The sequence below is a fragment of the Streptococcus atopicus genome (assembly GCF_049166725.1).
Taxonomy (GTDB): domain Bacteria; phylum Bacillota; class Bacilli; order Lactobacillales; family Streptococcaceae; genus Streptococcus; species Streptococcus hominis.
On record NZ_JBMHFC010000004.1, the window covers coordinates 1 to 115,343 of the forward strand.

Annotated in this window: 105 protein-coding genes, 1 other RNA gene, 5 pseudogenes and 1 riboswitch (1 of these 112 running past the window's edge); of the genes and pseudogenes, 95 read left to right on the plus strand and 16 right to left on the minus strand. The window is 39.5% G+C overall.

Annotation, left to right across the window (positions count from 1 at the left end; translation table 11 throughout):
• The first annotated feature begins 213 nt into the window (after positions 1-213).
• From mecA to sufU, 6 genes are all read left to right on the plus strand, one after another.
• A complete protein-coding gene (gene mecA, locus ACOMA9_RS03745; RefSeq protein ID WP_151380058.1) occupies positions 214-969 on the plus strand; it encodes an adaptor protein MecA in 756 nt (251 codons plus the stop codon).
• A complete protein-coding gene (locus ACOMA9_RS03750) occupies positions 960-2,126 on the plus strand; it encodes a glycosyltransferase family 4 protein (protein WP_003028442.1) in 1,167 nt (388 codons plus the stop codon). The genes mecA and ACOMA9_RS03750 overlap by 10 nt, the downstream gene beginning before the upstream one ends.
• A gap of 91 nt (positions 2,127-2,217) precedes the next feature.
• Positions 2,218-2,988, plus strand: coding sequence for a Fe-S cluster assembly ATPase SufC (gene sufC / locus ACOMA9_RS03755; RefSeq protein ID WP_330944862.1), 771 nt, complete (start codon positions 2,218-2,220; stop codon positions 2,986-2,988).
• A gap of 39 nt (positions 2,989-3,027) precedes the next feature.
• A complete protein-coding gene (gene sufD / locus ACOMA9_RS03760; protein WP_330944805.1) occupies positions 3,028-4,290 on the plus strand; it encodes a Fe-S cluster assembly protein SufD in 1,263 nt (420 codons plus the stop codon).
• A 15-nt stretch (positions 4,291-4,305) separates the two neighbouring features.
• Positions 4,306-5,538: a cysteine desulfurase gene (locus tag ACOMA9_RS03765; protein ID WP_270206937.1), complete on the plus strand. Its 1,233-nt coding sequence runs from the start codon at positions 4,306-4,308 to the stop codon at positions 5,536-5,538.
• Positions 5,525-5,980 (plus strand): Fe-S cluster assembly sulfur transfer protein SufU, encoded by a 456-nt coding sequence (gene sufU, locus ACOMA9_RS03770; protein ID WP_330944806.1) that lies wholly within the window; start codon positions 5,525-5,527, stop codon positions 5,978-5,980. The genes ACOMA9_RS03765 and sufU overlap by 14 nt, the downstream gene beginning before the upstream one ends.
• 456 nt (positions 5,981-6,436) lie before the next feature.
• Here sufU and pbp3 read toward each other — a convergent pair whose 3' ends face one another.
• Positions 6,437-7,678, minus strand: a complete 1,242-nt coding sequence (gene pbp3 / locus ACOMA9_RS03775) for a D-alanyl-D-alanine carboxypeptidase PBP3 (RefSeq protein ID WP_270206934.1) — start codon at positions 7,676-7,678, stop codon at positions 6,437-6,439.
• A 157-nt stretch (positions 7,679-7,835) separates the two neighbouring features.
• Here pbp3 and ACOMA9_RS03780 point away from each other — a divergent pair, with 157 nt between their 5' ends.
• The 9 genes from ACOMA9_RS03780 (at position 7,836) to pepC (ending at position 17,935) form a co-directional block, all read left to right on the plus strand.
• The gene (locus ACOMA9_RS03780; RefSeq protein WP_330944807.1) at positions 7,836-9,179 is read left to right on the plus strand and encodes a DEAD/DEAH box helicase; all 1,344 of its coding nucleotides are present in this window, start codon (positions 7,836-7,838) and stop codon (positions 9,177-9,179) included.
• A 159-nt stretch (positions 9,180-9,338) separates the two neighbouring features.
• Complete coding sequence (locus ACOMA9_RS03785; protein WP_003028435.1) at positions 9,339-10,148, plus strand: amino acid ABC transporter permease; 810 nt, start codon at positions 9,339-9,341, stop codon at positions 10,146-10,148.
• Positions 10,148-10,891 (plus strand): amino acid ABC transporter ATP-binding protein, encoded by a 744-nt coding sequence (locus ACOMA9_RS03790; protein WP_421424694.1) that lies wholly within the window; start codon positions 10,148-10,150, stop codon positions 10,889-10,891. The genes ACOMA9_RS03785 and ACOMA9_RS03790 overlap by 1 nt, the downstream gene beginning before the upstream one ends.
• A 110-nt stretch (positions 10,892-11,001) precedes the next feature.
• Entirely contained in the window at positions 11,002-11,226 is a 225-nt protein-coding gene (locus ACOMA9_RS03795) for a DUF4059 family protein (protein WP_421424696.1), read from the plus strand.
• 63 nt (positions 11,227-11,289) lie between these two features.
• Entirely contained in the window at positions 11,290-12,201 is a 912-nt protein-coding gene (gene trxB / locus ACOMA9_RS03800; RefSeq protein WP_151380051.1) for a thioredoxin-disulfide reductase, read from the plus strand.
• Between the two features lie 375 nt (positions 12,202-12,576).
• Positions 12,577-13,953, plus strand: a complete 1,377-nt coding sequence (locus ACOMA9_RS03805) for an amino acid permease (RefSeq protein ID WP_003031075.1) — start codon at positions 12,577-12,579, stop codon at positions 13,951-13,953.
• 215 nt (positions 13,954-14,168) lie between these two features.
• Entirely contained in the window at positions 14,169-15,629 is a 1,461-nt protein-coding gene (locus ACOMA9_RS03810) for a nicotinate phosphoribosyltransferase (protein ID WP_003043504.1), read from the plus strand.
• Positions 15,626-16,450 carry an ammonia-dependent NAD(+) synthetase gene (gene nadE / locus ACOMA9_RS03815; protein WP_151380050.1) on the plus strand — a complete coding sequence of 275 codons (825 nt, stop codon included), beginning with the start codon at positions 15,626-15,628 and terminating at the stop codon, positions 16,448-16,450. The genes ACOMA9_RS03810 and nadE overlap by 4 nt, the downstream gene beginning before the upstream one ends.
• A 147-nt stretch (positions 16,451-16,597) precedes the next feature.
• Complete coding sequence (gene pepC, locus ACOMA9_RS03820; protein ID WP_151380049.1) at positions 16,598-17,935, plus strand: aminopeptidase C; 1,338 nt, start codon at positions 16,598-16,600, stop codon at positions 17,933-17,935.
• 196 nt (positions 17,936-18,131) lie between these two features.
• Here the strand turns inward: pepC and pbp1a are convergent, their stop codons facing one another.
• Complete coding sequence (pbp1a, locus tag ACOMA9_RS03825; RefSeq protein WP_330944808.1) at positions 18,132-20,312, minus strand: penicillin-binding protein PBP1A; 2,181 nt, start codon at positions 20,310-20,312, stop codon at positions 18,132-18,134.
• Positions 20,305-20,907 carry a Holliday junction resolvase RecU gene (gene recU, locus ACOMA9_RS03830; protein ID WP_049533529.1) on the minus strand — a complete coding sequence of 201 codons (603 nt, stop codon included), beginning with the start codon at positions 20,905-20,907 and terminating at the stop codon, positions 20,305-20,307. Before recU ends, pbp1a begins: the two co-directional genes overlap by 8 nt.
• Before the next feature lie 69 nt (positions 20,908-20,976).
• On the opposite strand from recU, the gene ACOMA9_RS03835 reads away from it, so the two are divergent.
• The 7 genes from ACOMA9_RS03835 (at position 20,977) to ahpF (ending at position 27,227) form a co-directional block, all read left to right on the plus strand.
• Positions 20,977-21,504 (plus strand): SLOG family protein, encoded by a 528-nt coding sequence (locus ACOMA9_RS03835; RefSeq protein ID WP_330944809.1) that lies wholly within the window; start codon positions 20,977-20,979, stop codon positions 21,502-21,504.
• Positions 21,505-21,573: 69 nt separating this feature from the next.
• A complete protein-coding gene (gene gpsB / locus ACOMA9_RS03840) occupies positions 21,574-21,918 on the plus strand; it encodes a cell division regulator GpsB (RefSeq protein WP_022525308.1) in 345 nt (114 codons plus the stop codon).
• A 13-nt stretch (positions 21,919-21,931) separates the two neighbouring features.
• Positions 21,932-22,296, plus strand: an RNA gene (gene rnpB, locus ACOMA9_RS03845) — RNase P RNA component class B.
• Positions 22,297-22,351: 55 nt separating this feature from the next.
• Positions 22,352-23,506, plus strand: coding sequence for a THUMP domain-containing class I SAM-dependent RNA methyltransferase (locus tag ACOMA9_RS03850; protein ID WP_421424701.1), 1,155 nt, complete (start codon positions 22,352-22,354; stop codon positions 23,504-23,506).
• Positions 23,507-23,518: 12 nt separating this feature from the next.
• Positions 23,519-25,015 (plus strand): cell division site-positioning protein MapZ family protein, encoded by a 1,497-nt coding sequence (locus tag ACOMA9_RS03855; protein ID WP_330944811.1) that lies wholly within the window; start codon positions 23,519-23,521, stop codon positions 25,013-25,015.
• Positions 25,016-25,117: 102 nt separating this feature from the next.
• A complete protein-coding gene (gene ahpC / locus ACOMA9_RS03860; protein ID WP_151380047.1) occupies positions 25,118-25,684 on the plus strand; it encodes an alkyl hydroperoxide reductase subunit C in 567 nt (188 codons plus the stop codon).
• 10 nt (positions 25,685-25,694) lie between these two features.
• A complete protein-coding gene (ahpF, locus tag ACOMA9_RS03865; protein WP_421424703.1) occupies positions 25,695-27,227 on the plus strand; it encodes an alkyl hydroperoxide reductase subunit F in 1,533 nt (510 codons plus the stop codon).
• A gap of 195 nt (positions 27,228-27,422) precedes the next feature.
• On the opposite strand, the gene ACOMA9_RS03870 is transcribed toward ahpF, so the two are convergent.
• Entirely contained in the window at positions 27,423-27,905 is a 483-nt protein-coding gene (locus ACOMA9_RS03870; RefSeq protein WP_003043493.1) for an S-ribosylhomocysteine lyase, read from the minus strand.
• A gap of 216 nt (positions 27,906-28,121) precedes the next feature.
• Between ACOMA9_RS03870 and ACOMA9_RS03875 the strand changes: the two genes are divergently transcribed.
• The 13 genes from ACOMA9_RS03875 to ACOMA9_RS03935 all read left to right on the plus strand — a co-directional run bounded on the left by ACOMA9_RS03875 (position 28,122) and on the right by ACOMA9_RS03935 (position 42,641).
• A complete protein-coding gene (locus tag ACOMA9_RS03875; protein ID WP_247905493.1) occupies positions 28,122-29,729 on the plus strand; it encodes a ribonuclease Y in 1,608 nt (535 codons plus the stop codon).
• A gap of 164 nt (positions 29,730-29,893) precedes the next feature.
• Entirely contained in the window at positions 29,894-30,520 is a 627-nt protein-coding gene (gmk, locus tag ACOMA9_RS03880) for a guanylate kinase (protein ID WP_247905563.1), read from the plus strand.
• 25 nt (positions 30,521-30,545) lie between these two features.
• Entirely contained in the window at positions 30,546-30,860 is a 315-nt protein-coding gene (gene rpoZ, locus ACOMA9_RS03885; RefSeq protein ID WP_003031464.1) for a DNA-directed RNA polymerase subunit omega, read from the plus strand.
• A gap of 58 nt (positions 30,861-30,918) precedes the next feature.
• Positions 30,919-33,300: a primosomal protein N' gene (locus tag ACOMA9_RS03890; RefSeq protein WP_330944812.1), complete on the plus strand. Its 2,382-nt coding sequence runs from the start codon at positions 30,919-30,921 to the stop codon at positions 33,298-33,300.
• 74 nt (positions 33,301-33,374) lie between these two features.
• A complete protein-coding gene (gene fmt, locus ACOMA9_RS03895) occupies positions 33,375-34,310 on the plus strand; it encodes a methionyl-tRNA formyltransferase (protein ID WP_151380044.1) in 936 nt (311 codons plus the stop codon).
• Entirely contained in the window at positions 34,300-35,613 is a 1,314-nt protein-coding gene (gene rsmB, locus ACOMA9_RS03900; RefSeq protein ID WP_106082890.1) for a 16S rRNA (cytosine(967)-C(5))-methyltransferase RsmB, read from the plus strand. The genes fmt and rsmB overlap by 11 nt, the downstream gene beginning before the upstream one ends.
• A gap of 18 nt (positions 35,614-35,631) precedes the next feature.
• A complete protein-coding gene (locus tag ACOMA9_RS03905) occupies positions 35,632-36,372 on the plus strand; it encodes a Stp1/IreP family PP2C-type Ser/Thr phosphatase (protein WP_106082891.1) in 741 nt (246 codons plus the stop codon).
• Positions 36,369-38,243, plus strand: a complete 1,875-nt coding sequence (gene pknB / locus ACOMA9_RS03910; RefSeq protein ID WP_106082892.1) for a Stk1 family PASTA domain-containing Ser/Thr kinase — start codon at positions 36,369-36,371, stop codon at positions 38,241-38,243. Before ACOMA9_RS03905 ends, pknB begins: the two co-directional genes overlap by 4 nt.
• A gap of 260 nt (positions 38,244-38,503) precedes the next feature.
• Positions 38,504-39,202 (plus strand): cell wall-active antibiotics response protein LiaF, encoded by a 699-nt coding sequence (liaF, locus tag ACOMA9_RS03915; protein ID WP_003028409.1) that lies wholly within the window; start codon positions 38,504-38,506, stop codon positions 39,200-39,202.
• The gene (locus ACOMA9_RS03920; protein ID WP_151380043.1) at positions 39,199-40,194 is read left to right on the plus strand and encodes an envelope stress sensor histidine kinase LiaS; all 996 of its coding nucleotides are present in this window, start codon (positions 39,199-39,201) and stop codon (positions 40,192-40,194) included. Before liaF ends, ACOMA9_RS03920 begins: the two co-directional genes overlap by 4 nt.
• A 1-nt stretch (position 40,195) precedes the next feature.
• A complete protein-coding gene (locus ACOMA9_RS03925) occupies positions 40,196-40,828 on the plus strand; it encodes a response regulator transcription factor (RefSeq protein WP_003028406.1) in 633 nt (210 codons plus the stop codon).
• A 39-nt stretch (positions 40,829-40,867) separates the two neighbouring features.
• Entirely contained in the window at positions 40,868-42,268 is a 1,401-nt protein-coding gene (locus tag ACOMA9_RS03930) for a bifunctional Cof-type HAD-IIB family hydrolase/peptidylprolyl isomerase (protein WP_151380042.1), read from the plus strand.
• 1 nt (position 42,269) lies between these two features.
• Positions 42,270-42,641, plus strand: a complete 372-nt coding sequence (locus ACOMA9_RS03935) for a S1 RNA-binding domain-containing protein (protein WP_003043143.1) — start codon at positions 42,270-42,272, stop codon at positions 42,639-42,641.
• 128 nt (positions 42,642-42,769) lie between these two features.
• On the opposite strand, the gene ACOMA9_RS03940 is transcribed toward ACOMA9_RS03935, so the two are convergent.
• From ACOMA9_RS03940 to recX, 3 genes are all read right to left on the minus strand, one after another.
• Positions 42,770-43,087 carry a DUF960 domain-containing protein gene (locus ACOMA9_RS03940; RefSeq protein ID WP_003043378.1) on the minus strand — a complete coding sequence of 106 codons (318 nt, stop codon included), beginning with the start codon at positions 43,085-43,087 and terminating at the stop codon, positions 42,770-42,772.
• Between the two features lie 119 nt (positions 43,088-43,206).
• The gene (gene ntdP, locus ACOMA9_RS03945; protein ID WP_003031472.1) at positions 43,207-43,740 is read right to left on the minus strand and encodes a nucleoside tri-diphosphate phosphatase; all 534 of its coding nucleotides are present in this window, start codon (positions 43,738-43,740) and stop codon (positions 43,207-43,209) included.
• 86 nt (positions 43,741-43,826) lie between these two features.
• On the minus strand, positions 43,827-44,603 hold the full coding sequence (recX, locus tag ACOMA9_RS03950) for a recombination regulator RecX (protein WP_106082895.1): 777 nt from the start codon (positions 44,601-44,603) through the stop codon (positions 43,827-43,829).
• 37 nt (positions 44,604-44,640) lie between these two features.
• On the opposite strand from recX, the gene rlmD reads away from it, so the two are divergent.
• Together rlmD and ACOMA9_RS03960 are read left to right on the plus strand one after the other, a co-directional pair.
• Complete coding sequence (rlmD, locus tag ACOMA9_RS03955) at positions 44,641-45,999, plus strand: 23S rRNA (uracil(1939)-C(5))-methyltransferase RlmD (RefSeq protein WP_195322657.1); 1,359 nt, start codon at positions 44,641-44,643, stop codon at positions 45,997-45,999.
• Between the two features lies 1 nt (position 46,000).
• Positions 46,001-46,484 (plus strand): annotated as a pseudogene (locus ACOMA9_RS03960) (cytidine deaminase family protein).
• A 289-nt stretch (positions 46,485-46,773) separates the two neighbouring features.
• On the opposite strand, the gene ACOMA9_RS03965 reads toward ACOMA9_RS03960, so the two are convergent.
• Complete coding sequence (locus ACOMA9_RS03965; protein WP_421424708.1) at positions 46,774-47,706, minus strand: nitronate monooxygenase; 933 nt, start codon at positions 47,704-47,706, stop codon at positions 46,774-46,776.
• A 309-nt stretch (positions 47,707-48,015) separates the two neighbouring features.
• Between ACOMA9_RS03965 and ACOMA9_RS03970 the strand changes: the two genes are divergently transcribed.
• From ACOMA9_RS03970 to ACOMA9_RS04005, 8 genes and pseudogenes are all read left to right on the plus strand, one after another.
• Positions 48,016-48,249 carry a DUF1858 domain-containing protein gene (locus ACOMA9_RS03970; RefSeq protein ID WP_003025778.1) on the plus strand — a complete coding sequence of 78 codons (234 nt, stop codon included), beginning with the start codon at positions 48,016-48,018 and terminating at the stop codon, positions 48,247-48,249.
• Positions 48,249-49,613, plus strand: a complete 1,365-nt coding sequence (locus tag ACOMA9_RS03975) for a DUF438 domain-containing protein (protein ID WP_421424711.1) — start codon at positions 48,249-48,251, stop codon at positions 49,611-49,613. The genes ACOMA9_RS03970 and ACOMA9_RS03975 overlap by 1 nt, the downstream gene beginning before the upstream one ends.
• Positions 49,614-49,623: 10 nt before the next feature.
• A complete protein-coding gene (locus ACOMA9_RS03980) occupies positions 49,624-49,878 on the plus strand; it encodes a DUF1912 family protein (protein WP_024052094.1) in 255 nt (84 codons plus the stop codon).
• A 340-nt stretch (positions 49,879-50,218) separates the two neighbouring features.
• The gene (locus tag ACOMA9_RS03985) at positions 50,219-50,800 is read left to right on the plus strand and encodes a GNAT family N-acetyltransferase (RefSeq protein WP_330944817.1); all 582 of its coding nucleotides are present in this window, start codon (positions 50,219-50,221) and stop codon (positions 50,798-50,800) included.
• Positions 50,797-51,007: pseudogene (locus ACOMA9_RS03990) on the plus strand (virulence RhuM family protein); the annotation flags it as partial. The gene ACOMA9_RS03985 and the pseudogene ACOMA9_RS03990, both read left to right, overlap by 4 nt.
• Before the next feature lie 101 nt (positions 51,008-51,108).
• Positions 51,109-51,567 carry a hypothetical protein gene (locus ACOMA9_RS03995; RefSeq protein WP_053090514.1) on the plus strand — a complete coding sequence of 153 codons (459 nt, stop codon included), beginning with the start codon at positions 51,109-51,111 and terminating at the stop codon, positions 51,565-51,567.
• Positions 51,568-51,587: 20 nt separating this feature from the next.
• A complete protein-coding gene (locus tag ACOMA9_RS04000; RefSeq protein WP_330944818.1) occupies positions 51,588-54,233 on the plus strand; it encodes a valine--tRNA ligase in 2,646 nt (881 codons plus the stop codon).
• Positions 54,234-54,447: 214 nt separating this feature from the next.
• A complete protein-coding gene (locus tag ACOMA9_RS04005; RefSeq protein ID WP_330944819.1) occupies positions 54,448-54,969 on the plus strand; it encodes a hypothetical protein in 522 nt (173 codons plus the stop codon).
• Positions 54,970-55,250: 281 nt separating this feature from the next.
• Here the strand turns inward: ACOMA9_RS04005 and cysK are convergent, their stop codons facing one another.
• The gene (cysK, locus tag ACOMA9_RS04010) at positions 55,251-56,180 is read right to left on the minus strand and encodes a cysteine synthase A (RefSeq protein ID WP_421424714.1); all 930 of its coding nucleotides are present in this window, start codon (positions 56,178-56,180) and stop codon (positions 55,251-55,253) included.
• Between the two features lie 99 nt (positions 56,181-56,279).
• Positions 56,280-56,915 (minus strand): YigZ family protein, encoded by a 636-nt coding sequence (locus ACOMA9_RS04015; RefSeq protein WP_330944820.1) that lies wholly within the window; start codon positions 56,913-56,915, stop codon positions 56,280-56,282.
• A gap of 56 nt (positions 56,916-56,971) precedes the next feature.
• On the opposite strand from ACOMA9_RS04015, the gene ACOMA9_RS04020 reads away from it, so the two are divergent.
• The 10 genes and pseudogenes from ACOMA9_RS04020 (at position 56,972) to trpB (ending at position 65,727) form a co-directional block, all read left to right on the plus strand.
• Positions 56,972-58,273 (plus strand): ATP-dependent helicase ComFA, encoded by a 1,302-nt coding sequence (locus tag ACOMA9_RS04020; RefSeq protein WP_330944821.1) that lies wholly within the window; start codon positions 56,972-56,974, stop codon positions 58,271-58,273.
• The gene (locus tag ACOMA9_RS04025; RefSeq protein ID WP_421424717.1) at positions 58,270-58,935 is read left to right on the plus strand and encodes a ComF family protein; all 666 of its coding nucleotides are present in this window, start codon (positions 58,270-58,272) and stop codon (positions 58,933-58,935) included. The genes ACOMA9_RS04020 and ACOMA9_RS04025 overlap by 4 nt, the downstream gene beginning before the upstream one ends.
• Positions 58,936-59,013: 78 nt before the next feature.
• Complete coding sequence (hpf, locus tag ACOMA9_RS04030) at positions 59,014-59,556, plus strand: ribosome hibernation-promoting factor, HPF/YfiA family (protein WP_003025754.1); 543 nt, start codon at positions 59,014-59,016, stop codon at positions 59,554-59,556.
• 187 nt (positions 59,557-59,743) lie between these two features.
• The gene (gene rsmD, locus ACOMA9_RS04035) at positions 59,744-60,292 is read left to right on the plus strand and encodes a 16S rRNA (guanine(966)-N(2))-methyltransferase RsmD (RefSeq protein WP_025271932.1); all 549 of its coding nucleotides are present in this window, start codon (positions 59,744-59,746) and stop codon (positions 60,290-60,292) included.
• Positions 60,282-60,779: a pantetheine-phosphate adenylyltransferase gene (gene coaD / locus ACOMA9_RS04040; RefSeq protein ID WP_021001374.1), complete on the plus strand. Its 498-nt coding sequence runs from the start codon at positions 60,282-60,284 to the stop codon at positions 60,777-60,779. The genes rsmD and coaD overlap by 11 nt, the downstream gene beginning before the upstream one ends.
• Entirely contained in the window at positions 60,760-61,815 is a 1,056-nt protein-coding gene (locus ACOMA9_RS04045; protein WP_347103956.1) for a SepM family pheromone-processing serine protease, read from the plus strand. Before coaD ends, ACOMA9_RS04045 begins: the two co-directional genes overlap by 20 nt.
• Positions 61,816-61,952: 137 nt before the next feature.
• Positions 61,953-62,516, plus strand: coding sequence for a YutD family protein (locus tag ACOMA9_RS04050; protein ID WP_347103957.1), 564 nt, complete (start codon positions 61,953-61,955; stop codon positions 62,514-62,516).
• A 40-nt stretch (positions 62,517-62,556) separates the two neighbouring features.
• The gene (gene rlmN / locus ACOMA9_RS04055; protein WP_049533493.1) at positions 62,557-63,639 is read left to right on the plus strand and encodes a dual-specificity RNA methyltransferase RlmN; all 1,083 of its coding nucleotides are present in this window, start codon (positions 62,557-62,559) and stop codon (positions 63,637-63,639) included.
• Complete coding sequence (locus ACOMA9_RS04060) at positions 63,632-64,162, plus strand: VanZ family protein (protein ID WP_421424720.1); 531 nt, start codon at positions 63,632-63,634, stop codon at positions 64,160-64,162. The genes rlmN and ACOMA9_RS04060 overlap by 8 nt, the downstream gene beginning before the upstream one ends.
• A 375-nt stretch (positions 64,163-64,537) precedes the next feature.
• Positions 64,538-65,727: pseudogene (gene trpB, locus ACOMA9_RS04065) on the plus strand (tryptophan synthase subunit beta).
• Between the two features lie 161 nt (positions 65,728-65,888).
• On the opposite strand, the gene ACOMA9_RS04070 reads toward trpB, so the two are convergent.
• On the minus strand, positions 65,889-66,548 hold the full coding sequence (locus ACOMA9_RS04070; protein WP_421424722.1) for a prepilin peptidase: 660 nt from the start codon (positions 66,546-66,548) through the stop codon (positions 65,889-65,891).
• A 153-nt stretch (positions 66,549-66,701) separates the two neighbouring features.
• Between ACOMA9_RS04070 and ACOMA9_RS04075 the strand changes: the two genes are divergently transcribed.
• The 3 genes from ACOMA9_RS04075 to ACOMA9_RS04085 all read left to right on the plus strand — a co-directional run bounded on the left by ACOMA9_RS04075 (position 66,702) and on the right by ACOMA9_RS04085 (position 68,102).
• A complete protein-coding gene (locus ACOMA9_RS04075) occupies positions 66,702-67,229 on the plus strand; it encodes a Dps family protein (protein WP_003032411.1) in 528 nt (175 codons plus the stop codon).
• A 274-nt stretch (positions 67,230-67,503) separates the two neighbouring features.
• Entirely contained in the window at positions 67,504-67,728 is a 225-nt protein-coding gene (locus tag ACOMA9_RS04080) for a YqgQ family protein (RefSeq protein WP_003025724.1), read from the plus strand.
• Positions 67,722-68,102: a rhodanese-like domain-containing protein gene (locus ACOMA9_RS04085; protein WP_174720992.1), complete on the plus strand. Its 381-nt coding sequence runs from the start codon at positions 67,722-67,724 to the stop codon at positions 68,100-68,102. Before ACOMA9_RS04080 ends, ACOMA9_RS04085 begins: the two co-directional genes overlap by 7 nt.
• A 20-nt stretch (positions 68,103-68,122) precedes the next feature.
• On the opposite strand, the gene ACOMA9_RS04090 is transcribed toward ACOMA9_RS04085, so the two are convergent.
• Complete coding sequence (locus ACOMA9_RS04090; protein ID WP_421424725.1) at positions 68,123-68,848, minus strand: pseudouridine synthase; 726 nt, start codon at positions 68,846-68,848, stop codon at positions 68,123-68,125.
• A 176-nt stretch (positions 68,849-69,024) separates the two neighbouring features.
• On the opposite strand from ACOMA9_RS04090, the gene typA reads away from it, so the two are divergent.
• The 14 genes and pseudogenes from typA to ileS all read left to right on the plus strand — a co-directional run bounded on the left by typA (position 69,025) and on the right by ileS (position 83,714).
• Positions 69,025-70,866, plus strand: a complete 1,842-nt coding sequence (typA, locus tag ACOMA9_RS04095; protein ID WP_049533489.1) for a translational GTPase TypA — start codon at positions 69,025-69,027, stop codon at positions 70,864-70,866.
• A 64-nt stretch (positions 70,867-70,930) separates the two neighbouring features.
• Complete coding sequence (locus ACOMA9_RS04100) at positions 70,931-71,215, plus strand: DUF3165 family protein (RefSeq protein WP_003043425.1); 285 nt, start codon at positions 70,931-70,933, stop codon at positions 71,213-71,215.
• Between the two features lie 73 nt (positions 71,216-71,288).
• Positions 71,289-72,641 (plus strand): UDP-N-acetylmuramoyl-L-alanine--D-glutamate ligase, encoded by a 1,353-nt coding sequence (gene murD / locus ACOMA9_RS04105; protein ID WP_003043168.1) that lies wholly within the window; start codon positions 71,289-71,291, stop codon positions 72,639-72,641.
• A 1-nt stretch (position 72,642) separates the two neighbouring features.
• Positions 72,643-73,713 carry a UDP-N-acetylglucosamine--N-acetylmuramyl-(pentapeptide) pyrophosphoryl-undecaprenol N-acetylglucosamine transferase gene (locus tag ACOMA9_RS04110; RefSeq protein WP_421424728.1) on the plus strand — a complete coding sequence of 357 codons (1,071 nt, stop codon included), beginning with the start codon at positions 72,643-72,645 and terminating at the stop codon, positions 73,711-73,713.
• Positions 73,710-74,771 (plus strand): cell division protein FtsQ/DivIB, encoded by a 1,062-nt coding sequence (locus ACOMA9_RS04115; protein ID WP_247906327.1) that lies wholly within the window; start codon positions 73,710-73,712, stop codon positions 74,769-74,771. The genes ACOMA9_RS04110 and ACOMA9_RS04115 overlap by 4 nt, the downstream gene beginning before the upstream one ends.
• Before the next feature lie 122 nt (positions 74,772-74,893).
• Complete coding sequence (ftsA, locus tag ACOMA9_RS04120; protein ID WP_268734006.1) at positions 74,894-76,279, plus strand: cell division protein FtsA; 1,386 nt, start codon at positions 74,894-74,896, stop codon at positions 76,277-76,279.
• A gap of 18 nt (positions 76,280-76,297) precedes the next feature.
• The gene (gene ftsZ / locus ACOMA9_RS04125; protein ID WP_003025701.1) at positions 76,298-77,572 is read left to right on the plus strand and encodes a cell division protein FtsZ; all 1,275 of its coding nucleotides are present in this window, start codon (positions 76,298-76,300) and stop codon (positions 77,570-77,572) included.
• A gap of 1 nt (position 77,573) precedes the next feature.
• Positions 77,574-78,245: a YggS family pyridoxal phosphate-dependent enzyme gene (locus tag ACOMA9_RS04130; protein WP_003028361.1), complete on the plus strand. Its 672-nt coding sequence runs from the start codon at positions 77,574-77,576 to the stop codon at positions 78,243-78,245.
• A 9-nt stretch (positions 78,246-78,254) separates the two neighbouring features.
• Positions 78,255-78,338: pseudogene (locus ACOMA9_RS04135) on the plus strand (cell division protein SepF); the annotation flags it as partial.
• A 96-nt stretch (positions 78,339-78,434) separates the two neighbouring features.
• Positions 78,435-78,800, plus strand: a pseudogene (locus ACOMA9_RS04140) (cell division protein SepF); the annotation flags it as partial.
• A gap of 4 nt (positions 78,801-78,804) precedes the next feature.
• Entirely contained in the window at positions 78,805-79,068 is a 264-nt protein-coding gene (locus ACOMA9_RS04145; RefSeq protein WP_003033872.1) for a YggT family protein, read from the plus strand.
• A 4-nt stretch (positions 79,069-79,072) separates the two neighbouring features.
• Entirely contained in the window at positions 79,073-79,864 is a 792-nt protein-coding gene (locus ACOMA9_RS04150) for a YlmH family RNA-binding protein (RefSeq protein WP_247905511.1), read from the plus strand.
• A 9-nt stretch (positions 79,865-79,873) separates the two neighbouring features.
• Positions 79,874-80,659: a DivIVA domain-containing protein gene (locus ACOMA9_RS04155; RefSeq protein WP_003025689.1), complete on the plus strand. Its 786-nt coding sequence runs from the start codon at positions 79,874-79,876 to the stop codon at positions 80,657-80,659.
• 262 nt (positions 80,660-80,921) lie between these two features.
• Entirely contained in the window at positions 80,922-83,714 is a 2,793-nt protein-coding gene (ileS, locus tag ACOMA9_RS04160) for an isoleucine--tRNA ligase (protein ID WP_330944829.1), read from the plus strand.
• Between the two features lie 235 nt (positions 83,715-83,949).
• Here ileS and ACOMA9_RS04165 read toward each other — a convergent pair whose 3' ends face one another.
• The gene (locus ACOMA9_RS04165; RefSeq protein ID WP_003028354.1) at positions 83,950-84,363 is read right to left on the minus strand and encodes a MarR family winged helix-turn-helix transcriptional regulator; all 414 of its coding nucleotides are present in this window, start codon (positions 84,361-84,363) and stop codon (positions 83,950-83,952) included.
• A 63-nt stretch (positions 84,364-84,426) separates the two neighbouring features.
• Between ACOMA9_RS04165 and ACOMA9_RS04170 the strand changes: the two genes are divergently transcribed.
• A complete protein-coding gene (locus tag ACOMA9_RS04170; protein WP_330944830.1) occupies positions 84,427-84,864 on the plus strand; it encodes a GNAT family N-acetyltransferase in 438 nt (145 codons plus the stop codon).
• A 123-nt stretch (positions 84,865-84,987) separates the two neighbouring features.
• A complete protein-coding gene (locus ACOMA9_RS04175) occupies positions 84,988-86,112 on the plus strand; it encodes an AI-2E family transporter (protein WP_003028351.1) in 1,125 nt (374 codons plus the stop codon).
• Here the strand turns inward: ACOMA9_RS04175 and ACOMA9_RS04180 are convergent.
• The gene (locus tag ACOMA9_RS04180; protein WP_247906328.1) at positions 86,102-86,284 is read right to left on the minus strand and encodes a hypothetical protein; all 183 of its coding nucleotides are present in this window, start codon (positions 86,282-86,284) and stop codon (positions 86,102-86,104) included. The two genes, ACOMA9_RS04175 and ACOMA9_RS04180, sit on opposite strands and share 11 nt — an antisense overlap.
• 51 nt (positions 86,285-86,335) lie before the next feature.
• Here ACOMA9_RS04180 and ACOMA9_RS04185 point away from each other — a divergent pair, with 51 nt between their 5' ends.
• The gene (locus ACOMA9_RS04185) at positions 86,336-87,985 is read left to right on the plus strand and encodes a phosphoenolpyruvate carboxykinase (ATP) (protein ID WP_330944831.1); all 1,650 of its coding nucleotides are present in this window, start codon (positions 86,336-86,338) and stop codon (positions 87,983-87,985) included.
• An 88-nt stretch (positions 87,986-88,073) separates the two neighbouring features.
• Entirely contained in the window at positions 88,074-89,414 is a 1,341-nt protein-coding gene (locus ACOMA9_RS04190; RefSeq protein ID WP_330944832.1) for a hemolysin family protein, read from the plus strand.
• Positions 89,415-89,566: 152 nt separating this feature from the next.
• Here the strand turns inward: ACOMA9_RS04190 and treR are convergent, their stop codons facing one another.
• The gene (gene treR, locus ACOMA9_RS04195) at positions 89,567-90,277 is read right to left on the minus strand and encodes a trehalose operon repressor (RefSeq protein WP_049533480.1); all 711 of its coding nucleotides are present in this window, start codon (positions 90,275-90,277) and stop codon (positions 89,567-89,569) included.
• 179 nt (positions 90,278-90,456) lie between these two features.
• Between treR and treP the strand changes: the two genes are divergently transcribed.
• The 8 genes from treP (at position 90,457) to ACOMA9_RS04235 (ending at position 100,809) form a co-directional block, all read left to right on the plus strand.
• A complete protein-coding gene (gene treP, locus ACOMA9_RS04200; protein WP_421424734.1) occupies positions 90,457-92,469 on the plus strand; it encodes a PTS system trehalose-specific EIIBC component in 2,013 nt (670 codons plus the stop codon).
• 209 nt (positions 92,470-92,678) lie between these two features.
• The gene (gene treC / locus ACOMA9_RS04205; RefSeq protein ID WP_151379959.1) at positions 92,679-94,310 is read left to right on the plus strand and encodes an alpha,alpha-phosphotrehalase; all 1,632 of its coding nucleotides are present in this window, start codon (positions 92,679-92,681) and stop codon (positions 94,308-94,310) included.
• A 160-nt stretch (positions 94,311-94,470) separates the two neighbouring features.
• Positions 94,471-96,681, plus strand: a complete 2,211-nt coding sequence (locus tag ACOMA9_RS04210; protein WP_330944833.1) for an endonuclease/exonuclease/phosphatase family protein — start codon at positions 94,471-94,473, stop codon at positions 96,679-96,681.
• Positions 96,682-96,849: 168 nt separating this feature from the next.
• Positions 96,850-97,647 carry a pyruvate formate-lyase-activating protein gene (gene pflA, locus ACOMA9_RS04215; RefSeq protein WP_059221050.1) on the plus strand — a complete coding sequence of 266 codons (798 nt, stop codon included), beginning with the start codon at positions 96,850-96,852 and terminating at the stop codon, positions 97,645-97,647.
• 140 nt (positions 97,648-97,787) lie between these two features.
• Positions 97,788-98,723, plus strand: a complete 936-nt coding sequence (locus ACOMA9_RS04220) for a manganese-dependent inorganic pyrophosphatase (RefSeq protein ID WP_151379957.1) — start codon at positions 97,788-97,790, stop codon at positions 98,721-98,723.
• Positions 98,724-98,772: 49 nt separating this feature from the next.
• Positions 98,773-99,285 (plus strand): YiiX/YebB-like N1pC/P60 family cysteine hydrolase, encoded by a 513-nt coding sequence (locus ACOMA9_RS04225; protein ID WP_151379956.1) that lies wholly within the window; start codon positions 98,773-98,775, stop codon positions 99,283-99,285.
• Positions 99,278-99,949, plus strand: coding sequence for a DUF1803 domain-containing protein (locus tag ACOMA9_RS04230; protein ID WP_151379955.1), 672 nt, complete (start codon positions 99,278-99,280; stop codon positions 99,947-99,949). The genes ACOMA9_RS04225 and ACOMA9_RS04230 overlap by 8 nt, the downstream gene beginning before the upstream one ends.
• 101 nt (positions 99,950-100,050) lie before the next feature.
• Positions 100,051-100,809: a CPBP family intramembrane glutamic endopeptidase gene (locus tag ACOMA9_RS04235; RefSeq protein WP_151379954.1), complete on the plus strand. Its 759-nt coding sequence runs from the start codon at positions 100,051-100,053 to the stop codon at positions 100,807-100,809.
• A 113-nt stretch (positions 100,810-100,922) separates the two neighbouring features.
• Here the strand turns inward: ACOMA9_RS04235 and ACOMA9_RS04240 are convergent, their stop codons facing one another.
• The gene (locus tag ACOMA9_RS04240; protein ID WP_247906331.1) at positions 100,923-102,368 is read right to left on the minus strand and encodes a UDP-N-acetylmuramoyl-L-alanyl-D-glutamate--L-lysine ligase; all 1,446 of its coding nucleotides are present in this window, start codon (positions 102,366-102,368) and stop codon (positions 100,923-100,925) included.
• A gap of 85 nt (positions 102,369-102,453) precedes the next feature.
• Here ACOMA9_RS04240 and ACOMA9_RS04245 point away from each other — a divergent pair, with 85 nt between their 5' ends.
• The 11 genes from ACOMA9_RS04245 to ACOMA9_RS04295 all read left to right on the plus strand — a co-directional run.
• The gene (locus tag ACOMA9_RS04245) at positions 102,454-104,082 is read left to right on the plus strand and encodes a putative polysaccharide biosynthesis protein (protein ID WP_270736376.1); all 1,629 of its coding nucleotides are present in this window, start codon (positions 102,454-102,456) and stop codon (positions 104,080-104,082) included.
• 239 nt (positions 104,083-104,321) lie between these two features.
• On the plus strand, positions 104,322-105,416 hold the full coding sequence (locus ACOMA9_RS04250) for a cystathionine gamma-synthase (protein WP_270206881.1): 1,095 nt from the start codon (positions 104,322-104,324) through the stop codon (positions 105,414-105,416).
• Between the two features lies 1 nt (position 105,417).
• Positions 105,418-106,584, plus strand: coding sequence for a MalY/PatB family protein (locus tag ACOMA9_RS04255; protein WP_270206880.1), 1,167 nt, complete (start codon positions 105,418-105,420; stop codon positions 106,582-106,584).
• 69 nt (positions 106,585-106,653) lie between these two features.
• Positions 106,654-106,806, plus strand: a riboswitch (M-box (ykoK) riboswitch).
• A 261-nt stretch (positions 106,807-107,067) separates the two neighbouring features.
• Entirely contained in the window at positions 107,068-109,722 is a 2,655-nt protein-coding gene (gene mgtA / locus ACOMA9_RS04260; RefSeq protein WP_330944834.1) for a magnesium-translocating P-type ATPase, read from the plus strand.
• Between the two features lie 97 nt (positions 109,723-109,819).
• Entirely contained in the window at positions 109,820-110,449 is a 630-nt protein-coding gene (upp, locus tag ACOMA9_RS04265; RefSeq protein ID WP_070671011.1) for a uracil phosphoribosyltransferase, read from the plus strand.
• An 88-nt stretch (positions 110,450-110,537) separates the two neighbouring features.
• The gene (locus tag ACOMA9_RS04270; RefSeq protein WP_223349572.1) at positions 110,538-111,152 is read left to right on the plus strand and encodes an ATP-dependent Clp protease proteolytic subunit; all 615 of its coding nucleotides are present in this window, start codon (positions 110,538-110,540) and stop codon (positions 111,150-111,152) included.
• Between the two features lie 90 nt (positions 111,153-111,242).
• Positions 111,243-111,512: a YlbG family protein gene (locus tag ACOMA9_RS04275; protein WP_330944835.1), complete on the plus strand. Its 270-nt coding sequence runs from the start codon at positions 111,243-111,245 to the stop codon at positions 111,510-111,512.
• Positions 111,513-111,594: 82 nt separating this feature from the next.
• Positions 111,595-112,758 (plus strand): ABC transporter substrate-binding protein, encoded by a 1,164-nt coding sequence (locus tag ACOMA9_RS04280; protein ID WP_151379823.1) that lies wholly within the window; start codon positions 111,595-111,597, stop codon positions 112,756-112,758.
• Between the two features lie 390 nt (positions 112,759-113,148).
• Entirely contained in the window at positions 113,149-114,018 is an 870-nt protein-coding gene (locus tag ACOMA9_RS04285; protein WP_003028330.1) for a branched-chain amino acid ABC transporter permease, read from the plus strand.
• Between the two features lie 3 nt (positions 114,019-114,021).
• Positions 114,022-114,972: a branched-chain amino acid ABC transporter permease gene (locus tag ACOMA9_RS04290; RefSeq protein WP_049512492.1), complete on the plus strand. Its 951-nt coding sequence runs from the start codon at positions 114,022-114,024 to the stop codon at positions 114,970-114,972.
• Positions 114,972-115,343: the start of an ABC transporter ATP-binding protein gene (locus ACOMA9_RS04295; RefSeq protein ID WP_003034299.1), read on the plus strand. Its footprint extends 393 nt past the window's final position; the window shows 372 of its 765 coding nt (coding positions 1-372); its start codon is at positions 114,972-114,974; its stop codon lies beyond the right edge, outside the window. Before ACOMA9_RS04290 ends, ACOMA9_RS04295 begins: the two co-directional genes overlap by 1 nt.

Genomic DNA, 115,343 nt, shown 5'->3' on the forward strand with positions numbered 1-115,343 from the left:
GTCAGTTATGGTAAGATGGTAGTAGCTCATAGTTTTTCCTCGGGTTCTGTTTGTGTGGTTACTTACAGTTTACACCAATGAAACGCTATGAGTTTTTTTGTTGCACTATATTTTACAATTTATCATTGACAAAAGAAGACAAAGGCTATCTATTTTTTGTAAAAAAACCGAAATTTTAGTATAATGGAAAGACTAGAAGTATGAGGTAATGCGATGGAAATGAAGCAAATTAGTGATACAACGATTAAAATCACAATAAAATTAGAGGATTTAGAAGAACGTGGGATGGAAATGGCAGATTTTCTCGTTCCACAAGAAAAAACAGAAGAGTTTTTCTATGCAATTTTAGATGAGTTGGAAATGCCAGAGAGCTTTTTGGATAGCGGCATGCTCAGTTTTCGTGTGACACCAAAGCCCGACCGATTGGATGTCTTTGTCACCAAGTCTAAGATTGATAAGAATCTGAACTTCGAGGATTTGGCGGATTTGCCAGATGTAGAAGAGCTGTCTCAAATGTCTCCAGATGAATTTTTAAAGACATTAGAAAAAAATATTTTTGAGAAAAACAAAGACGATATGGAGGCTGTTCGGTCTTTGGAAATGGCAGAAGCAGAAAATAATACGAGCACTTCTGACATAGAAGATCAAGAAGAAAATAGTGACGACCTTACTCAAAAATATATCTATTATATCTTGAAATTTTCCAGCTTGAAAGAAGCGATTGTCTTTTCTAAAACAGTAGACTATGCTGTTAACACTTCGGAGTTGTACAAAATGGATGGTTACTATTATTTAACAATCTTGGTTGATATTGAAGGACATCCTAAGCGTTATCCAGCTTGGCTTCTGGCTTCTATGCGTGAACATGCAGAAGACACAGATGTGACAAGAGCTGTTTTACAAGAGCATGGTTATTTATTGCTTGTCAACGAGGCAGTTGCCAGTCTTAAAAAGGTTAAATGCTTATGATTCCCTTCCCTTTAAAATTCATTTTGGTGTTGCTTGGAACCTTTTTCATTGGTGTGATTCTCACACCTTTGGTGCGTCTATTAGCATTTAAGATAGGCGCAGTTGATTATCCAAATGCTCGGAGAATCAATAAAAAACCGATGCCAAGCAGCGGCGGTTTAGCTATTGTCATTGCTTTTTCGGTTGCTACACTTGTTTTTATGCCGATGATTGTGCAGGCGACCTTTCATGGAAAAAGTTATTTTGATTATATTTGGCCTGTTGTCTTAGGAGGCGGAATCATTGCTCTGACAGGATTGATTGATGATGTAAAAGAGTTGAAGCCTTTAGCAAAGATGTCAGGAATTGTGTTGGCTGCCAGTTTGATTTGGTTATTGACGGATTTCCGTTTGAATCATTTTAAAATCCCTTTTGGTGGGCCGCTGCTGCACTTTGCTCCTTGGTTGTCTTTCATTTTAACCGTTATCTGGATTATTTCGATTACTAATGCCGTTAATTTGATTGACGGGTTGGACGGATTAGTGAGTGGTGTATCCATTATTTCGCTGGTGACAATGGGGATTGTTTCCTACTTTTTCTTGCCAGATCACAATGTCTTTCTAACCTTAACTATTTTTGTCTTGGTCATGTCTATCGCAGGATTTTTTCCTTATAATTATCATCCAGCTATCATTTATCTAGGAGATACAGGTGCGCTGTTTATCGGTTTTATGATTGCGGTTTTATCACTTCAAGGTTTGAAGAATGCGACAGCTGTTGCTGTGATTACTCCGATGATTATTCTGGGGGTGCCGATTACAGATACCTTTTTAGCAATTGTCCGTCGAACTTTATCTGGGCAAAAGTTTTACACACCAGACAAGCGGCATCTTCATCATCGGCTGTTATCCTTGGGCTTAACACATCGTGGGACAGTCTTGGTTATTTATGGCATTTCTATGATTTTTGCCATGATTTCTCTTTTGCTAAATGTTTCGAGCCGTATCGGTGGGACACTGTTAATTATTGGACTACTTTTTGGAGTGGAACTTTTGGTAGAACTAATTGGTGTTCTGGGGCCAAATCGAACACCGCTACTCAATATCCTTCGTTTTATCGGAAATTCTGCTTATCGGGAAGAAATCCGAACAAAGTTCAGAAATAGAAAAAAGAAGTAGACTTGCACTTAAACAAAATAAAAGCCTTTTTGGCTTTTTTTTGCTATACTTATAAGGTAAATGAATGGTTACAAAGAAAGGAAAGTTTGCCATGTCTGTGTTAGAAATCAAAGACCTCCATGTAGAAATTGAAGGAAAGAAAATCTTAAAGGGAGTCAATCTGACTCTTAAAACAGGAGAAATTGCCGCCATTATGGGTCCAAATGGGACAGGGAAATCCACCTTATCAGCAGCGATTATGGGAAATCCAAATTACGAGGTAACCAAAGGAGAAGTTCTCTTTGACGGTGTCAATATTTTAGAACTGGATGTGGATGAACGAGCTCGTATGGGGCTTTTTCTTGCTATGCAGTATCCAAGTGAAATTCCAGGTATTACCAATGCAGAATTTTTGCGTGCAGCTATGAATGCAGGTAAAGAAGACGACGAAAAAATCTCTGTTCGTGATTTTATCATGAAATTGGACGAAAAGATGGAATTGCTGAATATGAAAGAGGAAATGGCCGAGCGTTATCTGAATGAAGGCTTTTCTGGCGGTGAAAAGAAACGCAATGAAATCTTGCAATTGTTGATGCTAGAGCCAACTTTTGCGCTACTGGATGAAATTGACTCTGGACTAGATATTGATGCGTTGAAAGTGGTATCTAAGGGTGTCAATGCCATGCGTGGTGAAAATTTTGGAGCTATGATTATTACGCACTATCAACGCTTGTTGAATTACATTATGCCTGATGTGGTGCATGTTATGATGGATGGGCGAATAGTGGCTTCAGGTGGTTCGGAATTAGCTGTTCGTTTGGAGCAGGAAGGTTATGCCAAATTGGCTGAAGAACTTGGTTTTGATTACCAAGAAGAAGTTTAGTTACCCCTTCTTTTTGCTTGAAAAAGATAGGAGAATGAAATGACAAAAGAAACTATTAAACATTTTTCACAAATGCATGCGGAGCCTGAGTGGTTGGCGAATCTTCGTCAAGCTGCTTTTGATAAAATAGAAGAGTTGAAGTTACCGATTATTGAGCGTGTGAAATTTCATCGTTGGAACTTGGGAGACGGCACGCTGTCAGAAAGTGAGGCTCTTGCAAATGTGCCTGATTTTACAGCACTGAATAATCATTTGAAATTAGTTCAGATTGGAACGCAGACTGTTTTAGAGCAATTGCCGGCTGACTTGGCGGAGCAGGGTGTCATCTTCACAGACTTTTATTCTGCTCTTGAGGAAATTCCAGAAATTATTGAGAAACATTTTATGTCTTCTGTTAAATATGACGAAGATAAGCTAGCAGCTTACCATACAGCTTATTTCAATAGTGGAGCGGTGCTATATATTCCGGATAATGTTGAAATTAATCAGCCCATTGAAGGCATTTTTTATCAAGACAGTGAAAGTGACGTGCCATTTAACAAGCATATCCTGATTATCGCAGGGAAGCATTCCAAGTTTACCTATTTGGAGCGTCTGGAGACCTATGGCTCTGGGACTGTTCCCGTGACTGCTAATATCACGGTGGAAGTGATTGCACAGGCTGGTGCTCAGATTAAGTTCTCAGCTATTGACCGTCTGGGGGAAAATGTGACAGCTTATATCAGTCGTCGGGGTAAGTTGGACGATGATTCAATGACTGACTGGGCAATCGGGGTCATGAATGAAGGCAATGTGATTGCTGATTTTGACAGTGATTTGTTTGGTCGTGGCAGTCATGCGGATATGAAAGTGGTGGCTCTCTCTCGTGGTAGACAGATACAAGGGATTGACAGTCGCGTCACCAACTACGGTTGCAATTCAATCGGCAATATCCTCCAACATGGAGTTATTTTGGAAAAGGGAACGTTGACTTTTAACGGAATCGGTCACATTATCAAGGGAGCTAAGGGAGCAGATGCTCAACAGGAAAGTCGAGTACTGATGCTATCTGACCAAGCACGTTCAGATGCCAATCCTATTCTTTTGATTGATGAAAATGATGTCACAGCAGGGCATGCGGCTTCTATCGGTCAGGTAGATCCAGAAGATATGTACTATCTTATGAGTCGGGGACTGGATAAGGCAACTGCAGAACGATTGGTCGTGCGTGGATTCTTAGGCTCTGTTATCGTTGAAATTCCAGTTAAAGAAGTCCGTGCCGAGATGATTGAAACTATTGATGAAATTTTGGCTAAGAAATAAAAGATAGGAAAAGAAATGTCTAAACTTGATGTAGAAATCCTTCAGAGGGATTTTCCAATTTTGGATCAAATCGTCAATGATGAGCCTTTGGTTTATTTGGACAATGCGGCTACAACCCAAAAGCCTACTCAGATATTAGAGGTGATTGCAGCTTATTACGAAAAAGACAATGCCAATGTTCATCGTGGTGTTCACACACTAGCAGAACGGGCAACGGCAGCTTATGAAGCTGCGCGGGAACGAGTGCGCTCCTTTATCCATGCCGCTTCGACGAAAGAAGTTCTCTTTACGAGAGGAACGACGACTAGTCTCAATTGGGTGGCGCGCTATGCTGAAAATGTCTTGCAGCCAGGTGACGAAGTGCTGATTTCCGTTATGGAACATCATTCCAATATCATTCCTTGGCAGGAAGCCTGTAAGAAGACAGGTGCTAGATTGATTTATGCTTATCTGAAAGACGGCATGTTAGATCTCGCTGATTTTCGGTCGAAATTGACTGAAAAGACGCGATTTGTTGCTTTGGCGCATGTTTCTAATGTACTAGGTGTGGTGAATCCCATAAAAGAAATAGCAGAGTTAGTGCATCAGGCAAATGCTCTTTTAGTGGTGGACGGAGCTCAATCAGTCCCTCACATGAAGATTGATGTACAAGATTTGGACGTTGATTTCTTTGCATTTTCAGGTCACAAGATGCTAGGTCCGACTGGTATCGGTGTTCTCTATGGCAAAGAAGAGCTACTTGAGCGAATGTCGCCTGTCGAATTTGGTGGGGAAATGATTGATTTTGTCTATGAACAAGAAGCGACATGGAAAGAGTTGCCTTGGAAGTTTGAAGCAGGCACACCCAATATAGCTGGTGCTATAGGTCTAGCTGCCGCCATTGACTATCTGGACAAGATTGGAATGGAAACAGTTCATCAGTATGAGCAGGAATTGATAGCTTACGCATTTCCAAAATTACAAGCTGTTGAGGGGCTTACCATTTATGGTTCGGAGGACTTGGCTCAGCGGTCGGGTGTTATTTCTTTTAATCTAGCTGGGCTTCACCCTCATGATGTAGCAACAGCTCTGGACTATGAAGGCGTGGCTGTACGGGCTGGACATCACTGTGCTCAACCTTTGTTGAGTTACCTAGGAGTAGCAGCAACTGTTCGGGCTAGCTTTTATCTGTATAATACCAAAGTCGATTGTGATAAGCTTGTTGAAGCTTTGCAGAAAACAAAGGAGTTTTTCAATGGCACTTTCTAAACTAAATAGCCTTTATAAAGCAGTTGTGACAGACCATTCAGCTCACCCTCATCATCAAGGTCGATTGGAGGGCGTAGAACAAGTTAGTCTCAACAATCCTACGTGCGGTGATGTCATCAGCTTGTCGGTTCAATTTGATGAGCAGGGCGTGATTGAAGATATTGCCTTTGTGAATTCTGGCTGCAGTATTTCTACAGCTTCAGCCAGTATGATGACGGATGTAGTCCTAGGGAGGACGAAGGAAGAAGCGCTAGCTTTGGCAGAAATTTTTTCTCAAATGGTGCAAGGTAAGGATGATGAGCAGCAAAAGGAACTAGGAGACGCAGCTTTTTTAGCTGGTGTTGCTAAGTTCCCTCAACGCATCAAATGCTCAACCTTAGGTTGGAACGCTCTTAAAAAGGCGATTGAGGAAGCTGGAAATTCTGAAAAGTTGAGTAAATGAAGCTAAAATAAATAAGCTGAGACAAAAGTGCTCAGCTTTCTTTGTTTATATCGTTAGCATTACAGACGCAGTAGCTAATTGCTCAAAGCACTGCGTTGAGGTTACGGATAGAGCTTGAAAAGCAAGTCTCAAGGCGATTCGCTTTTCAAGCTTGGAAGAGTACTTTTGACGAAAACTTTGTTTTCTTTATCTGCCACCTCGACAGTCTCTCAGGCTGTTGAGCAACCTTGTGGGAATGAGACTACAAACTAAAAATTTTTGATTTTGAGTTTTGTCACATTCCCAATTACTATTGAATGAGCTATAATATGTTCTATATCAACTTTTACAGCCTATTTGTCATCAAGTTACATTTGCTTATTTCCAACCTCAAAAGCTTCCTCAAGTCTTTCGAGCTATGCGGAGATGAACGATGAAATCAAGCTTCTACGAAATACTGATTTCTATTTCGCTCGTTTATAATTTTTCATTGACATATTGGACAAATTCATTCCACCATGATTTGAGGAAGAAAGGACGACCAATTTTCTCTGCTGAAAGCATGGAAATAGTTGGTGGTTGCTTGTCAAGATAGCCTTTTCCAATCAAATCATTATCAGTATAGGTCAATTTCCCAACAACGACACCCTTTTTTAAAGGAGTGGGATAACCGTTTTTATCAGTTGAAAAATGGACAGTCGGTTTTTTATGATTGTATCTCCGCACAATAGTGAGTTTCTTACTTGCAACAGCAGTGACTTCATCTTTTTTCCCGTTAATGACGCGGGCAGAGCTTTTATTGTAGGCTTCGCCTTTTTTCACAAGAGTTTGGACTGTGAATTGTTGATAAATATAGGTCATAAATCTAGAGGTAGCCGTAAAGCGGGCATTCTCATCCTCATCTGCATGATTAACATTGAGGAGAACCGTAATCAAACGCATCCCTCTTTGCTGGATTGTTCCGACAAAGGAAGAGCCTCCTTTATCAGAAGTTCCAGTCTTGAGGCCATCTACTCCAGCTCGAAAGGCGGGCATGTTTTTGAGCATGTGGTTGGACGATGTAAGCGTCATGCCTGCAAAGTTAGACGTAGCTTTTTGGGTGATTTCTAGAACTTCTGGGTAATCAAGGATTAAACGCCGAGCAATAATTGCAACATCGTGAGCGCTCATTTTATTTTCGTCTTCTTTTCCCGAACCAGGATAAATATGTTCTTCTCCTAAAACAGAATTATTCAGTCCAGAAGCATTAACGATAGTAGCATCTTTGATTCCCCATTGCTGCAATTTAGCTTTCATCAAGTCAACAAATTTTTTCTCACTGCCAGCGACTTTTTCAGCTAAGGCAATCGCGGGGCTATTGGCACTTGCTATTAAAGAAGTTTCTAACAGTTCTTCGACAGTATATTTTCTAGCTTCCAAAGGAACGTTACTGGCGTCTGGATTAACGGTTAGTTGATAAGGGTAGTCAGAAATATCTACTGAAGTTTGTAAAGTGAATTTTCCTTGATGAATTGCTTCATAGACTAAATAGGCTGTTAGTAGTTTAGTAATAGAAGCAATTTCAACTGGCTGATTAGCATCTTTTTCATACAAAATTTTTCCGGTTGCAACGTCAACTGCGATAGCATACTTAGCACCTACTTCAAAGTTGTCCGCTAAAACTGTAGGAGCTAGGAAGATCAAGAGAGTCGTTACAAGAGTAATAATAAATTTTTTCATGGTCATCCCTTTTTTGTAAACTTATTATTATTGTATCATAAAATAAGGAGAGCTTCATAGAAAAGGGAGGAAATAAGAAGAGAAAAACATGATTCATTTTTATTTTTAAAGCAAGTTCTGGTATAATAGATAAGATAAGAGACGAATAGAGGAAAACATGAAATTTACAGAATTTAAGTTTAAAGATTATATCCAAGAGGCACTCAAGGATTTGAACTTTGTTGAGGCAACAGAAGTCCAGGAAAAACTCATTCCGGTTGTGCTTGCTGGTCGTGACTTGGTGGGAGAGTCCAAAACAGGTTCAGGGAAAACCCACACTTTCTTACTACCGATTTTTCAAAAGCTGAATGAAGATACAGATAGTGTTCAGGTTGTCATTACCGCCCCTAGTCGTGAGCTGGCTAGGCAGATTTATCAGGCTGCGCGTCAAATTGCTGCTTTTTCTGATAAAGCAATCCGAGTGGCTCATTACGTTGGTGGAACTGATAAAAATCGTCAGATTGGGAAATTGAGTTCCAGTCAGCCGCACATTGTCATTGGTACGCCGGGACGTATTTATGATTTGGTTGAATCTGGTGACTTAGTCATTCATAAGGCGCATACTTTTGTCGTTGACGAAGCTGATATGACACTTGATATGGGATTTTTAATGACGGTGGATAAGATTGCATCCAGTTTGCCGAAGGATTTGCAATTTCTAGTCTTTTCTGCAACCATTCCGCAAAAATTGCAGCCATTTTTAAAAAAATATCTATCCAACCCGGTCATTGAGCAAATCAAAACCAAAACGGTTATTTCAGATACTATTGAAAATTGGCTGATTTCAACAAAAGGACGTGATAAGAATGCGCAGATTTATGAAATCACACAGCTCCTACAGCCTTATCTAGCTATGATTTTTGTCAATACTAAGACACGAGCGGATGAATTGCATAGCTATCTGACAGCGCAAGGTCTCAAAGTGGCAAAGATTCATGGGGATATTGCACCGCGGGAGCGAAAACGGATTATGAATCAGGTGAAGAACCTAGATTTTGAATACATTGTTGCGACAGATTTAGCTGCGCGGGGAATTGATATTGAAGGCGTTAGTCATGTCATCAATGATGCGATTCCGCAAGATTTGTCCTTCTTCGTTCACCGAGTGGGACGAACTGGCAGAAATGGTCTATCGGGAACAGCCATTACACTTTATCAACCGAGCGATGATTCAGATATTCGTGAGCTGGAAAAATTGGGCATTCACTTCATTCCCAAGATGATTAAAAACGGAGAATTTCAAGATACCTATGACCGCGATCGTCGTGCCAATCGTGAAAAAACGCTGGAAAAATTGGACACGGAAATGATTGGTCTGGTTAAAAAGAGAAAGAAGAAAATCAAACCGGGCTATAAGAAAAAAATCCAGTGGGCTGTCAATGAAAAGCGCCGTAAGACAAAAAGAGCTGAAAATCGCGCACGCGGTCGTGCAGAAAGAAAAGCGAAACGTCAAAGTTTTTAGTCTTAAAATTTCTTTATCACTCTCATAAATAAAAACAATTATTCTTTAGAGAACGAATGTGATAGACTAGTCTTGCTAGTCTATTTTTATCGTAGTAAATAATTGGTGAAATAAAAAAATTGTGATAGAATTAGACATTATCGAGAAAGGGAAGTTACTATGATTGTTACAACAGTGATTTTAGCCTCTAATTGGTATCAAGAATTGGTTCAGAAGATTCCAGACGGACAGCTTTTTAGCTGGCGATCTGTGTTTGACGGACTACCAAGAATTATTGAAAAATTACCGACAACTTTGCTATTGACTTTGGGAGGAGCTTTTTTTGGCTTGATTTTGGCTCTCATTTTTGCTATTGTCAAAATTAACCGTGTGAAAGTTTTGTATCCTTTGCAGGCTTTTTTCGTTAGTTTTTTGCGAGGGACACCAGTGCTTGTTCAGCTCATGCTGACTTATTATGGGATTCCTTTGCTTCTGAAGGCCATCAACTTGCGATTTGGAACGGGCCTGAATATCAATGCTATTCCAGCCTATCTATTTGCCATTGTAGCTTTTGCTTTTAATGAAGCGGCTTACGCTAGTGAAACCATTCGAGCGGCGATTTTGTCTGTTGATGCTGGAGAAATTGAAGCAGCTCGTAGTTTGGGGATGACAAACGGACAGGTTTACCGCCGTGTTATTATCCCCAATGCAGCTGTGGTTGCCACACCGACCTTGATTAACTCTTTGATTGGCTTAACCAAGGGGACTTCTCTGGCTTTTAGTGCAGGGGTTGTTGAGATTTTTGCTCAAGCGCAGATTTTGGGTGGTGCAGATTACCGTTACTTTGAGCGCTTTATCTCAGTTGCTCTTGTCTATTGGGGCGTGAATATTGTGATTGAGGCACTTGGGCGGTTTATCGAAAAGAGAATGGCGATTGAAGCGCCTGATAATCTCAATCCACAAATACAGGCGAAAGGAGATGTTCGATAATGATTCGTATTTCAAATCTCAGCAAATCCTTTTCTGGACAAATGGTTTTAAACAATCTTAGTTTAGAGATTCAAAAAGGAGAAGTAGTTGCTTTAATTGGCTCATCTGGTGCGGGAAAATCTACTTTCTTACGCAGCTTGAATTATCTGGAACAGCCAGACAGCGGCACGATTGTCATTGATGATTTTACTGTCGATTTTTCTAAGATTAGCAAGGAAGAAATCCTAACCTTGCGACGAAAGTTAGCTATGGTGTTTCAGCAGTTTAATCTCTTTGAGCGCCGAACGGCTTTGGACAATGTCAAAGAAGGTTTATTAATTGTAAAAAAATTCTCAGACCAAGAAGCAACGAGTCTTGCCAAAGAAGAATTGGCAAAAGTTGGTCTGTCAGACCGTGAAAATCACTATCCGCGTCATTTGTCAGGTGGACAAAAACAGCGTGTTGCTTTGGCGCGTGCGCTTGCGATGAAGCCAGATGTTCTGCTTTTAGACGAGCCAACATCAGCACTTGATCCTGAATTGGTAGGGGAAGTTGAAAAATCCATTGCAGATGCAGCCAAGGCTGGTCAGACCATGATTTTAGTCAGTCATGATATGTCTTTTGTTTCGCAAGTGGCAGATAAAGTGCTGTTTTTGGATAAGGGACACATTATCGAAACAGGCACTCCTGATGAAATGATGAACCGCCCTAAAGAAGAACGCACAAAAGAATTTTTTGCCAGTTACAAACGGACATATATTTGATATAATAGAAAAAGAAGCCCAGTTGGCCTTGCTAGCTGGGTTTATTTTCAAGTTTGCGGCATTTGTTTTGAATGCCTTCAATTATAAAGTTATGAAATAGGGGAGTGGCTATGCTGTCTCAAGTTTTTTTACTCTATCTAGAGAGTTTACTGATTACGGCGCTATTGGTGGGGAGTTTTCTCGGATTATGGATTGGGCTTCGTGCTGTTCGACGTGTTGATAAAACAATCAAAGAGCGACAAGCTTATCTGTATGATATGCTATTGATTGCAGTGATGACGATTCCGATTTTATCCTTTGCAATGATGGGGATTCTGCTTATCTTTAGAGCATAATGTTTGAAAAAAGAGCTTAATAACGTTAGAATAACAATGATTACAATAAAGGAAGTAAATTTTATGTACGACACAATTATTATTGGAGCTGGACCAGCAGGCATGACAGCCGCGCTTTATGCTGCTAGAAGTAATCTCAAAGTTGCTCTTTTAGAAAGAGGCATCCCCGGTGGCCAAATGAACAATACCTCAGATATTGAAAATTATCCCGGTTATGCTAATATCAGTGGTCCAGAGCTAGCCGAAAAAATGTTTGAACCGCTCGAAAATTTGGGAGTGGAGCATTTGTTTGGCTCTGTTGAAAAAATCGAAGATCAAGGAGCAATAAAAAAAGTCTTTACAGAAGATGAGGTTTTTGAAACGAAGACACTTATTATTGCGACTGGTGCCTTTCACCGTCATCTAGGAGTACCTGGTGAAGAAGAATTAAACAGCCGCGGGGTTTCTTATTGTGCAGTCTGTGACGGCGCCTTTTTCCGAGATGAAGACCTACTTGTCGTGGGTGGAGGCGACTCTGCGGTAGAAGAAGCGATCTTTTTGACTCGTTTTGCAAAAACGGTGACCATTGTTCATCGGCGTGATGAATTGCGAGCCCAAAAGTTACTGCAAGAACGTGCATTTGCCAATGAAAAGATTCATTTTATCTGGGACTCAGTGGTAAAAGAAATCAAAGGTGACAACCGCGTTAGCAGCGTTGTGGTAGAGAATGTCAAAACAGGTGAAGTGTCGGAGCACAAATTTGGCGGTGTCTTTATTTATGTTGGTTTAGACCCAGTTAGTGAGTTTGCCAAAGATTTGGGCATTACCAATGAAGCAGGCTGGATTGTAACCGATAATCATATGAAAACGGCTATTTCTGGCATCTATGCTATTGGAGATGTTCGCGAAAAAGACCTTCGCCAAGTAACGACAGCTGTTGGTGACGGGGCAGTCGCAGGGCAAGAAGTCTACAAGTATATCACAGAGAATTTTTAGAGCGAAAGACCAAAATCATCTTGAAAATTTTTAGTTCATAGTCTCAGTCTCTCAGACTGCTGAGGTGGTGGATAAAAAACGAAGTGTTTGACAAAGGCATTCTTTCGAACTTGCTTCGCAAGTCCTATTTGCCACCTCAAAGACGTGCTTTGAGCAATCAGCTATTGCGTCGCTGGTTTATTGCACTATATACATTGGAACTGGAGACTTTCGTCCCAGCTTCTTTTTGTTTAATAAAAACACAGTGATGCATTGGAGGATTGGAAATGAAAGGGTTTCTTTTGATTTGTTCAATTCTCGTGCCCTCATAAATGACTAGTGAAATTGTCAGAATTGTGGTACAATAGAAAAGTTCATGTGAAAAGGAGGCTTCGTATGAGTGAAAAGAATTCTGAAAATAATAAGAATAAAATGGAACGTGGCTTAAAAAATCGTCATGTCCAAATCATTGCTATTGCTGGGACAATTGGAACGGGTCTCTTTTTGGGAGCAGGACGTTCGATTAGTCTGACAGGGCCGTCAATTATTCTCATTTACATGTTGACCGGCGTCTTTATGTATTTGATGATGCGGGCGATTGGAGAGATGTTGTATTATGATCCAGACCAGCACACATTTATCAACTTCATTACCAAGTATCTTGGGAATGGCTGGGGCTATTTTTCCGGTTGGTCCTATTGGATTTCCCTCATTTTTATCGGTATGGCAGAAATCACGGCAGTTGCACAATATGTCCAATTTTGGTTTCCGACTTGGCCGGCATGGCTGATTCAAATCGTCTTCCTTGCTGTTTTGAGTATGGTCAATCTGATTGCAGTCCGAGTTTTTGGTGAAGTTGAATTTTGGTTTGCCATGGTCAAGATTGTAGCGATTATTGCTTTGATTGTGACAGCGATTTTTATGGTGTTGACAGGCTTTAAAACGCCCAATGGTGTAGCCAGCATCAGCAATATCAGTCAAAATTTCCAATTATTTCCTAATGGTTTTATGAGTTTTGTCATGGGCTTTCAAATGGTCTTCTTTGCTTATCAAGCTATTGAATTTATTGGAATCACAACGTCTGAAACGGCAAATCCTCGGCAGGTATTGCCAAAGGCTATTAAAGAAATCCCCTTGCGGATCGTTCTTTTCTACGGTGGCTCTTTGCTTGCAATTATGGCGATTATCCCTTGGCGGGATTTAGCAACCACAGATTCCCCCTTTGTGATTGTTTTCAAGTTGGCAGGTCTCAAATGGGCTGCAGCTTTGATTAACTTTGTCGTATTGACTTCAGCTGCTTCAGCTTTAAACTCTACCTTGTATTCGACTGGGCGTCATTTGTATCAAATTGCACATGATTCACCTAATCGCTTTTTGAATGGGATCGGTGCTGGGAAATTATCTAGACAAAATGTTCCGCAAAACGCTATTTTGACCTCAGCGGTAGTGATTGCATTAGCTGCTTTTATTCAGGTGTTACCAGGAGTATCAGACTCCTTTGCTTTGATTACTGCTTCTTCATCAGGAGTTTATATTGCTATCTATGCACTCACTATGATTGCTCACCTGAAATACAGAAAATCAAAAGAATTTATGGCAGATGGCTATCTAATGCCAGCCTATAAGTTTCTCAATCCTCTTACTTTGCTCTTCTTTGCCTTTGTATTTATAACCCTCTTTTTACAAAAATCAACCGTTGTAGGAGCGATCGGTTCAGCTATTTGGATACTTATATTTGGTATCTATAGCCAATTGAAATTTAAAGATAAATAATAATATAATAAAACCAAGGATAAATTTGCGACTTTTTTAAAGTTGTTCCAAATGCACCTTGGTTTTTAAGATGTTTTAAAACTGAAAATTTAAACAGCGCAATACAACAGAAAACTTGAGAATAGTTATTTAAACACCTAAAGTTGAACAAGATTTCCTCTTGCTCTTTTGATTTGTGGTATAATAAGTAAAAATACATCTTACAAGGAGTCGTTATGTATCCAGATGATAGTTTAACCTTGCATACGGATTTGTATCAAATCAACATGATGCAAGTTTATTTTAGAAGAAATATTCATAATAAACGAGCTGTTTTTGAAGTTTATTTTCGGAAAGAGCCCTTTCATAGTGGCTATGCTGTTTTTGCTGGCTTGGAGCGGATGGTTCATTATTTAAATCATTTGACATTTTCAGATAGTGATATTGCCTATCTTCGTTCTCTTGGCTATGATGAAGAATTTTTAGACTATTTGGCAAATTTGAAATTGGAATTAACAGTGCGGTCTGCACAAGAGGGAGATTTGGTCTTTGCCAATGAACCCATTGTTCAAGTAGAAGGTCCTCTTGCTCAATGTCAATTAGTGGAAACTGCCTTATTAAACATTGTCAACTATCAAACCTTGGTAGCGACAAAAGCAGCTCGGATTCGCTCAGTCATCGAAGATGAGCCTTTAATGGAATTTGGTACACGCCGAGCACAGGAAATGGATGCGGCTATCTGGGGAACTCGTGCGGCAGTGATTGGTGGAGCAAATGGAACCAGTAATGTTCGTGCTGGAAAGCTCTTTGATATTCCAGTCTTAGGAACGCATGCTCATGCTCTCGTCCAAGTCTATGGAAATGACTATGAAGCTTTTAAGGCGTATGCTGAAACGCACCATGACTGTGTTTTCTTGGTGGATACCTATGATACATTCCGCCTCGGTGTTCCTGCAGCGATTCAAGTAGCGCGTGAAATGGGGGATAAAATCAATTTCCTTGGAGTGCGGATTGATTCAGGTGACTTGGCTTATATTTCTAAAAAAGTCCGGCAGCAACTGGATGAAGCTGGTTTTCCAAATGCCAAAATCTACGCTTCTAACGACTTGGATGAAAATACAATCCTCAACTTAAAAATGCAAAAGGCAAAGATTGATGTGTGGGGCGTTGGAACTAAGCTCATCACGGCTTATGACCAACCAGCACTGGGAGCCGTTTATAAGATTGTGGCTATTGAAGATGAACATGGCAATTTGCGTAATACAATTAAGCTCTCTAATAATGTGGAAAAAGTATCAACACCGGGTAAAAAACAAGTTTGGCGGATTACTAGCCGTGCAAAAGGCAAGTCAGAAGGAGACTATATCACTTATGATGGCGTAGATGTGAATGCTATTGCCGAGTTAGAAATGTTCCACCCAACTTACACCTACATCAATAAAACAGTGACAAATTTTGATGCAGTGCCTCTTTTGGTAGATGTTTTTAAACAAGGCCAACTCGTATACCAATTGCCAACCTTAACAGAAATCCAAACATATGCTCGCAAAGAGTTTGATAAGTTGTGGGATGAATACAAACGGGTTCTCAATCCACAAGATTATCCTGTGGATTTGGCACGTGATGTATGGCAAGATAAGGTGGATTTGATTGATCAAATGCGCAAAAAAGCAAGCCAAATGGGAGAAACAAAATGACCTTACAGGAAACGATTGTCCAGCAATTAGGTGTGAAACCTGTCATTGATCCACAAGAAGAAATCCGTAAATCCATTGATTTTTTAAAGGATTATTTAAAAAAACATTCCTTTTTGAAAACCTATGTTTTGGGAATTTCGGGCGGACAAGATTCCACTTTAGCAGGACGTTTGGCGCAATTAGCAATAGAGGAAATGCGAGCTGAGACTGGCGATGCTAGCTATCAATTTATCGCAGTGCGCTTGCCGTATGGAGTGCAGGCTGACGAAGACGATGCACAGCGAGCTCTTGCTTTTATCCAGCCAGATGTCAGTCTTGTGGTTAACATCAAAGAAAGTGCAGACGCTATGACAAAAGCGGTTAAGGCTACAGGAGCAACTGTCTCAGACTTCAATAAAGGCAATATTAAAGCTCGTAGTCGCATGATTGCGCAATACGCTTTAGCAGGCTCTTATAAAGGAGCAGTGGTTGGAACGGATCATGCCGCAGAAAACGTCACAGGATTCTTTACGAAATTTGGTGATGGTGGTGCAGACATTCTGCCCCTTTATCGTCTCAATAAACGGCAAGGTAAGCAACTGTTGGCTGCCTTGGGCGCTGATCCTGCCCTCTATGAGAAAGTACCGACTGCGGATCTGGAAGAAGAAAAGCCAGGCATTGCAGATGAAGTCGCTCTCGGTGTCACTTATAACGAAATTGATGACTATTTGGAAGGTAAGACCATTTCTGACCAAACGAAAGCAAGGATTGAATCTTGGTGGCATAAAGGGGAGCATAAACGCCATTTGCCGATTACAATCTTCGATGATTTTTGGAAATAAGCAGGAGAATTGTTCTGACTCACGTTTTTTAGAATACGAAGACTACTAAAATTAGTTGTATAACAAAAAGTTAGGTGCGCCTAACTTTTTGTTTGAAGAATTTTGAAAATAAGCTATAATAGTGTTTAGAATTAGAAGGAGGTATCTATGAATTCTATAGATCAACAATTTACAGATAAATTATATGCAAATTATGAAGCAACTGCTAAGTATGCTGCAATTGAAAATGCAGTTAGCCACAATGGTTTATTAACATCGCTTGAAAAGCGCAGTAGTGCGATTGAAAACAATCCTGTGTTTTCTATTGACTTAACCAAAGATAAAGTCAGCAATCAAAAAGCATCTGGACGTTGCTGGATGTTTGCAGCACTCAATACATTCCGTCATAAAATGATTGCAGGCTTTCAATTGGAAGAATTTGAATTGTCGCAAGCATATACATTCTTTTGGGATAAATATGAAAAATCCAACTGGTTCTTAGAGCAAGTCTTAGCAACAGCTGACCAAGACTTAACCAGCCGCAAAGTGAAATTCCTCTTAGATACGCCTCAACAAGACGGCGGACAATGGGATATGGTTGTGGCACTTTTTGAAAAATATGGAGTTGTTCCAAAATCAGTTTACCCAGAATCCATTTCATCTAGCAATAGCCGTGAGCTCAACCAATATCTCAATAAATTACTCCGTCAAGATGCACAAATCTTGCGTGACTTGGTTACTAGTGGAGCAAACACAGCAGCTGTCCAAGCTAAGAAAGAAGAGCTTTTACAAGAAATCTTTAATTTCTTAGCAATGTCACTTGGACTCCCACCTCGTACTTTTGATTTTTCTTATCGTGATAAAGACAACAATTTCCACAGTGAAAATGGCTTAACACCACAAGCATTTTACAAAAAATACGTGGATCTTCAATTAGATGATTACGTTTCAATCATCAATGCTCCTACAGCTGACAAACCATACGGTAAATCTTACACTGTTGAGATGTTAGGAAATGTCGTAGGAGCGCGCGATGTCCGTTATTTGAATGTTAATATGGAGCGTTTGAAAGAGCTGGCTATTGCTCAAATGCAGGCTGGAGAAACGGTTTGGTTTGGTTCTGATGTCGGTCAATCTAGCAACCGCAAAGCGGGCGTTATGGTTAATGATATGTACGATTTCACATCAAGCATGGATATTGAATTGACACAAGATAAAGCGGGACGTTTGGATTACAGCGAAAGTCTCATGACCCATGCTATGGTCTTGACGGGTGTTGATTTGGATGAAAATGGAAAATCAACAAAATGGAAAGTGGAAAATTCTTGGGGAGATAAAGTTGGAGACAAAGGTTATTTTGTTGCCAGTGATGACTGGATGGACGAATACACTTATCAAATCGTTGTCCGCAAAGAATTTTTAACGGCTGAAGAATTAGCTGCTTATGAAGCAGAACCAAAAGTACTTGCTCCGTGGGATCCAATGGGAGCTTTGGCTAGCAAATAATAAGAATTAAAAAGAAGCGGGATAAAACTTTTAATCTTGCTTCAAAAGACTCTGCAAGAGAATGAAATATTAAAAACACGAGCAATCAAGACCAGTAAATAACTGGCTATAAGATTGTTCGTGTTTTTTAATTTTTACAAAACTCTGATTTGAAGGTGTTAACTTCTAAACGGCTTGGCTTTCAGAAACTTCTTCATTATCGATTTCGTGCGGGAGGAGTTTCCGAATTTCTACTGTTATTAGGAGAATTTGTAGATGTGGAAGCACTGGGTTCCGTACTTGATGAAGAAGTGCTTGATGAAGAACTACTTGATGACTCTTGAGTAGAGCTTTCTTGACTATTTGAAGATGTAGACGATTCTTCTAAGCTAGAACTTGAAGTAGAATTATAATAATTTTGTTGATATCTATTAGTTGCATTGGCTAAAAAGACATAATTTCCGCTACGATAAAGGCCGCTAGGCATTTCCCAGTCTTCTGTCCCACTTTCAGACAAGTAAGACATCATCGCACGGTAAACATCTGTTGCAACTTTCACACCGTCATCCAGAACAGGAGTAAGACGATTAGTGTAACCTGTCCATACCGCCATTGAATATTTCTGCGTATAACCAACAAAGAGTTCATCAGGAGTCACAACACTAGAGCCACCATAAGGCTTCGTTAGTTTCGCCAATTCATCATCGGAATAGTTGGAAGTTCCTGTTTTACCAGCTTGATAGACACCAGATATAGCTGCATTGGTCCCAGTACCAGATGTAAGAACTGTTTTCAGCATATTTGTCATCATGTAAGCTGTTGTTTCTTTCATTGCGGTTGTACCTTGATTAGAGAAATCTTTTGAGGTTCCATCGCTAAAGACAACACGGCTGACATATTGTGGTTTGTAATAAGTTCCACCATTTGCAAAAGCAGCATAGGCAGCAGCCATTTTTTCACTGCTGGCACCATATTTTCGATCGGATTTTGTCGTGTTACTTGAAATGGCATTTGCATATACCATATCTGGATAATTAATGCCCAGTCCGCTTAGGAATTTCTTAGACTTGCTGAGTCCGACAGCTTCTAACGTCTTGACAGCTGGAACGTTCCGAGACTCTTGAAGTGCATACTGAATGGTGATGTTTCCAAAATAGCGCATATCCCAGTTGTAGACTGGAGTAGTTGTTCCAGGATAATTATAAGGAGCATCACTAATATAAGCAGCCGTAGAAGTGTAAATGCCATTTTCAATGGCTGGAGCGTAATCCGTGATCGGTTTCATGGTTGATCCCCAGTCGCGATTGGTTTCAACTGCTTGGTTAGTACCAAAAGAAACATTTGAAGCTTGATTTCGGGCTCCTAGTTGAGCAATTACCTTACCAGTTGTAGCATCCATAATGGTAGAAGCTACTTGTAATTCATCATCTGGATAAGCAACATATTCATTGCTATTATAAATATTCCAAAGGCGTTCTTGAGCTGCTCTGTTTACGTTTGTATAGACTTCCATTCCCGTCGTCAGCAAGTTATAACCCGTTTCTTCTTGGACTTGCTCAATAACTTGCTTTAAGTAGTTATCCATGTAAGCAGGATAAGAAGCTGAATTTTTTAAGCTTTGCAGACCATCTGTGACGGGTGTATTGACTGCTTTTTCATATTGCTCAGCAGAGATGTATTTGAGTTTATACATTTCTGACAATACAAGATTGCGACGATTTTTAGCAGCTTCTGGTTTTGTATAAGGGTCGTATTGGTTTGGTGCCTGAGGCATCCCCGCCAATAAAGCAGTTTGAGCTAAGCTCAAATCTTTCAAATCTTTGCCGTAATAACTTTTAGCAGCTGTTTGCATACCGTAGTTACCATTTGACATGTAGACCTTGTTTACATAATACGTAATAATTTCTTGCTTAGTGGCTTTCCGCTCTAATTGAACTGCTAACCAGGCTTCTTGAATTTTCCGTGATAGTGTTTGGTCGGCACTTGAAGTGGAGAAGTAGGTCAGTTTAATCAACTGTTGCGTCAACGTTGACCCTCCTTGTCGATTTCCTCTGCGCAGATTATTCAAGAAAGCACCAAAAATACGAACAGAGTCCACGCCGCGATGATTGAAGAAACGGTGGTCTTCAATTGCAACGATAGCTCGTACTAAGTCAGTTGGAATATCACTTGTTGCCGCATTGACCCTTTTTTCAGAACCTAAGTCAGCAATAAGATTGTTTTCACTATCATAGATTTTACTGGAAGTTGTGGCGACTAGTTTCTTTTCTGACAAGGCAGGTGCCTTGTGAACTTGATAGAGGAAAATTCCTCCACCAGCTACAACTCCAAGCATAAATAATGTAATGAGACCGATAGCTACATATTTTGCAGCTGTCAGTAAAGATTGCTTATTCATTTATTTTACCACCTAGTAAATTTTGTTGAATGATTTCAAGATAGGGAATGCTAGGAAGACCATTCTGTGAGATAGAATATCCATGCTTTTGAATGTAGTCAAGCGGCATGGACTTTTTCCCTTTGTCAATCTTGAAAAAGTTAATTAAATAAGGAGCAGGAAGCAGATATGTCGATTTTAAGGCTGAAAAGTGCAATAAAACGAAACAAATTCCTCCTTGTTTGACGACTTGTTCCATGTGCTTGATTTGATGAGCATGAAAATTTTTCATCGGCATAGAAGCCTTTTGATGTGTTTCTTTTGCTTCAAAATCTATATAATGTCCTTGATAGACACCAGAATAGTCTGTTGTAGAGGCTTGTCGAAAGTAGGCTTCAACAATTTTTGCCCGACTACGTCTGGGATAATCCACTTTTACAATCTGAATAGGAGTTGGTTTCTTGTGAATGACCGCTAAATCGTGACTAAGATAATAATCATTCGTTTCATTGATCATTTTTTCAAACGACATTCCCCGATTCGCAAAGTCAACGGACTTCTTTTTGGGAAGTCTTAATGGATTTCGAGAGGAAACTTTATGTGGATAGTTGACCATATATCTCCTTATTGGTACAATAACATCACTCTATTATAACATAAAAAAGGAAATAAAGGGATAATTTAAGTGGTTAGCGTATTAATAGTAGGTTATCGGAATTTTGATTTGGGAATTTTTAATGACAAAGACCCTCGAATCAAGATTATTAAAAAAGCCATTCAACAAGATTTGACGCGTTTATTGGAAGAAGGTGCGGAGTGGCTGATTTTCACTGGGAACTTAGGTTTTGAAGTTTGGGCACTAGAGGTTGCAAAAAAATTGCAGCAAGATTACGATTTTCAAATTGCGACGATTTTTACTTTTGAGAATCAAGGTGAAAACTGGGATGAAGCCAATCAAGAAAAATTAAGTCGTTTTAAACAGGTGGATTTTGTTAAATACGCCTATCCTCATTATGAAAATCCCAGCCAATTTCGTGATTACAATCACTTTCTACTCAGTAATACAGACGGGGCTTATATTTTTTACGATGAAGAAAATGAAACAAATTTAAAATATCTTTACCAAATGATGAAAAAACAAGAACAATACTTTATCAAACAATTAACATTTGATGACTTGAATGAGGTCGCAGAAAATTTTTCCGAAAATTAGATGTTTAACCTTGATTTTTGCGGTTCATTTTTTATATAATTAAAGTAATGAACGAGAATGGAGAGAGAAATGGCTAGTATTATTTACACACCGAAAGATATTTTTGATCAAGATTTTAAAGTTGGTGTCCGTGGTTATAGCAAGGTTGAAGTGGACGAATTTTTAGATGATGTCATTAAAGATTACGAGACATATGCTGCTTTGGTAAAGGAACTGCGTGAAGAAAATGCTCGTTTGAAAGCAGAACTCGCTAAAAAGTCAAATGAGGCGGCGACTTCACCTTTGACGCAATCTATCATGGAAACCCCTCATCAAGCGGCATCTGCTACGCTGACAAATTTTGATATTTTAAAACGCTTAAATCGTTTGGAAAAAGAAGTATTCGGCAAGCAAATCTTAAATAACGAAATTTAATCAGTAATGTGCAATTTTTGGATAATCGCGTGAAGAGTCGTCTTTTCATGAGGAAAGTCCATGCTAGCACGGGCTGTGATGCCCGTAGTGTTTGTGCTAGGTGAAACAATAAGCCTAGGGACGAGAAATCGTTACGGCGGACGAAACAGCTACGTCTCTGGATATGCTGGAATAGTCCTGAAAGTGCCACAGTGACGTAGTTTTTGTGGAAACACAGGAAGTGGAACGCGGTAAACCCCTCAAGCTAGCAACCCAAACTTTGGTCGGGGCACGGGATGCGTGGAAACGAACGCAGCATTCTGACTGGAAACAGTAGACAGATGATTATCGAAGGAAATGATACCTAGTTATTTCTGGAACAAAACATGGCTTATAGAAAGTTGCATATAGGTTTAGCTAGCGTATTATGCTAGCTTTTATTTTGAGAGGACGAATGAAAACAAAATTCAAGTTGATTGCGACTGCTGCAGCTGGTTTAGAGGCTGTGGTGGGTCGTGAAATCAGAAATCTTGGCATAGAATGTCTAGTAGAGAATGGGCGCGTGCGGTTTGACGGAACTGTTGAAACCATTATTGAAACGAATCTCTGGTTGCGCGCGGCAGACCGCATTAAGATTGTTGTTGGTAGCTTTCCGGCTAAGACCTTTGAGGAATTATTTCAGGGTGTTTTTGCTTTAGATTGGGAAAATTACTTGCCATTTGGAGCAAAATTTCCAATTGCCAAGGCAAAATGTGTCAAATCAAAACTTCACAATGAACCAAGTGTGCAGGCTATTTCTAAAAAAGCAGTTGTCAAAAAGTTGCAAAAGTATTATGCACGCCCAGAAGGAGTTCCCTTGATAGAAAATGGAGCAGAGTTCAAGATTGAAGTTTCTATTTTGAAAGATGTAGCTACTGTTTTGATTGACACGACAGGCTTTAGCCTCTTTAAACGTGGCTATCGGACTGAAAAAGGTGGCGCACCGATTAAAGAAAATATGGCGGCTGCGATTTTGCTCTTGTCCAATTGGTATCCAGATAAGCCCTTGGTTGATCCGACCTGTGGTTCAGGAACTTTCTGTATTGAAGCAGCTATGATTGGCATGAATATAGCACCGGGGCTTCATCGCCATTTTGCGTTTGAAGAGTGGAATTGGGTTGACTCAGACTTGATTAGGCATGTTCGCGCTAGAGCTTTAGGACAGATTAAGCAAGACATTCAGCTTGATATTTTAGGGACTGATATTGATGCACGGATGGTGGAGATTGCCAAGCGAAATGCCGAAGAAGCAGGTGTTTCTGAGCAGATTGTTTTCAAGCAAATGCGCTTGCAAGATTTGCATACAGACAAGATAAATGGTGTCATTGTTTCCAATCCCCCTTATGGAGAGAGATTGCTGGATGATGATGCTGTGACCAAGCTTTATCAAGAAATGGGACAGACTTTTGCGTCACTAAAGACGTGGAGCAAATTTATCTTGACGAGTGATGAAGCATTTGAAACAAAATTTGGCAGTCAAGCCGATAAAAAACGCAAACTCTATAACGGGACTTTAAAAGTTGATTTGTACCAATATTTTGGTCAGAGAGTCAAACGCCAAATAGATTAGAAAGGATTTGCCGTGAGTAAAGACGAAAAACATTTGCCAGAACAAGAAGAAAAAGAATCAATTCTTGATTTTGAAACAGCTAAAGAAATGACAGTTGGTCAAGCTGCTCGAAAAAGCGAAGAACTTGAAGCAGGAGTGACGGAAGAGGATAATGTGCTGGATAAATACATTAAACAGCACCGTCAAGAAATTGAAGCTGGGAAATTTTCGGCTCAATCTGCAGAAGAAATGTCTGAAGCAGAAGATCAAGAACAACTGAGCCAGTTAGACTTGGCAGAATTTATCCAGGAGATGCACGATGAGGTTCAAGAGGAAGCCTCCCTAGAATCTGCGGAGGTAGCGTCTGAGGAGTCTGCCTTTGATGAAACAGTAGCTGCACTTGCAGCCAGCGAAGCAGAACCACAAGAAACTTCGGAAGAAAACAGTACACAAACTTCAGAGGAGCTAGAGGCTGAGACAAAAATAATGGAACCAATTCAGCCTGAAATGGATGATATTCCTGTGAGTTCAACTGAGTCAATGGAAAGCTATCCGACTTTTACAGCGTTGGATGAAGAAATGGAAACGGAGAAAGTTCCATTTTATAAAAATAAAAAAGTCGTGTATTCAGCAGTAAGTGTTATTGTACTGGCTTTAATCGGCGGAACAGCTTATCTGTCTTTGAACAAAAAGCAAGCGAAAACAACCACAACTTCAACGAGCCAAACAAGTAAATCTTCTACCACTTCTAGCTCTGAAAATAAGGATTTGAAAGCTTTCAATAGCCTTTATGATTCATTCTTTACAGATGCCAATAAATTGGCTTTGAAAAACAGCAGTTTCGGAAACTTAAACAAACTAAAAGCAGTATTGGAAAAATTAAAAAACACCAACGAGTACAATGTTGCCAAAGCAAAATACGATAGCTTGGTCAAACAAGTTGAGGCTGTTCAAAATGTGAATGCACAATTCACTTCATCAGCTATTACAGATGGTGTTTTAGATACTAAAGCAAAGATTAAGGCTGATGCTAAATTTACAGATGTTACAACTGGAAATACCGACTTGGATAAGGTGTTGAAATCTGCTATTAGCTTAGGAAAGAGTCAACAAACCTCTGCTCCTCAATCTGAGGTTGCAGCTGCACCGTCACAAAGCTCCGCTCAAGCACCTGTAGCAGAACAACCAGCTTCTGTACCAGCGCAAGCAACTGCTCCAGCAGCACCAGCGTCAGGCACGAATTTACAGCGTCAGTTGAGCCGAGTGCCGTACGACCAAACAAAAATTAACGACAGTAATAATCCAGCTTGGAATTTCAATCCTGGTGTGTTAGAAAAAATCTTGGCAACCTCACGGGAACGTGGCTATTTCACAGGAGATAATTATATTCTTGAACGTGTGAATATTATTAACGGAAATGGTTATTACAATTTGTTTAGAACGGACGGAACCTACCTCTTTAGTATTAACTGTAAAACGGGTTATTTTGTAGGAAATGGCGCGGGTTACGCAGATGCTTTGGATTATTAGGAAACGTTTTCAAGCAAGATATTAGACACTAAAAATCTTATAGGCTATAATGGGCTTATAAGATTTTTATTTTATTATAAAACTAATTTTGGAGGTAATCTTATGTCACTTATTGGTAAGGAAATTGTCGAGTTTACAGCAGATGCTTATCACGCTGGAAACGGGAAATTTATCACAGTTTCTAGTGAAGATTTAAAAGGTCATTGGAGCGTCGTTTGCTTCTATCCTGCTGATTTTTCATTTGTTTGTCCGACTGAGTTGGAGGATTTGCAAGAGCAGTATGCAGCTCTTAAAGAACTAGGTGTGGAAGTTTATTCTGTTTCAACAGATACGCATTTTACACATAAAGCTTGGCATGATTATTCAGATGCCATTGGAAAACTTGAGTACATTATGATTGGAGATCCATCTCATACCATTTCACTTGGTTTTGATGTGTTAGATGAAAGTGGATTGTCTCAACGTGGTACTTTTATCATTGACCCGGATGGAGTTGTACAAGCACTTGAAATCAATGCAGACGGTGTTGGGCGTGATGCTTCTGTCTTGATTGACAAAATCCATGCTGCACAATATGTACGTAGCCATCCAGGTGAAGTGTGTCCAGCTAAGTGGAAAGAAGGAATTGAAACGCTGACTCCAAGTCTTGATTTAGTTGGTAAAATTTAAGGAGGCTTATATGGCTTTAGATGAAACAATTAAAGCACAACTGAAGCAATACTTGGAACTTTTAGAATCTGATGTTGTATTTCAAGCGTCTTTAGGTCAAGATGAGCGTTCTGAGCAGGTGCGGGCTTTTCTAGATGAAATTGTAGCAATGTCTCCTCGCTTATCACTAGAAAATACAGAAACTAACCGTAAACCAAGTTTTACTGTGACACAAGTTGGTCAAGCAGGTCGTGTTCAATTTGCAGGTCTTCCCTTGGGGCATGAATTTACATCTTTTGTGCTTGCTTTGCTACAAGTCTCTGGTCGCGCACCAAAAGTAGAAGATGCTGTTATAAAACGAATTCAAGCTATTAAGCAGCCGCTTCATTTTGAAACCTATGTCAGCTTGACTTGTCATAATTGCCCAGACGTTGTGCAAGCACTGAATACAATGGCTGTGCTGAATCCAACTATCAGTCACACAATGGTCGAAGGAGGCATGTTTAGACAAGAAGTTGAAGACAAAAAGATCATGGCTGTCCCAACGGTTTTTCTAAATGGTGAAGAATTTGCGAATGGTCGTATGACAATTGAGCAACTGCTTGACAAGATTTCTGGACCTACTTCAAGTGAGGAATTTGACAAAAAAGAACCATTTGATGTGTTGGTTGTTGGAGGCGGACCTGCAGGGAGCAGTGCAGCGATTTATGCCGCTCGTAAAGGCATTCGTACTGGTATGGTCGTTGAAACTTTTGGTGGACAGGTGATGGAGACCGTTGGTATTGAAAATATGATTGGTACTCCTTATACAGAAGGACCTAAGCTGATGGTGCAAGTAGAAGAACATGCCAAAAAATATCCAATTGATATCATGAAGAATCAACGTGTGAAGAACATTGAGAAAAAGGAATTGATTGAAGTGGAACTTGAAAATGGAGCTGTTCTGAAAGCGAAAACGGCAGTTCTTTCTGTTGGTGCTCGCTGGAGAAATGTTAATGTTCCTGGTGAAGAAGAATTCCGAACAAAAGGTGTAACCAATTGTCCACATTGTGACGGTCCTATTTTTACAGGTAAAAAAGTAGCTGTTATCGGTGGAGGAAATTCCGGTATTGAAGCAGCGATTGACTTGGCTGGTCTGGCAGAGCATGTTTATGTGTTAGAATTTCTACCAACTTTGAAAGCCGATCAAGTATTGCAAGATCGGGTACACCAACTTGAAAACGTGACGGTTCTAACCAATGTAGCAACAAAAGAAATTCAAGGTTCTGATCAAGTGGAAGCTATTACTTATCTCAATCGTGCGAACAATGAAGAACATAAAATCGAACTCAGCGGTGTCTTTGTTCAAATTGGTCTTTTACCAAATACAGACTGGCTCAAAGATAGTTCAGTTGCTCTTAATGAACGTGGTGAAATTATTGTTGACAAACATGGTGCAACAAATGTTCCAGGAATTTTTGCGGCAGGTGATTGTACAGATAGCGCTTATAAACAAATCATTATTTCAATGGGTTCAGGAGCGACGGCAGCTTTGGGAGCGTTTGATTACTTAATTCGTCAATAAAAAAACGAGAGTGGGACAGAAATCAATCATTCGAAGAATGTGATTTCGTCGTCCCACTTTCCGCACAGTTGGTTAGGATAGCCGCTATCACCGGTATGATTAGGAATAAGGATATCCAACCAACCACTGCGTCTTGCAAGCTAAACTATAAAATGCATGAGGCTGGGAACTTTTGTCCCGACCTCATTTTTTAATTTACACAAGATGCCGCTCAAAAGCATCGTCGGAAATGCCCTTTTCTAAGATTAGTTTGCACCATTCTTTAGCGGAAAAGAGGCTGTGATCTTTGTAATTGCCACAAGATTCGATAGTCGTACCAGGAACATCATCCCAAGTGGTGATTTCAGCAATTTCCTCTAAAGAGGCTTTTATGACTTTGGCAATTTCGGTTGTACTATGTCGTCCCCACATAATCATGTGAAATCCTGTCCGACAACCAAAAGGTGAGCAATCAATCATACCATCAATGCGAGTACGAATGAGCTTAGCTAGCAGATGTTCAATCGTATGAAGTCCAGCGGTCGGAATGGCATCTTCATTAGGCTGTACCAGACGAACATCAAAGTTGGAAATGATGTCCCCTTTAGGTCCCACCTCTTCGCCAATCAAGCGTACGTAGGGGGCTTTGACAATCGTGTGATCCAACTCAAAACTTTCAACAATGACTTCTTTGACCATAAATAGAACTCCTTTTACTTTTAATAAATTATACCATATTTTGCTCTAGCAAAGAAAAAATTTTCTGCTTAACAAAGCCAGACAGGAAAAAGGATTTGCGAAAAAGAATGTGAAAACAGTCACGTATTTATAAGAATTTAGTTTGTGAAAAATTGATTTTTATGATAAAATAATTAAGAATTTTACAATTCAATATCAATAATTTGAGGTAAAAACATGGAAATGATTTTTGCAGGTGTTTTTGCCGTCATCATTGGTTTAGTCATTGGATATGTAAGTATCACAGCTCGCATGAAATCAGCGAAAGAAGCTGCGGAACTTACTCTTTTAAATGCTGAACAAGAAGCAACTAATTTACGTGGACAAGCTGAGCGCGAAGCGGATTTGTTATTAAAAGAAGTGAAGCGCGAAAGTAAATCCCTTAAAAAAGAAGCACTGTTAGAGGCAAAAGAAGAAGCCAGAAAATATCGAGAAGAAGTTGAGGCAGAATTTAAATCTGATCGTCAAGAGTTGAAGCAATTGGAAAGTCGTTTGACAGAACGTGCGACAAGTCTTGATCGTAAAGATGACAATTTGACCAACAAAGAAAAAACACTCGAACAGAAAGAACAAAGTATTTCTGATAGAAACAAAAACCTTGAGGCGCGTGAAAACAAACTGACAGAGTTGGAGCAACACAAAGAAGCAGAATTAGAACGTGTTGCTGCACTCTCACAAACTGAAGCCAGAGATATCATTCTCACTCAGACTGAAGATAAACTATCAAAGGAAATTGCGACGCGTATTCGTGAAGCAGAGCAAGAAGTCAAAGAACGTTCTGATAAGGTGGCAAAGGATATTTTAGTTCAAGCCATGCAACGGATTGCAGGTGACTATGTTGCGGAGCAAACCAATTCAACAGTTCATCTGCCGGATGATACGATGAAGGGTCGCATTATTGGACGTGAAGGTCGGAATATTCGAACCTTTGAAAGTTTAACGGGTATTGATGTCATTATTGACGATACACCAGAAGTGGTGACTTTATCTGGTTTTGATCCTATTCGACGTGAAATTGCACGCATGACAATGGAAGCTCTGTTAAAAGACGGTCGTATCCACCCAGCTCGCATTGAAGAATTAGTAGAGAAAAATCGTCTGGAAATTGACCATAAGATTCGTGAATATGGTGAAGCAGCGGCTTATGAAATCGGTGCACCAAACTTACATCCGGATTTGATGAAGATTATGGGTCGCTTGCAGTTCCGTACATCTTATGGACAAAATGTATTGCGTCATTCTGTTGAAGTTGCTAAGTTATCTGGTGTCATTGCAAGTGAACTTGGTGAAAATGCTAACTTAGCTCGCCGTGCAGGCTTCCTTCACGATATTGGCAAAGCCATTGACCGTGAAGTGGAAGGTAGCCATGTGGAAATTGGAACAGAATTGGCTCGTAAGTATAAGGAACATCCAATTGTGGTCAATACAATTGCCAGTCATCATGGTGATGTAGAACCTGAAAGTGTGATTGCAGTTATTGTGGCGGCCGCCGATGCACTTAGTGCAGCTCGTCCAGGTGCTCGTAGCGAATCCCTTGAAAGCTATATCAAGCGCCTGCAAGATTTGGAAGAAATTGCCAATAGTTTTGAAGGTGTGAAAAATAGTTTTGCTTTACAAGCGGGTCGTGAGATTCGGATTATGGTCAATCCTGGTCAAATCAAAGACGATAAGATTACTATTTTGGCTCATGATGTGCGTGAAAAGATTGAGAACAACCTCGAATATCCAGGTAATATCAAAGTGACGGTCATTCGGGAAATGCGTGCTGTGGATTATGCCAAATAGACATTACTAAGAATGAATGTTTATCTAGCTAATGTATAATTTTAGGCAAGTAAGAGTGACTTGCATTGTTTTCTCAAAAAACAAGCATCTACCTATGCTAAAAAGCAGTTGAAAAAATACTGCTTTTTTGTTACACTAGATAGAAAGACAATGAAGGAGATATGATGGCGGATCGTGGCTTGTTAATCGTTTTTTCTGGTCCCTCAGGTGTGGGGAAGGGAACGGTTCGACGTGAGATTTTTGAAAGCTCAGACAATCAGTTTCAATACTCTGTGTCCATGACAACTCGTGCTCAGCGTCCTGGTGAAGTAGACGGGATTGACTATTTTTTCCGTACGCGAGAAGAGTTTGAGGAGTTGATTCGGCAAGGTCAGATGTTAGAGTATGCAGAGTATGTTGGCAACTACTATGGGACTCCTTTGACCTATGTGAATGAAACTTTAGATAAAGGGATTGATGTTTTCCTTGAGATTGAAGTTCAAGGAGCGCTTCAGGTGAAGAAAAAAGTGCCGGATGCTGTCTTTATTTTTTTGATGCCACCTGATTTGGTGGAATTGCAAGATCGCTTAGTGGGACGTGGAACAGATAGCGCAGAGGTGATTGCCAAACGCATTGCCAAAGCAAGAGAAGAAATTGCTCTCATGCGCGAATACGACTATGCGATTGTCAATGATGAAGTTCCGTTAGCGGCTGAGCGTGTCAAGCGCGTCATTGAAGCAGAGCATTTCCGCGTGGAACGTGTCATAGGTCACTATCAAGATATGCTGTCAGAACAACTTTCAGTAAGATAAGAATTTAGAAATTAGGTACAAGATTATGATGTTAAAACCTTCAATTGACACCTTGCTTGATAAGGTGCCTTCAAAATATTCCTTGGTGATTCTTGAAGCAAAACGTGCTCATGAATTGGAAGAAGGAGCAGCTCCGACCCAAGAATTTAAGTCTGTCAAATCAACACTTCGTGCTTTGGAAGAAATCGAATCTGGCAATGTTGGGATTCACCCAGATCCTGAAGGCAAGCGAGAAGCAGTTCGTCGGCGTGCTGAGGAAGAACGCTTGCGCAGAGAAGAAGAAGAGCGTAAAATCAAAGAACAAATTGCCAAGGAAAAAGAAGAGGGTGAAAAAATTTAAGGTTGGGTCAGCTCAATCTTATTTTTTCTTTTACTGAGAAATGAGAGGTGGTGAGAAAGTGCAGATTGCAAAAGTCATTGTGGATGTCCCTTTAATGCAGACCGATAAACCTTACAGTTATGCGGTTCCGAAAGAATTTTCAACTATGCTAGAAGTTGGTATGCGTGTGCATGTGCCTTTTGGGAAAGCCAATCGCTTGATTCAAGGGATTGTCGTAGAGCTGACAGAAGAAACGACACCAGAATTGAAAGAGATTGTAGAGGTTTTGGACTTTACGCCAGTTTTAAATGAGGAGCAACTGTGGTTGGCAGAAGAATTGAGAAAATCTGTCTTTTCTTACAAAATTTCAATTTTAAAAGCTATGTTGCCGGGATTTTTGAATTCTAGCTATGATAAGATTCTCCATGCTCAACCTTCTTTGAATGAACAAGATAGACTGCTTATTTTTGGCAATGCAGAGCAGCAACATTTCTCATCGCTTGATAAAGAGCTGCAAGCTAAGGTAATGCGTTTGACACGGCAAGGGGCGATTCAGGTAGAATACCAAGCGATAGATCAAAAGCATATTAAAACAGAAAAATGGTATCAAGTTAATCAAGGAATTTTGGAGCAGCTAGTCATTCCCCAACGAGCGAAAAAAAAGCAAGCCTTGCGAGACGTTTTGCAAGCTCAGACTGGAATATATCGTTTAGCAGATTTAAAAGAAATATTTTCACGGGAAATTATTCACTATTTTATAAAGCAAGCAGCTTTGCAAATCGTTGAAAAAGAGGTGAGTCGTTCTGAGGCTTATTTTGAAAATATTTCAGCGACTTCTGCCTTGGTATTAAACGAAGAGCAGGAGGCTGCGGTTCAAGCTATCACACAGCAAATCGGGCATGGTGGTAAGCCGTTTCTGCTAGAAGGAGTGACAGGTAGCGGTAAGACAGAGGTTTATTTGCAGATCATTCAAGAGGCGCTCAGCCGTGGCAAGACAGCCATTATGTTAGTGCCTGAAATTTCCTTGACACCACAAGTTACCAATCGTTTTATTGCGCGTTTTGGAAAGAAAGTTGCCATTCTTCACTCAGGTCTTTCAAATGGGGAAAGGTACGATGAATGGCGCAAAGTTGAGCGAGGAGAAGCGCAAGTTGTTGTTGGTGCTCGTTCTGCTATTTTTGCTCCGTTAAAAAATATTGGTGCAATTATCATTGATGAAGAGCATGAAGCGAGTTACAAGCAAGACTCCAATCCACGCTATCATGCACGAGATGTCGCTTTACTACGTGCAAAGTACAATCAAGCCGTTCTGGTGTTGGGGTCGGCGACGCCGAGTTTAGAAAGCAGAGCGCGAGCTGGCAAAGGTGTGTATCACTTTTTGCAATTGACCAAGCGAGCCAAGCCGCAAGCTCAGATTCCTGAAGTGGAAATTGTGGATTTTCGTGATTATATTGGGCAAAATGAGGCTAGTAATTTCACTCCGGTTCTGTTAGAGGCAATCCAAGATCGACTAGATAAGAAAGAACAGGTTGTTTTGATGTTGAACCGACGGGGCTATTCTAGTTTTGTCATGTGTCGTGAATGCGGAACGGTTGATACCTGTCCAAACTGCGATATTTCCTTGACCTTGCATATGGATACGAAAAGTATGAATTGTCACTATTGTGGTTTCTCAAAAGGGATTTCTCATACTTGTCCGAATTGCTCCAGTCGGAGCATTCGATACTATGGAACTGGGACACAAAAAGCCTACGGTGAATTAGCAGAAGCCTTTCCGCAAGCTCGAATTTTGAGAATGGATGTTGATACCACTCGTAAAAAGGGCAGTCACGAACAAATCTTAAAAGAATTTGGTGAAGGGCGTGCAGATATTTTACTGGGAACGCAGATGATTGCAAAGGGGCTGGATTTCCCGAATGTCACTCTCGTTGGAGTGCTCAATGCAGACACGGCTTTGAATTTGCCAGATTTTCGTTCATCTGAGCGCACCTTTCAACTCTTAACTCAGGTTGCTGGGCGTGCAGGACGAGCTGAAAAGGAAGGTCATGTGATTATTCAAAGTTACAATCCGAAGCATTATGCGATTACTTTTGCGAAAAATCAGGATTATGAGGGCTTTTATGCTTATGAAATGAGTATTAGAAAGCAGTTGGCCTATCCACCTTATTATTTTACGGTGGGACTTACCTTGTCTCATAAAATGGAAGCAGAGGTCGTCAAAAAGTCATACGAAGTTTTAAATATGATACGTTCTGGCTTGTCAGATAAGGTTCAGATATTGGGACCAACTCCTAAGCCGATTGCCCGCACTCACAACCTCTATCACTATCAATTGATTATTAAATACCGTTTTGAAGAACACTTGCAAGATGTGTTGAATCAGATTTTGGATTGGACGCAAGAAAAGATCAATAAAGACTTACGCTTGAGTATTGATCATGAGCCACAAAGTTTTATGTAGCCTTATTTTTAGCCTTTTTTAAAGAAATACACGACTTCTTCTGATATAATAGAAAAAAAGAATATGAGGAAACCATGACAAACATTATTTTTATGGGAACGCCAGATTTTTCTGCAACGGTGCTTAAAGGATTGCTGGAAAGCAAACAGTACGAGATTTTGGCAGTAGTTACACAGCCAGATCGCGCAGTAGGACGTAAAAAAGAAATCCGCATGACGCCTGTTAAAGAACTGGCTTTAGACTATGGCTTACCAATCTATCAGCCAGAGAAATTGTCTAAAAGTGCTGAATTAGATAGTTTGATGAATTTAAACGCTGATGGTATCGTCACAGCAGCTTTCGGTCAATTTTTACCAAGCAAATTGCTAGATTCGGTCAATTTTGCCGTCAATGTGCATGCTTCGTTGTTACCAAAATATCGCGGAGGAGCTCCCATTCACTACGCCATTATCAATGGTGACAAAGAAGCCGGTGTGACTATTATGGAAATGGTCAAAGAGATGGATGCGGGTGATATGATTGCGCGTCGAGCGATTCCTATTGAGGAAACAGACAATGTTGGGACGATGTTTGAAAAGTTAGCGTTGGTCGGACGCGATTTGCTACTTGAGAGCTTGCCTAGTTATCTAGCTGGAGATTTAAAACCAGTTCCGCAAGACAAAAATCAAGTTACCTTTTCACCAAATATTTCACCAGAAGAGGAGAGAATTGATTGGACCAAGACCAATCGACAACTTTTTAATCAGATTCGAGGCATGTATCCGTGGCCTGTAGCGCATACGCTTTTAAATGGAGAACGTTTTAAAATTTACGAAGCTACTCCAGTAGAAGGAGCTGGTCAACCAGGAGAAATTCTTGCTATCGGGAAAAAAGAATTGATTGTAGCAGCTGGTGAGGGTGCACTTTCTCTGAAAACAGTACAGCCAGCTGGAAAGCCCAAAATGACTATCGTTGATTTTCTGAATGGTCTGGGACGGCAATTATCAGTAGGTGATTTCTTTGGTCAATAAAATAAAAACAGCGCGGCAAACGGCTCTTGCAGTTTTAGAAGCAGTTTTTTCAGAAGGAGCTTATTCTAATATCGCTCTCAATCAGGCTTTGCTAGAAGTGCCTTTAAGTTCTGCAGACAAAGGACTTGTAACAGAAATCGTATATGGTACCGTTGCACGTAAAATCACTTTAGAATGGTATTTGTCTCATGTTATTGAAGATCGAGATAAGTTAGATTCTTGGCTTTATTTTCTCTTACTGATGAGCTTGTATCAGATACTGTATCTTGATAAAATTCCGGCGCATGCGGTCGTCAATGAAGCGGTAGAGTTGGCAAAGGTGCGAAAAAAGGGAAGCGAAAAGTTCGCCAATGCAGTACTGCGAGGATTATTGCGGGACGGTGTGGCAGATATAGGCAGTATTAAACGTAAAAACAAACGCTATTCTATTCAGTATTCTCTGCCAGTTTGGCTGGTTAAAGTGCTGATTGAAGAGTACGGTGAAAAACGAGCTCTAGCCATTTTTGAGAGTTTATTTCTTCGGAATAAAGCCAGTGTTCGAGTGGGGGATTTAAGCCGTAAAGAAGAGTTGAAACAAGTGTTGCAGGCAGAAGATTCGCTATTAGCTCCGAGTGCGCTGGTGAAAAACCACGGTCATTTTGCAGGGCATGCCTTGTTTGAAGAAGGAGCTATTACTATTCAAGACGAGTCTAGCCAATTGGTTGCGCCAAGTCTTGAATTGCGCGGCGATGAAAAAGTGCTAGATGCATGCAGTGCGCCGGGTGGCAAAACCATGCACATTGCTTCTTACTTAACGACAGGGCAGGTCACGGCATTAGATCTCTATGAGCATAAGTTAGCTCTGATAAAAGAAAATGCACAGCGCTTAGGTGTGGCAGATAAAGTGATTACGAAAAAGCTAGATGCGAGAAAGGTTTTTGAAACTTTTGGGGCAGATGCCTTTGATAAAATTTTAGTCGATGCACCATGTTCAGGAATTGGCTTGATTCGACGGAAACCAGATATTAAATACAATAAAGAAAATGCAGATTTTGCCTCGTTGCAAAAAATTCAGCTTGAGATACTGGATAGTGTTTGTCAAAGCTTGCGAAAAGATGGTATAATAACTTACAGTACCTGTACGATTGTTTCGCAAGAAAATTTTCAAGTTGTTGAGCAGTTTTTAGCAGCTCATCCAAATTTTAAACAGGTAAAACTAGAACATAATAGACAGGATATTCTAAAAGACGGCTGTATCTTAATTACGCCGGAGTTATATGGAAGTGACGGATTTTTCATCAGTCAATTCAAGCGAATATCTTAATAGGAGGAAACTGACAGTATGGAAATTTCATTATTAACAGATGTTGGTCAGAAGCGTACAAATAATCAAGATTATGCCAATCAATTTGTTAATCGTGCCGGTATGACAATGGTTCTTTTAGCAGATGGGATGGGAGGTCACCGTGCCGGTAATATTGCTAGTGAAATGGCAGTAACAGATCTCGGTGCTGCTTGGGTGGACACTCAAATTGATTCCATTAACGGTGTCCGTGAGTGGTTCGCAGAACATCTCGAAACAGAAAATCAAAAAGTTCACCAATTTGGTCAAGATGAAGAATATAAAGGCATGGGAACGACGCTTGAAGCCTTAGCAATTATTGGCAATCAAGCAATTTATGCTCATGTAGGGGATTCTCGTATTGGTTTGGTGCGTGGTGACAGTTACAAGCAATTGACAAACGACCATTCTTTGGTGAATGAATTGCTCAAAGCAGGACAAATTACGCCTGAGGAAGCAGAACGTCACCCACAACGCAACATCATCACGCAATCAATCGGTCAAAGAGGCGAAGTGCAGCCTGATGTTGGCATGATTAGCTTAGAAGATGATGATTACATTATTTTGAATAGCGATGGTTTGTCCAATATGATTTCAGAAAGTGAAATTTATGATATTATGACAAGTGATATTGCTCTTTCAGAAAAAGCGGAAACCTTGATTCGCTTTGCAAATAATGCAGGTGGTTTGGACAATATTACAGTTGCCCTGATTCATTATCATAAGGAGGACGCAGAATGATTCAAGTCGGCAAGATATTTGCCGGACGATATAGAATCATCAAACAAATTGGTCGAGGAGGCATGGCAGATGTCTACTTGGCGAAAGACTTGATTTTAGACGGGGAAGAAGTCGCGGTTAAGGTTCTAAGAACCAACTACCAGACAGATCCGATTGCTGTAGCGCGTTTTCAAAGAGAGGCGCGAGCCATGGCAGATTTGGATCATCCTCATATTGTCCGGATTACCGACATTGGAGAAGAAGAAGGCCAGCAATATCTAGCAATGGAGTATGTGGCTGGACTTGACTTGAAACGCTATATCAAAGAGCATGCTCCTTTGTCCAATGAAGAAGCGGTGCGAATCATGGGACAAATCCTTTTGGCGATGCGTTTGGCGCATACGCATGGGATTGTTCACCGTGATTTAAAACCTCAAAATGTCCTTTTAACTCCAGATGGCGATGCAAAAGTAACGGACTTTGGAATTGCAGTAGCTTTTGCAGAAACGAGCTTAACGCAAACCAACTCTATGTTGGGGTCTGTACATTATCTATCACCAGAACAAGCGCGTGGTTCAAAAGCGACCGTTCAGAGCGATATTTATGCCATGGGGATTATTTTCTATGAAATGCTGACAGGACACATCCCTTATGATGGAGATAGTGCTGTGACGATTGCCCTACAACATTTCCAAAAGCCCCTACCGTCCATTATTGCTGAAAATCCAAACGTTCCACAAGCATTGGAAAATGTAGTCATCAAGGCAACGGCAAAAAAATTGACGGATCGTTATCAGTCAGTTGCAGAAATGTATGTGGATTTATCAAGCTGTTTATCTGCTGACCGTCGAAATGAGAAAAAGCTAGTTTTTGATGACACTGCTAAAGCAGACACAAAGACACTGCCGAAAGTATCACAAAATACCTTGACTTCTGCGACGAAGTCAACACCTGCTCCTACAAAAGAAGTAGTCAGTAGTAAGCCTACGCCTACGCCAAAAGCAAAAAAGAAGCGCCGTTTAAGAACGCGCTATAAAGTTTTGTTATCAGCAGTGGTTTTAGTCATCGTAGCTCTGGTGGCTTTAGTCTATTTGAGTCCGTCAAATGTAAAAATCCCAGATGTTACTGGAAAAACTATTGCCCAAGCACGTTCTGCAATCGAAACTGCAGGTTTGAAAGTTGGCAAGGAAAAAGACGAATACAGTGATTCTGTTAAAAAAGATTCAGTTATTCGCACCAATCCAGAAGCGGGAACGCAACGTCGTGAGGGCAGTACGGTGGATCTGATTGTCTCAAAAGGGACTAAAACTTTTATTATGGAAGATTATAAAGGTCAGAAGAGAGCAGATGCTATCAACAATCTGGTACAAAAATACAAGGTTTCAAAAGGCTTAATTAAAACAGAAGAAGTTGAAAGTAGTGAGTATGCGGCAGGAACAGTTGTTGATCAAACACCAGCAGCAGGTAGCACTTATGATTTGACTTCAAAGACTCGTATTACGTTAAAAGTAGCGAAGTCCGTTTCAAGTGTCACGATGCCAAGCTATATCGGCTCAACTTATGAATTTGCTTATAATAATTTGACAGAAGTGATTGGTATTCAAGGTGCGAATATTGAAAAACGTACGGTTACAACAGCTCCAGCGGGTACACAGGCAAATACGATTATCAGACAAACCCCAGAAGCTGGTCAGTCTTTGAATTTGAAGAGTGATCGCATTGTCTTATATGTATATGAGCCAAAAACCGAAGATTCTTCAACATCTGGAAGTAGTTCACAATCTGATAGCAGCTCAGATAAAACTAGCCCATCCTCTAGCAGTTCGTCAGCTAGTGGTAATGATGGAAGCAGCTCAAAAATACCAGATACAAGTGCTAGTGCAAGTAATTAAAAAAGAGAGAGGATAAAATCGTAGTTTTGTTAAACCGATTTTCCCTCCCTCTTTTTTTGCACTCGTTTTACATCATTGGTAAGCATTGCTTCTGCTCAATCAAGTTTATCCAGTATATTGTAATTAAAAATGTTAACTTCTAGGACTACAAACTAGAACTTGAAAATATTTTCTTTCAGTTCACTACCTTCTTTTCATACCTTAGCTGGAGGAATTTTTGTAAGTTTTTGATACAATAGAGTAAGAAAGGTATCGAGGCTATGAGAAAGATCCAATTTTTTATCTTTGTTGAATCTATTCTACTGACATTTGCATTAGTGACCATTTTGTCTGGTCATTTTTCACGTGTTATTCTTTTTTTGGTGCTCTTCTTGCTATTGCTCTATTATTATTTTGGAAAACAAAGAGGAAATTTTCTGCTAGTAACCTCTACCATACTGCTTTTTTTCATTATCATGCTCAATCCTTATGTTATTGCTGCCTTGCTCTTTGCGGTCATTTATGGCATGATTGTGGCTTATCCTTATATTTATAAAGAAAATGGAGTGACAACTCTCATCTTTGATGATGCAGTAGAACAAAAACGTGAAAAAAATCAATGGTTGGGAAATCTTCATCATTTTGGTTCATCGGATACCTGTCGATTTGATGACATCAATCTTTTCCGTCTCATGGGGAAAGATACGATTCATTTGGAACAAGTCATTATCACAAACCATGACAATGTGATTATTTTTCGTAAATTTTTCGGTAACACAAAAATCATTGTGCCAGTTGATGTGGCAGTCAGCCTGAAAGTGAATAATCTATATGGTGAATTGCAGTTTTTAGATCAACCTGTCTATGAATTGCGAAATGAAAGTATCAGCCTAACGACACCGGACTTCAAGCGAGCACATAAAAGCGTCAAAATTGTCCTGTCAACGTTTGTAGGGAATGTTGAGGTGGTTCGCAAATGAAAAAAGTCTACTATCTTTTGATTAGCTTTTATTCCCTACTCATTTTAGGAATCATTATTCATTATATTTTTAGTCTATTTAATTTTGACTGGCAACTGATTTTTAGTAATGTAGAGCGGTTGGAAAAGTTCAGTTTCTTTGTAATTGTGCTGACTTTATCTCTGACGATGCTGATGATTTTAGGTGTTAAAGTGATTCAAATGGTCACTTTGTCGGCCATTCAGACAAACTTGAAAAATGTTTTAGAAGGTCGAGAATTGCAAGAAATTCATCAGCCTGAAATTGATGCCTCTTTTCGGCAGGTTTCAGAGAAATTGACTCATTTGACAGAAAATCTGCAAAAGTCAGAGAACCGTGCCCTGCAAAATGAGGAGACGATTATTGAGAAAGAGCGCAAGCGAATTGCGCGTGACTTACATGATACGGTCAGTCAAGAGCTTTTTGCTGCTAATATAATTTTGTCAGGTGTGACAGGTCAAGTGGAGAACTTAGATACGGATAGCTTATCAAAACAATTGACAGGCGTATCAGGAATTTTAAATACTGCCCAAAGGGATTTGCGTATCTTGCTTCTACATTTGAGACCGACAGAGTTGGAGGGGAAGAGCTTAGTTGAAGGGCTGAACCTCATCTTGAAAGAGCTATCAGATAAAAGCGATATTGAGGTGAGTTTTCACCATGATGTTCAAAAATTACCGAAACAGATTGAGGAGCATATTTTTAGAATTGCTCAGGAAATTATCAGTAATACGCTCCGTCACGCCAATGCGAATCATTTAGATGTTTATTTGTATCAAACTCGGAATGAATTGCAGTTGAAAATGACAGATGATGGGATTGGCTTTGAGCATACCTCATCTGATGAATTGAGCTATGGTTTGAAAAATATGGAAGAAAGAGTAAATGACATGGCAGGAACAATGCAGATTTTAACCGCTCCGAAGCAGGGAGTGGCAATTGACATTCGTGTGCCATTATTGAAAGGAGCTTAGGATGCAGATTTTATTAGTAGATGACCATGAAATGGTAAGACTTGGCTTGAAAGGTTATTTGGATTTACAAGACGATGTGGATGTAGTGGCAGAAGCTTCAAATGGTCGCGAAGGAGTTGAAAAAGCTTTGGAGTTGCACCCAGATGTGATTATGATGGACATTGTCATGCCTGAAATGAATGGGATTGAAGCGACGCTTGCCATTTTAAAAGAATGGCCTGAAGCTAAAATTCTCATTTTGACTTCTTATTTGGATAATGAAAAAATTTATCCAGTTTTAGATGCGGGTGCTAAAGGATATATGCTCAAAACTTCTAGTGCTGATGATATTTTACGAGCGGTCCGAAAAGTAGCCAAGGGTGAACTTGCTATTGAAACAGAGGTCAGCCAAAAAGTAGAATATCATCGAAATCATATTGAATTGCACGAAGATTTGACCGCGCGTGAGCGAGATATTTTAGGACTACTGGCAAAAGGTTATGAAAATCAACGCATAGCAGATGAGTTGTTTATTTCTTTAAAGACAGTGAAAACACATGTGTCCAATATCTTATCAAAGCTAGAGGTGAGTGACCGTACACAAGCTGTTGTTTATGCTTTCCAACATCACCTTGTCCCACAAGATGACATTTAGTGGTATAATAGAAAACAGAATAATTGCTAGAGGGAGATTATGGACGCAAAATTAAAGTATAAAGCCAAAAAAATCAAAATCATCTTTTTCGATATTGATGATACGTTGCGAGTGAAAGATACTGGCTACATTCCAGAATCTATCAAAACGGTGTTTAAACAGCTAAAAGAAAAAGGAATTTTGACAGGAATTGCTTCAGGGAGAGGGATTTTTGGTGTAGTGCCAGAGCTGAAAGCATTGCAGCCGGATTTCTTTGTCACCTTAAATGGGTCCTATATTGAAGATAAAGCAGGAAAGGTTATTGCGCAAACCCCGATTGATCGAAATTTAGTAAAAACTTATATCGCTTGGACGAAGGAAGTTGGGATTGACTTTGGCCTCGTTGGTAGTCATGAGGCAGCGCTTTCGACGCGAACACCGCTTATTGATGAAGCCATTGATATTGTTTATCCTAATTTACCTATTCAGCCGGATTTTTATCAAGACCACAATGTTTATCAGATGTGGACATTTGAAGATATTGGAGATAGCTTGCAATTGCCTAAAGAGTTAGAAGAACATCTACGATTGGTTCGCTGGCATCCGCATTCATCAGATGTAGTTCTAACAAATGGTTCAAAAGCATCTGGAGTTGCGACAGTTGTGGAGCATCTAGGGTTGAAGCCTGAGAATGTGATGGTTTTTGGAGATGAACTCAATGATTTAGAGTTGTTTGATTATGCAGGTATCAGTATTGCTATGGGCATTTCCCATGTAAAGATCAAAGCAAAGGCTGATTTTATGACAAAAACAGTAGAAGAAGACGGCATTTTTTATGCCTTAGAGGAGTTAGGAATGGTAGAAAAAGAATTGCATTTTCCACAAGTAACGATGGAAACAGCAGAAGGACCGAAAGCGACTATTAAAACCAACCACGGTGATTTGAAATTTCAATTATTTCCAGAACAGGCACCGAAGACGGTAGCGAATTTTATAGCTTTGTCAAAGAATGGCTACTATGATGGCGTGATTTTCCACCGGATTATCAAGGATTTCATGATTCAAGGTGGTGATCCAACTGGTACGGGTATGGGTGGCGAATCTATTTATGGTGAAAAGTTTGAGGATGAGTTTTCTCCAGAATTGTACAATATCCGTGGAGCACTTTCAATGGCCAATGCAGGTCCAAATACAAATGGCAGTCAATTTTTCATCGTGCAAAATAGCAAGATTCCTTATGCACAAAAGGAACTAGAACGAGGTGGTTGGCCAGCACCGATTGCTGAAATCTATGCAAGCAAAGGTGGAACGCCACATTTGGATCGCCGGCATACTGTGTTTGGTCAATTGCTAGACGAGGCTTCTTATCAAGTGTTAGATAAGATTGCGGCAGTTGAAACTGGTGCAATGGATAAACCGCTTGAGGATGTCGTGATTGAAACCATTGAAATTGAGGATTGAGATGAAAATTGGTGAAAAACTAAAAGGCCGAATTACTGGTATTCAGCCTTATGGTGCTTTTGTGGAACTAGAAACGGGTGCCATGGGATTGATTCATATCTCAGAAATTCGGACAGGCTATATCGAAAATATCCATGAAATTCTGCATGTTGACGATCAGGTCTTGGTGCAAGTGATGGACTATGATGAATTTTCGGGCAAGGCTAGTTTGTCAATGAGAACTCTGGAAGAAGAGAAGCATCATTTTCCTAAACGCCATCGCTTTTCAAATGACCATTACAAGATTGGTTTTGCACCGCTCGCTAAAAATTTGCCGACTTGGACCAAGGAAGCAATGGGGTTTCTGAATCAATCAAAAGAAGAAACCAAATGACAAGAATTGTGATATTTTCACATAAAAGACCCCCTCAATAAGAGAGCATTGTATCTTATTGAGGGGGTTATTTATTCTCATACATTTTCAGGTGGATATCAATTCTGTATTCTTTGTTCAAACCACTATCACATTAAAGCATATTCATCTGGCAGCATGATGGTTTCTTTGCCATTATTGTCAGTCACAAAGATTTCTCGTGGAAAAAATGGATCGAAAGCGTCATTAAAATCAAAAGAGACAGTAGTTGACAGACTTGCTTCGGAAAATCGAAATGTTAATTTTCCTTGATGGTTGATGAGTTCGAATCGAAGAAGTTCATCTAATTCAAACACACCTTTTAAAAAATTATCAATGATGTACCAGAAAGAATCAATAATGTCATCTGGCAAACTTGTTACAACGCCAAAGCTGGCATAACGTCCACGTGTATTTGTAAAAGCCATTGTTTCTTCCTTTCTGTGCTCATTCATCAAAGTATTTTCTATATGATACATAAAATAAGTTTGAATTGCAAGAAATTGTTCTTTGAAAATCAAAAAGGACCAGAGGTCCCTTGGCAACTTTAGCGATTCTTTAGCTCTACATAACGTTTGTACCAAATATTGACATAGGCTTGTGAAAAAGGTCCACGCTCATTATTAATCCAGTCTACTAAGATTTTCACATTCTCCTTGAGAATGTAATCTAAATCATTGGAATAGTTCATTTGCCGCTTGTGGCGCTCGTATTCATCTACATCCAGCAATCGCTTTTCACCATTGGTGAAGACTTTGACATCTAAATCATAATCTATGTATTTTAATGCTTCTGCATCAAGATAATAGGGGCTGGCTAGATTGCAATAGTAGGAAATCCCATTTTCGCGGATCATAGCGATAATGTTAAACCAATATTTTTTATGAAAATAGACAATAGCTGGCTCACGTGTCACCCAACGTCGCCCGTCACTTTCTGTGACCAAGGTATGGTCGTTGACACCAATAATGGCGTTTTCAGTTGTTTTTAGTACCATGGTGTCGCGCCAAGTGCGGTGCAGACTTCCATTATGCTTATAACTTTGAATTGTAATAAAGTCGCCTTCTTTTGGAAGCTTCATCATCTACCAACTTTCTACAATTTATCAGGTTATCGCTTTTATTGTAACATATTTTCATGAAAAAACATAAATAAACCTTACATTTTTTATAGATATTCTTTGAGAGCGCTCGCAATATCAGAAAAATCAAAGCCTTTGCGTGCGAGTGCTTGAGTAAGGCGCTGCTTTAAATCATAGCCGTCGTATTTTTGGGAATACTTGCGGTATTGTTTGTCTAATTCTTTGTAAAGCAATTCTTGTTGTTTTTCGTCATCGTCTTCTATGGTAAGGCTTTGGTAAGCTATTTTTGCTTCTTCATAGGAAAAGCCTTTATTGATGAGCTGTTGTAAGATTTTATCGTGAAGCGCTTTTTCTGGGAGCTTCCCTTGATATTTTTTGAGTAATTTTTGAGCAACTGTTTCTGCTAGGTTTGTAAAATCATGTTGATGCAACTCATCATCAATGATAGAAGCAGCAATTCCTTTTTGCATTAACTTTTGCTTGAGCGCATACGCACCTTTGTCTCCTGAGAGAAGATTGGAATGGATAAATGAATGAGTATATTTGGCATCATCTAGCCAGTTGTCTTTTTTTAAGTTGTCAATAACGTGAACAATCGTTTCCTCTTCCATGTCGTGCTTGCGCAAATAATCATTGACTTCCTTTACAGTACGCTGCTTGAAAGAAAGATGATACAATGCCAGATTTTTTCCATAAGAAAATTGAGCATATTCTTGGATTTCTTTCAGCTCTTGCTCAGTAATGTTCATGCCTTTTGATAACATAAAATGAACAATGGTATCTTCGGTGATATACAGTTTTTCCGTCTCATCCAGCTCTAAGAGATAAAGCCGCTTTTTCTTTTCAATTTTTGTAATTTTCATGATTCTATTATACCTCAAAATATGGTAAGATAGGCTTATGAATCTGAAAGTAAAACAAAAAATCCCCTTGAAAATCAAAAAAATGGGAATCAACGGGGAAGGGATTGGATTTTATAAAAAGACATTGGTCTTTGTACCAGGTGCTTTAAAAGGTGAGGATATTTTTTGTCAAATCACGACGGTTAAGCGTAATTTTGTCGAAGCAAAACTGTTGACGATTAACAAACACTCCAAGTATCGAGTAGAGCCTCCTTGTGAGATTTATGAAAAATGCGGGGGCTGCCAGATTATGCACTTGCATTATGACAAACAGTTAGAATTTAAGACAGATCTGCTGCGGCAGGCTTTGAAAAAATTTGCACCTCAAGGTTATGAAAACTACGAGATTCGTCCAACGATTGGTATGCAAGAACCTCAATATTATCGAGCGAAGTTGCAGTTTCAAACACGGAAATTTAAGGGAGATGTAAAAGCGGGTCTTTATGCGCAGAATTCTCATTATCTGATTTCTTTGAAAAACTGTCTGGTTCAAGATAAAGTAACGCAGAAAATCATCAATAAAGTGGCCCTCCTTTTGGGGAAGTACAATTTTCCTATTTATGATGAGCGAAAAAATGCCGGCGTTCGGACGGTTATGATTCGCCGAGCTCGGAAAACAGGTCAGGTGCAGATGATTTTTGTCACGGGAAAGAAGTTGGACTTTTCTCCAGTCATTCGTGATTTGTCAGCAGAATTTCCAGAGTTGGAAACAGTAGCGGTCAATTACCATACGACAAAATCAAGCGAAATCTATGGAGACAGGACGGAGATTATCTGGGGGAAAGAGACCATTCAGGAAGGTGTTTTGGATTACGAGTTTTCCTTATCGCCTAGGGCTTTTTACCAGCTCAATCCAGAGCAAACAGAGGTGCTTTACAGTGAAGCAGTTAAGGCTCTGGATGTCGATTCAGAGGATTGTCTGATTGATGCTTATTGTGGCGTGGGAACGATTGGCTTTGCTTTTGCTAAAAAAGTAAAGTCTCTTCGTGGCATGGATATTATACCGGAAGCCATTGAAGATGCTAAGCGAAATGCTGCTCGCCTAGGCTTTAACAATACTCATTATGAGGCTGGGACTGCTGAAAGTATTATTCCTCGCTGGTATAAGGAAGGCTATCGAGCAGATGCCTTGATTGTGGATCCGCCACGGACTGGTTTGGATGAAAAACTGCTTGAAACGATTGTTCGCTATGCACCGAAGAAAATGGTTTATGTCTCCTGTAATGTCTCTACTCTAGCTAGAGATTTGGTGCAATTGAGCAAGGTTTACGATGTTCATTATATTCAATCTGTGGATATGTTTCCACACACAGCCAGGACCGAGGCTGTAGTGAAATTGATAAGGAAAGAGGATTAGAATGAATATTTGGGAAAAATGCATGAAGAAGGCAAGGAGTTCTATGATCTGCATGAGGTATCGCCCTTTGTGTACGCTAATCATGTTGTAGCAGCTATTGAAGCAGAGGACGGAAAGATTTATATCGGCTTTTGCTTTGCTCCAACAGCTTGAGGACTGTTGGAGGTTGCAGATAAAATCAACGAAGTTGGTATAATAAATGTAGTGTCTTTCATCTCTGTGCTGAAAGGGCAGCAGCTTTTAATATGTATCAGTATTCTGGGCAGACAAAAATGAAACGAGTATTGGCTTTTCGCGATAAACCGCCTTATGGCGGAGGTTCTGGTATGCCTTGTGGGGCGTGTAGAGAATTTCTAATGGAGTTGAATCCTGAGAGTCGTCATTTAGAGTTTATGTTGGATTTTGAAAAACGAGAAACGATTACTTTGGGAGAACTCATGCCTTACTGGTGGGGACAGGAACGTACTGAAAATGACAGAAAATGATATGAAACACTTTTACTGTATGTTAGAATAATGTACAAGGCGCCTCCTAACAACGAAAGTTCAAAGGATCAGGATGTAAAAGTTGCAAAGAAGGTATCCTTTAGCAATACTATTGATATTTTATAGCGTTTGGTAAATGGGATAGAATGACTTGTTCATGAGTGAGTCTAGTTTGAAGCAGATGATAAATAGGCGACAGAAGTTGAGTAATAAAATGAAACGCAAATATTTTCAACTCCTTCAGCAATAGAAAAACTTGTAGAAAACAATCTCTACAAGTTTTTTTATTTTACAAGGAAATATCTGTATTTTCCAATACTTTTTGTGCATCTGAGACAATTGTTTCAATGATTTCTTTGCATGGTCGGATTTCTTTTATCATACCAGCAATTTGACCGCACATCATGGAGCCATTTTTGGTATCTCCGTCATATACAGCTTTTGAGAGAGCTCCAATAGTAATCTCTTCTAGTTTCCCACGGCTGGTACCTTTATTTTCAAGTTCTATATAATGATCTGTCATTTCGTTTCGAATACAACGAACGGGGGCACCCGCCCTCCTACCTGTGACAGCTGTATCTGTATCATTTGCCTTGAGAACGGCTTCTTTATAACTTTCAGCGATTGGGCATTCTTCTGACGCGAGAAATACCGTGCCGAGTTGAACTCCTTGTGCGCCTAAAACGAAAGCAGCAGCAAGTCCACGACCGTCTGCAATACCCCCTGCACCAATCACGGGAATATCAACCGCATCAGTAATTTGTGGCAGCAAAGCCATGGTATTGGTGCTACCGATATGACCACCCGCTTCAGCTCCTTCAGCGATAACAGCGTCAACACCTAATTCCTGCATTTTTTTAGCATGTTTCACGCTGGCAATGACTGGAATAACCTTGATACCCGCTTCTTTGAGAGCGGGCAGAATAAATTTAGGGGTGCCAGCACCAGTTGTCACAACAGGAACTTTTTCTTCGATGATAACATTCACAAGCTCTTCGACATTTTTCAGCATCAGCATCACATTAACAGCGAATGGTTTGTCTGTGAGTTTACGCAATTCACGAATTTCTTCGCGCAATTGGTCGCCAGTCATACCACCTGAAGCAATAATCCCCAAGCCACCCGCTTCTGAAACAGCAGCAGCCAACTGATAGTGAGAAATTTGCGCCATAGCACCTTGAAAAATTGGATATTTGATGTTTAGTAAAGTTGTAATAGACATACTATCTCCTTAGTTCTGTTTTTGAAATTATTATATCACGATTATAAAAACGTTTTCAAATCTGTGATTTAATAAATTTTCTTTTGTTTGTGAAATATTTTGCTTTAAAAAGAGGGGCTATCAATTATTTTACTTGTGAAAAATACAAAATCATTTTATTATAACAAATACTTATACTATATTAAAAATAGTTATAGATGCTTGATTCAGAAAAATGGAATGAGGCAAAGATAAAGAACGCTTTGATTTTGCTTAGAAAGCAACTGCTTTTTGTGTTATAATAATAGAAAAATGTTCATGAGGTGAAATATGGACAATATCATTGATGTATCCATTCCTGTAGCAGAAGTAGTGGACAAGCACCCAGAAGTGTTAGAAATTTTGGTGGAACTGGGTTTTAAACCGCTTGCCAATCCAATCATGCGCAATACGGTTGGTCGCAAGGTGTCGTTAAAACAAGGTTCTAAGTTAGAGGGAACCCCTATGGATAAAATTGTCATGACATTGGAAGCAAATGGCTATGAAGTGGTGGGGCTAGACTAATGGCAGATGAACGAATTGAGATTTTGAAATCCATTTTGCTGGATTTGCACCATGGCGCAACAGCAGAAGAGGTTCAAGAGCAGTTTAACAAGCATTTTACAGGCGTTTCGGCTATTGAGATCAGTCTTATGGAGCACGAACTGATGAACTCGGATACGGGTGTAACCTTTGAGGATGTTATGTCGCTTTGCAATGTTCATGCGAATCTTTTTAAGGGAGCAGTGAAAAATGTAGAAGTGGCTGACACAGATCATCCAGGACATCCAGTTCAAATTTTTAAGCAGGAAAATCTGGCTCTGAGAGCGGCTCTGTTGCGGATCCGGCGCCTCCTTGATACCTATGCTCAAACAGATGATGCAGAAATGAAGACAGAGTTGGAAAAGGGGTTGATGCGCCAGCTGGGCTTGGTCGGTCAATTTGACATTCATTATCAGCGCAAGGAAGAGCTGATGTTTCCGATTATGGAGAAATACGGTCATGACTCACCACCCAAGGTTATGTGGGGTGTGGACGACCAGATTCGAGAGCTTTTTCAGGAAGCAAAGACTGCTGCTGAAGATTTGTCTAACCTAGGTATCGAGCCAGTTCGAGCAACATTTGAAAATTTTGCGGCTGAATTTGAGGCGATGATTTTCAAGGAAGAATCCATCTTGCTTATGATTTTGCTGGAATCTTTCACACAGGACGATTGGTTGAAAATTGCAGAAGAAAGTGGTGCCTATGGCTATGCGATTATCAAGCCGGCTGAAAAGTGGGTACCAGCTCGTCAATCATTCACGGAGGCAGAAAAAGAGGCTGCTGAGAAAACTGGAAGCGAAGCGGCAGCCAGTGACGAGTTTGTGTCAGACGGTACTATTCAGCAAGTCATTGAGACGCCTGATGGGCAGGTCACCATTTCCTTTAAACCAAAAAAGAAAAAGGCAGAAAACAATTTTGATCGGCAGAACCAACAGCCGTTTGGACATGGCTATTTATCAGTGGAAGAGGCTAATTTGATTCTCAATCATCTGCCAATGGAGATTACCTTTGTTAATAAGGAGGATATTTTCCAGTACTACAATGACAGTGTGTCAGCTGATGAGATGATTTTCAAACGGACGCCGGGTCAAGTGGGGCGCAATGTCGAGCTGTGCCACCCGCCTAAGTTTTTGGAGAAAGTTCGCTTTATTTTTAAGGAATTGCGTGAAGGCAAGCGAGACAAGTTTGTTATGTGGTTCAAGTCTGAGTCGCGGGATAAATTTGTTCATGTGACGTATGCGGCAGTGAGAGATGAAGCAGGAGAATTTCAAGGTGTGCTGGAATATGTCCAAGATATTCAGCCTTTCCGTGATATTGAAGAAGATTTCTACCGAGGAGTAGATTAGAAGGAATATGATGATGTACGAACAGGAATTTTTAAAGGATTTTGAAGCTTGGGTCAAAACTCAGGTGGCAATCAACGAAATGGCTCTTCAAGAGAGTCAGAAAGTCTATGAAGAAGACCAAGATGAACGCGCTAAGGAAGCTGCGATTCGTTATGAGAGCCGTCTGGATGCCTATCAGTTTCTATTGGGGAAATTTGCCAACTATCAAGAGGGCAAGGGATTTCATGACCTACCAGACGGACTTTTTGGGCAGAGAAATTATTGATTTTCTCTAGAAAACATGTTAAACTAAATGCATTAGAGGTGTTTTGAATCCCATTTGTCACAGAAAGTGGTGTTGCTGAGAAATCCGCACAAATGTCAAAACTGGTTGCTAAGACTAAAATTGAAATAATGGTGCCTTTTTGTTTACTTTTAGGACTAGGCAGTGAGTTACGGGCTGTACTGGCGTACGCCTAAGCGAGCTAACGATGTAATAAAAGATAAACAAGAAGGCTAGAGTTGCGGGCGTCTGCCCGAAATTGGGTGGTACCGCGGATAAACTCATTCGTCCCTGTCATGGATATGGCAGGGGCGATTTTTTATAATCAGAACGGAGAGAGATTATGATAAATATTTTAGGTCAAATTGAAGACAATAAACTTCCTGATATTGAGACAGAGCGGCTGTATTTGCGCCAACGTCTAGTCTCAGATGCTAAAGAGATTTTTGCTTATGCGAGTTTGCCAGAGGTGACTTGGCCAGCTGGTTTTCTACCTGCAGAAAGCGTGGAAGAAGAGGAAAATTATCTCAAAAACATTATGCCAAAGCGCTGGATTGAGCAAAAAATACCGTCTGGTTATGGTATCTGCTTGAAAGGAACAGATGAAGTCATTGGCTCGATTGATTTTAATAATCGCCATGCTGATGATGTTCTTGAAATGGGCTATTTGCTTCACCCAGATTATTGGGGGCAAGGGCTTGTGACAGAAGCTGCGCGTGCGCTGTTGGAAGTTGGATTTACCCTACTCAATCTTCACAAAATCGAAATTGAATGCTATGGATACAACAAAGCAAGCCAGCGTATTGCTGAAAAACTTGGCTTCACCCTCGAATCTCGCATTCGTGACCGCAAAGATAGCCGAGGCAAGCGCTGTGATTTATTGCGTTATGGATTGCTGAAAAGTGAGTGGGAGGAGAAGGGTTGAATGAAATCTCTAATTTTGTCCTTTATACCACGCCAAATGGTGAGGTGCATCTGGATATTCTTACAGGATGAGAATCTGTGACTGACTCAAAAAGGGATTGCTGAGTTGTTTGGTGTCACCAAATCAACGGTAAGTGAGCATTTTGCTAACATTTATAATGATGGTGAATTGGAAAAAACGGCAACTGTTTGGAAATTACGAACAGTTTAAAAAAGTAGTGGAGCGGTTCAGCGTGAAGTAGAGTACTACAATCTTGATGCCATTATAATCAGATAGTTGAATGATATATAGGGAGGAATAAGAAAATATTGGAAAATTGGTTACAAATTCTATCAAGTGGAACTTTAATAACTGCTTTGATTACGTTAATTCAATTTAATAAGAAAAATAACTTAGAGTACATCACAAAAGAGCGTTCTGAGTGGAGAAAAGGAATAAGGTTAATAATAGCTGATTTATTAGCTGATAGAAATAGAAGGTTGGCAATAAGTAGACTGAAAGCACAAATAAATCCTTACGGAATTAATCTCCCAGATGAATCCAAAGATTATTATATGAAAGATGGACATATTTGGAAATTATTGAATAGCTTCACTTATAATGAAGAAGATTGTGAAAAACTTAGTAGATATTTAGAATTGCTATTAAAATATGATTGGGAGCGTTCGAAGAATGAAATAAAAATTTGTTTTAAGAAATGTAAAACAAGTGTAGATGAGGAATATATCAGAGCAGTTAAACATCATACAAGTCCAAAAAAGCAATAATTTAGAAAAGGAGAACTAAAATGAAACAACTTTCACCAAAATACAACCCAGCTGAGGTTGAGGCTGGGCGTTATCAAAAATGGTTGGATGAGGATGTTTTCAAGCCGTCTGGAGATAAGAAGGCTAAGCCTTACTCTATCGTGATTCCACCACCAAATGTGACGGGGAAATTGCACCTTGGTCACGCTTGGGATACTACTTTGCAAGATATTATTATCCGTCAAAAACGTATGCAAGGTTTTGATACTTTATGGCTTCCTGGTATGGACCATGCGGGGATTGCAACACAGGCAAAAGTTGAAGCACGTCTTGCTGAAGATGGTATCTCACGCTACGACCTCGGTCGTGAAAAATTCTTAGATAAAGTCTGGGAATGGAAAGATGAGTATGCGGCAACCATCAAAGAACAGTGGGGCAAGATGGGAATTTCTGTTGATTATTCACGTGAACGTTTCACTCTTGATGAAGGATTGTCAAAAGCAGTTCGTAAAGTCTTTGTTGAACTTTATAAAAAAGGTTGGATTTATCGTGGTGAATTTATCATCAACTGGGATCCAAAAGCTCGTACAGCCCTTTCTGATATCGAAGTTATCCACAGAGATGTCGAAGGTGCTTTCTACCACATGAACTACATGTTGGAAGATGGTTCACGTAGCCTTGAAGTTGCCACAACTCGTCCTGAAACAATGTTCGGTGACGTTGCCGTTGCGGTTAACCCAAATGATGATCGTTACAAAGATCTGATTGGACAAAATGTTATCTTGCCAATCGTTAACAAAGCTATTCCAATCGTTGGTGATGAACACGCTGACCCAGAATTTGGTACTGGTGTGGTTAAAATCACTCCAGCCCATGACCCTAACGACTTCCTTGTTGGTCAACGTCACAATCTTCCTCAAGTTAATGTCATGAATGATGACGGTACGATGAACGACCTTGCTGGTGAATTTGCTGGCATGGATCGCTTTGAAGCTCGCAAAGCCGTTGTTAAAAAATTGGAAGAAATCGGTGCCCTTGTTAATATTGAAAAAATGACACACTCTGTTGGTCATTCAGAACGTACGGGTGTTATGGTTGAACCACGTTTGTCAACACAATGGTTCGTTAGAATGGATCAATTAGCTAAAAATGCTATTGCCAATCAAGACACAGATGACGAAGTGAAATTCTACCCACCACGTTTCAACGATACTTTCCTTCAATGGATGGAAAATGTTCACGACTGGGTTATCTCTCGTCAGCTCTGGTGGGGGCATCAAATCCCAGCATGGTACAATGCTGAAGGCGAAATGTACGTTGGTGAAGAAGCTCCAGAAGGTGACGGCTGGACTCAAGACGAAGATGTGCTTGACACTTGGTTTAGTTCAGCATTATGGCCATTCTCCACAATGGGTTGGCCTGACATAGAAGCAGAAGACTTCAAACGTTACTTCCCAACATCTACATTGGTAACTGGTTATGATATCATCTTCTTCTGGGTGTCACGTATGATTTTCCAATCATTGGAATTCACAGGACGTCGTCCATTTGAAAACGTGCTTATCCACGGTCTTATCCGTGACGAACAAGGACGTAAAATGTCTAAATCACTTGGTAACGGTATTGATCCAATGGACGTTATCGAAAAATATGGTGCTGATGCGCTTCGTTGGTTCTTGTCAAACGGTTCTGCCCCAGGTCAAGACGTTCGTTTCTCTTACGAAAAGATGGACGCCAGCTGGAACTTCATTAACAAAATCTGGAATATCTCTCGTTACATTTTGATGAACAATGAAGACCTTACGCTTGACCAAGCTAGTACAAATGTTGAAAAAGTTGTTGCTGGTACGGCTGGTAACGTAACTGACCGCTGGATTCTTCACAACTTGAATGAAACAATTGCCAAAGTTACTGAAAACTTTGATAAATTTGAATTCGGTGTGGCAGGTCACATCCTTTACAACTTCATCTGGGATGAATTTGCGGATTGGTACGTTGAATTGACCAAAGAAGTGCTTTACAGCGATAACGAGGATGAAAAAGTTATCACCCGTTCAGTTCTTCTTTACACGCTTGATAAGGTTCTTCGTTTGCTTCACCCAATCATGCCATTTGTGACGGAAGAAATCTTTGAACAAATTTCTGAAGATTCAATTGTAACAGCAGCCTACCCAACTGTTAATTCAGCCTTTGAAAATGAAGCTGCGCATAAAGGTGTTGAAAGCCTGAAAGACCTGATTCGTGCTGTTCGTAACGCACGTAGCGAAGTGAATGTTGCTCCAAGCAAACCAATCACCATCCTGGTGAAAACCAGCGATAAAGAATTGGAAAGTTTCTTCAATGCCAATGTCAACTACATCAAGCGTTTTACCAATCCAGAGCATTTGGAAATTGCTTCTGGCATTGAGGCGCCAGAATTAGCTATGTCCAGCATCATAACAGGTGCTGAAATCTTCTTGCCACTTGCTGACCTTCTTAACGTTGAAGAAGAATTGGCACGTCTTGACAAAGAACTTGCTAAATGGCAAAAAGAATTGGATATAGTTGCCAAGAAACTCAGCAACGAAAAATTCGTCGCTAACGCCAAACCAGAAGTCGTCCAAAAAGAACGCGACAAACAAGCCGACTACCAAGCTAAGTATGATGCGACTGTAGCACGGATTGAAGAGATGAGAAAGTTGAGTTAGTCAGACTAGATAGATACAAGAAAACACGGTGTAAAAACCGTGTTTTTTGTTACTAGTGTGTAGTGTAAATTTATAAGAGGAATATATATTTAGCTGTAAGGTATGTACTATGATATAATTAAACTGACAATTTATTTGAGAGAAAATATATCTAAATTGTAAAATCAGTTACATTGAGAATTGATACCAAAAGTTTATAAAGGAGTTTTAGCAAGTGATTAATTTTTCAAATTTAATGACAACAATCATAGGAGCATTTATAGGTGGTTTATTTTCTATTGGGGTTGCACGACTTCAATTAAAATCAATAGAAAAAGAAAAGGAAGCTGAACAAGCCTCAAAAATTGCAGCCTGGTTAACAAGTGTATCAAATTCAGATGACCAACCTAAAAATTGTTTTATTAGATCTGATTTAATTATTAATAACAATTCTCATTTACCTATATATAATGTAGTAGTTTTAGCGTTAAGTAATAAGAAATATCTTCATTTTAAAGATATTAAAAACTGGGATGATAATCTTATCAATTATTATTCATATTTAGTACCAGGGGAAAAAATAGATTCAATAAATACTTATGGGAGTGGTTCTGGTGAATGTCCTATGGTATCAATATTATTTACTGATACTAACACGAGACATTGGTATCGTAATCAAATAGGGAAATTAACTCAATTAAATTCCCAAGAATACGATAAACTAGTTAAAAACTTAGGTTACAGACCGCCATTATAAAAATCTCTCCCATTAAGTTTCTTTTTATAAATTTCCCAAACCCAGCTATACGATTGGGTTTGATTTTGGTATAATGAACTTAAATTGATACATCAACATCCGAGGTCAGAAAGGTTCTTACTTAGTGTATATATTTTAGGTGGAGTACCTGAAATAAGAAAGTTACCAGCATCTTCCAACATCCCCATCCATCAAAAAAGAACAGCTCTATTATTGAGCTGTTCTTTTTAAACTGTTGGCAAATCCAAATTTAAAGTTTGTACGTGTATATGCCTTGATTTCTAAACCTCAAAATTGTAGAGAGCGGTTGAGAGGTAGCGCTCGCCGTTATCTGGAGCAAGAGCTAGGACTTTTTTACCTGTTCCTAGTTTTTTGGCGACTTCAAGTGCGGCATAGATAGCTGCGGCAGAAGAAATCCCTACAAGAAAGCCTTCTTGTCCACCGACACGGCGTCCAAGGTCAAGCGCTTGATCAGAGGTAACACGGACAATACCGTCATAAGCTTGAGTGTCCAGTGTTTCTGGAATAAAACCAGCTGAAATTCCTTGAATTTTGTGTGGTCCAGGATTTTCACCAGACAGGATAGCGGACTCATCGGCTTCAACTGCGTAAACTTGTATATTTGGATTGACTTTTTTGAGAGCGTGAGAAACGCCAGAAATTGTACCACCTGTGCCAACTCCTCCGACAAAGCCATCCAATCCTTTTTCACCGAAAGCAGAGATAATTTCTGCTCCTGTTGTTCTTTCGTGTACTTCAGGATTAGCTGGATTATTGAACTGTAGCGGCAGCCATCCGTTGCGTTCTTTGGCGATTTCTTCAGCTTTGGCAATCGCACCTTTCATTCCCTCGCTTCCGGGAGTGAGCACCAATTCGGCGCCATAAGCTTGGATAATTTTGCGGCGTTCCACACTCATGGTTTCTGGCATAACAATAACGACCTTATAACCTTTAGCTGCACCGACCCAAGACAAACCGATTCCGGTATTTCCGCTGGTTGCTTCGACAATGGTTGCACCTGGTTGAAGCAAGCCCTCTTGCTCAGCAGTCTCAATCATGCTAAGAGCAATGCGATCTTTGACGGATGACCCCGGATTGAAAGCTTCTAGCTTGACATAGACATCAGCAGCGCCTTCTGGAACCAGCTTGTTCAATTTCACGATAGGAGTATTTCCAATGAGTTCTGTAATGTTATGATAAATTTGTGACATAAAATGATACCTCAATTCTGTTGATACAATCAGTATAAAACGAAAAAGAGTCTTTGTAAAATATAAAAAAACTATCAAGTTGATAGCTTTTTTTAATATTTAGGATAAAGAAATGGGAACCTCAACTTTCCGCAATCCCTGCTCAACAATGTCGATTTTTCCATTGAACAGTTCAATCAAACTTTCTATAACGCTCTCCTTATCGTCTTTGTCAACAAAAATAGTCGTTTGTACTTGATCTGTAAAAGCTGTATCCTGTTCTTGCAACTGTTTGGCTTTAAGAAAATTTGGCAACTCTTGATATTGACTGTAGGAAAGAGTAAGCCTTAGTCCAAGTTGTTCTTTTATGTGGACACTTCCGATTTCTTTGATAGCTAGGGCAACGCTGCCAGCATAAGCCCGAATGAGTCCACCTGCTCCTAACTTGATGCCCCCAAAATAGCGCGTCACGACAGCACAGACGTTGGTTAGTTGATGATTTTCTAAGACGCCCAGCATAGGCACGCCAGCAGTTCCGCTGGGTTCGCCATCATCACTACTTCGCTTCATTTCGCTCCGCTCTCCTAAAATAAAGGCAGAGCAGTTATGAGTAGCTTTGTAGTGTTCTTTTTTGACAGCCTGAATAAAATTTCGTGCTTCTTCCTCTGTTGTCACACGCTTAATGTGACAGATAAAGCGTGATTTTTTGATTTCTTCTTGGACTTGACCGTCCTCTTTGATTGTTCTAAATTCCATATCTTCATTTTACAAAAAAACTTTTATTTTGCCAAAGTTTTTCCGAATAAATAGATATGACGGAATTACAAGATTGTTTAGGTCGTATTTTTACAAAAAATCAACTGTTACCAGAATTGCAATTGCAAGCACAAACCTTAACTGGAATGGTAGAAGAAAAAGGGAGGTTAAGCTGCAATCGCTGTGGACAAGCCATTGACAAAGAAAAACAGCGACTACCAATAGGTACTTATTATTGCAGGTCTTGCTTGATCTTAGGAAGGATCAGAAGCGATGAAGATCTCTACTATTTTCCACAGGAAGAGTTTCCTAAAGCGAATGTCTTGAAATGGCAAGGAAAGTTGACAGAATTTCAAGCTAAGGTTTCTCAAGGACTTGTAGAGGCGGTTACCAAACGCAAAGATAGCTTGGTTCACGCAGTCACAGGAGCCGGAAAGACGGAAATGATCTATCAGGTGGTGGCACAAGTCATCAATCAAGGCGGAGCCGTCTGCTTAGCTAGCCCCAGAATTGATGTCTGCTTAGAACTTTATCGCAGACTGAAAGTAGATTTTACCTGTGATATTTCACTCCTGCACGGCGAATCAGAAGCATATTCCCGCAGTCCTCTCGTGATTGCTACAACGCATCAGCTTCTCAAATTTTATCAAGCCTTTGATCTTCTTATCGTTGATGAAGTAGATGCCTTTCCTTATGTGGACAATCCGATGCTTTATCATGCAGTTCATCAGGCAGTCAAAGTAGAGGGGACGAAGATTTTCTTAACAGCAACTTCCACAGATGAGCTGGATAAAAAAGTGGCTAAAGGAGAATTAACTCGTTTGAGTCTACCCAGACGTTTTCATGGCAATCCTTTGATTGTTCCGCAAAAAATTTGGTTGGCGGATTTTCAAAAATATCTTGGTCAAAAGAAGCTAGTTCCCAAGTTAAGGCAGTTTATTCAAAAGCAGAGAAAAACAGGATTTCCACTTCTTATTTTTGCTTCCGAGATCAGAAGAGGGCAGGAGCTGGCAGAGATTCTCCAAAGCAATTTTCCAAATGAAAAAGTTGGTTTTGTAGCTTCGACGACTGAAAATCGACTAGAAATTGTAGAGAAGTTTCGTCAAAAAGAAATCACGATTTTGGTAACGACGACGATTTTGGAGCGTGGGGTGACCTTTCCTTGTGTAGATGTTTTCGTGGTGGAAGCCAACCACCGTCTGTTTAGTCGCAGCGCTCTGGTACAAATCGCTGGACGCGTCGGTCGCAGTATGGATCGACCGACAGGCGAGTTAATCTTTTTTCATGATGGTACAACTATGGCGATAGAAAAAGCGATTAAAGAAATTCAGGAGATGAATCAGGAGGCCGGTTTATGAATTCATGTGTTTTATGTGAAAATACACTTGATGAAAAACTAACATTCTGTGATTTATTGACCTTGAAGAAGCCAAAAGCAAGGGCTTGTGATGACTGTTTTGAAAAATTTCAGCGCATTTCAGGGCAGCATTGCCCGAAGTGCTATCGTGAAGGGACGTGCGAAGTCTGCATGGATTGCCAAGTATGGATAGAAAAAGGAAAAGAAGTTTGTCATAAAAGTTGTTTTGTATATAACGAAGCCATGAAAGACTTTTTCAGCCAATATAAATTTCAAGGAGATTATACTCTTTATTCTGTATTTACAGAAGTTTTGCAAAAGGAATTAAAAGGATACAGCGATTATACGCTTGTTCCCATTCCTGTAAGTGCCAAAAAGTATCAGACAAGAGGGTTTAATCAAGTGACAGCTCTTCTTGAGGGTACAAAGTTGCCATTTAAGGAAGTTTTAGAAAAGCATGATACAATTGCTCAATCAAGCAAGACGAGAGAGGAGCGCTTGCAAAGCCAGCAGTGCTTTAAAGTGAAAGACAATGTTCAAGTTCCGACAAAAGTTCTTTTGATAGATGACATTTATACAACAGGCTCAACCCTACAATTAGCCAAGGAAATTTTAGTGGAAGCAGGAGTGAAAGAAATTGTGACATTTTCATTGGCAAGGTAACAAAAAATTTGCAAAAAAATAATGAAAGCGTTATAATAAAATAAAGAAAAACAAAACGCTTAGAAAGAAGGTACTTATATGATTAAATATAGTATCCGTGGTGAAAACCTAGAAGTAACAGAAGCTCTTCGTGACTATGTAGTTTCTAAACTTGAAAAAATCGAAAAGTATTTCCAAGCTGACCAAGAATTGGATGCACGTGTAAACTTGAAAGTCTATCGTGAAAAAACAGCCAAAGTTGAAGTAACTATTCCACTTGGTTCTATCACTCTTCGTGCAGAAGATGTTTCTCAAGATATGTATGGTTCTATTGATTTGGTGACAGACAAAATTGAACGTCAAATTCGTAAAAATAAAACAAAAATTGAACGTAAAAACCGTAATAAAAAATCAACCAGTCAGTTGTTTACAGATGCTGTTGTTGAAGAAGCTGAAGCTGCACCTGCAAAAGTCGTTCGCTCCAAACAAATTGACTTAAAACCAATGGACTTAGAAGAAGCTCTTCTTCAAATGGATTTATTGGGACATGACTTTTTCATCTATACTGATGTAGAAGACAACACAACCAATGTTTTGTATCGTCGTGAAGACGGTGACGTTGGCTTGCTTGAAGTGAGATAATCAATCAATCCTCTGATTCATATCAGGGGATTTTTTATGTGGTCTGCAATCAGCTCGAGATAATTGCAAAAAACTGTATTAAAAATCATCATGTTTGAACTGCATTTCAAAAGTTAGACAGAAAAAACAATTGACTTACAGCTATCACAGAAGAAAAACTGATACATTCTTTAGAGATTTTGTTATAATATTCTTTATGAGAGTTGTTGCAGGGAAATATGGGGGGCGTCCTCTTAAAACATTGGAAGGCAAAACAACCAGACCGACGACAGACAAGGTTAAGGGAGCTATCTTTAATATGATTGGTCCTTATTTTGATGGAGGACAGGTTCTGGACTTGTATGCTGGAAGCGGCAGTTTAGCGATTGAAGCTATTTCGCGAGGCATGGTTTCGGCTGTTTTGGTTGAAAAAGACCGCAGGGCGCAAGCGATTATCAGCCAAAATATCAGTATGACTAAGGAAAAAGAACGATTTGAACTTCTGAAAATGGAGTCCAATCGAGCACTTGAATTGGTCACAGGACAGTTTGACTTGGTTTTGTTAGATCCACCCTATGCAAAAGAACAGATTGTTTCAGATATTATAAAAATGATTGAACGAGAGCTTCTGAGCGATGATGTACTGGTTGTTTGTGAGACAGACAAGTCGGTGGATTTACCAGAAGAAATCGCAGGGCTAGGTATCTGGAAGCAAAAAATATATGGAATTTCAAAGGTGACGGTTTATGTCAGATAAAATTGGATTATTTGCGGGCTCTTTTGACCCGATTACAAAGGGGCATATTGACTTGATTAAGCGAGCTAGTAAGCTCTTTGATTGCCTTTATGTTGGTATTTTTTATAATCTTGAGAAAACGAGTTTTTTTAGTATTGAAGCGAAAGAAAAAATGATAGCAGCTGCTCTAGTTCATTTGGAGAATGTAAAAATTGTTACTTCTCATGATGAATTGGCAGTGGAAGTAGCTAGAAAGCTAGGAGTGACAACTTTTGTACGGGGATTACGTAATAGTCAGGATTTGGATTATGAGGGGAATCTCAACTTTTTCAATCATGAATTAGCACCTGAGATAGAAACCATTTTTTTGATAAGCAAACCAGCTTATCAGCATCTCAGCTCATCAAGAATTCGTGAATTGATTTCCTTTGAGCAGGATATTTCAAAGTATGTGCCCGAAAGTGTCATAAAGGAGTTAAAGAAACAATATGGAAAAACCAAGAAATAAATTTAAAAAATGGCCGATAATTGCAGTAGTAGGGTTGATTTTGCTTTTCTTATCTTTTGTAGTTCCCTTGCCTTATTATATTGAGGTGCCAGGTGGTGCAGCGGATGTCCGTCAGGTATTGCGCGTGGACAACAAAGAAGATAAGGAAAAAGGTTCTTATAATTTTGTAACGGTTGGAATTCAGCATGCGACCTTCGCTCATTTGGTTTATGCTTGGCTGACACCTTTTACGGATATTTATTCGGCGAAGGATTTGACTGGTGGAACTTCTGATAAAGAATACATGCGGATCAATCAGTTTTATATGGAAACGTCGCAAAACCTAGCTAAATACCAAGGGTTGAAAAAAGCTGGCAAAGACATTACTCTGAAATATCTAGGGGTTTACGTCTTGCAAGTCACAAAGAATTCTACTTTTAAAGGTATTTTAAATATTGCAGATACCGTGACAGGTGTGAATGATAAGACTTTCAATAGTTCAAAAGAATTGATAGACTATGTCGGAGCGCAAAAGATTGGCAGCAAGGTCAAGGTGAACTATGTAGAAGACGGTCAGAAGAAGTCTGCTACAGGTAAAATTATTAAACTTGAAAATGGGAAAAACGGGATTGGCATTAGTTTGATTGACCGAACAGAAGTCACAAGCAACACACCAATTGAATTTTCAACTGCCGGTATTGGTGGACCAAGTGCGGGCTTGATGTTTAGTTTGGCAATTTATACGCAAATTGCAGATCCAACATTGAGAGACGGCAGAAATATTGCTGGGACAGGTTCGATTGACCGCGAAGGAAAAGTTGGCGACATTGGTGGGATTGACAAAAAAGTTGTTTCAGCAGCAAAAAAGGGTGCAGAAATTTTCTTTGCACCAAATAATCCAGTCACCAAGGAAGTGAAAAAATCCAATCCTAAAGCGAAAACAAACTATGAGACAGCTTTGGCAGCTGCTAAAAAAATTAAAACTAAAATGAAAATTGTACCTGTCAAGACCTTGCAAGACGCAATTGATTACCTCAAGAGCACAAAAAAGTCGTAAAAATAATTCAATAAAAGAGCAAGTTAATGATAGAAATTTGACTTTGCTCTTTTCTTCTTTCCCTATTTCAACTATCAAAAACACTTCTTTTTATGGTAAAATAGGTTTAATACAAGAATAAATGATAAAGGATGACTATGCGAAAAGAAATTGCACCTGAATTATACAATTATAATAAATTTCCTGGACCGGAGTTTCGGCAAATAGGAACCAAAATCTTGACTGAGACAATTGAATTTGACTTGGTAGAGAATTTCAAGGAAGGCTTTGATATAACGGTTTTTAATCAGCGCTTTTCAGAAATTTTAACAAAATTTGATTATATTGTTGGCGACTGGGGAAATGAGCAGTTGCGTTTGCGTGGATTTTATAAAGATGACAAGGCAAATGAAAGTGAAGAAAAAATCAGCCGTTTAGAAGAATATTTACTAGAATACTGCAATTATGGCTGTGCTTATTTTGTCTTGGAAAATTTACAGCCGCGTCGCGCATCGTTTGATAAAAAATCACATCACAAGAAAGAAAGTGAGAACAAACCACGTCGTTCTAAACAGGCTCGCTCCTATAAAGAAGAGCAACCCAAGCGAGAAAATCGCCAGCGCAGTAAGCGACAAAATCAAAAGCAAAGAGCAAGAAAGCAAAATTCAACGAAGCAACAACAAACAAGCAGCCAGCGCCATTTTGTTATTCGTCAAAAATAGTGTATGGAATGGGATTTTGTAACGAAATGAAGGAGAAAAAATGAAACCATCAATTTATAGTTTGACCCGTCAGGATTTGATAGATTGGACAGAAAGTAAAGGAGAAAAGAAATTTCGAGCTACTCAGATTTGGGAGTGGCTTTATCGCAAACGGGTTCAGTCTTTTACAGAAATGACAAACATTTCAAAGGGTTTATTAGCAAAGTTAGAAGATGAATTTGTTGTCAATCCGCTAAAGCAAAGAGTGGTGCAGGAATCGGCTGACGGCACAGTAAAGTATCTTTTTGAACTGCCAGACGGTATGTTGATTGAAACAGTTCTCATGCGTCAGCACTATGGTCTGTCGGTCTGTGTAACTACTCAGGTTGGCTGCAATATTGGCTGTACTTTTTGTGCCAGCGGGCTGATTAAAAAGCAGCGTGACTTGAATAATGGGGAAATTATGTCTCAGATTATGCTGGTGCAAAAATATTTTGATGAGCGTGGACAAGGTGAGCGCGTCAGCCATATTGTGGTTATGGGGATTGGCGAGCCTTTTGATAACTATGACAATGTTCTCAAGTTTGTGCGAACTGTCAATGATGACAAGGGGCTGGCTATCGGAGCTCGTCACATTACGGTTTCCACTTCCGGTCTAGCACATAAAATTCGTGATTTTGCAAACGAAGGGGTGCAGGTTAATTTAGCTGTTTCTCTTCATGCACCCAATAATGAATTGCGTTCTAGCATTATGAAAATCAATCGTGCTTTTCCAATTGAGAAGTTATTTGCGGCAATTGAATATTATATTGAAACGACCAACCGCCGAGTGACCTTTGAATATATTATGTTAAATGAAGTCAATGACGGAGTAGAGCAGGCATTGGAATTAGCTGAATTGCTCAAAAACATCAAAAAGCTATCGTATGTCAATTTGATTCCTTACAATCCGGTTAGTGAGCACGATCAATATAGTCGCAGTCCCAAGGAACGTGTAATGGCTTTCTACGATACTCTAAAAAAGAATGGCATTAACTGTGTTGTTCGTCAGGAGCATGGTACAGATATTGATGCAGCCTGCGGCCAATTGCGCTCCAATACGATGAAGAAAGACAAGGAGAAGGCACTTGCGAAACATGCCTAGGTTAAAAGTGTGGCTGCAATCCAATGGAGAATTAACAGTTAAAGGACGTAAAATTCTGACTTGGGGAAGCATGCTCTACATCTTCTTATTGTGTCTGATGTGTTTTCTTCCTCAGGTGCCAGAAGAAGGGATGGAAACACCAGGAATTCAGCAGTTTGGACGCATTGTAGTTCTCCTTATTCCCTTTAATTCTTTGGTCAATCTTGGACAAATTACGTCCTTCTTTCAATTGGTCAAAGTTTTTGTACAAAATCTAATGAATATATTTCTGCTGAGCCCACTAATTTTTCAGCTCCTCTGGCTTTTTCCTAAGTTGAGGAGCACTAAGCGTCTGCTATTTGCCAGTTTTGCAATGAGCCTTTTTATCGAATGCACGCAGATTTTGTTAGATATTTTAATTGATGCCAATCGTGTTTTTGAAATAGATGATTTATGGACAAATACATTAGGCGGATATCTGGCTTTTCTATTGTATAAAACTTGTGTCAGCCATTGGAAAGATAAGTTTCTGACTTCTAAGTAAAAATAAGGGTTATTGTTCGGATTTAGGATGCTTTTTCACTATTTTATTGACAGAATGGTAGAAAAACTCTATAATAATGCTCAAACATCAGAAAAGTAGTAAATTGATGCTTCCAGAGAGCTTGTGTTAGGTGTAAACAAGCAGTAGATATTTATGAAATGGGCTGATGTAAATGATATGAATTTGAAACAATAAAAATTCGGTGTGCACACCTTACAGTGTAACTTGTTGATAGACAAGATAGAGATATGCGGATAAGGTCTACTTTTCCCATGACTGAGGTGGCACCGTGCTCATACGCCCTCACACAGTTTTTTTGTGTGGGGGTATTTTGTTGTTTAAATTCAAGAATACTAAAGATTGTGAGGAAACATCATGGTAGAAAATAAAGGAGATTTTGGTCAATTTGGTGGTAGCTTTGTACCGAAACTGATTCAAGTTTTATTAGACGAGCTAGAGGGGACATTTGAAAAGTATAAAAATGATCCAGAGTTCCTAGCAGAATATCATCATTATTTAGCAGATTATGCAGGTCGAGAGACATCGCTTTATTTTGCAGAAAGTTTGACGGACTACTTAGGAGGTGCAAAAATCTATCTCAAACGAGAAGACTTGAATCACCTAGGTTCTCATAAATTAAACAATGTTTTAGGGCAAATTCTCCTAGCAAAACGAATGGGTAAGCCAGAGTTATCGCAGAGACTGGAGCTGGTCAACATGGAGTAGCAACAGCTGCAGCTAAGTTTGGCATGAAATGCGATGTATATATGGGTGCAGAAGATGTGGAACGTCAGCGATTGAATGTTTTCCGAATGGAAATGATGGGAGCAACTGTCCATGCGGTTGAAATAGGGACTAAAACATTAAAGGATGCGGTGGATGCTGCTTTTGCTGCTTGGATGACAGATTTAGATGCTTTTTATGTCCTAGGTTCGGCTGTTGGTCCTCATCCTTATCCAACGATTGTGCATGAGTTTCAAAAGGTTATTAGTCAGGAATCCCGCCGTCAAATTCTAGATAAGGAAGGTCGCCTACCAGATTATATTATTGCCTGTGTCGGCGGAGGTTCTAATGTAATTGGAGCATTTTCTGAATACGTGGCAGATAAAGAAGTCAATTTAGCTGGTGTTGAAGCAGCTGGTCATGGCTTGAATACAGACAAGCATGCGGCTACAATGACTAAAGGGTCCATTGGAGTTGTTGATGGCATGAAAACGTATGCTGTATTTTCAGAAGACGGTCAGGTGGCTCCTGTTTATTCTATTTCCGCTGGATTGGACTATCCGGGAGTTGGTCCTGAACATGCCTTTTTTAAAGATTCAGGTCGAGTTGAGTATGTGGCTGCAACAGATGATGAAGCGGTAGATGCACTGTTATTGTTGACACAAAAAGAAGGAATCCTTCCTGCCATTGAAAGTTCTCACGCTATTGCAGAAGCAGTTAAACGCGCGCCTCGATTGAGTAAGGACAAGATTATCATCATCAATGTATCTGGGCGTGGTGATAAAGATGTAGCCGCTATTGCTGATTATTTAGAAAAAAGAAACACGAAAAATCAAGAGTGAAATAGACGCCCATGAGTACAATACCTACAGAAATATGAAATCTGGGAAGATGACGTAAAAAAAATAAAATTTGAAAATTGTAATCATCGCTTTCTTATTTCGAGGCTCTGCTGAATCTGGATACATCCATCCTAGCCTCATGATAGGATGTCATTCTAATTTTATTGAAGTAACAACTCATACACAAGTAGAACAATCACTCCAATCAAAAGACAGGGAACGAAAGCTATCCTGTCTTTTCTCTTTTTTAAGCAAAAGAGACATAAGCCCACTAAGCTGGCAATTTGAATCAGCCAAAGAATCTCTGTCAACTTGAAAACAGTTGAACAAGAAGCTAGAAAAAGAAAGTCTCCTGCGCCAATTCGTAAGTCAAAGAAAAAAGCTACTATTCCAAGGGCTAAAAAACTAATCATTAGAAGATTAAAACCTACCAAAAATAGGAGAAGAAGATGAAAGAACAACCAAATGAGGATAGGATATTCCTGTTCTCTTTGATCATAAAGAGCTAGTGTAATTCCCATTATGAGCAAGACAAGTTGGCTGATAGTTAAGTAGCTTAAGGAAGTTGCGAGAAAGAGTAAACTACCTACCAACTCTAACATCAAGTAGCGAATGGGAATTTTTGACTGACAAAACCGACAGCGCAGTCGATTGATAAGCTGTGAAAGGACAGGGACTAAATCACGAGGTGCTAATTTCTGCCCACAAGCATTACAATGACTGGAAGGAACGATAATGGACTGTTCAGGAAAGCGATCAACAACCAGCCCTAAAAAAGAAGCCACAATGCTTCCAACCAAGAAAAAATAAAAATGAATCATACTTTTTTATTCGCAAATAATTCTAAAAAATTACAACTTTTCTAATAAAAGAAATTTCTGAGTTCAATCATTTGACTTTCTTATTTAGAAACATTATAATTAAACTATAATCAAAAAGATTAGAATCATTCTAAATAAAAGCGAGGTAGGATAATGGTTAATCTAAAAAATGAAGCAGCAAAAGATGTTGCAACTTTCTCAAGTGTTGAGTCTTTCAGTAAGTCTCTTCCCAAAACAAAAGCAGTTTTAAACCAAGTGGTAGCGGATTTATACACCGCTCACATTGCTCTTCACCAAGTACATTGGTACATGCGTGGAGCTGGTTTTATGGTTTGGCATCCTAAGATGGATGAGTACATGGAAACCTTGGATACGACTTTGGATGAAGTAAGTGAACGTTTGATTACTTTAGGTGGAACGCCGTATTCAACTTTGAGTGAATTTATCCAACACAGCAATATTGAAGAAAAAGAAGGAAAATTCAGTAAGAATGTTGCAGAAAGTTTGGAACGTGTCATCGAAATCTTCCGTTACTTGGTAGGTCTCTACCAAGAAGCTCTGGATGTAACAGATGAAGAAGGGGATGATGTGACCAACGATATTTTTGTCGGTGCAAAAGCAGAACTTGAAAAGAATATCTGGATGTTAACAGCAGAAATCGGTCAAACTCCGGGTTTGTAAGTAAATTTTTGAGAGTAGAAAATAAATTTTTAAAATCTTTTAGAATTTAAGATAAGTTTAAGGAGGTGGCGTTATACTAACATCATCAGATGAAGACCTCCTAACTTTATTTGATAAAAATCCTAAACTTTTCTTTTTCATAATAATCTCCCTATAAGAGTCGCCCAATCGGCGGCTTTTTTTGTTATTTTTGAGCACTTGAAGAATGTTTTACTTACAAAATGAGTTCTTTTCAACCTTGAAATACTCCTAAAATTCTGGTAAAATAAGCCTCATGAAAACACTTTATGATGTGCAGCAATACCTCAAAAGTTTTGGCATTATTATCTATATGGGTAAGCGCTTGTATGATATTGAAATGATGAAAATTGAGTTAGAGAGGATTTATGATGCGGGCTTGATAGAAAGAATGGACTATCTAGAAGCTGAGCGGGTCTTGCGAAAGGAACATCAGTTGGAATTACAATATTTGAAGAAGAATGAGGAGAAAACATGTTAAACTGGATTTTATTTGCAATTATTGTTGGAACGTTAGGCTGGATGGGCTTTAACTATATTCGTGTTCGTCGTGCGGCTAAGGTAGTAGACAATGCAGAATTTGGTGATATGATTCGTCAAGGTCAGTTAATTGATTTACGAGATCCAGCCGATTTTCGTCGTAAACATATTTTAGGGGCACGAAATATTCCGTCACAGCAATTAAAAACAAGCTTAGGAGCGATTCGTAAGGACAAGACTGTTTTACTGTACGAAAATAGCCGTGGACAACGTGTTATGAATGCAGCTATTCTATTGAAAAAACAAGGTTATCAAAATATTTACATCCTCTCTACAGGACTAGATGGATGGAAAGGAAAAATCAAAAGTGAGTAATCCAAGCGGGTTGCTCACTTTTAATAGCTTTTTTCTAGATAGTGCCTCACTATTTCGAGTTCTGCTTGGTTGAATGCTCGGTATTCTCCTGTGGCTAAGTTTGGTTCTAATTCAAAATCTCCGAAATGAGTTCGTTTCAGAGAAGTAACTTTGACGCCAACAGTTAAAAACATCTTTTTGATTTGGTGAAATTTTCCTTCAGAAATAGTGACAGTAGCACGGCTCTTGTTTGAGCTAGAAGAACGAATTGTAAGAGTGGCTGGTTTACAAATTGTTCCGTCAAGAAAAACGATGCCCTTTTGAAAGGATTGTACTGCTTGGTCATCTAGGAGACCATTAACTTCAACCTCGTATGTTTTTGTGACGTGATATTGAGGATGAAGCAATTGAAAACCGAGCGGACCGTTATCAGTGATTAACAGCAGTCCAGAAGTATCTCGATCGAGCCGTCCAACAGAATATAGATTTTCACTGAAATCTTCAGGTCTGATGAGTTCTAGAACTGTTTGGAATTTGGCATCGGAGTTAGCTGTCACAACGCCAAGGGGTTTATTCATCATAAAATACTGATGAGGCTTGCCAAGGACAGGTTGTTCTTCTAGCGTAATCGTCTGCAAACCTGTATCAACATTTTGACTGAGTTTTCGAGCGGGACAGTCATCTACTAAGATTTTCTTTTTTAGTAGAGCTTGCTTCATTTTTTTACGGCTAATGTGAGCTTGAGCTAGTAGAATATCTAAACGCATACAGTTTCCTTTGTTTTTTCTTATCATATCATAATTTTGCAATAAAGAATGTAAATAAATTTGTAGGACATTGATTTTCTAATGAAAACATTTACACCCAGTTTAACCGTGTTTTTTGCCTTAATCTGTGGTATAATTGTTCAGTTAGAAATAAAACTTAAGATTTAGAGGATAAAATGACAAAATTAAGAGAAGATATTCGCAATATCGCTATTATCGCTCACGTTGACCACGGGAAAACAACGCTAGTAGACGAATTATTGAAGCAATCACATACCTTGGACGATCGAAAAGAGTTGCAAGAACGCGCAATGGACTCCAACGATCTTGAAAAAGAACGCGGAATTACCATTCTTGCTAAGAATACAGCTGTTGCTTACAACGGTGTTCGTATCAATATCATGGACACTCCAGGACACGCGGACTTTGGTGGAGAAGTAGAGCGGATCATGAAAATGGTGGACGGGGTTGTTCTGGTTGTTGATGCTTATGAAGGAACCATGCCACAAACTCGTTTTGTGTTAAAAAAAGCTCTTGAGCAAGATTTGGTGCCGATTGTTGTCGTTAATAAAATTGATAAACCGTCTGCACGTCCTGCAGAAGTAGTGGACGAGGTTTTGGAGCTTTTCATCGAGCTGGGTGCAGATGATGACCAATTAGATTTCCCAGTTGTGTATGCTTCTGCTATCAATGGAACGTCTTCTATGTCAGATGATCCTGCTGACCAAGAGCACACTATGGCACCGCTTTTTGATACTATTATTGATCATATTCCAGCACCAGTGGATAACTCAGACGAGCCACTTCAATTCCAAGTTTCTCTTTTGGACTACAATGACTTTGTAGGTCGTATCGGTATTGGCCGTGTTTTCCGCGGGACTGTAAAAGTGGGAGACCAAGTGACGCTTTCTAAATTAGACGGTACAACGAAAAATTTCCGTGTTACCAAGTTATTTGGTTTCTTTGGGCTAGAACGTCGTGAAATTGACGAAGCCAAAGCGGGTGATTTGATTGCAGTATCTGGTATGGAAGATATCTTCGTTGGTGAAACCATTACTCCGACGGATGTGGTAGAACCATTGCCGATTCTCCATATTGATGAACCAACGCTGCAAATGACTTTCTTAGTGAACAATTCACCATTTGCTGGTCGTGAAGGAAAATGGGTAACGTCTCGTAAGGTTGAAGAACGCTTGCAGGCTGAATTGCAAACGGATGTTTCGCTTCGTGTGGATCCGACTGACTCGCCAGATAAATGGATTGTATCAGGTCGTGGAGAATTACACTTATCAATCTTAATTGAAACCATGCGCCGTGAAGGTTATGAGTTACAAGTGTCGCGCCCGGAAGTTATCGTCAAAGAAATCGATGGTATACAATGCGAGCCATTTGAGCGTGTGCAAATTGACACCCCAGAAGAATACCAAGGTTCGGTTATCCAAAGTCTTTCTGAGCGCAAGGGTGAAATGTTAGACATGGTGGCTACCGGAAACGGACAAACACGTCTGATTTTCCTTGTGCCTGCGCGTGGATTGATTGGGTACTCAACTGAATTCCTTTCTATGACGCGTGGTTATGGGATTATGAACCATACTTTTGATCAATACCTACCATTGATTCCAGGTGAGATTGGAGGACGCCGTCGTGGAGCTCTTGTGTCAATTGATACAGGAAAGGCAACGACATACTCTATCATGTCTATTGAGGAACGTGGAACGATTTTTGTCAATCCAGGTACAGAAGTATACGAAGGAATGATTATTGGTGAAAATTCACGTGAAAATGACTTGACGGTTAATATTACAAAAGCCAAACAAATGACCAATGTTCGTTCTGCAACGAAAGACCAAACAGCGGTTATTAAAACGCCTCGTATTTTGACATTGGAAGAATCACTTGAATTCTTGAACGATGACGAATACATGGAAGTGACGCCTGAATCAATCCGCCTGCGGAAACAAATTCTTGATAAAAACCAACGTGCCAAAGCTGCTAAAAAGAAAAAATCAGCTGAATAATGAAAGAACGGTTTGCTTCGTTGCTAATATATTAAAGAAGCGGATGGGCTAGAAAGGAGCAGAAATGTTTTATTTGATTTTTGGAATTCTCATTTTGTTATTTTACATTTTTGCTGCTCCGCAGAGCATTAAAGGAACTTTAAATGTAGTAGTTTTAGTGATTGCCCTAGTCGCTTTTATCATTTTACTAGGATTGGCAGTATTTCAGATTTTTCAATTACCGTCTGAGTTTTTCGTAGGAATTTTGATGATAGGCGTAGCATATTTTTCCCTACGTGATATTTCAAAATTATCACAAAAAGATAAAAAAGTATCGTTTTGCTCAAAACTTCGTAACAGACAAGAATAAAAAGCCGTAAAGGCTTTTTTATTTTCTGAAAAAAAGGTAAAATAGATAGGAAGAATAAAAAAAGAGGCGTGTTATGAAGCACATTACAAATTTTGCAAATAAAAAAGTGTTAGTTTTAGGCTTGGCCAAATCTGGTGAAGCCGCTGCTCGTTTACTAGATAAGTTGGGAGCGATTGTTACAGTGAATGACGGAAAGCCATTTGAGGAAAATCCTGCTGCTCAGTCTCTTCTTGAGGAAGGCATCAAAGTGGTAACAGGTGGTCATCCTTTGGAACTCTTGGACGAAGAGTTTGAACTGATGGTCAAAAATCCCGGTATTCGTTACGACAATCCTATGGTAGCGAGAGCTTTGGAAAAGAAAATCCCAGTCATCACTGAAGTGGAGTTAGCCTATTTGATTTCAGATGCTCCAATTATTGGGATTACGGGCTCTAATGGAAAAACAACAACGACAACGATGATTGCGGAAGTCTTGACTGCAGGTGGTCAAAATGGTCTGCTTTCTGGGAATATTGGCTTTCCAGCCAGTCAAGTTGCAACAACCGCAACCCAAAATGATACATTGGTCATGGAGTTGTCTTCTTTCCAACTCATGGGCATTGAAACCTTTCACCCAGAGATTGCAGTGATTACTAATCTGATGCCAACTCACATTGATTATCATGGCTCTTTTGAAAATTATGTCGCTGCTAAATGGAACATTCAAAAAAATATGAGCAAATCTGACTTCCTCATATTGAATTTCAATCAAACATTAGCGAAAGAGCTGGCTGCAAAGACGCAAGCGACCGTTGTACCATTTTCAACGACGGAAAAGGTAGACGGCGCTTACTTAGAGGGAAACATGCTGACTTTCCGTGGAGAGCCTGTTATGGCAGCAGATGAGCTTGGCGTTCCGGGTAGCCATAATGTTGAAAATGCCCTTGCAACTATTGCAGTTGCGAAACTGCGTGGCATTGAAAATCAAGTCATCAAAGAAACATTGGCAGGTTTCGGTGGCGTTAAGCACCGCCTTCAATATGTCGGTGAAATCAACCATGTTAAATTTTATAACGATAGCAAATCCACAAATATTCTTGCAACGCAAAAGGCCTTGTCTGGTTTTGACAATAGCAAGGTTATCTTGATTGCTGGTGGACTGGATCGTGGCAATGAATTTGACGAATTGGTTCCAGATATTCAAGGATTGAAGAAAATGGTTATTCTTGGAGAATCTGCAGCACGTGTCAAGAGAGCAGCGGATAAAGCAGGTGTTAGCTATATGGATGCTGCAGATGTGAAAGATGCGACGCAAAAAGCTTTTGCTGAAGCTCAAGCAGGTGACATTGTTCTTCTCAGTCCAGCAAATGCAAGCTGGGATATGTATCCAAATTTTGAAGTTCGGGGCGATGAATTTATTGCAACATTTGAAGAATTAAAGGGTTAAGATGAAAAAGATTGTATTTACAGGTGGAGGAACGGTTGGTCATGTGACTCTAAACCTTATACTCATTCCAAAATTCCTAGAAGCAGGTTGGCAAGTCCACTATATTGGTGACAAGCATGGGATTGAATACCAAGAAATCCAGAAGTCAGGTTTGGATATCACTTTTCATTCTATAGCAACGGGGAAATTACGCCGTTACTTTTCTTGGCAAAATATGTTAGATGTATTCAAAGTGGCTTGGGGCATTTTGCAATCTTTAGGAATTATGTTAAAGGTTCGTCCGCAGGCTCTCTTTTCTAAAGGTGGCTTTGTATCGGTTCCTCCTGTCATTGCAGCTCGCTTAGCTGGGATTCCAGTTTATGTACATGAATCAGACCTCTCTATTGGTCTAGCAAATAAAATTGCTTACAAATGTGCGACAAAAATGTATTCTACTTTTGAACAAGCCCATGCGTTGACAAAAATTGAGCATGTGGGAGCTGTAACAAAGGTAGGAGAAAAAATAACTGCTCCAAATGATCAGATTCAAGCCATTCAGCAGCATTTTGATGAAAACCTTCCGACACTTCTGTTTGTTGGTGGGTCAGCGGGAGCAAAGGTTTTTAATGATTTTGTAACGGCAAATAAAGCAGAGCTAACTCAGCATTACAATATTATTAATTTATCAGGCGATGCTAGCTTAGACGAATTATCAAATCATCTGTACCGAATTGCCTATGTGACTGACCTCTATCAACCGTTGATGGACTTGGCGGATGTCGTTGTTACACGTGGCGGATCTAATACTATTTTTGAATTGTTGGCTATGGTAAAGCTTCATGTAATTGTCCCTTTGGGACGCGAAGCAAGTCGCGGTGACCAGATTGAAAATGCAGATTATTTTGTAAAAAAAGGCTATGCCAAAAAATTAGACGAGCCTCAATTGAATTTGGAGAATCTTCAAAAAATGATAACAGAGTTGCTTGAACAGAAAGAATTTTATGAAGAAAACATGAAACAGTCCCACGAAATAAAATCGTTAGATGAATTTTATAACCTTTTAAAAAATGACATGGACAAAAGAAGAAAATGACAAAAAAGAAGCAAGAGGATCAGAAAGAGCAAGAAACAGAAAAACTTTCTGAGTGGCAAAAAAGAAACAAGGAATACCTTGAAAAAAAGGCTCAAGAAGAAGCTGAAAAAGAGAAAGAACTAGCAGAGCAAAAAAAGCAGCATTTGCCAAGTTCTGAAAAAGAGAATGTCGAAAAGAATGATGAAAATACAGAAGAAGTGACAGCGGATACTCAAGAGAACGAGTCAGAGGAGACAGAAAAGCCTATCGAGACAGAAACTTCTGAGGAAGAACAAGATGAACCTCTTGATAAAGCAGCCTTGCGAAAAAAGAAGAAAGCAGAACGCAAACAAGCTAAGCGGGAAGCAAAAGAGACAAGAGAAAAAATCGCTCCTCGCCATATCTACCGTGCTTTGCCAATATTGATTCTAAGTTCTATTTTGTTAATTTTAGCTGTTTATTTTATAAGCCCCTATTCAAAATTGAAGAATATAGAGGTAACGGGCAATAAACAGCTTTCAAAAACAGAGGTGCTGGATGCTTCTAGTATTCAAAAAGAGGATTACACCTTGACGACATATTTAAGTCAAAAGGCACATGCTAGAAATATTAAATTGTCAAGTCTATGGGTGAAAAAAGCAGAGATAAGTTACCAATTTCCAATTACATTTAAAATAAAAGTAACAGAATACACGGTTGTTGCTTATGATTATTCTGGGGAGCAGTATTTCCCAGTATTATCTAGTGGAGAAGAAATTGCTACTCCAGTTAAAAAATCACAGTTGCCAAAAAGTTATATAACACTTGATTTTTCAGATAAAGCAATGCTTAAGAAATTTGTGCAACAATTATCAGGTATTTCTAATACAATCAAATCAGAAATTCAAACGGTTCAGCATACACCGAGTAAAGCGACTGAGGATTTGCTGACAATCACTATGACAGATGGAAATAAAATCTTAGTTCCTTTGTCAGAAGTAGCTAAAAAACTACCTTATTATGAAAAAATTAAACCACAATTGACGGAAACAAGCGTTGTGGATATGGAAGCAGGAATATTTAGTTATAGAAATAGCTAAAATAATGCAGAAAATCTACCCAATTTTTATTTTTTTATGTTATAATATGCTTTGAATAACTATACTTTTTTGATAGTTAAATTGATAAGTGAGAAACTTGGTAGATAGAGAGGAATGGTCTAATGGCTAGAGATGGCTTTTTTACAGGATTAGATATCGGAACAAGCTCCATTAAGGTCTTGGTAGCAGAACACGTAAACAATGAATTAAATGTAATCGGAGTTAGTAATGCAAAAAGTGCTGGTGTAAAAGATGGTATCATTGTAGATATCGAAGCAGCAGCAAGTGCTATAAAATCTGCAATTTCACAAGCAGAGGAAAAAGCAGGGATTTCCATTAAGTTGGTGAATGTTGGCTTGCCTGCTAACTTGTTGCAGATTGAAGCAACGCAAGGTATGATTCCTGTAACAAGCGAAACAAAAGAAATCACAGATGCAGATGTTGAAAATGTTGTGAGATCTGCTTTGACAAAAAGTATGACTCCAGACCGCGAAGTTATTACTTTTATTCCTGAAGAGTTTATTGTAGATGGCTTCCAAGGAATTCGTGATCCTCGTGGAATGATGGGCATTCGTTTAGAAATGCGTGGACTTCTCTACACAGGACCACGTACCATTCTTCACAATTTACGAAAAACAGTTGAGCGTGCAGGAGTTCAAGTAGAAAATATTATCATTTCTCCGCTTGCTATGACCAAATCTGTTCTAAATGAAGGAGAACGTGAATTTGGTGCAACTGTCATTGATATGGGTGGTGGTCAAACAACAGTAGCTTCTGTTCGCAACCAAGAACTGCAATTTACTAATATCTATCAAGAAGGTGGCGAATACGTCACAAAAGATATCTCAAAAGTTTTAAAAACTTCTAAAAAACTTGCAGAAAGCTTGAAGTTTAACTATGGCGAAGCATACGTACCTGCTGCTAGCAATGAGTCCTTCCAAGTGGAAGTGATTGGAGAAGTTGAACCAGTTGAAGTAACAGAGCGCTATTTAGCAGAAATTATTTCAGCACGTGTTAAACATATCTTTGAACAAATCAAGCAAGATTTAGAAAGAAGACACTTATTAGAACTTCCAGGTAAAATTGTTATTATTGGTGGTGGTGCAATTTTACCAGGTGTGGTGGAATTGGCGCAAGAAGTTTTCGGTGTTCCTGTTAAACTATACGTACCAAATCAAATCGGTATTCGTAATCCAGCTTTTGCTCATGTCATTAGCTTATCAGAATATGCTGGAAATCTATCTGAAGTGGATGTTTTAGCACAAGTTGCTGTTCACGGTGATGAACTTCTGCGTCATCAACCGGTTGAATTTTCTCGTCCGACTCAACAAAGTCAGTCGTTCAATCCGTTGCAGCGCTTTACTCAGCCGCAACAAACAATTGTGACTCCGATTGCTGAACCAGCAGAAGAAGTTGAACGTCCCGAACCACTTCCGACACAATCTCAACAACCAAAAGAAAAATTGACAGATCGTGTTCGAAATCTACTTGGCAATATGTTTGATTAAAGGAGAAGGTAATACATTATGACATTTTCATTTGATACAGCTGCGGCACAAGGAGCAGTAATTAAAGTTATTGGTATCGGTGGTGGTGGTGGTAATGCCATTAACCGCATGATTGATGAAGGAGTATCAGGCGTTGAATTTATCGCTGCCAATACAGATGTGCAAGCTCTGAGTGGCTCAAAAGCAGAAACCGTTATTCAGCTTGGACCAAAGTTGACTCGCGGTCTAGGTGCTGGAGGACAGCCTGAAATCGGTCGTAAAGCGGCTGAAGAAAGCGAAGAAGTGTTGACGGAAGCTCTTACGGGAGCTGATATGGTGTTCATTACTGCTGGTATGGGCGGTGGATCTGGTACAGGTGCTGCACCAGTTATTGCTCGTATTGCAAAGGGTCTTGGTGCCTTAACTGTTGCAGTTGTTACTCGCCCGTTTGGCTTTGAAGGAAGTAAGCGTGGTAACTTTGCGATTGAAGGAATCAATGAACTTCGTGAGCATGTAGATACACTTCTTATCATTTCAAACAATAATTTACTTGAAATTGTTGATAAGAAAACTCCTCTTCTTGAAGCTTTGAGTGAAGCAGACAATGTCCTTCGTCAAGGTGTACAAGGAATTACGGACTTGATTACAAGCCCAGGACTTATTAACCTTGATTTTGCCGATGTAAAAACCGTTATGGCAAATAAAGGTGATGCTCTTATGGGGATCGGTATTGGTAGTGGTGAAGAACGTGTTATTGAAGCTGCACGTAAGGCTATTTATTCACCACTTCTTGAAACAACAATTGATGGAGCTGAAGATGTCATCATCAACGTTACAGGTGGTCTTGATATGACCTTGATTGAAGCAGAAGAAGCGTCAGAAATCGTCAATCAAGCAGCAGGTCATGGTGTTAATATCTGGTTAGGTACTTCTATTGACGACAGCATGAAAGATGAAATTCGTGTGACAGTTGTTGCAACGGGTGTTCGTCAAGAAAAAATTGATCGAGTAAGTGGTGTTCGTCCAGTTGCTCAACAAAATTCTTATGCAGCTGGAACTCGTGAAAATCGTAATTCTAGAGGAAGCCAAGGTTATGACCGTAACTTTGATTTGACTGAAAATCTTGAAGTTCCAAAGCCAAGTCGTCAACGGACAGAAGCGCCACAGGCTTCAGCATTTGGTGATTGGGATTTGCGTCGTGAGAATATTGTTCGCTCAACAGATGCGAGTGCCGCACCAGCTGTGGAACGTTATGAAGACACCAGTTCTGATGACGATGAATTAGAAACACCACCATTCTTTAAAAACCGATAAAATGGATTTAGCAAAGAATACATATCAAGTTTTAGAAAATGTAGCACAAGCTACTCAAAAAGCTAATCGCTCAAAAAATTCAGTAGAAGTAATAGCTGTCACCAAATATGTTGACAGCTCTACTGCTAAAGAGCTGGTTAAAGCAGGAATTCATCATATCGGTGAAAATCGAGTTGATAAATTTCTAGAGAAATATCAGGCTCTGAAAGATGAACGTGTAATTTGGCACTTAATTGGTACACTTCAAAGGCGGAAAGTGAAAGACGTCATCAATTATGTTGATTATTTCCATGCCTTAGATTCAGTAAAATTAGCTCAAGAAATCAACAAAAGAGCTGAACATATCATTAAATGCTTTTTACAAGTAAATATTTCCAAAGAAGCTAGTAAACATGGTTTTGCTGTAGAGGAAATAGATACGATTTTACCTGAGCTAGAAAAACTTGAAAACATTCAGATTGTAGGTTTGATGACAATGGCACCAATTGAAGCAGATGAAGCGGAATTAAATGTCATGTTCCAACAAGCCTATCAATTACAGCAAAGATTACAACGTAAACAGTTACCTAATATGCCTTTTACTGATTTAAGTATGGGAATGAGCCGTGATTATACAATAGCTATTGCAAATGGTTCGACTTTTGTCAGAATTGGTACCGCATTTTTTAAATAGGAAAGTATTATGTCTCTTAAAGATAGATTTGATAAATTCATTGATTACTTTACGGAAGATGGTGAAGATGCTGGCGTTCAAACGCCTGAGCTACCACCACGTGCGAGTAGTCAATCTGTAACACCTACTAAAGAAAGAACAGTACATACAGCAAGTAGTTCTGTACAATCTTCTACAAGGTCAGGAGCAAATGAGAATATCACTCGTCTTCATGCGCGCCAGCAAGAATTGGCACAACACCGCACGATTTCAGATGACAAAGTGACCATCAATGTTCGTTACCCAAGAAAATATGAAGAAACAACTGAAATTGTTGATTTGTTAATTGTTAATGAAAGCATTTTGATTGATTTTCAATATATGACAGAAGTGCAAGCTCGTCGTTGTTTGGACTATTTGGATGGTGCGCGTTATGTGCTTGCTGGGAACATAAAAAAAGTTGCGAGTACAATGTACCTTTTAACACCAATCAATGTTATTGTAAATGTTGAGGATTTAAAATTACCTGATGATTTGCAAAGTGGCGAATTTGATTTTGATATGAAACGTAGATAAAAGCATGGTTTGGATTGTAAATATACTTTATAATTTAGTGAGATTATATTCATTCATTTTAGTGGTGTATGCTCTTTTATCATGGTTTCCAGGTGCCTATCAAACGTCGTTTGGTCAGTTGATTCTGCGGATAGTAGAGCCTGTTTTAAAACCATTTCAACGTTTCAACCTACAATTTGCTGGGATTGATTGGACGGTTCTTGTCGTTATCTTTCTTCTGAATTTTGTTTCTGGCATCATTTTGAATGCCCTTTTGCTTTTAGCTTAAATTCATGAAGAATACCAAACATTTATACCAACATTTTGTTGAAGAAGATCGTGAATTTGTTGATAAAAGTTTAGAACAGATGCAGCGCGTTGAGGATTCTTATTCTTTTGAAGTGACTTCGTTTGTAAATCCACATCAAGTTGAAGTTTTACGCAATCTTGGAAATCATTTACAATTGCAAATATTTTCAAGTTCGGATTATTATACGAGTGAATTTGCTAAAGTCATTATTGCTCCTCTCTACTATGAGTTGCAATTAAGTGATTTTGAAATGGAGTTGTTAGAAATTAGCTATGCGAATAAATTTCACCATTTAACTCATTCGCAAATAATGGGAACGTTATTGAATCAATTAGGGATTGAACGTAAAGTTTTTGGTGATATTCTTGTAGCTTCAGGTAGAGCACAAATTATGGTAGATAAGAAATTCACTCAATTTTTCATCAATCATATCTCAAGGATAGCAAAGACACCTGTAAAATTAAAGCAAGTAGATTTTTCACAACAAATTATCGCTCAAACTGATTCAAAGCCAAGAGATGTGCTTGTCTCTAGTATGCGTTTGGATAAAGTGATAGCTGCCTCATTTCATTTGTCACGAAGCATTGCCGCTCAGCTGATAGCAACAAAGCAAGTTAAGGTAAACTATTCCATGCTGGATAATCCCAGTCATCAATTGTTATTGAATGACTTGATCAGTATACGAGGATATGGGAGAGTAAAAGTTTTAAGAGAAAATGGCTTTTCAAAAAATGGGAAGTACAAGTTAACTGTTGAATTATTGTCTAGTAAGTAAGGAGAAAATATGGCTATTACATCGTTAGAAATTAAAGATAAAGCTTTTGCTCACAAATTTAGAGGATATGATGTTGACGAAGTTGATGAATTTCTTGACATCATTGTCCAAGATTATGAAGATTTAGTTCGTGTCAATCATGAACAAGAGTCAAAAATTAAAAATCTGGAAGAACGTTTGACCTATTTTGACGAGATGAAGGATTCCCTTAGCCAGTCTGTATTGATTGCACAAGATACGGCAGAACGTGTAAAACAAGCGGCAAATGACCGTTCTGAAAATATTGTTCATAAGGCTGAGCAAGAGGCCCAACATTTGTTGGATGAGGCAAAATACAAGGCTAATGAAATTCTTCGTCAAGCGACTGATAATGCTAAGAAAGTGGCTGTTGAAACAGAAGAGTTGAAAAATAAAACGCGTGTTTTCCACCAACGTTTAAAATCAACCATTGAAAGTCAATTAAGCATTGTGAATTCTTCAGAATGGGAAGATATTCTTCGCCCAACAGCTACTTACTTGCAGACTAGTGATGAAGCCTTTAAAGAAGTTGTTCAGTCTGCTTTGGGTGAAGTCGTAACGACTCCAGAAGAAGATGAAGTGGATGTGACGCGTCAGTTCTCTCCAGAAGAAATGGAAGAATTACAAAGACGCATTGAAGAAGCAAATCGTGAATTAGCCGAAACACAAGCGTTTGAAACATTAGATGAGTCTGTCTTAGGATTAAATCTGACAAATGCTGAGACTTCAACAGATAACTCAGAAGCTACTTCAACAGAATCTGTAGATATTTTATAAGAGAATGTAAAAACAAGATGCTAACAAAATATTCGCAGCGAGCAGGTGACGGTGAGAGACCTGTAATCCCTTTTGTTAGGATTATCATTTTGCAAACTTAAATCTGAAAACAGTAAGATTTAACGCTTAACTCACGTTACGAGTAAGAGGGATAGGAATCTTATTCTTATCTAAATGAAGGTGGTACCACGAATTTTCGTCCTTTGGATGAATTTGTGGTTTTTTTATTTTAATTTGTTACTAATATGAAAAAGGAGAACTTATGAAATTAAAGGAAACTCTTAATCTTGGAAAAACAGCTTTTCCAATGCGTGCTGGTTTGCCGAATAAAGAACCTCTTTGGCAAAAAGAGTGGGAAGATGCAAAGTTGTATCATCGCCGTCAAGAATTGAATGAAGGTAAACCACACTTTACACTTCACGATGGCCCTCCTTATGCTAATGGAAATATTCACGTTGGGCATGCAATGAACAAGATTTCTAAAGATATTATCGTTCGTTCAAAATCGATGTCTGGCTATTATGCGCCTTACATTCCAGGCTGGGATACTCATGGTCTTCCGATTGAGCAAGTTCTGGCAAAGCAAGGTGTGAAGCGAAAAGAAATGGATTTGGCAGAGTATTTAAAACTTTGTCGAGATTACGCACTCAGCCAAGTAGACAAACAACGAGAAGATTTCAAACGTTTAGGTGTTTCTGGTGATTGGGAGCATCCATATGTGACGTTGACTCCGGATTATGAAGCTGCTCAGATTCGCGTATTTGGAGAAATGGCGAAAAAAGGCTATATCTACCGCGGTGCGAAGCCAGTTTATTGGTCATGGTCATCTGAATCAGCTCTTGCAGAGGCAGAAATTGAGTATCATGATTTGATTTCAACCTCTCTTTACTATGCAAATAAGGTAAAAGACGGCAAAAATGTGCTAGACACAGATACCTATATTGTGGTTTGGACAACAACACCATTTACTATTACGGCTTCTCGCGGTTTGACAGTAGGTGCTGACTTTGATTATGTTGTGGTAAAACCAGCTGGGGAAAGTCGTAAATTTGTCGTTGCTGCTGACTTGCTCAATAGCTTGTCTGAAAAATTCGGCTGGGAAGATGTAGAGGTCTTGGCAACTCATCGCGGTGCTGAACTGAATCATATCGTGACAGAGCACCCGTGGGATGAGGAAGTAGATGAATTGGTGATTCTTGGTGACCACGTTACACTAGATTCCGGTACAGGAATTGTCCATACTGCTCCTGGTTTTGGTGAGGACGACTACAATGTTGGGATTGCAAATGGCTTAGAAGTAGCCGTTACAGTCAATGAACGTGGTATCATGATGGAAAATGCTGGTCCAGATTTTGCAGGGCAATTTTATGACAAGGTAGTTCCTACAGTAATTGAAAAGTTAGGTCAACTTCTCCTTGCGCAAGAAGAAATTTCTCACTCCTACCCATTTGACTGGCGGACGAAAAAGCCAATTATTTGGCGTGCAGTACCGCAATGGTTTGCTTCAGTTTCAAAATTCCGTAAGGAAATTCTTGATGAGATTGAAAAAGTGAAGTTCCACTCTGAATGGGGTAAAGTTCGTCTTTACAATATGATCCGTGACCGTGGAGATTGGGTCATTTCGCGTCAGCGGGCTTGGGGAGTGCCACTTCCAATCTTCTATGCGGAGGACGGCACACCGATTATGACAGAGCAAACAATTGAGCACGTGGCTGAGCTCTTTGCGGAACATGGCTCTATCATTTGGTGGCAACGAGAAGCGAAAGATTTGCTTCCAGAAGGATTTACTCATCCAGGGTCACCAAATGGTACGTTCACTAAAGAAACAGACATCATGGACGTGTGGTTTGATTCAGGTTCTTCTTGGAATGGTGTAGTGGTCAATCGTCCTGAATTGACTTATCCTGCCGACCTGTATCTTGAAGGTTCTGACCAATATCGTGGCTGGTTTAACTCCTCTCTCATCACATCTGTTGCAAATCATGGAGTGGCTCCTTATAAACAAATCCTTTCACAAGGCTTTGCTTTGGACGGCAAAGGTGAAAAGATGTCGAAATCTCTTGGCAACACCATTGCTCCAAGTGATGTTGAAAGACAATTTGGAGCTGAAATCTTGCGCCTTTGGGTGACGAGTGTGGATTCTAGCAACGATGTGCGTATCTCTATGGATATTCTTGGTCAAGTGTCTGAAACCTACCGAAAAATCCGTAACACCTTGCGCTTCTTGATTGCTAATACTTCTGATTTTAATCCAAAAGAAGACGCTGTTGCCTATGATGACCTTCGCTCTGTTGATAAGTACATGACTGTTCGCTTTAACCAACTTGTCAAGACGATTCGTGAAGCATATGCAGATTTTGAATTTTTGGATATTTACAAAGCGATTGTAAACTTTGTGACAGTTGATTTATCAGCTTTCTATCTTGATTTTGCAAAAGATGTTGTCTATATTGAAGCAGCTAAATCATTGGAACGTCGCCAAATGCAGACCGTCTTTTATGATATTTTAGTAAAAATTACAAAATTGTTGACCCCAATTCTTCCACATACAGCAGAGGAAATCTGGTCTTACTTAGATCATGAGCCAGAAGAATTTGTTCAATTAGCAGAATTGCCAGATGCGCTGACTTTCCCTAATGAGGAAGAAATTTTGGATACATGGACAGCCTTTATGAACTTCCGTAGCCAAGCCCAAAAGGCTTTGGAAGAAGCACGTAACGAAAAAGTAATTGGAAAATCTTTGGAAGCTCACTTAACTGTTTATCCAAATGAAGTCGTGAGAACGCTACTTGAAGCGGTTAATAGCGACGTTGCGCAACTTCTCATTGTCTCTAAATTAACAATCGCAGATGAAACAGCTCCTGAAAATGCTATTGCTTTCGAGGATGTAGCCTTTACAGTTGAGCATGCAGAGGGACAAGTTTGTGAGCGTTGCCGTCGGGTAGATGAAACAGTCAAAGAACGCAGTTATCATGCAATTGTTTGTGACCACTGTGCAGAAATCGTTGAAGAACATTTTGCTCAAGCAGTTGCAGAAGGATTTGAAACGAAATAATCAAAAGGGAGTGGGACAAAAATCGGTAATTTCGAAGAAAGTTGATTTTGTCGTTCCATCCCCGCATAGTTGAGTAGGGCTGTAAAGGTTGATTTATCAACCGCATAGAACCCACTCAATCACTGCGACTTGCAAGAAACTCATAAAAATCTGACGAGGTTAAGGACTTTTGTCCCAGCCTCGTCATTTTCCAATTTTAAAGTTGCAAATGCAACTAATGCATGTTATACTGATTTCATTGAGAATTTTCTATTTTATTGAGGATGGCTTCTAATTGAAAGAGTTCAGAGGAAGTCAAATCTTTCATGACAGTCTGGATATAGGTCGTTTCAAATCCAATCAATCGGTCGTAGATTTGCAAAGCCTTCGTCGTAGGGAAAAGCTCTTTAAATTTCTTATTTTGAGAGTTGACTTTTTTTGTGATAAATCCTTTTTCCTCTAGTTTTCTAAGGGAACGACTAAGTGTTGTTTTATCAATTTTCACCATATGAGAAAGTTGAGATTGATTCAGTCCTTCATGCTCAACAATGCGGATAAGGATAAGAAAGAGATTATTATCTAGGTTATATTGGCTGGCTTCATGATTCATATTCATCATGGCTTGGCGAGAAATTATGCCCATTTGACGAAAGAGATGACGATAATCCATAAAAGGCTCCTTTTATAGTTGCATTTACAATTATTATATAATAAAGAAGAAGGGAAAACAAGTATGTGGTATAAAAGGACATTTGAGGAATTAACCACCTTAGAATTTTATAAATGTTTAAAATTGCGTTTGGAAACGTTTGTCGTAGAGCAAAATAGTGTTTATAATGATTTGGACGAGCACGATTTAGAAGCTATCCATATTTTTCATGAAAATGAAGTCGGCGAGGTAGATGCTTATGCGAGAGTATTTGAAACGGGCACTACTATTCATTTTGGACGTGTCGTAACAGTGGCTTCTACTCGCGGTCAAGGGCTTGGTCGTAAGTTGGTCCAAGCTATTATGGAGACTTGTGCTGAAAAATGGCCTGAAAAAGAGATCCACATAGAGGCGCAAGAGCAGGTGGTGAGCTTGTATGAGAAATTTGGATTTGAAGCTGTTAGTGAACCCTTCATCTTAGAATCACGTGTACATGTGAAAATGGTTTACAAACGAGAATAAATGGAAAAATAAGTTTTGATTGTGGGAAACGAAAGAATCTGTTCCTAAAATAATTTAAGTCGTTTACAAAAAGTACTCTATTTTAGTGGAAAATATGATAGAATAGCTGATAGGAGGAACAGTATGTTTCATAAAAGTAAGTTATTTTTTTGGACAACAGAAGTCTTACTACTAACCATTATCTTTTTTATCTGGCGGCAAATGGACGGCTTGATTTCCCCTTTTGTGAGCGTTTTAAATACGGTTTTAATTCCTTTTCTAATTGCGGGATTTTTGTACTATGTGACGAACCCATTAGTGAAATTTTTGGAGAAAGAGCTGAAAATTAAGAGGATTTTTGGAATTTTGATTACCTTGGTTCTCTTGTTTGGAATTATTGCTCTGGGCATTATTTATCTGCTACCTATTTTGATTACGCAGTTGACAAGTTTGATTTCTTCTAGTCAAAATGTTTATGGAGAATTGCAAAATTGGATTAACCAGCTATCGCAGCACTCTCTCTTTAAAAATCTGAATATCCAGTCTATTATTAAGCAGTTAAATTTGTCTTATGTGGATATTTTGCAAAATATTTTAAATAGTGTCACCAATAGTCTGGGGAGTGTCGTTTCAGCAGTAGTGAATACATTTTTGATTCTCATCATGACGCCAATCTTTTTGGTCTATTTCTTAATTGACGGGGATAAATTACTGCCCATGTTGGAAAGAACTGTTTTGAAGCGGGATAAGCTCAACATCACGAAATTATTGACCAATCTTAATGCAACGATTGCTCGGTATATTAGTGGGATTTCGATTGATGCGTTTATTATTGGAACGTTGGCTTTCATTGGCTATAGTGTTATTGGTCTGAAATATGCTTTGATATTTGCTATTTTTTCTATGATTGCTAATCTTATTCCTTATGTGGGTCCAAGCATTGGGTTGATTCCGATGATTATCACTTATCTGATTGCCGATCCGAAAAAAATGGTAATTGCAGTTATATATATGTTAATTGTGCAGCAAATTGACGGAAATATTCTCTATCCACGGATTGTAGGTGGCGTGATGAAGGTGCATCCAATTACCATTATGGTTCTCTTGCTTTTGTCAAGTAATATTTATGGGATTGTTGGGATGATTGTAGCGATTCCGATTTATTCTATTTTGAAAGAAATTGCAAAATTCCTAGCAAATTTATATGATAATCACCGAGCTGCGCAGGAGCAAAAGAAAAATGAGGAGTACGGAATTATTAATAAATAAGGGTATGACGTTGAATGATTTCAAAGTCCGAAAGATAAATAAAAAATTCAGAAGGACTGTGTCCTAATGTTTTAGAATGATGAATATAGAGGAGTGGAAGCAAACTAATTGCAACAACATTTAGTTCGGAATGCCACTCCTTTTTCTTTCTAATACGTTTTATTAAAACCATAAGTGTATTTTTATGCTAAAATAGAACTAATAAGATAGAGGAGGTACACTTATGGTAACACGTCGTAAATATTCTCCGCAAGAAATAAGAAAAGATTCTTCTTATTTTTCACCTTTGAAGGCAATCATTGAAACAGCTTTTTATGAAAATCAGGTTGTTGCAATAAAAACCGTAGAAGAAGCGTATCAATTGGCTTCCGCAGCTGCTGGGACAGTTGTCTTAGATATGCCTGTCATTCATACAAAGGAATTGGGCTTGCCTTCTTATGCTCGCGTTTTATTAACGAATTCTGGAGCAGTTGTTGGCCGAACGGCTAAAGCTCGACGGATTTTTGGTAGGGACAGTGAGGAAGATGAGAAGTTGCTTTCGATAGTACGCAGTGCAATTTATCAGGCTCATCATCGAAAATTTTATAAAGCAGATGCAGTTGTAGGGCTTGATGAAGCCTTCATGGCTTGTGCTCATCTTATGGTTCCTGAGGATGAAATTAATAACCTGTATTCGTGGCTTTTAAATTTCCAAATTTTGAATGAAGAGTTTAAAAATCGTTTGAGAGTTTCTAAAAAGTACGATGAAAATGATATATTTGTCTTTTTTGACCCCAAATGGAAGCATCCAGATTATCCTGAAGGGTTGGTTTATTTTGATACTCAGCACAATTGTGTCATTATTTTGGGTTTAAATTACTTTGGTGAGTTGAAAAAAGCGACTTTAACTTTAGCTTGGGCAACTGCTGCTAGAAATGGATATGTAGCTTGTCACGGTGGCTTGAAAATCTTTAAACAAGAAGAGGCTGAAAAGAAAGACTATGTAGCCTCCTTCTTTGGTTTATCTGGCTCAGGAAAATCCACGCTGACGCATGCCAAACATAATGGAAAATATGATATTAAGGTTTTGCATGATGATGCCTTTATTATTTCTGTCAAAGATGGCTCTTCCATTGCTTTGGAACCGTCCTATTTTGATAAAACAAATGACTATTCCATTGGGCATAGGGAGCAGGACTTTTTTGTAACAGTTCAGAATTGTGGTGTGACACTGGATGACAATGGTTTAAAAAAATTGGTGACAGAGGACATTCGAAATGGAAATGGTCGGACAGTCAAGTCTCGCTTTGCAACGCCAAATCGGGTCGATCGAATTGATGAGCCGATTCAAACCATTTTCTGGATTATGAAAGATGATTCTCTCCCACCTTTGGTCAAAATCAACGATCCGCTGATGGCTTCTACGATGGGCTGTACCTTGATGACTAAGCGTTCCAACGCTGAAAATGTCACTGGCAAGAACGATGATTTAGTCATTGAACCTTATGCCAATCCATTTAGAGTGTATCCTTTGGTGGAAGATTATCAGAAATTCTGTAGTCTTTTTGAATCTGGTGTCGACTGCTATATCATCAATACTGGATTTTATATGGGCAAGGGAATTTCAAAAGAGATTAGCCTGAGTATTATTGAAAAAATTGTTGATGAAACGGCAGAATTTAAACCATTTGGGCCATTGGAAGGTTTTGAATACATGGAATGTGAAGGTTATCCTATTCCGAATTTTGATTCTCGCTACAAACAATTACTTAGAGAAAGGATGCAAGTGCGGCTGAACTTCTTACTTGCCTTTAATCAAAAATACCCTAAAACGGCACTTCCTGTTGATGCAATTTCACGCTTGGAAACAGTCCTGCAAAATTTAGAATCCTAACCAAGCAATTTTCTTTTAACGCTCTCTATGCAAGAAGTCAAAAAGTATGCTATAATTAAGATTACTTATATATGAGGAGAGAACATTCATGGAAGACCCTAGCAGTCAGACCTTGTTACTGCAAGTTTTACTATTACTAGTTTTAACACTTTTAAATGCCTTTTTTTCAGCAGCAGAGATGGCGATGGTATCTTTAAATCGCGCTCGTGTAGAGCAAAAAGCTGAAGAAGGCGATGCAAAATACATTCGTTTGTTAAAAGTCTTGGAAAATCCTAATCATTTTCTGTCCACTATTCAAGTTGGGATTACTTTGATTACGATTTTGTCAGGGGCTAGTTTGGCCAATACACTCGGTCAGGAAATTGCTTCTTGGATGGGAAATTCCGAGACTGCAAGAGCCATTGCAAGCTTTTTATCTGTTGCTATTTTGACTTATATTTCGATTGTTTTTGGTGAATTGTATCCAAAGAGAATCGCTCTGAACCTCAAAGATTCCTTAGCGGTTCGTACAGCGCCAGTTATCATCTTCTTGGGAAAAATTGTCAGTCCCTTTGTTTGGCTTTTATCAGCCTCTACCAATCTGCTCAGTCGAATTACTCCCATGACTTTTGATGATGCAGATGAGAAAATGACACGTGATGAGATTGAGTATATGCTGACCAATAGTGAAGAAACATTGGATGCAGATGAAATTGAAATGCTGCAGGGGATTTTTTCACTAGATGAGATGGTGGCGCGTGAGGTAATGGTGCCGCGTACCGATGCGTTTATGGTGGACATCAATGATGATACCAAGGAAATTATCGAAAGTATTTTGAGGCAGAATTTCTCACGAATCCCAGTCTATGATGATGACAAGGATAATGTTATTGGACTTATTCACACCAAACGTCTGTTAAATGAGGCTTTTACCAATGGTTTTGATAACATTGTGCTGCGAAAAATTTTACAAGAACCGCTCTTTGTGCCAGAAACGATTTTCGTGGATGATTTGCTGACAGAGTTGCGGAATACGCAAAATCAAATGGCGATATTGTTAGATGAATATGGTGGTATGTCTGGTCTGGTAACGTTGGAAGACCTACTGGAAGAAATTGTCGGTGAGATAGATGATGAAACAGATAAGGCTGAAGTAGAGGTGTATCAGGTTTCTGACCATATTTATTTCGTCCTTGGAACCATGAGTTTGAATGACTTTAACGAGTATTTTGAAGTTGAACTGGAAAGTGATGACGTTGATACCATTGCGGGTTATTATTTGACGGGCGTAGGTTCGATACCCGACGTGAAAGAGCGTTTGAGTTATGAAGTGGAAAGTCAGGGCAAAAAGCTCATTTTAACCAATGATAAGGTAAAAAATGGACGTGTGACAAAGCTCAAAGTAGAAGTTTCTGAAATAGTAGAAGAAGAGGAAGAAGTTGAGAAATAGTCTCAGCTTCTTTCGTTTTTCAAAAATTGATAAGTTTACTTTACTTTTTATAAATATGTGAATGACATTAAAAATAAAGGAAGCAGATTGATGACATCCTTCCTTTTTGGCTATTTTAAATATTGAAGAGTGAATTTTGTGAAGGTTCATGATCATTTTTGCCGCTTGGCAAAATCAACGAAACGGAATTTTTCGAGTTTATGACGACTATCTGTAAACTGAAATTGCTGTCCGTCTGCGAGATAGACTTTTGATTTGACAGAGACGACATGGTGGTCATTTCCAATGCTCATCAATATTTTATCGCGATTGGTAGCTGGATCAATTGTGATTTCTTTTTGGGCGTAAGCAATGTGTAGTCCCAGTTCACCTTCTAAATAAGCATAAATTGAATGCTCTGCAATTTCACGGCTAATAGAAGGGACAAAACTCTTATCAAGGTAATCAATATCTAAGACGGAGGCAATCCCGTCAACGACCCTTTGGCGAATAATCCGCCACACCAGACGGTATTCAGGAAAACCAGTAAGACTGGATAATTTTTTATCAACTGTAATTTTTTCTAACTGGATGACATTGGTTTTAGAATTCATTCCATGTTGCCGGACAAGTTCTTGGTAACTAGTTAGGTTGGAAACGGGAAAGTCAATCTGTTTTTGTTGGATGACTTTAGAGCCTTGACCTCTCATTTTTTGAATGAGACCAGCTTTTTGAAGCAAATCAAGCGATTTACGAATCGTGTCACGGCTGACCTTGTAGGTCTGGACAAGTTCGTGTTCGCTAGGAAGATAATCATTCATCTGATATTTCTCGTTTAGAATATCTTGTTCTAAGAGTTTAAAAATTTGTTCATATTTTTTCATGATATCCTCACTTGTTTTCTTTTTAGCATACAACTAAATAAATTTTACCAAAAAAGAGCCTTTTTTACTACAAACAACTTGCAGACATCTTTGGTATCGTTTACAATAAATGTATCAATCAATTGTACAATGATGAAAAAAAGAAGGAGAGTGTTAGGTTAAGCCTAGCCAAACAGAAAATGGGAAAATTTGAGAAAGACGCCAAGACGCTATTAGATGCTATCGGCGGCAAGGAGAATGTCTCAGCTGTCAGCCATTGTACAACTCGGATGCGCTTTGTATTGGCAGATGAAAAGAAGGCAGACGTAAAAGCAATTGAAGCCATTCCAGCTGTAAAAGGATCTTTTACAAATGCAGGGGAGTTTCAGGTCATTATCGGAAATGATGTGCCGATTTTCTACAATGATTTTACAGCTGTTTCAGGAATTGAAGGAGTATCAAAAGAAGCAGCCAAAGCCGCTGCCAAAAGCAATCAGAATCCAGTACAGCGTGTCATGACAATGCTGGCGGAAATTTTCACTCCAATTATTCCAGCCATTATCGTTGGGGGGCTGATTCTCGGTTTCCGCAATATTCTGGAAGGTGTGCAGATTCAGGCGCTCGGTCAAAAAATGGTTGACGGTGTTGCTCAGTTTGCTAAAGACGGTACTCCGATTTACAATACAATTGTGGATGTATCACAGTTCTGGAGCGGGGTAAACTCATTCTTGTGGCTACCGGGTGAAGCGATTTTCCACTTCTTACCGGTTGGTATTGTTTGGTCTGTTTCTCGTAAAATGGGAACCAGTCAGATTTTGGGAATTGTTCTTGGAATCTGTTTGGTATCACCGCAATTGCTCAATGCTTATTCAGTAGCTAGCACACCGGCTTCAGAAATTGCTAAAAACTGGGTGTGGGATTTTGGCTTCTTTACAGTTAGAAAAATTGGATATCAAGCACAAGTTATTCCAGCTCTGCTTGCAGGATTGTCGCTATCTTATCTTGAAATCTTCTGGCGCAAACGCATTCCAGAAGTTGTGTCCATGATTTTTGTGCCATTCTTATCCTTGATTCCAGCCTTGATTCTAGCGCATACAGTCCTTGGTCCAATTGGTTCGACACTTGGACAATGGCTGTCAACAGCGGTGCTTGCTGGTCTGACTGGTCCTGTTAAATGGCTTTTTGGTGCGATATTTGGTGCTCTCTATGCTCCGTTTGTTATCACTGGTCTGCACCACATGACCAATGCCATTGATACACAGCTGGTTGCAGATACAGGTGGCACGGCACTATGGCCAATGATTGCCTTGTCCAATATCGCTCAAGGTTCAGCTGTGTTTGCTTACTATTTGATGAACCGTCATAATGAACGTGAAGCACAGATTTCTCTGCCAGCAACGATTTCTGCTTATCTAGGTGTTACAGAACCAGCACTTTTCGGGGTCAACGTGAAGTACGTCTACCCATTTGTGGCAGGGATGATTGGTTCTTCTATCGCAGGTCTGTTATCGGTAACCTTTAACGTAACAGCCAATGCTATCGGAATCGGTGGGATTCCAGGTATTTTATCTATCCAAGCTAAATACATGCTGCCATTCTTCTTTATTATGCTGGTGGCCATTGTAGTACCAATGCTATTGACCTTCTTCTTCCGCAAGACAGGTATGCTTACAAAAACGGAAGATGAAAGTGTGAAATCACCGCAAATTGAAGCGATTGACGAAGCTAAAGAAGCAGCAGCAAAAGTGGATTTTGCAGAAATTGTCAGCCCACTTGTTGGAGAAGTCAAAGAATTAAGCCAAGCAATCGACCCTGTCTTTGCTCAAGGCGTGATGGGACAAGGAGTTGTCATTCTTCCAAGTGAGGGAGAACTAGTGGCCCCTGTGAACGGGACGGTATCAGTGCTTTTCCCAACCAACCATGCGGTTGGAATCGTGTCAGATGAAGGTGTCGAATTGCTCATGCATATCGGTATGGACACTGTTAATCTCGACGGAAAAGGTTTTGAAGCTCATGTGGCTCAAGGAGACAGAGTGAGCGTAGGTCAGAAACTGGTTAGTTTTGATATAGCAGCTATTCAGGAAGCTGGCTTAGTGACTGAAACACCTGTGATTATCACAAATCAAGAGCAATTTCAGGCTGATGAACAGGGAACATTACCGCGAACTGTTAGACGTGGAGATAAGCTGATGACTGCTACTCGAATCGGATAAAATGTTTGATACGAGCTATGATGAGCAGGATTTTATCTAACGAATAGACAAGTTTATCTCAGTAATCCATTTGCCTCACTGCTGGAAATCCAAGCAGCAATCTCTTAACGAGAGGCACAAAGGCTCGTAGCAAAGAATAAAAGTAACAACGATAAAGGGGAGGAGCGCAAGCCCCACCTCTTTCTTTTAGAAATAGAAAAGGAAGACAAATGGCATTAGATAAGACAAAAGTCGTCTATCAAATTTATCCAAAATCATTTAAAGATACGACCGGCAATGGGATAGGAGATTTTCAAGGTATTATTGAGAAAATTCCTTACCTCAAAGAATTAGGAGTGGGTATGGTCTGGCTCAATCCTTTCTATCCCAGCCCGCAGCGTGATAATGGTTATGATATTTCAGATTACACAGCTGTCAACCCTCTTTTTGGAACGATGTCTGACTTTGAAGAGATGGTTCAAGTTGGAAGAGAGTACGGCATTGATTTCATGCTGGACATGGTCTTAAATCACTGCTCAACTGAGCATGAATGGTTTCAAAAAGCTTTAGCTGGTGATCCGTACTACCAAGATTTTTTCTTTCTGCGCGATGAGCCAACAGACTGGCTGTCTAAGTTTGGCGGCAGCGCCTGGGCGCCTTTTGGAACAACGGGCAAGTACTACCTGCATCTCTTTGATGTGACGCAAGCTGATCTCAACTGGCGCAATCCTCATGTCCGTGAAGAACTTTTCAAAGTTGTCAATTTTTGGCGGGACAAGGGTGTCAAAGGTTTTCGCTTTGATGTCATCAATCTGATTGGAAAAGATGAGGTGTTGGAAAACTGTCCGGAAAATGATGGTAAGCCTGCCTATACGGACAAGCCCATTGTACACGACTACCTGCACATGTTGAATGAAGCGACTTTCGGACAGGCTGCCTCATTTATAACGGTCGGGGAGATGAGTGCGACTACTATTGAAAACTGCATTCTCTATACAGATCCGGCGCGTCACGAATTGTCCATGGCCTTTAATTTCCATCATTTGAAGGTGGATTATGAAAATGGTCAAAAATGGAGCTTGAAAAAATTTGATTTCGAGGAGCTCAAGCGTCTTTTCCATACGTGGGGCAAGGAAATGAGTGACCATGATGGCTGGAGTGCTCTATTTTGGAACAACCACGACCAGCCACGTGCCTTAAATCGTTTTGTTGATGTTCAGCATTTTCGTAATGAAGGAGCAACCATGCTTGCGGCCAGTATTCATCTGTCTCGCGGCACGCCGTATATCTATATGGGAGAAGAAATTGGCATGGTGGATCCAGACTATGACTCTATGGCAGATTATGTGGATGTAGAGTCTATCAATGCCTATCAGATGCTGCTGGAGCAAGGCAAAACACTAGAAGAAGCTTTTGCAATTATTCAGGCCAAATCTCGTGATAATTCTCGCACTCCTATGCAGTGGGATGATTCAGCGAATGCTGGCTTTACGACAGGCATCCCTTGGCTCAAAGCAGGGAAATCTTATCCTGAAATCAATGTTGAAAATGAGATGCAGGGCCCGATTTTCACTTTCTATCAAAAACTGATTGCTCTTCGCAAGGAGCTTCCTATCATTGCCGAAGGCAGTTATCGACCAGTTTATGAAGACAGTCAGCAAGTTTATGCTTTCGAGCGTCAATTGGGGGCCGAAAAACTTCTGGTACTCAATAACTTCTATCCAGATCCGATTACGATAGATATTTTACCAGAGTATCAAAATGGCGAAGTGCTCCTTTCTAATTATGAAGAAGCTCAAACAGCAGCAGTTGTAACCTTAAGACCTTATGAAAGTTTGGCAATTATTGTAAATAAACACTAAATGTAGCAATAAATCCTAAAATCGACTGAATTGTTCAGCCGATTTTTTAAAAATTGAAGAGAAAGCGTTTGCATTATCCTTCTGTTTTATTTATAATAATTACGGTAGAAATACATCTCAAGGAAATTTGATTTCCAAATTATGATGTAAAGGAGAATATATGAAAAAAACTTCAAAACAATTGCCTGTATTGTTTGCGACAGCTATTTTGTTAGCTAGTAGCGTTCTAAGTCCTGTTGTTCAGGCAAATGAGGCGAGCTCTTCAAGTTCAGAAACTTCTGTAACAACGACTTCAGGTTCTAGTTCTGTTGCTTCGACAACTCAGTCGCAATCATCAGAAACAACTTCTGAAAGTTCAGCAAGCAGTACGAGTAGTACGAATGAGCCAAGTAGCACAAGCGAAGCAACACCTAAGACAGAAGCTTCAAGCAGTGAAGCAAGAGCCGCTGCTTCGGAATTTACCGAGGTAGCCAATATTGGTCAAATTCAAGGCGAAGCACATGAATCGCCTTATAATGGGAAAAAGGTGCGCGTGTCAAATGTAGTCGTCACTAAAACGGATCGATATGGCTTTTATGTACAAGATATCAAAGCTGACGGGAACACAAAGACTTCAGATGCTATCTATGTAGTTTCAAAGGAAAAAGTAGCTGTTGGAGACCGATTGACGATTGAAGGTGAAGTTAAAGAAGGTTACATGGAGTCGCTCAGCATCCGTCCGGGACAACAATTTCAAAAGCCGGCTGGTAGCTTGACTGTCACGCAATTGATAGCTTCAAAGGTAACAAAAGACGGAACAGCGGCATTGCCAGCTCCTGTCAATATTTCAGAGCGTATGCCAAAAGATGTCGTAGACAATACTCCGACTGTCTATGATCCAGAGCATGATGCTTTGGACTATTGGGAAAGTCTTGAAGGTATGTTGACAACAGTTAAAAAACCTCATGTGCTTGGACCACAATATCGCGGGGATATCTACCTGTTGCCTGATGGCTATCAAGAATTACCGTTAAATAATATCGGTGGCGTCAATTTACGTCCGAATGTGCAAAATACGGCAACCATTCCAGTTTATGTAGGAAATAAGTTTGTTGCCAAAGCCAAAGATTACTTTAATGAAGATGTTGTTGGAGTCGTGAGTTATCGCAGTAAAGTCTTTAAGTTGGAGCCAACCCAATTGCCAGCTTTGCAAGACGGTGGTTTGCAAAGAGAGGTTTCTAAACTTTACCCAAGTGAAGATAAATTGACGATTGCTTCTTACAATATCGAAAACTTCTCGGCGAACAATGCAGTGGGCGAAACACCTGATGCAAAAGTGGAGAAAATTGCCAAATCCTTTATCAATGAAATCCATAGTCCAGATATTATCACACTCATAGAAGTTCAAGATAATAACGGAAGTGTCAATGACGGCACAGTAAGTGGTGTTGAAAGTGGGGAAAAGTTAGCTGCTAAGATTAAACAATTAGGCGGCAAAGAGTATAAGTATGTCGAAGTAGCTCCTGTTGACGGTGCAGACGGAGGAAAACCTGGCTCCAATATTCGTGTAGCTTTCTTGTACAATCCTCAACGAGTGAAGCTAGTAGAACGTGAAGCAGGAAGTAGCACAGAAACGGCTGCTTTCAAGGACGGTCATTTGGTGAAAAATCCTGCCAGAATAGACCCAGCTAATCCAGTCTTTGAAAAAGTTAGAAAATCTTTAGCAGCAGAGTTTGAATTTAAAGGCGAACGGATTGTCGTGATTGCCAATCATTTGAAATCCAAGCTCGGGGACGATGCGGTCTATGGTTCAAAACAGCCTGCAGTACAAAATACATTGGCACAACGGATTGAACAAGCTAAGTTGCTGAATGCCTTTGTAAAAGAAGGTTTGAAGCAAAATCCAAATTTGAAGTTTGTCTTGACTGGTGACTTTAATGACTTTGATTTTTCTGATACAGCAAAAGCAGTTGCTGGTAATGAATTGGTAAATATGATGCTCAATCATGATGCAGCTGATCGGTATTCTTACTTCTACCGTGGCAGCAATCAAAGTTTAGACAATATCTTTGTTTCAAAAAATATTGCGGATAAAACAGTATTCTCACCAGTTCATATCAATGCTTCCTTTATGGAAGAACACGGTCGGGCGTCAGATCACGATCCCGTTATTGCACAGCTTGATTTTAGTCAGAAGAAAGGTAATACGACACCGACACAACCAACTGAACCAAAACCTTCTGGTGACACCACAATGCCACTAAATAAAGATGATAAACTAACTAAAAAGAGGATTTTACCATCTACAGGAACAACAGGCGCTGAAGTCGTTGTTGTAGGGATTGTCATCTTAAACGCAACCCTCCTTTGGCGAAAGAAAGTGGCGGATTAAAAGGAATAGATGATAAACGAGAGAGTTTTAGACTTCTCTCGTTTTTTGAAAAACATTGAAAATGAAACTGAAAAACAGATTATTTTCTAAAAAATAGACAAATTGTCCCTCTATCTAGAAAAGAAGTGTTATAATAATAGTATAAAACGTTTTCAAGAGGATAAGACGATGGAAAAAGAAGTCATTGATTATGGAAAAGTAACAGGTATGGTCCATTCGACTGAAAGTTTTGGAGCTGTTGATGGGCCTGGTATCCGTTTCATTGTCTTTTTACAGGGTTGTAAGATGCGTTGTCAATATTGTCACAATCCAGATACATGGGCAATGGAAACCAATAATTCAAGAGAGCGAACGGTGGAAGACGTTTTGCAAGAAGCGCTTCGTTATCGTGGCTTTTGGGGTAAAAAAGGTGGGATTACAGTAAGTGGTGGTGAAGCTCTTTTGCAGATTAATTTTGTGACGGCTCTCTTTACCAAGGCTAAAGAGCTGGGGATTCATTGTACTTTAGATACTTGTGCGATGCCTTTCCGCAATACGCCAGAGTATCTCAAAGTTTTTGATCGCCTGCTTGAAGTGACTGATTTAGTGTTGCTGGATATTAAAGAAATCAACGATGCCCAGCATAGATTTGTAACAGGACATACTAATAAAAATATTTTGGAATGTGCAAAATATCTATCTGATAAAGGTGTTCCAATGTGGATTCGTCATGTTTTGGTTCCGACTTTGACAGACCGTGATGATGACTTAAAAGAGTTAGGTGAGTTTGTCAAAACCTTAAAAACAGTTGATAAATTTGAAGTGCTGCCGTATCATACAATGGGAGAATTCAAATGGCGTGAATTGGGTATTCCTTATCCATTAGAAGGCATAAAACCACCAACTGCTGATCGAGTAAAAAATGCCAAAGAGCTTATGAAAACAGAATCCTATACCGAGTACATGAACCGCGTACACAATAGTTGATACAAAAAAGTGAAATGTTAATAAGCACTCAAGGAGTTAGCCAGAAAAGCTGACAATTGGGTGCTTTTCTATTACTCTCTTTGTGAAAATCTTAAAATTGTGCTAAAATAGGGTGTATAAAAAGTTTATGAGGTACTATCATGTCTAAAATTTTAGTTTTCGGTCACCAAAATCCAGATTCAGATGCGATTGGTTCAGCTGTAGCCTTTGCTTACCTTGCACGTGAGGCTTATGGATTGGATACAGAAGCGGTTGCTTTGGGAGAACCAAATGAAGAAACAGCGTTTGTCTTGGATACTTTTGGTGTAAAAGCACCGCGTGTGGTGACATCTGCAAAGGCAGAAGGAGTTGAGCAAGTCATTTTAACAGACCACAATGAATTTCAACAATCTATTTCTGACATTGCAGAAGTAGAAGTGTACGGTGTTGTGGATCATCACCGTGTAGCGAATTTTGAAACGGCAAGTCCATTGTATATGCGTTTGGAACCTGTCGGTTCAGCTTCTTCTATCGTTTACCGCATGTTTAAAGAAGCTGGTGTAGCTGTACCAAAAGAACTGGCTGGTCTGATGCTCTCCGGTTTGATTTCAGATACCCTTCTTTTGAAATCACCAACTACACATCCAAGTGACAAAGTCATTGCGCCAGAATTGGCTGAATTGGCTGGTGTGAATTTGGAAGAATACGGTTTGGCTATGCTTAAAGCTGGAACGAACTTAGCCAGCAAAACAGCAGAAGAACTGATTGATATTGATGCTAAAACATTTGAATTAAACGGAAATCAAGTTCGTGTGGCACAGGTCAACACAGTTGATATTGCAGAAGTCTTGGAACGTCAAGGTGAACTGGAAGCAGCTATTGAAAAAGCAAACGCAGCTAATGGTTATTCTGACTTCGTTTTGATGATTACCGACATTGTCAATTCAAACTCAGAAATCCTGGCAATCGGTCGCAATATGGACAAGGTAGAAGCAGCTTTCAACTTTGTTCTTGAAAATAACCACGCTTTCCTTGCTGGCGCTGTTTCCCGTAAAAAACAAGTCGTTCCGCAATTAACAGAAAGTTTTAATGCTTAAGAATAGAATAAAAAGGGAGTTTCGGCTCCTTTTTTGATACAATAGTTCTATGAAAATTCAAGATTTACAAAATGGGGATTTACTTTTTGTGTCCAGTCAATCTGATATGGCAGAAGCTATTCAGCGATCAACTGGGCGGTATAATCATGTGGCGATCTTTTTTGACGGCTGGATGTACCATGCGACAAGCGAGCGGGGAGTCATAAAACTGCCGATAGAGGTATTTTTACAGGACGATGAATGCTATGATGTCTATGTTTTCCCTGATATAGATGTGAAAGCTGTCTGGAAAAGAGCAGAACAACACCTTTACAAGCCTTATAACAATAGCTTTTATCCAAATATGATAGGTTTTTACTGTTCTGAATATATTGCAGAAATCCTCCCCATTTTTGAAACCATTCCTATGCAGTTCGGTGATGAAAAAGAGGAAATAGCTCCTTTTTGGCAGCAGTATTACAAAGAGTTAGGTTTAGCAGTTCCTCTTCATCAGCCAGGAACCAATCCTAGCCAATTGGCTCAATCCGAAAAATTAGTTTATAAAGGAAGATTAGATGATTAAAGTAATCAATCCCAGTCGTTTAACACGTCAGCCTTTTTTTCATGAATTGATAAATTATTTAGACCGACATGATGATGTTACTTTGCGAGAGATAAAGTGCGAATTTGCAAACTTTTCCAATATTGATCGCTCCATGGAGGAATATATCAAAGCTGGATATGTACTTCGGGAAAATAAACGCTATCGTCAAAGCGTTCCTCTGTTGGAAAATGTGACGGATTTGTCTTTGGATCAGGAAGTCTTTGTGCGAGATGACAGTCCTCTTTATCAAGAATTGCTGAATATGCGTTTTGAGACGCATTTAACCAATCAAACAAACCAAGCTATTTTAGTAGAAAAAACGGATTTTCTCAGAGAGCAGCTGACGCTTTCCAATTATTTTTATAGGTTGAAACAACAATATCCATTGACCAATCGGCAACAAAAACTCTATGATTTGGTAGGAGATGTGAATCCTGAGTATGCTTTAAAATATATGACGACCTTCCTCTTAAAATATGGTCGCAAAACTGAGCTGATGCAGAAACGGCGTGATATTTTTGTAGATGCTCTAGTGATTTTAGGTTATATTGCGCCTAACGAGACTGGGAAATATGAATTAAAATTGGATTTTGATAAGGAAACATTGACCTTTCGTGTAAAGAAAGCATTAGATAAACCTTAGAATAATAAAATTTTAAGGTTTATTTGATAGATTTATAAGTATAAGGTTTAAGTTTAGCAAGATTTGGTAGTCACTAAATCATTTCATGAAAGGAATGTATCGTGAATCTTTTAGCAAAAATTCGTCCGTCTCAGCCGTTGAAGTATTTGAAATGGTTTGATATTGTCATTGTGACAGCTCTGTTGTTTGGACAATTTATTTATCGTTCAACAGAACTTTATCTTGCGAGCTTGTCACCGTCCACTACGGCAGCAGTAACAGATACAGCTAGTAAAATAGCAAGTGACGGAGCAGCTTATTCCAGTAATTTAGAATTGCAGCTTCTCATGTTAGCTTTGACGATAGCCTATTTAATACTTCGCCGTTTTGACTTTAAGCAGTTGCCAATTCGTTTATCGTGGTCTGTACTCTTTTGGGTTCCATTTATCTTTGCGGTTATGGGGATTCTCGCGGATACAGTGACGACCCTTAGCGGAGAATACAATTATTTTGATCCGCAATTGTGGAAATATATTGATTTGACGGAAATTTTCCGCAAATTTATTGATTTGACACCTATGGCTATTCTCTATGCTTTGCTCAATGGCTTCTATGAAGAATTTTTCTTCTTAGGTTTATTGACCTCAGTGAAAGATAAATATAAGTGGTGGGTTCTTCTTTATTCGACGATTATTCGCGTTTCTTTCCATACCTATCAAGGAATGCTCTGGGCACTGACAATTGGTGTTGGCTTTGGAATTCTCTATTATTTTCTTTACAAATATAAGGTTAAAAACCTCTTACCATTCTTCCTCGTGCATGCACTTGCAGATATGTTTGGGTCAAGTCTGATGTATGTTTTGATTAGTTGGAGAAAGTAAAGTCATAAAGCAAGATTTTGATTTCTGAAGAATTGTGCTCATCTCTCCTTGCTAGTATAAATTTTCTTAAATAATTAAAGGTCGAAAACGTTTGTCTCGACCTTTATTATTTTCTATAAATATTTTTCAGCGATGGCATAATCACCTAGATAGTCTGCTTTTTCTCCGTTGATAATTTGGTAGCAATCAGCGCCTTTGCCTGCTAGAATGACAGCATCGCCTTTTTTACTAGTTAAGCCAAGGGCTTTTTTAATAGCTTCTTCGCGGTCAGCAATCATATCAACATCAAAGGATATGTAAGAAGCAATTTCTTTGGCAATGGCAATTGGATCCTCGTAATTTGGATCATCTGCGGTTAAAATCACCATTAATTCTGGATGTTGATTGATTAGTAGACCAAAATCTTTGCGGCGACTTTCGCCCTTATTTCCAGTTGCACCGAGCACCAAAACAATCCTACCTTTTTGATGCTCTTGCACAACCGATAGGAGATTGGCGAGACTGACACCATTGTGTGCGTAATCCACAAACACTTTGGCACCATTTTGTTGGGTCAGCACTTCCATACGTCCAGGGACACGCGTAGCAGCAATGCCTTTTTTTATATCAGAAATAGTGGCACCTAAGCGTAGACAGGCAAGGCTAGCAGCAAGTGCATTTTCTTGGTTAAAACGTCCGATTAGCTGAATGTCAAATTTTTCTGTGAGGATTCCGCTTGTTTCAAAAGAAAAGGCTTGCGAATGATGAATTTGATTGTCTGAATGCTGTCCGTAGAAATCATGCTCCATGGAAGCAACTTGCTCAGCCAAAACTTCAAAATGGTCCATTTCGCTATTGACCACCACAGCTCGGCTATTTTCCATGAGAAGCCGTTTATGATAAAAATAGTCTTCAAATGTTGGATGTTCAATTGGTCCGATGTGATCAGGACTAATATTGAGGAAAACGCCAACATCAAAGGTCAAACCATAAACCCGCTTTTTCAGATAGGCTTGACTAGAAACTTCCATGATAAGATGAGTTCGTCCATTCTCAACAGCTGTCGCCATCATTTTGAACAAATCCAAGCTTTCCGGTGTTGTCAAAGCAGATTTGAAGAAGTGCTCTCCGTCGAGCGTCGTGTTCATGGTAGACAAGAGAGCTGGCTTGTAACTTTGTTGGAGGATATGATAGGCGAAATAAGCAGAAGTGGTCTTTCCTTTGGTTCCTGTAAAAGCGAGCAATTTGAGTTTGTCTTGTGGATTGCCATAAAATTCCATGGCAAGAAGGCTCATGGCTTGTTTTACGTCATTGACTATGAGAGCAGGAATTCCCACTTCAAAATCCATTTCACTGATATAAAGCTGTAGACCCGCTGTCACTGCTTTTTCCAAGAATTCTTTTTTAAAATTGTCACCCTTGACAAAGAAAAGAGTGGAAGCATCCACTTCACGGCTGTCGTAGCTGATTTTTTTAAAAACAAGATCACGATAATGATAAAAATATTGTCCTTTGTCGATAATCTCGCGGAAATTGTGATCGTTTTTTAAAATGTTTAATGCGTTTTCAATTGTTATCATACTTCTATTGTAAACTTAATGGCGAGGTTTTACAAGCGGAAAGGAAAAGTTTATAATAAGATGAGACTATTTTTAGAGGTTATGTATGGACCAACAAACAACAAATCAACAAAAACAAATGCTTCTAGGGACAGCGTGGCTGACAGCTAGTAACTTTATCAGCCGCCTTTTAGGGGCAATTTATATTATTCCTTGGTATATCTGGATGGGGAAACACGGTGCAGAAGCCAATGGATTGTTTACTATGGGCTACAATATTTATGCTTGGTTTCTTCTGATTTCTACGGCAGGAGTTCCAGTTGCAGTCGCCAAGCAAGTCGCCAAGTACAATACGATTGATCAAAAAGATCATAGTTTTACTCTCATTCGTGAATTTTTGAAATTCATGCTCTTGTTGGGAGTCATTTTTGCAGTTGTGATGTATCTTTTATCACCGTTCTTTGCGCATGTATCAGGAGTTGGGAAAGAGCTGATTCCGGTCATGCAAAGTTTGTCGTGGGCTGTGCTAGTATTTCCAGCCATGAGTGTTATTCGTGGATTTTTCCAAGGTTTTAACAATTTAAAACCGTATGCCATGAGCCAGATTGCTGAACAAGTCATTCGTGTGATTTGGATGTTACTTGCAACATTCTTCATTATGAAATTGGGCACAAAAGATTATGTTGCTGCAGTGACCCAATCTACTTTTGCAGCCTTTGTCGGTATGTTTGCCAGTATGGCGGTTTTGGTTTATTTTCTTTGGAAGACCAATCTCTTGACATCTATCTTACACAAACCGGCTAATAGTGCTGAAATCAACAGCCGTGCTTTGCTGGTGGATACGATTCGTGAAGCCATTCCTTTTATCATCACGGGTTCTGCTATTCAGCTTTTCCAAATCATTGACCAGATAACATTTATCAATACGATGAAATGGTTCACCAATTATAGCAATTCTCAGCTGGTGGTTATGTTCAGTTATTTCTCTGCCAATCCAAATAAGATTACCATGATTTTGATTGCAGTAGCAACTTCGATCGGCGGTGTGGGGATTCCCTTGCTGACAGAAAACTATGTCAAAGGTGATTTAAAGGCGGCTGCGCGCTTAGTTCAAGATAATTTGAGTATGTTACTGCTGTTTCTTTTACCAGCAACGATTGGTTCTGTCTTAGTAGCGCGGCCATTATACACGATTTTCTACGGACGACCAGATAGTTTGGCCTTGGGGCTCTTCATTTTTGCTATGTTACAGACGATTATTCTTGGCGTCTATACTGTCTTATCGCCAATGATTCAGGCGCTTTTCCAAAATCGTAAAGCAATTATCTATTTTGGTTATGGAGTTCTTGTTAAGCTCATTTTGCAAATTCCATTTATTTATCTGTTCAGAGCTTACGGCCCCTTGCTTGCGACTACTATTGGACTTATTGTTCCAATCATTCTGATGTACCAACACATTCGTCAAGTAACTGGGCTCAATCAAACCATTCTCTTCAAACGGAGTTTGTTGATTGGAATTTTAACGGCAGTTATGGCTCTTTTGATTGCCATTGTGGAAGTCGTACTTGGATTTGTCTTTCATCCAAGTGGACGCATTTCTAGTATGCTTTATTTGGTTATCATCGGTGGCTTGGGCATCGCTATTTATGGAGCAATGGCTTTGCGAGTCCGTTTGTTAGACCATTTTATTGGTGAGAAAGCTCAAACCTTACGTCAAAAATTTCATATTCATTAAAAAGCCGAAAGGCTTTTTAATATTGTAGAAAATTTATAAGAATTAAGATATAATGAAATTGGTTATTGTGAGAATAAACATCTATGATTTGATAATCTTTTAATAGCTATTATAGTTATTAACTATATCTAGGTCTTGAAAAGAACAAAACACAGTGCTTTCGTAAGATGATACAATAGAATTACTTAGAAATATAAGAATTGCTTGATTCCGCTTTTATCTTATGGAGGTTATTTATTATGGATAAAAAGTTACAATTAGACACGATTTTAGCTCATGCTGGTATTAAAACGGATGAAGCAACAGGTGCCTTGACAACACCTTTGCATTTTTCAACGACCTATCAGCATCCAGAATTTGGAAAATCCACTGGATATGACTATACGCGCACGAAAAACCCAACGCGAAGTAGCTTGGAAAAAACCTTAGCTGCTATTGAAAGTGCGGATTATGCGTTAGCGACCAGTTCAGGAATGAGTGCTATTGTGCTAGCCTTTAGCGTTTTTCCGATTGGGAGTAGAGTTATAGCGGTTCGTGACCTTTATGGCGGTTCTTTTCGCTGGTTTCATCAAGTGGAGCAAGAAGGGCGCTTTCACTTTACATATGCAAATACGGAAGAAGAATTGCTTGCGGCTTTAACGGAGGATATAGATGTAGTGTATCTGGAAACCCCGACCAATCCGTTAATGTTTGAGTTTGATGTTGCATCTATTGCAGAAAAAGCTCATGCAAAAGGTGCAAAGGTTATTGTAGATAATACGTTTTATACTCCAATTTATCAACGTCCTTTGGAAAATGGAGCGGATCTTGTGCTACATTCGGCGACCAAGTATTTAGGAGGACATAATGACGTTCTGGCTGGTGCTCTTATGACGAGTGACAAAGAGCTTTATGAGGATCTATTCTACAATCTCAATACGACAGGAGCTGTTTTGTCTCCATTTGATAGTTATCTCTTGCTTCGAGGTTTGAAAACCTTGTCTCTGCGTATGGAGCGTTCAACAAAAAACGCACAAGCTGTAGCAGCTTTCTTGAAAGATTCGCCAGCAGTAAAAGAGGTTCTCTATCCAGGAAAAGGCGGCATGATTTCCTTTAAAGTCAAGGATGAAGCAGTTATTCCACATTTGTTAAACACACTAAAAGTCTTTACCTTTGCAGAAAGCTTAGGTGGTGTAGAAAGCTTGATTACCTATCCTGCGACACAAACGCATGCAGATATTCCAGCAGAAGTGCGGAAATCCTACGGTTTAACAGATGACTTGTTGCGTTTATCCATTGGAATCGAAGACAGCCAAGACTTAATCACAGATTTAAAATTTGCTTTGGAGGTATAATATGAGCAAATACAATTTTCAAACAGCACCGAATCGCTTATCTCATCACACTTATAAGTGGAAAGAGACAGAGACTGATCCTCAATTACTGCCGGCATGGATTGCAGATATGGATTTTGAGGTCATGCCGGAAGTAAAACAAGCGATTCATGACTATGCAGAGCAGTTGGTTTATGGCTATACTTATGCGAGTGATGAGTTACTCCAAGCGGTGCTGGATTGGGAAAAAAGCGAACATCAGTATTCGTTTGATAAGGATTCTATTGTTTTTGTGGAAGGTGTTGTGCCAGCCATTTCTATTGCGATTCAAGCCTTTACCAAAGAAGAAGAAGCGGTTCTAATCAATTCTCCTGTTTATCCACCTTTTGCTCGTAGCGTTCGCTTAAACAATCGAAAATTGGTATCTAATTCTCTCAAAGAAGAAAATGGTTTGTTTCAAATTGATTTTGAACAATTGGAAAAGGATATTGTCGAAAATAATGTGAAATTGTACCTTCTTTGCAGTCCGCACAATCCCGGAGGACGTATCTGGGAAAGGGAGGTTTTGGAAAAAATTGGTCATCTTTGTCAAAAACATCAGGTTATCTTGGTATCAGATGAGATTCATCAAGATCTGACCTTGTTTGGTCATGAGCATGTTTCCTTTAATACCATTTCACCTGATTTTAAAGAACTTGCCATTATACTGTCCAGTGCTACCAAGACTTTTAATATTGCAGGTACCAAAAATTCCTATGCCATTATTGAAAATCCTTCATTACGTGCACAATTTAAACGACGCCAGTTGGCAAATAATCATCACGAAGTGTCAAGCCTAGGTTATATTGCGACAGAAACGGCCTATCGCTATGGGAAACCTTGGTTAGTAGCATTAAAAGATGTTTTAGAAGAAAATATTCAATTTGCGGTGGATTATTTTGCCAAAGAGGCTCCGCGGTTAAAAGTTATGAAACCACAAGGAACTTATCTAATTTGGCTTGATTTTAGCGATTATGGTTTGACAGATGATGAACTTTTTACTTTGTTGCATGACCAAGCCAAAGTCATTCTCAATCGAGGAAGTGACTATGGAAAAGAGGGGGAATTGCATGCAAGATTAAATATTGCAACACCAAAACCCTTAGTAGAAGAGATTTGCAAGAGAATCGTGCATTGTTTGCCGCAATAAGAATGAAAAGAAATTTTCAGAAACAGCCATTTTGGGTTGACAATCATTCTCAAGTGGAGTATAGTTAGTATGAAAAATCGGTAGGTGAGGCTACCATAGGGATACGGATGACTACCGCAAAGTAGTGGAGACACTACGCGTTGGTTAGCAGTTGAGATCGCTAAGGTTTCGACTAATGTCATTTCACCGCCCTACGGAGTTAAAGCTTGAACGGTAACACAAGACATACAGTCCTGCCATGTTTTTTCATGGTAGGATTTTATTGTTTTGAACTGATTTTTTAAAAGGAAAACCGCAAGGGAAAGGAGTGAGGAATATGCCAAATGATGATCACCCGAGTCAACAGAAAACCAGTCGATTGCCATATCTGAGCATTCCTCATGCTCCCTTTGGAATCGACTCTAGCAAATGAACGATATCTGAGCAAAAAGCTGTGTGCAGTTATTTTGTTGCTTGGATGCGTCTTAGATAGAGGAGAAATCAGTGAAAACAGCAAAAGAAAGATTAACAGATGCTCTTCGCATGTCTGTACTGGATACGATGACTTTTTTCAACACTTCCAGAGCAGGGCTGACAGAAGAGCAAGTTGAGGAAAACCGTGATATATACGGCGAAAATGAATTGACTAAAGGGCAAGAAGATTCAATTTTTAAAAAGATCTATGAATCCATTATCAATCCCTTTACCGTCATTCTCTTACTCATTGCATTGGTATCCTTGGTGACCAATGTTTGGCTGGCAAAGCCAGGGCAAGAAGACCCGACGACATTTATCATCATCGTTGTCCTTGTCTTGTTGTCTGGTAGTATTCGCTTTGTGCAAGAATTGCGGAGCGACAAAGCAGCCAGCAATCTTTCACGTATGATTGTCAATACAGTGACAGTCGTCCGTGAGGGAAAAGAGCAAGAAATTCCGATTACAGAATTAGTAGTAGGAGACATTATCCGCTTGAGTGCAGGAGATATGCTACCAGCAGATGTGCTAATCTTAGATTCGCGCGACTTCTTTGTGCAACAGTCAGGTTTGACAGGTGAAAGTGATGCTGTTGAAAAAATGGCGCTGGATAAATGTGAGACAAAAGAAACAGATAGCTTGCTTGAGTCTGAAGCACTTGCCTTTATGGGAACCAATGTAATCTCTGGTCGTGCCATTGCTCTTGTTCTGGTCGTTGGAGACGATACCAAGATGGGTGCTATTGAGCAAACGCTCAATACGTATGACGAACCAACTTCATTTGAGCGGGAAATGAACAGTATTTCGTGGCTGCTCATTCGTCTCATGCTGGTACTTGTGCCCGTTGTCTTTTTCATCAATGGTCTGACAGACGGAGATTGGTTGGAGGCTGGTGTATTTGCACTTAGTGTCGGTGTTGGTTTGACACCAGAAATGCTGCCTATGGTCATCACTGCAAGCTTGGCTAAGGGTTCTATTCTTATGGCAAAAGAAAAAGTTGTCATCAAGAAACTCAATGCCATTCAAGATTTGGGAGCGATTGATATCCTTTGCACGGATAAAACAGGTACATTGACGCAAGATGAGATTGTCTTGGAATATCCGCTGGATATTCATGGAGAGCTTGATTTAGCCGTTCTTCGCAGGGCTTATCTTAATTCGTATTACCAAACAGGGCTAAAAAACCTAATGGATCGTGCTATTATCAATCGGACAGAAAAAGAAGCTGAAAAGCATGAAATCGTTCGGAACTTGGACCAAACTTTTAAGAAAATTGATGAATTGCCTTTTGATTTTGAACGCCGCCGCATGAGTGTGCTGGTTCGAGATGATGAAAATGTCGTTAGCATGGTAACAAAAGGTGCTTTGGAAGAAATGTTAGCCATTTCAAATTATGTCGAAGACAAAGGGGAAATCCTTCCTTTGACGGAAGAAATTCGTCAAGAAATTTTAGCAGAAGTTGCACAGTTAAATGAACAAGGACTGCGTGTGCTGGGCGTCAGCTATCGCTCAGACTTAGATGCTGACTATGAATACACAGTAGAAGATGAGTCTGATATGATTTTGACGGGTTATCTTGCTTTCCTTGACCCGCCAAAACCTTCTGCAGCGCCTGCTATCAAGGCTTTAACAGAATATGGTGTTGCCACCAAAATTTTGACAGGTGACAATGAAAAAGTCACAGAAGCGGTCTGTGAGAAAGTTGGCTTAGATGCAGAACATATCCTACTTGGTTCTGTGATTGAAACGATGTCGGATGACGAATTGAGCAAAGTTGTTGAAACCACAACTGTTTTTGCGAAATTATCTCCCGACCAAAAAGCGCGTATTATTTTGCAGCTGAAAGCAAATGGGCACAAGGTTGGTTATATGGGAGACGGCATCAATGATGCACCTTCTATGAAAGTAGCTGATGTAGGGATTTCAGTTGATACAGCTGTCGATATTGCCAAAGAAACAGCTGATGTTATCCTATTAGATAAGGACTTGTTGGTGCTTGAAAAAGGCTTGGTAGAAGGTCGAAAAGTCTATGCTAATATGACCAAATATATCAAGATGACAGTCAGTTCCAACTTCGGGAATATCTTTTCCTTGTTGATTTCAAGTATTTTCCTACCATTTTTGCCTATGGCACCGATTCATCTGATTGTGTTAAATTTGGTGTATGATATTTCATGTATCGCTTTGCCATTTGACAATGTCGACCGTGAATTTTTGCAAAAACCGCGCATTTGGAGTGCCAAATCCATCACGCGCTTCATGGCTTGGATTGGTCCAATCAGTTCTATTTTTGACTGTATGACCTTCTTGATTTTGTTCTTTATCATTGCACCGATGATGACAGGTTCTGTTTATCATCATGGGATGTCTAGCGAGTTCATCACCATTTTCCAAACAGGTTGGTTTATTGAGTCCATGTGGACGCAAACCATGGTTATCTACATGCTGCGCTCACCTAAACTGCCGTTTATTCAAAGCAGGCCGGCTTTGTCCGTAGTCATGACAACCCTAGCAGCCGTGTTCTTTGTAACCTTATTACCCTACGGTCCTTTTGCTACGCTTTTAAAAGTGGCTCCATTAAACGGTACTTATTTCTTATTCTTAATCCTTGTCATGATTTTGTATATGGTAAGTGTTACGTTTGTGAAGCATCTTTATATTAAGAAATACCATGAATGGTTGTAAGCAATTGACAATCTTTGAAAAGGCTTGTTTGTCACGAGCCTTTTTTATGTTTTTTTGATATAATAAGAAGAATAAATTGAAAGAAGGAAAACCAATCATGGAAAAATTTCAAGTGATCGCACATCCGCTCATTCAGCATAAATTGTCTATCCTACGTCGCACAGATACCTCTACTAAGGCTTTTCGTGAGTTAGTAAATGAAATTGCTATGCTGATGGGCTATGAAGTTTTACGTGACTTACCATTAGAAGATGTGGAAATTGAAACGCCCATTACAAAGACGGTTCAAAAACAATTGGCTGGTAAAAAATTAGCTATTGTCCCAATTTTACGTGCAGGTATCGGTATGGTGGACGGTCTTTTGAGCCTTGTGCCAGCTGCTAAAGTCGGACATATTGGCATGTATCGCGACGAAAAAACCCTAAAACCAGTTGAGTACCTTGTGAAGTTACCAGAAGACATTAGCCAACGTCAAATCTTTGTGGTAGATCCCATGCTGGCGACAGGTGGTTCAGCTATTTTAGCCATTGATTCATTGAAAAAACGCGGAGCACACAATATTAAATTTGTCTGCCTTGTTTCAGCGCCAGAAGGTGTGAAAGCTTTACAAGAAGCTCACCCAGACGTGGAAATCTTTACAGCAGCCCTTGATGATCATTTGAATGAAAACGGCTATATCGTTCCAGGATTGGGAGATGCAGGAGATCGTCTTTTCGGTACAAAATAATGAGTTTTATGTTTGACCTTTTTTGACCAAAAGGCTATAATAGTCTCATATTTGAAAAATCTCACTAAAAATTGTTAGTCAGATTAAAATATCAGATGAAAAGGAGAATACAATGATTCCTGTAGTTATTGAACAAACAAGCCGTGGAGAACGTTCCTACGATATTTACTCACGCTTATTAAAAGATCGCATTATTATGCTGACGGGTCCTGTTGAGGACAATATGGCTAATTCCATTATTGCGCAATTACTTTTTCTTGATGCGCAGGATAATACCAAAGATATTTATCTTTACATCAATACGCCAGGCGGTTCCGTATCAGCTGGTCTAGCGATTGTTGATACCATGAACTTCATCAAATCAGATGTCCAAACAATTGTCATGGGGATGGCTGCTTCCATGGGAACCATTATTGCTTCAAGTGGTGCTAAAGGCAAGCGCTTCATGTTGCCGAATGCAGAATACCTGATTCACCAACCAATGGGCGGAACTGGTAGCGGTACGCAACAAACCGATATGGCGATTGCGGCTGAGCATTTGCTGAAAACTCGGAATAACTTGGAGAAAATCCTTGCGGATAATTCAGGGAAAACCATTAAGCAAGTACATAAAGACGCAGAACGCGATTATTGGATGAGCGCTCAAGAAACCTTGGATTATGGCTTCATTGATGAAATCATGGCAAATAATAATTTAAACTAATCATTGTTTATTACTGTACGAAAAATGTCCTCTGATGGGCATTTTTTTGATATACTTATAAATGATAAAAATAAATTAGAAAGAAAATTCATGTTTAAAAAAGAAGAACGAACAGGTTTGATTGTGTATTTGTATTACAATCGAGATGTGAAAAAAATAGAAACTATTGGCGATATTGTCTACCATTCTAAAAAGCATCGTTACCTCCAGTTGTATGTTCCGACAGAGCAGGTAGAAGAGACGATGCAAAGGTTATCTAAAGAAAAATATGTCAAACAAGTACGGGTTTGTCACATTCAAGAATTGGACACAGACTTTGTTGGAAACTTGTTTAGAGATAAAGAAAACGTAAACATATAAAAAAATCTCATTTACCACTTGACAATTGTCAGATAATTCGATATATTCTAAACATATCATTTCGGAACGAGGAGATAAGAATATGAAGAAAAAATTTGCTCTATCATTTGTTGCCCTTGCAAGTGTTGCCCTTCTTGCCGCTTGTGGGGAAGTAAAGTCAGGTGGCTCCAATGCAACTGGTACAAAAGTTGCTGATAAGACTATTAAAATCGGATTCAACTTTGAAGAAACTGGTGCAACAGCAGCTTATGGAACAGCCGAACAAAAAGGTGCCCAACTGGCTGTTGATGAAATCAACAAAGCTGGTGGTATTGATGGCAAGAAACTTGAAGTTGTTGACAAGGATAATAAATCTGAAACAGCAGAAGCAGCTTCTGTCACGACTAACTTGGTAACCCAATCAAAAGTAAATGCAGTCGTAGGACCTGCAACTTCTGGTGCAACAGCAGCGGCAGTTCCCAATGCGACAAAAGCAGGTGTGCCTTTGATTTCACCTAGTGCGACACAAGACGGTTTGACGAAAAATCAAGAATACTTATTCATCGGAACTTTCCAAGACAGTTTCCAAGGGAAAATCATTTCTAAGTACGTTACAGAAAAGTTAAAAGCGAAAAAAGTTGTACTTTACACAGATAACTCAAGTGATTATGCCAAAGGTATCGCAAAAGCTTTCCGTAATGCCTACAAAGGTGAGATTGTTGCAGATGAAAAGTTTGTCGCTGGTGATACGGACTTCCAAGCAGCTTTGACCAAGATGAAAGGGAAAGATTTTGATGCAATTGTCATCCCTGGTTACTATACTGAAGCTGGTAAAATTGTCAACCAAGCGCGTGGTATGGGAATTGATAAGCCAATCGTTGGTGGTGATGGCTTTAATGGTGAGGAATTTGTCCAACAAGCAACTCCAGCCAAAGCCTCAAATATCTACTACATCTCAGGTTTTTCTTCGACAGTTGATGTCTCAGCGAAAGCTAAGAAATTCCTAGAAGCTTACAAGGCTAAATACAACAATGAAGAACCTTCAACATTTGCGGCACTAGCATACGACTCTGTTTATCTTGTTGCCAATGCTGCCAAGGGTGCGAAAACATCTGTTGACATCAAAGACAATCTTGCCAAGACAAAGAATTTTGAAGGTGTAACAGGTGATACCAGCTTTGACAAGAATCATAATACTGTTAAAACAGCCTTTATGATGACCATGAATAATGGGAAAGTCACAGCAGCTGAAACAGTTAAGCCGTAATCCTTCGCAAGAAATTGCTTAAAATATATTTTATAGTGTATAAAAGAGTAACTATTTATGGTAAGCATCGTAGATAGTTACTTCTCTTTATACGGGCTAAAAGAAAAGAGGCGGGATAAAAGTCTTAGTCTTAAAAATATGTTTCATTAAGGTTTGTAAGACATAGTGATTGATTGTTAGATATGTTTTAAGCTGTTAAAAATCAGTCAACCGTGAAATGAGACTTAAAAGGTTTAAAGGTCTCATTTGCTCAAACTTAGAATAGATGAGTGAGAAAAATCAATTTTTTTGAAATGATGACTTGACTCGCTCTTTTTTCACGATAGATAAGAAAATGTGAACGATCACATAGTTCTTTCTTCTATACTATAATTAGAAAGTGTGGTGGCCATGCTCCAACAACTTGTTAATGGTCTAATTTTAGGGAGTGTCTATGCTTTGCTCGCTCTCGGCTATACCATGGTTTATGGGATTATCAAGCTTATCAACTTCGCTCATGGAGATATTTATATGATGGGCGCTTTTATGGGCTATTTCCTGATTAACTCTCTTCATCTTAATTTTTTCCTTGCCTTGATTTTGGCAATGATTGGGACGGCAGTTTTAGGTGTGCTGGTTGAGTTTCTGGCTTATCGTCCATTGAGAAATTCGACTCGGATTGCAGCTTTGATTACTGCGATTGGTGTTTCGTTTTTCTTGGAATATGTGATGGTCTATTTTGTGGGAGCCAATACTCGTTCGTTCCCACAAGTGATTGAAACGGTTCGTTATAATTTTGGTCCGATTAGTCTCACAAATATCCAATTGATGATTTTGGTCATTTCCTTGATTTTAATGGTATTGCTGCAGGTTATCGTTCAAAAAACCAAAATGGGAAAAGCCATGCGGGCAGTTTCTGTTGATAGTGATGCAGCGCAGCTAATGGGAATCAATGTCAATCGTACAATTAGTTTCACTTTTGCTTTAGGTTCTGCTTTGGCAGGAGCAGCAGGTGTACTCATCGCGCTTTATTATAATTCCCTTGAGCCTTTGATGGGAATGACACCAGGGCTGAAATCATTTGTCGCAGCAGTACTTGGTGGGATTGGTATTATCCCCGGAGCAGCACTGGGGGGCTTTGTCATTGGTCTATTAGAAACCTTTGCGACAGCTTTTGGTATGTCAGATTTCCGCGATGCGATTGTGTACGGTATCTTAATCTTGATTTTACTTGTCCGTCCTGCAGGTATTCTTGGTAAGAATGTGAAAGAGAAGGTGTAAGCGATGAAAAAGAATGTAAAAGTAAATATTCTATGGTTTGTGCTCCTTCTTGCTGGTTACGGTTTGCTGACTCTCCTTGTCAGCGCTGGAGTTTTGAATGATTTTTACTTGCAAATCTTACAGCAAATCGGTATTAACATTATTTTAGCAGTAGGGTTGAATTTGATTGTCGGCTTTTCTGGTCAATTTTCTCTGGGGCATGCTGGCTTCATGGCAATTGGTGCTTATGCAGCTGCAATTATTGGTTCGAAATCTGCTACCTATCCTGCCTTTTTTGCGGCTATGGTGTTAGGGGCATTGATTGCAGGAGCAGTCGCTTTGATTGTCGGGATTCCTACTCTTCGTTTGAAGGGCGATTATCTAGCAATTGCCACGCTTGGGGTTTCTGAAATCATTCGGATTTTAATCATCAATGGAGGCGATTTGACCAACGGAGCCGCAGGTATCTTGGGTATTCCTGCTTTTACCAATTGGCAAATGGTGTATTTCTTTGTAGTTATCACAACTATTTTAACCATCAATTTCTTGCGCAGCCCAATTGGACGAGCAACCTTGTCAGTTCGTGAAGATGAAATTGCAGCAGAATCTGTGGGGGTCAATACCACTAAAATCAAAGTCATTGCCTTTGTTTTTGGAGCGATGACAGCTAGTATCGCAGGCTCACTCCAAGCAGGATTTATTGGCTCTGTTGTGCCGAAAGATTATACTTTTATCAATAGTATCAATGTCTTGATTATTGTGGTATTTGGTGGTCTTGGTTCGATGACTGGTACCATTGTTGCAGCGATTGTTTTGGGAATTTTAAACATGGTGCTTCAAAATGTAGCAAGCATTCGGATGATTATCTACTCTCTTGCTTTAATTTTGGTGATGATTTTCCGTCCGGGAGGACTTCTTGGCACATGGGAATTGAGCTTATCACGCTTCTTTAAAAAAGATAAGGAGGTCAACTAATGGCGCTTCTTGATGTAAAAAACTTAACAAAAAATTTCGGCGGGCTGACTGCTGTTGGCGATGTGACCTTGGAGCTGAATGAGGGAGAATTAGTCGGTCTCATTGGTCCAAATGGTGCTGGAAAAACAACTTTGTTTAACTTACTGACCGGTGTTTATGAACCAAGTGAAGGAAGCGTGACCTTGGATGGGCATTTGCTCAATGGCAAGGCACCTTATAAGATTGCTTCTTTAGGACTCAGTCGGACATTCCAAAATATTCGCTTGTTTAAAGATTTGACAGTCCTAGAGAATGTCTTGATTGCTTTTGGAAATCACCACAAAGCACATGTTTTTGCTAGCTTCTTTCGTTTGCCAGCTTTCTATAAAAAT

Bases quoted from the DNA above. Each gene is read 5' to 3' on its own strand.
- sufC (WP_330944862.1), top strand. From the start codon at position 2,218: ATGTCTGTGTTAGAAATCAAAGACCTCCATGTAGAAATTGAAGGAAAG.
- hpf (WP_003025754.1), top strand. From the start codon at position 59,014: ATGATTAAATATAGTATCCGTGGTGAAAACCTAGAAGTAACAGAAGCT.
- ACOMA9_RS03805 (WP_003031075.1), top strand. From the start codon at position 12,577: ATGAGTGAAAAGAATTCTGAAAATAATAAGAATAAAATGGAACGTGGC.
- gmk (WP_247905563.1), top strand. From the start codon at position 29,894: ATGGCGGATCGTGGCTTGTTAATCGTTTTTTCTGGTCCCTCAGGTGTG.
- ACOMA9_RS03940 (WP_003043378.1), bottom strand. From the start codon at position 43,087: ATGGCTTTTACAAATACACGTGGACGTTATGCCAGCTTTGGCGTTGTA.
- typA (WP_049533489.1), top strand. From the start codon at position 69,025: ATGACAAAATTAAGAGAAGATATTCGCAATATCGCTATTATCGCTCAC.
- rpoZ (WP_003031464.1), top strand. From the start codon at position 30,546: ATGATGTTAAAACCTTCAATTGACACCTTGCTTGATAAGGTGCCTTCA.
- ACOMA9_RS03875 (WP_247905493.1), top strand. From the start codon at position 28,122: ATGGAAATGATTTTTGCAGGTGTTTTTGCCGTCATCATTGGTTTAGTC.
- ACOMA9_RS04045 (WP_347103956.1), top strand. From the start codon at position 60,760: ATGGAAAAACCAAGAAATAAATTTAAAAAATGGCCGATAATTGCAGTA.
- ACOMA9_RS04145 (WP_003033872.1), top strand. From the start codon at position 78,805: ATGGTTTGGATTGTAAATATACTTTATAATTTAGTGAGATTATATTCA.
- ACOMA9_RS04225 (WP_151379956.1), top strand. From the start codon at position 98,773: ATGAAAATTCAAGATTTACAAAATGGGGATTTACTTTTTGTGTCCAGT.
- fmt (WP_151380044.1), top strand. From the start codon at position 33,375: ATGACAAACATTATTTTTATGGGAACGCCAGATTTTTCTGCAACGGTG.
- ACOMA9_RS03780 (WP_330944807.1), top strand. From the start codon at position 7,836: ATGAAATTTACAGAATTTAAGTTTAAAGATTATATCCAAGAGGCACTC.
- ACOMA9_RS04255 (WP_270206880.1), top strand. From the start codon at position 105,418: ATGAGCAAATACAATTTTCAAACAGCACCGAATCGCTTATCTCATCAC.
- ACOMA9_RS04165 (WP_003028354.1), bottom strand. From the start codon at position 84,363: ATGGATTATCGTCATCTCTTTCGTCAAATGGGCATAATTTCTCGCCAA.
- ACOMA9_RS03785 (WP_003028435.1), top strand. From the start codon at position 9,339: ATGATTGTTACAACAGTGATTTTAGCCTCTAATTGGTATCAAGAATTG.
- ftsA (WP_268734006.1), top strand. From the start codon at position 74,894: ATGGCTAGAGATGGCTTTTTTACAGGATTAGATATCGGAACAAGCTCC.
- gpsB (WP_022525308.1), top strand. From the start codon at position 21,574: ATGGCTAGTATTATTTACACACCGAAAGATATTTTTGATCAAGATTTT.
- ACOMA9_RS04285 (WP_003028330.1), top strand. From the start codon at position 113,149: ATGCTCCAACAACTTGTTAATGGTCTAATTTTAGGGAGTGTCTATGCT.
- ACOMA9_RS04050 (WP_347103957.1), top strand. From the start codon at position 61,953: ATGCGAAAAGAAATTGCACCTGAATTATACAATTATAATAAATTTCCT.
- ACOMA9_RS03920 (WP_151380043.1), top strand. From the start codon at position 39,199: ATGAAAAAAGTCTACTATCTTTTGATTAGCTTTTATTCCCTACTCATT.
- ACOMA9_RS03975 (WP_421424711.1), top strand. From the start codon at position 48,249: ATGGCAGATGAACGAATTGAGATTTTGAAATCCATTTTGCTGGATTTG.
- ACOMA9_RS04275 (WP_330944835.1), top strand. From the start codon at position 111,243: ATGTTTAAAAAAGAAGAACGAACAGGTTTGATTGTGTATTTGTATTAC.
- ACOMA9_RS04280 (WP_151379823.1), top strand. From the start codon at position 111,595: ATGAAGAAAAAATTTGCTCTATCATTTGTTGCCCTTGCAAGTGTTGCC.
- treP (WP_421424734.1), top strand. From the start codon at position 90,457: ATGGGAAAATTTGAGAAAGACGCCAAGACGCTATTAGATGCTATCGGC.
- treR (WP_049533480.1), bottom strand. From the start codon at position 90,277: ATGAAAAAATATGAACAAATTTTTAAACTCTTAGAACAAGATATTCTA.
- mecA (WP_151380058.1), top strand. From the start codon at position 214: ATGGAAATGAAGCAAATTAGTGATACAACGATTAAAATCACAATAAAA.
- rlmD (WP_195322657.1), top strand. From the start codon at position 44,641: ATGAATCTGAAAGTAAAACAAAAAATCCCCTTGAAAATCAAAAAAATG.
- ACOMA9_RS04170 (WP_330944830.1), top strand. From the start codon at position 84,427: ATGTGGTATAAAAGGACATTTGAGGAATTAACCACCTTAGAATTTTAT.
- ACOMA9_RS04090 (WP_421424725.1), bottom strand. From the start codon at position 68,848: ATGCGTTTAGATATTCTACTAGCTCAAGCTCACATTAGCCGTAAAAAA.
- ACOMA9_RS04020 (WP_330944821.1), top strand. From the start codon at position 56,972: ATGACGGAATTACAAGATTGTTTAGGTCGTATTTTTACAAAAAATCAA.
- pflA (WP_059221050.1), top strand. From the start codon at position 96,850: ATGGAAAAAGAAGTCATTGATTATGGAAAAGTAACAGGTATGGTCCAT.
- ACOMA9_RS04100 (WP_003043425.1), top strand. From the start codon at position 70,931: ATGTTTTATTTGATTTTTGGAATTCTCATTTTGTTATTTTACATTTTT.
- ACOMA9_RS04245 (WP_270736376.1), top strand. From the start codon at position 102,454: ATGGACCAACAAACAACAAATCAACAAAAACAAATGCTTCTAGGGACA.
- ACOMA9_RS03965 (WP_421424708.1), bottom strand. From the start codon at position 47,706: ATGTCTATTACAACTTTACTAAACATCAAATATCCAATTTTTCAAGGT.
- ahpF (WP_421424703.1), top strand. From the start codon at position 25,695: ATGGCTTTAGATGAAACAATTAAAGCACAACTGAAGCAATACTTGGAA.
- ACOMA9_RS04240 (WP_247906331.1), bottom strand. From the start codon at position 102,368: ATGATAACAATTGAAAACGCATTAAACATTTTAAAAAACGATCACAAT.
- ACOMA9_RS04190 (WP_330944832.1), top strand. From the start codon at position 88,074: ATGGAAGACCCTAGCAGTCAGACCTTGTTACTGCAAGTTTTACTATTA.
- ACOMA9_RS04130 (WP_003028361.1), top strand. From the start codon at position 77,574: ATGGATTTAGCAAAGAATACATATCAAGTTTTAGAAAATGTAGCACAA.
- ACOMA9_RS03870 (WP_003043493.1), bottom strand. From the start codon at position 27,905: ATGGTCAAAGAAGTCATTGTTGAAAGTTTTGAGTTGGATCACACGATT.
- recU (WP_049533529.1), bottom strand. From the start codon at position 20,907: ATGGTCAACTATCCACATAAAGTTTCCTCTCGAAATCCATTAAGACTT.
- ACOMA9_RS04220 (WP_151379957.1), top strand. From the start codon at position 97,788: ATGTCTAAAATTTTAGTTTTCGGTCACCAAAATCCAGATTCAGATGCG.
- ACOMA9_RS04250 (WP_270206881.1), top strand. From the start codon at position 104,322: ATGGATAAAAAGTTACAATTAGACACGATTTTAGCTCATGCTGGTATT.
- sufD (WP_330944805.1), top strand. From the start codon at position 3,028: ATGACAAAAGAAACTATTAAACATTTTTCACAAATGCATGCGGAGCCT.
- ACOMA9_RS04155 (WP_003025689.1), top strand. From the start codon at position 79,874: ATGGCTATTACATCGTTAGAAATTAAAGATAAAGCTTTTGCTCACAAA.
- ACOMA9_RS03850 (WP_421424701.1), top strand. From the start codon at position 22,352: ATGAAAACAAAATTCAAGTTGATTGCGACTGCTGCAGCTGGTTTAGAG.
- ACOMA9_RS03790 (WP_421424694.1), top strand. From the start codon at position 10,148: ATGATTCGTATTTCAAATCTCAGCAAATCCTTTTCTGGACAAATGGTT.
- nadE (WP_151380050.1), top strand. From the start codon at position 15,626: ATGACCTTACAGGAAACGATTGTCCAGCAATTAGGTGTGAAACCTGTC.
- ACOMA9_RS04210 (WP_330944833.1), top strand. From the start codon at position 94,471: ATGAAAAAAACTTCAAAACAATTGCCTGTATTGTTTGCGACAGCTATT.
- ACOMA9_RS03980 (WP_024052094.1), top strand. From the start codon at position 49,624: ATGATGTACGAACAGGAATTTTTAAAGGATTTTGAAGCTTGGGTCAAA.
- ACOMA9_RS04185 (WP_330944831.1), top strand. From the start codon at position 86,336: ATGGTAACACGTCGTAAATATTCTCCGCAAGAAATAAGAAAAGATTCT.
- ACOMA9_RS04230 (WP_151379955.1), top strand. From the start codon at position 99,278: ATGATTAAAGTAATCAATCCCAGTCGTTTAACACGTCAGCCTTTTTTT.
- ACOMA9_RS03750 (WP_003028442.1), top strand. From the start codon at position 960: ATGCTTATGATTCCCTTCCCTTTAAAATTCATTTTGGTGTTGCTTGGA.
- ACOMA9_RS04085 (WP_174720992.1), top strand. From the start codon at position 67,722: ATGTTAAACTGGATTTTATTTGCAATTATTGTTGGAACGTTAGGCTGG.
- ACOMA9_RS03795 (WP_421424696.1), top strand. From the start codon at position 11,002: ATGCTGTCTCAAGTTTTTTTACTCTATCTAGAGAGTTTACTGATTACG.
- trxB (WP_151380051.1), top strand. From the start codon at position 11,290: ATGTACGACACAATTATTATTGGAGCTGGACCAGCAGGCATGACAGCC.
- ACOMA9_RS04110 (WP_421424728.1), top strand. From the start codon at position 72,643: ATGAAAAAGATTGTATTTACAGGTGGAGGAACGGTTGGTCATGTGACT.
- ileS (WP_330944829.1), top strand. From the start codon at position 80,922: ATGAAATTAAAGGAAACTCTTAATCTTGGAAAAACAGCTTTTCCAATG.
- upp (WP_070671011.1), top strand. From the start codon at position 109,820: ATGGAAAAATTTCAAGTGATCGCACATCCGCTCATTCAGCATAAATTG.
- murD (WP_003043168.1), top strand. From the start codon at position 71,289: ATGAAGCACATTACAAATTTTGCAAATAAAAAAGTGTTAGTTTTAGGC.
- ntdP (WP_003031472.1), bottom strand. From the start codon at position 43,740: ATGAAGCTTCCAAAAGAAGGCGACTTTATTACAATTCAAAGTTATAAG.
- ACOMA9_RS03970 (WP_003025778.1), top strand. From the start codon at position 48,016: ATGGACAATATCATTGATGTATCCATTCCTGTAGCAGAAGTAGTGGAC.
- pbp1a (WP_330944808.1), bottom strand. From the start codon at position 20,312: ATGAATAAGCAATCTTTACTGACAGCTGCAAAATATGTAGCTATCGGT.
- pepC (WP_151380049.1), top strand. From the start codon at position 16,598: ATGAATTCTATAGATCAACAATTTACAGATAAATTATATGCAAATTAT.
- liaF (WP_003028409.1), top strand. From the start codon at position 38,504: ATGAGAAAGATCCAATTTTTTATCTTTGTTGAATCTATTCTACTGACA.
- ACOMA9_RS04015 (WP_330944820.1), bottom strand. From the start codon at position 56,915: ATGGAATTTAGAACAATCAAAGAGGACGGTCAAGTCCAAGAAGAAATC.
- ACOMA9_RS03935 (WP_003043143.1), top strand. From the start codon at position 42,270: ATGAAAATTGGTGAAAAACTAAAAGGCCGAATTACTGGTATTCAGCCT.
- treC (WP_151379959.1), top strand. From the start codon at position 92,679: ATGGCATTAGATAAGACAAAAGTCGTCTATCAAATTTATCCAAAATCA.
- ACOMA9_RS03930 (WP_151380042.1), top strand. From the start codon at position 40,868: ATGGACGCAAAATTAAAGTATAAAGCCAAAAAAATCAAAATCATCTTT.
- ACOMA9_RS03765 (WP_270206937.1), top strand. From the start codon at position 4,306: ATGTCTAAACTTGATGTAGAAATCCTTCAGAGGGATTTTCCAATTTTG.
- ACOMA9_RS04060 (WP_421424720.1), top strand. From the start codon at position 63,632: ATGCCTAGGTTAAAAGTGTGGCTGCAATCCAATGGAGAATTAACAGTT.
- pbp3 (WP_270206934.1), bottom strand. From the start codon at position 7,678: ATGAAAAAATTTATTATTACTCTTGTAACGACTCTCTTGATCTTCCTA.
- sufU (WP_330944806.1), top strand. From the start codon at position 5,525: ATGGCACTTTCTAAACTAAATAGCCTTTATAAAGCAGTTGTGACAGAC.
- ACOMA9_RS04080 (WP_003025724.1), top strand. From the start codon at position 67,504: ATGAAAACACTTTATGATGTGCAGCAATACCTCAAAAGTTTTGGCATT.
- ACOMA9_RS04000 (WP_330944818.1), top strand. From the start codon at position 51,588: ATGAAACAACTTTCACCAAAATACAACCCAGCTGAGGTTGAGGCTGGG.
- coaD (WP_021001374.1), top strand. From the start codon at position 60,282: ATGTCAGATAAAATTGGATTATTTGCGGGCTCTTTTGACCCGATTACA.
- ACOMA9_RS03925 (WP_003028406.1), top strand. From the start codon at position 40,196: ATGCAGATTTTATTAGTAGATGACCATGAAATGGTAAGACTTGGCTTG.
- ACOMA9_RS04290 (WP_049512492.1), top strand. From the start codon at position 114,022: ATGAAAAAGAATGTAAAAGTAAATATTCTATGGTTTGTGCTCCTTCTT.
- ACOMA9_RS04115 (WP_247906327.1), top strand. From the start codon at position 73,710: ATGACAAAAAAGAAGCAAGAGGATCAGAAAGAGCAAGAAACAGAAAAA.
- ftsZ (WP_003025701.1), top strand. From the start codon at position 76,298: ATGACATTTTCATTTGATACAGCTGCGGCACAAGGAGCAGTAATTAAA.
- ACOMA9_RS04025 (WP_421424717.1), top strand. From the start codon at position 58,270: ATGAATTCATGTGTTTTATGTGAAAATACACTTGATGAAAAACTAACA.
- pknB (WP_106082892.1), top strand. From the start codon at position 36,369: ATGATTCAAGTCGGCAAGATATTTGCCGGACGATATAGAATCATCAAA.
- ACOMA9_RS04180 (WP_247906328.1), bottom strand. From the start codon at position 86,284: ATGGTTTTAATAAAACGTATTAGAAAGAAAAAGGAGTGGCATTCCGAA.
- rlmN (WP_049533493.1), top strand. From the start codon at position 62,557: ATGAAACCATCAATTTATAGTTTGACCCGTCAGGATTTGATAGATTGG.
- cysK (WP_421424714.1), bottom strand. From the start codon at position 56,180: ATGTCACAAATTTATCATAACATTACAGAACTCATTGGAAATACTCCT.
- ACOMA9_RS03905 (WP_106082891.1), top strand. From the start codon at position 35,632: ATGGAAATTTCATTATTAACAGATGTTGGTCAGAAGCGTACAAATAAT.
- ACOMA9_RS04070 (WP_421424722.1), bottom strand. From the start codon at position 66,548: ATGATTCATTTTTATTTTTTCTTGGTTGGAAGCATTGTGGCTTCTTTT.
- ahpC (WP_151380047.1), top strand. From the start codon at position 25,118: ATGTCACTTATTGGTAAGGAAATTGTCGAGTTTACAGCAGATGCTTAT.
- ACOMA9_RS04075 (WP_003032411.1), top strand. From the start codon at position 66,702: ATGGTTAATCTAAAAAATGAAGCAGCAAAAGATGTTGCAACTTTCTCA.
- ACOMA9_RS04150 (WP_247905511.1), top strand. From the start codon at position 79,073: ATGAAGAATACCAAACATTTATACCAACATTTTGTTGAAGAAGATCGT.
- ACOMA9_RS03810 (WP_003043504.1), top strand. From the start codon at position 14,169: ATGTATCCAGATGATAGTTTAACCTTGCATACGGATTTGTATCAAATC.
- ACOMA9_RS03985 (WP_330944817.1), top strand. From the start codon at position 50,219: ATGATAAATATTTTAGGTCAAATTGAAGACAATAAACTTCCTGATATT.
- recX (WP_106082895.1), bottom strand. From the start codon at position 44,603: ATGAAAATTACAAAAATTGAAAAGAAAAAGCGGCTTTATCTCTTAGAG.
- ACOMA9_RS04175 (WP_003028351.1), top strand. From the start codon at position 84,988: ATGTTTCATAAAAGTAAGTTATTTTTTTGGACAACAGAAGTCTTACTA.